Source organism: Ramlibacter sp. (assembly GCF_035548915.1).
GTDB lineage: Bacteria > Pseudomonadota > Gammaproteobacteria > Burkholderiales > Burkholderiaceae_C > Ramlibacter.
Genome location: NZ_DASZSE010000039.1, coordinates 1 through 115343 on the forward strand (window position 1 = coordinate 1; position 115343 = coordinate 115343).

Consider the following 115343-nt stretch of genomic DNA (forward strand, 5'->3'; position numbering starts at 1 on the left):
ATTCCCGCCTTCGCGGGAATGACGGCGTGGCGGGCGTTCGCGGGAATGACGGCGTGGCGGGCGTTCGCGGGAATGACGGCGTGGCGGGCGTTCGCGGGAATGACGACGCGGCGGGCGTTCGCGGGAATGACGGCGTTGGGGGCCCTCGCGGGAACGACGAAGCATCCGCAGACGAACTCCTCGGCCTCGTCCCCACCCAGCTGCGCGAGCCCTTCGACATGCGCGAGATCATCGTCCGCCTCGTCGACGACGCGAACCTGCTCGAATTCAAGCCGCTCTACGGCGCGGCCACCGTCTGCGCGCAGGCGTCCCTGGCCGGACATGCCGTGGGCTTCATCACCAACAACGGCCCGATCGACGTCGCCGGCGCGAACAAGGCCACGCACTTCATCCAGTACCTCTGCCAGCTCGGCCATCCCATCGTCTACCTGCAGAACACGACCGGCTACATCGTCGGACGCGAAAGCGAGCAGGACGGCATGATCAAGCACGGCAGCAAGATGATCCAGGCGGTGGCGAATGCGACGGTGCCGCAGATCACGATCCAGTGCGGCGCCTCCTTCGGCGCCGGCAACTACGGCATGTGCGGGCGCGCGTACGAGCCGCGCTTTCTCTTCAGCTGGCCGAGCGCGAAGACGGCCGTGATGGGCGGCGAGCAGGCGGCGCGCACGATGCAGGCCGTCACGGAGGCGGCTCTCGCGCGCAAGGGCATCGCCCCCGATCCGGCGCAATCGAAAGCGCAGTTCGAGCAGATCGTCGCGATGTTCGACGCGCAGTCGGATGCGTTCCACACCTCCGGCTGGCTGCTGGACGACGGCGTGATCGATCCGCGCGATACGCGCGAGGTACTCGCGTTTTGCCTCGACACGATCGCGCAAGCGCAAGCGAAGGCCCTGCGACCCGTGCAGTTCGGCGTCGCGCGAATGTAGGAAGAAAGCCCCATGCAATACACCCACGAACACCTCGAGCTCCAGAAGACGCTCGAGCGCTTCATCGACGAAGAGATCAATCCGAACGTGGACGAATGGGAGGAAGCGGAGATATTCCCCGCGCACGAGGTGTTCGGGCGGTTGGGCGAGCTCGGCCTTCTCGGTCTCACCAAGCCCGAGGAATTCGGCGGCGCCGGACTCGACTACAGCTACTCCGTCGCCATGGCCGAGGCACTCGGCCACACGCATTGCGGCGGCGTGCCGATGGCCATCGGCGTGCAGACCGACATGGCCACGCCGGCACTCGCGCGCTTCGGCAGCGACGAGCTGCGCCGCGAATTCCTCGCGCCCGCGATCTCGGGCGAGATGGTCGCGTGCGTCGGCGTGAGCGAACCCGCGGCGGGCAGCGATGTCTCGGGCATCAGGAGCCGCGCGGTGAAAGACGGCGACGACTACGTGATCACCGGCCAGAAGATGTGGATCACCAACAGCATCCAGGCCGACTGGATGTGCATGCTCGTGAACACGGGGGAAGGCCCCGTGCACAGGAACAAGTCGCTCGTGATCGTGCCGATGCGCGACGGCCTCAACGGCCGGCTCACGAAGGGCATCGAAGTCGCGAAGAAGATTCGCAAGATCGGAATGAATTCCTCCGACACGGGCCTCATCTACTTCGACGAAGTGCGTGTTCCCCAGCGCAACCGCATCGGCGCGGAGGGGCAGGGCTTCATCTACCAGATGCAGCAGTTCCAGGAGGAGCGGCTCTGGGCGGCGGCGAGCTGCCTCGTCTCGCTTTCCAACTGCATCGAGTGGACGATCGAATGGGCGCAGGAGCGCAAGCTCTTCGGTGCGTCGCTCGCCGACCAGCAGTGGGTGCAGTTCAAGCTCGCGGAGCTGAAGACCGAGATCGAGTCGCTGCGCGCGCTCACCTACCGCGCGTGCGATCTCTACGTGAGCGGCCAGGACGTGCTGGAGCTCGCGTCGATGGCCAAGCTGAAGGCCGGGCGCCTCAATCGCATCGTGCCCGATACCTGCCTGCAGTTCTGGGGCGGCATGGGCTACACGTGGGAGAACAAGGTCTCACGGATGTATCGCGACGGGCGTCTCGGCTCCATCGGCGGCGGCGCGGACGAAGTGATGCTCGGCATCCTCGCGAAGATCATGGGCATCGCGAAGCGTCCGCCGCAGCCATGACGCTGCGGCGCCTTCTCATCGCCAATCGCGGCGAGATCGCGCGGCGGGTGATCCGCACGGCCCATGCGATGGGCATCGAGACGGTGGCGGTGCATTCGGATGCGGATGCGGAGTCGCTCCACGTGCGCGAGGCCGCGCTGTCGCACGCATTGCGCGGCGTGAGCGCGGCCGAGACCTACCTGCGCGTCGACAGGCTCATCGAAGCCGCGCGCGCGACACGTGCCGATGCGGTCCATCCCGGCTACGGCTTCCTGAGCGAGAACGCGGATTTCGCGCAGGCCGTGATCGATGCCGGGCTGGTCTGGGTCGGGCCGCCGCCGCAGGCGATCCGCACTCTCGGCAGCAAGTCGCGCGCGAAGCAGCTCGCGCTGCAATGCGGCGTGCCCTGCCTGCCGGGATACCAGGGGGACGACGCGTCGGACGAACGCCTCATGAGCGAAGCGCAACGTCTGGGTCTTCCGCTGATGGTGAAAGCGGTGGCGGGCGGCGGCGGGCGCGGCATGCGGCTCGTGAGCGCCATGCCGCAACTGGCGGCTGCACTCGCGAGCGCGCGCTCGGAAGCGCAAGCATCTTTCGGCTGCGCAGACCTGCTGATCGAACGCGCGCTGCTTGCGCCGCGGCACGTGGAGGTGCAGATCTTCGCGGACGCGCACGGCCACTGCATCCATCTGGGCGAGCGCGATTGTTCGGTGCAGCGGCGCTACCAGAAGATCATCGAGGAGACGCCGAGCCCGGCGGTCGACGCGGCGCTGCGCGAACGCATGGGGCGATGCGCGGTGGAACTCGCGCAGGCGGCGGGGTACGTCGGCGCGGGGACGGTGGAGTTTCTGCTGGACGACTCCGCGCGTCTTTCCCTCGCGAGCGGGAATCCGGGCACTTCCCGTCATCCCCTCGCAGCCGGTAATCCAGGCACTTCCCGTCATCCCCTCGCCGACAGGAACCCAGGCACTTCCCGTCATTCCCTCGCCGACGGGAATCCGGACACTTCCCGTCATCCCCTCGCGGCCGGGAATCCAGGCACTTCCCGTCATTCCCGCGCAAGCGGGAATCCAGGCGACAGCTTCTACTTCATGGAGATCAATACGCGCTTGCAGGTCGAACACCCGATCACCGAAGCCGTGACGGGCCTCGACCTCGTGGAGTGGCAATTGCGCATCGCGCGCGGCGAGACCTTGCCGCTCACGCAGGAAGAGGTGAAGTTCGAAGGCCACGCGATCGAAGCGCGCCTCTGCGCCGAGGACGACGAGTTCCGGCCGCAGTCGGGTCGCGTGATGCATTTCAGGCCGCCGCACGGCGTGCGCTTCGATCACGCGTTGTTCGCGGGGATGGACGTTTCGCCGCACTACGACTCCATGCTCGGCAAGCTCATCGCGCACGCGGCTTCGCGCGACGAGGCGATCGACCGGCTCGCGGCCGCGCTCGACGCGACGCAAATCCTGGGTCTCGCGACGAACCGGCGCTTCCTCGCGGCCTGCCTTCGCCATGAGCAGTTCCGCCGGGGCGAAGCGCTGATCCCGTTTCTCGCGCAGCAAGGCGACACGATCCGGGCGTCGCTGCGCGAAGAGGAAGCGCAGCGTATTCGCGATGCGGCGCTCGCGGCACTCTGTCCCCCTGCGCCGCCTCTTGCCTCGCCGTTCACGCGGCCGCTGCGCATTCGCCATCGCGAGGCGGTGATCGATCTGCCCGTTCGCGAGCCGGCCGAACCACCGCGCGCGTCCGTCGCGGCGCTCGGAGGGCGGCGGTTTCACGTGCAACTCGGCTCGCTCGACGTGTTCGTGGAAGACGCATCCTTCGATCCGCCGGCTTCGGCGAGCCAGACCTCGGCCGCGGACGAATTGCGCGCGCCGTTCAACGGCAAGGTGATCGCCGTGAAAGCCGAGCCCGGCCGCGTGGTCGTGAAGGGCGAGCCGCTCGTGATCCTCGAGTCGATGAAACTCGAACACGCGCTCGCCGCCGAGCGCGACGGCATCGTCCGCGCCATCCACGTCGAGCCGGGCCAGCAGGCCGCGGCGTGGCAGGTGCTCGTCACGCTGGAGCAAGCCGGATGAACCTCGCGGCGAGTCAGCGCAGCGCCTGAAACGAAACCATGAACTTCGAGCCCGATTTCGTCGCCGACCTGAAGCGCCTGTTCGAGGAACGCGTGCTCTTCAACCAGGTGCTCGGTCTGAAGATCGACCGCATCGAGCCGGAACTCGTCACCGCCCACATCGACATGCGGCGCGAACTGGTCGGCCACTTCGGCTACAACCGCCTGCACGGCGGCGTGATCAGCGCCTCGCTCGACTCGATGGGCGGGCTCGCGGTGATGGCCGCCATCGGCGCCAGGCACATGGACGAGGCGCCCGAACAGAGACTGCATCGCTTCGGGCGGCTCGGCACGATCGACCTGCGCATCGACTACCTGCGCGCCGCCATCGGCGAGCGCTTCGTGCTCAGCGCCGAAGTCCTGCGCCTCGGCTCGCGCGTGGCGAGTACCCGCATGATGTTTCGCGGCATGCACGAAGAGCTCTTCGCCACGGGCGCCGCCGCGTACATCGTCTCTTGAGATAGAGTCCCGGTCATCATGCGGGAAGTCGCCTCTTTCCTCGGCGTGGGGGCGCTCGCCACCGCGCTGCAGTACGTCGTCTATGCCATCGGGCTCGCGCTGACGCCGTGGCCGGCCGCCGCGTCATCCGCCGCGGGCTACCTGAGCGGCTCGGTGCTGTCGTACGCGCTGAACTATCACGTGACCTTCCGCTCGGACCGCGATCACGCCGTGGCCGTGCCGAAGTTCTATGCGATGGTGGCCGTGGCGTTCACGATCAATGCGTCGATCGTCGCGCTGCTGGTCGACTGGGCCGGCCTCAACGCATGGCTCGGCCAGGTGATCTCCACCGGGGTGTGCCTCGTCTTCAACTACACGGTGTCGCGCCACTGGGTGTTTCGCGGACGCGCGTCATGACTCCCCGCGCGTCTCGGCGAGCATGTCCCAGCTCACGAGGAAGACCGCCGCGATGACCGGGCCGATCACGAAGCCGTTGAGGCCGAAGACGACGATGCCCCCGAGCGTGGCGACGAGCACGAGCCATTCGGGGATGCGCGTGTCTCGCCCGACGAGCAGCGGCCTCAGGAAGTTGTCGGCGACGCCGACCACCACGACACACCACACCGCGAGCCCCACGGCCTTGACCACCGCGCCGTTGAAGAAGAACCAGAGTGCGACGGGCCCCCAGATCATCGGCGAGCCCACGGCCGGCAAGAGCGCGAGGACCGCCATGGCCGTGCCCCACAGCAGCGCCTGCGGCACGCCGAGCACCGCGAACGCGAGCCCGCACAGCGCCCCGTGCACCACGGCCACGGTGATGCCGCCGCGTACCGTGGCGCGCACGACCCGCGCGAACTGATCGAAGAGGGTCTGCGTGTGATGCGGCTGCAGCGGCACCGCGCGCGCCACCTCGTGCGCGAGGCGCTCGCCGTCGCGAAAGAGGAAGAAGAGCACGTACACCATCACGAAAAAGCCGAGCACGAAGGCGAGCGTGAAGTGCCCGATGCTGAACGCACGCGACGTGATCTCGTGGCCGCTGTCGCCGAGCACCGAGAGCAACCGGTCCTGCAGTTCGCCCAGGTCGGCCAGCCCGAAATTGTCGAGCGTGCCGCGCAGCCATTGGGGCAGCGCATCGAGCGCGCGCTGCCACCAGGTGGCGATGCTGAATTCGCCCGAACGCATCCTGCCGACGAACACCGTGGCTTCCTGCGTGATCTGCGCCACGATGAGCACGACCGGCAGGATGACGATCGTGAGGATGGTGAAGAGCGACGCGGCCGCGGCGAGGCTGCCGCGGCCGCCCATCCGCTTCTTCAGGTGGCGGTGCAGCGGCCAGAAGACGATGGCGATGAACAACGCCCAGCAAAGCGCCCCGAAGAACGGCCAGAGAACGAGGGCGAACAGCAGCGTGGCGCCGAGCACCAGCCACAGGAGGGACTTGAATTCCAGCTCGGGCGCGTTGGGCAAGTCAGGGCTTCACGTAGTCGGAGACGACCTTCCAGCGGCCCTCCTGCAGCTGAGACAGGCGGGACTGCTCGTTGCCGAGCCGCTTGGTCGCCGTCCACGTCTGCTCGGGACTGCCGAAGATGTCGGGCGGCACGCGCAAGGTCTCCATTGCCTTCACGAAGCTGTCGGTGGTGAGATTGGGCCCCGCCTTCACCGCGGCCATCTGGAAGATGTCGATGATGCCATAGCCGTAGGCCGAGAACACGCCCGGGTCCTCGCCGAACTTCGTCTTGTACTTGTTGGCCCAGAAGCGCACGGGCTGCGACGGATCGTCCGTGTACGGCACGGCCGCGGTGTGCGTGGCATAGAGACCGTCGAGCGCCTTGCCCGCGAGCTTGTGCAACACATCGGTATAGACGGCGCTCGAGCCGAGGAAGGTCGGCGTGTAGCCGCTCTTGCGCGCCTCGCCGATGGTGCCGATCGTCTCGCGGATGATCGTGCCGAGCACCACGAGATCGCATCCCGCGGCCTTGAGCCTGGCCACCTGGGAGGAGAAGTCGGTCGCGCCGCGCTTGTAGGTGGTCTTTTCCGCGACTTGCATGCCGAGTGTCTTCGCGCCGGCCTCGGCGCCGCGCTGCACCTCCAGGCCGAAGTCGTCGTCCTGGTAGAGCGTGCAGATTTTCTTCGCGCCCTTGTCCTTCGCGAGTTTCGGCAGTGCGAGGCGAATCTGGTCGTAGTAGGTGGCCGCGAAGGAGAACTTGAGCCTGTGCGGCGGTTCGTACATCTCGCGCGCGGCCGTCACCGGCAGGAAGTTGATGACGTTCTTTTCGAACTGCACGGGCATCGCCGCCATGTTGGTCGCCGTGCCGATGTGCCCGACCATCGCGAAGATCCTGTCCTGGTTCACGAGCTTCTGCGCCGCGAGCACGGCGCGCTTCGGATCGTAGGCGGAGTCCTCGAAGAGGAGGCGGATCTTGCGCCCGTTGATGCCGCCTTGCTCGTTGATCTCCTGCACGCGCAGCAGCATTCCGTCCCTGAGTTGCTTGCCGTAGGAAGCGATGGGGCCGGAGAGGTCCTCGATCGAGCCGAGCACGATCTCGTTCTTGCCGATGCCCTGCGTCGCGGGTTGCGCGTACACGCTTGCGCCGGATGCCCAGACCATTGCGAAAACGAGGGTGGCCAGAGCTCGGGACATCTGCTTCATTGGATCACTCCTTACTGCTACGCGACAACGGCTGAGAAGGATTCTTCCGTGGCGGCGCGGGGTGTCAATCGCGCATTCCCTGACGGATTCGCACGGGCTGTCGCAGCCGTGACTGCCCCGGGTCCGGCGGTTATGCTGCGTCCATGAGCGAAGCGCAACACAAGGGCGAGGCGTTCTTCGAACGCCTGCGCCGCATCGACCCGGCCCTCTACCTGGCGGGGCTCGACCTCGCGCGCGACGTCCGCAGCCCGGAACTTCGCCATGTCCGTGCCGAATGCCTGCACGGCATCCTGCTCGGTCTTGCCGAAGCCGTCCGCACGATCGACTTTCGCGACGAGATCGTCGTTCGCGCCGACGGTGTCTTCGTGCGCATCGACGGCGTGCTGCTCGATGCGCTGTCGCAGCGCTACTACCTGAAGGCGAGCGGGCACGCGCAGTCGAGCGTCGCGCGGGCGATGCATGACGTGCTCGCGTCGCGCGGCATCCGGCCGAAGGCGATGGTCGACGTCGGCGCGAACTATGGCGAGGTGTCGCTGTGGTTCGCGCGGGCGTATCCCGAAGCGCGAATCCTCGCGATCGAGCCGGTGCGCGACAACGTCGCGGTGTTCGAACGCAATCTGCGGGCGCAGCCGTTCGAGACGGGGCGCATCACGCTCCTGCCCATGGCCGTGATGGACCGCACGGGCACGGTCCACATGACTTCGGGAACGAGCACGACGAACCAGGTCGTCGGCGGGCCGAAGGAGGGCGCCGAGGAAGTGGCCTGCGACCGCCTGGACAGCATCATGGCAAAGCACGGCATGGAGGCGGCCGACTTCGTGAAGATCGACATCGAGGGGGCGGAGCCCTATCTCGCCGGCGCGATCGGGCAGCTCGGTGCGCGGGTGGGCAGCTACATGATCGAGTTCTCGAAGTTCGCGCCGCGAGAGGCGTACATGAAGCTCGCGACGGTGCTGCTCGCGGGCGGATTCGCGGCGTTCCGGGAGGATGGGCGCACGCCGCTTGCGGATGCGAGTGCCGTGCAAGCGCACCTGCAGGAGGTGCTCGCGCCGAAGGACGTGCTGGTGACGAACCTGTGGTTCTTCGCGCGGTGAGGGGCCGCGGAAGTGACCCTATGTGTACATCGCCTCGATCCGCGCTGAATATTTCTGCTGCACGAGCTTGCGCTTCAGCTTCATCGTCGGCGTGAGCTCCTCGTCCTCCGCGGTGAGCTGCGTGTCGAGCAGGAAGAACCGCTTCACCTGTTCCACCCGGGCGAACCTGGCGTTGGCGCGATCGATCTCGGCCTGGATCAGCGCCTGAACCCGCGGCGCGCGCGTGAGGCTCGCATAGTTGGAGAAGGGCACGTCGTGGTCCTGCGCATACTTCTCCACGTTCTCCTGATCGATCATCACGATCGCCGTGAGGTACGGCCTGCGGTCGCCGATCACGACCGCATCGGTGATGTAGGGCGAGAACTTCAGCTCGTTTTCGATTTCGCTCGGCGTGATGTTCTTGCCCCCCGCCGTGATGATGATGTCCTTCATGCGGTCGGTGATGCGGAAGTAGCCGTCCTCGTCCATCGTGCCGACGTCGCCCGTGTGCAGCCAGCCGTCCTCGTCGAGCGTCTCGGCGGTCTTTTCAGGCTGGTTCAGGTAGCCGAGGAACACGTTGGGGCCGCGCACGAGGATCTCGCCGGTGCCCGCATCGATCCGCACTGCGTTGTAGCTCGCCGCCGGGCCGATCGAGCCGGGCTTGATGCGGCTTGCCGGAACGCCCGTGGCCGCGCCGCAGGTCTCCGTCATGCCCCACACCTCCAGCATCGGCACGCCAAGCGCGAGGTACCACCGCACGAGCTGCGGCGATATCGGCGCCGCGCCCGTGACGAGAAATCGCGCGCGGTGGATGCCGATCGACTTTCGCACATTGTTCAGCGCGATCCATCGCGCGAGCATGAAGCGCAGCTTCAAGGAGGCGTCGACCGGCTCGCCCCCGAGCACCTTGTCCGCGACGCGCGCGCCGATGCCGATGGCCCAGGCGTACGCGGCCTGCTGCAGCGCGCTTGCTTCCTTCAGGCCGATCGTCACGGCGGAGTGGAACTTCTCCCACACGCGCGGCACCGCGGTCATGACGGTCGGCGCGATCTCGCGCACGTTCTCCGACACCGTCTGCGGGTTCTCGACGAAGTTGAGGATCGAGCCCGTGTAGAGCGCGAAATAGGCGCCGCCCACGCGCTCGGCGATGTGGCACAGCGGCAGGAAGCACATGCGCTCGTCCCGCTCGTCCTGCGCGACGAGCGTGTTGTAGCCGCGCACGGTGGACACGAGGCCGCGGTGCGAGTGCATCGCGCCCTTCGGTTGGCCGGTGGTGCCGGAGGTGTAGACGAGGATCGCGAGGTCGTCGGGCTTCACCGCTTCGATGCGCCGTGCGAGCGCATTCGGGTGCGTCGCCTGGTATCGCCTGCCGAGCCCGCGCAGTTCGTCGAGGCTCACCACGCCCGCATCGTCGAGGGCGCGCAGGCCTTGCATGTCGAACACGACGATCTTCTTCAGCTTCGGCAGGTGCTCGCGCGCCTGCAGTGCCTTGTCGAGCTGCTCGTCGTCTTCCACGAAGAGGATCGACGTGCCGGAGTCGGCGCAGAGATACCGCACCTGCGCGGGCGAGTCGGTCGGGTAGATGCCGTTGGCAACGCCCCCCGAGGAGAGGATCGCGAGGTCGCACATCACCCACTCGACGCGGGTGCTCGACAGGATCGAGGCGGTGTCGTGCGGCTCGAAGCCGAGCGACATGAGGCCGCACGCGATTTCACGCACCGCATCGCCCGTGGCGGACCACGTTCTCGCGCGCCAGAGGCCGAGCTCTTTCTGACGCATCCAGATTCGCGGCCCGCGCTCCTGCACGGCCTTCCAGAAGAGGGCCGCAAGCGTCTCGCCCTCGAGCACGATGCCCGGGTTCGGCCGGGCGCGCGCGAGTTTCCAGAGGCCGCTCACCGCCGTGCCCTCGACGCCTGCTTTCTCATCGCCATGTTTTCTTCTTCTTCCAGCGCCGCTCGCCGCGCACGCCGTCTTCCTTCATGCCGAGGTAGAACTCCTTGATGACTTCTTTGTCCCTGAGGCGCGCGCACGTGTCCTCCATCACGATGCGGCCGTTCTCCAGCACGTAGCCGTAGTCGGCCGCATTGAGCGCCATGTTGGCGTTCTGCTCCACGATGAGAAGCGTGGTGCCGCGTTCGCGGTTGATGCGCACCACGATCTCGAAGATTTCGCGCGTGAGCCTCGGCGAGAGCCCGAGGCTCGGCTCGTCGAGAAGCATCAGGTCGGGGTCGGCCATGATCGCGCGCGAGATCGCGAGCATCTGCTGCTGTCCGCCGGAAAGCAGCCCCGCTTCCTGGCGGCTGCGCTCCTTCAGGATCGGGAACAGGCGGTAGACGGCTTCGATGTCGCGCTCGACGCCGTCGCGGTCGCCGCGCGTGTACGCGCCCATGAGGAGGTTCTCGCGCACCGTGAGCAGGGGGAACACTTCCCGGCCCTCTGGCACGTGCGCGAGCCCCATGCGCACGATCTGCGCCGGGTCGCGGGCCGCGATCGGCTCGCCCTTGAATTCGATGCTGCCCTTGCGCGGATCGATGATGCCGCTCACGGTCTTCAGGATGGTCGTCTTGCCCGCGCCGTTGGCGCCGAGAACGGTGGAGATTTCGCCGCGCCGCACCTGCAGGCTCACGCCGCGAATCGCCTGGACCGGGCCGTAGGCGCTCTCGACGTTCGAGAGCGTGAGCACGGCCCGGCCGGCACTGTCGGGCGGCTTCGCGCTCATCGCACCGCCTCGCGGCGCAGCGACGCCGCGTCCGTCGCCGTGCCGAGATAGGCTTCGATCACGCCGGGGTGCGCCTGCACTTCGCGCGGCGTGCCCATTGCGAGTACTTCGCCCTCATTCATCGCGAGTACACGGTCGCTCACGCGGCTAACGAGCGTCATGTCGTGTTCCACCATGAGCACCGTCACGCCGAGTTCGTCGCGGATGTCCCGAATCCAGAACGCCATGTCGTCGGTTTCCTCGGCGTTCAGCCCCGAAGAAGGCTCGTCCAGCAGCAGCAGCTTCGGCCCGGCGCAAAGCGCGCGCCCGAGCTCCACCACCTTGCGCACGCCGTAGGGAAGCGCGCCGACGAGCGAATCGCGGTGTTTCTGCAGCTCGAGCAGCTCGATCACGCGTTCCACCGCCTCGCGCGAGGCGAGTTCGGCACGCCGAACTTTCGCGGTGAAGAACATGTCGGCCAGAACGCCGCTCGTGCGGTGCACGTGGCGGCCGATCAGGAGGTTGTGCAGGACGCTCGCCTGCTCGAAGAGTTCGATGTTCTGGAAGGTGCGTGCGATGCCGATGGAGGCGATGCGGTGCGGCGGCAGCCCCGTGAGGGCGCGCCCTTCGTATTCGATCGCGCCTTGCGTGGGGTCGTAGATGCGGCTGATGAGATTGAAGACCGTGGTCTTGCCTGCGCCGTTGGGCCCGATCAGCGTGAACACTTCGCCGCGCCGCACGTCGAAGCTCACGTCGTTCACGGCCAGCAGGCCGCCGAAGCGCACGCTCAGGTTGCGCGCCGCGAGAAGGATGTCGGAAGCGGTCATGTCGACAGGCTCGACGCTTTCGTCCCGGGAGCCGCGAAGGCGCTTCGGAGGCGGGTCATTTCAGCCGGTCCGACCGGGCGAAGGACTTCTGCCGCCTGAACATGCCCTCGCGGTAGAACGGGAACAGCTCGAAATACGTCCGGACCTTCACCCACCGGCCGTAGAGGCCGAGCGGCTCGAAGAGGACGAAGGCGATGAGCACCGCGCCGAACACGACCGACTGCAGGCCGGGCGCCTGGCCGACGGCCGGCGGCAGGTAGTCCTTCACCTGCGAGATGAGCTGCGGCATCGCGATCAGGAATCCCGCGCCGAGAAAGGCCCCGTGCACGGAGCCGAGCCCGCCGATCACCACCATCAGCAGCAAGTCGATGGACTGCGCGATGTCGAACTGGTCGGGCGAGATGAACGTGAGCTTGTGCGCGTAGAGCGCCCCGCCGATGCCCGCGAACGCGGCCGAGAGCGCGAACGAGAGCGTCTTGTACCGCGCGAGGTGGATGCCCATGCTCTGCGCGGAGATTTCGCAGTCGCGGATCGCAACGAAAGCGCGGCCCGTCGGCGAGCGCAGCAGGTTCAGGATGGCGAGCGTGGCGAGCACCGCCACGGCGAGGCACAGATAGTAGAAGCCGGTGGCGGACTCGACGGTCCAGCCGAACGCGCCGGGCTTTCTCACGGTCATGCCCGCATTGCCGCCGGTGACCGATTCCCAGCGCGCAAGCACTTCGACCACGATGAAGCCGAACGACAGCGTCGCGATGCCGAGGTAGATGCCCTTCACGCGCAGCGCGGGCAACCCGACGATCGTGCCGACGCCGGCCGAGAGCACGCCCGCGAACAGCAGCGAGACCGGAAACGGCATGCCCCTCGCCGCAAGCACGGCTTCGGTATACGCCCCCACGCCGAGAAAGGCCGCGTGGCCGATGGAAAAGAGCCCCGTGAAACCCGCGAGCAGCATGAGCCCCAGGCCCACGACCGAGTAGATCAGCACGAAGGTGAGCTGCGCGAGCCAGTACTCGGGGGCGAGCCAGGGCGCCGCGGCGAGCGCGGCCACCAGCACCGAATACCAGAAGACCTGCCCGCCATGGCGCGCGAGGCGGATGTCCTGCTCGTAGTCGGTCTTGAAGAGAAAGCGCATCGCCGCCTCAGACTTTCTTGCGCAGCCGCTCGCCGAAGAGGCCGCTCGGCTTGACCATCAGCATGAGAAGGACGACCACGTACGCCGCGACGTCCTTCACGCCCGCGGGCAGGTAAAAGCCCGCCATCGACTCCACGACGCCGATCACGAGGCCGCCCACGATCGCGCCGGGCAGGCTGCCGAAGCCGCCCACGACCGCCGCCGGAAAGGCTTTCAGGCCGATGAATCCCATGTTGGCGTGCACGAAGGTGATGGGCGCAAGGAGCAGTCCGGCCACGGCCGCGACCGCCGCGGCGAGCGCCCATGCGAGGCTGTTGAGCGCCTTCACGGGGATGCCCATGTACCACGCCGCGAGCTGGTTTTGCGACGCCGCCTGCATCGCGATGCCGATCCTCGTGAACCGGAAGAGGGCGTACAGCGCCGCGCAGAGCACGGCGGTCGCGGCGATCACGACCATCTGCTCCACGTTCAGCACGAGAGCGCCCACGTTCCAGATGCGGTCCTTGTACGGCACGGCGAGCGTGTGCGTCTCCGTGCCGATGCCGGGGATCATCGTGATCATGCCGCGCGCGACGTAGCCGATGCCGATCGTGAGCATCACGATCGCGAATGTGGGCTGCCCGAGGACCGGGCGGATCACGATCATCTCGAGCACGAGCCCGAAGAGGGCCATTGCCGCCACCGACACGACGACCGCGAGCCAGAACGGAAGGCCCATCACCGTCATGACGGCAAGGCCCGCGAACGAGCCGAGCATCATGAGCTCGCCCTGCGCGAAGCTCACGGTTTCGGTGGCCTTGTAGATCAGCACGAAGCCGAGCGCGATCAGGCCGTAGATGCAGCCTTGCGAGATGCCGCCGATGGCGAGCTGGGCGAATTGCACGGAGGGCGTTCGGCACAAGTCATGGCAAGGGTGGGGTGCCCTTCGCGATTCACCCCACCCGAGGGGCGATCGCGCGCTTCGGAATCGGCCGGGGCCGCCCCGCATCGTCGATCGCCACGTAAGTGACGTTCGCCTCGGTCACCTTCACGAATTGCCCCTGCGCGCGGAATCGCTCGGCGAAGACTTCGACCTCCACCGTGATGGACGTCGTGCCGATGCGCACCACGCTCGAATAGAAGCTGAGGATGTCGCCCACGCGCACGGGCTGCTTGAAGATGAACTCGTTCACCGCCACGGTCGCCATGCGCCCGTCGACGTGGCGGGCCGGAATGACCGAACCGGCCATGTCCACCTGCGCCATGACCCAGCCGCCGAAGATGTCGCCGTTCGCGTTGCAGTCGGCCGGCATCGGAATGACCTTGAGGACGAGTTCCTTGTCGGAGGGCGCGAGTCTTGAAGTGTCGGACATGGGCACAATCTGGAAAGCTTCTGAACCTTTTTCCGGATTGTCCTCCAATGCGCCGCCACGGCGAACTCGGCTCGTCTTTCGCACCTCCCGCGGCCCACGGCGTTCCGCGGCGATCGGACTGGGGCACGCTCCGGCGGCTCGCGCCCTACCTCTGGCAATACAAGTGGCGCGTGCTTCTCGCCCTCGGCTTCATGGTGGGCGCCAAGCTCGCCAACGTGGGCGTGCCGCTCCTTTTGAAGAACCTCGTGGACGCGATGAACGTGAAGCCGGGCGATCCGCGCGCGGCGCTCGTCGTGCCCGCCGGGCTGCTGCTCGCCTACGGGATGCTGCGCCTGTCGACATCGCTCTTTACCGAACTGCGCGAACTCGTCTTCGCCAAAGCCACGCAGGGCGCCTCCCGCACGATCGCGCTCGGGACTTTCGAGCACCTGCACTCGCTCGGGCTGCGCTTCCACCTGGAACGCCAGACGGGCGGCATGACGCGCGACATCGAGCGCGGCGTGCGCGGCATCGAGTCGCTCATCTCGTACTCGATCTACAGCATCCTGCCCACGCTGATCGAAATGGGGCTCGTGCTCGGCATCCTCGCGGTGAAATTCGACGCGCGCTTCGCCTGGATCACGGGCGCCGCGCTCGCCGTCTACATCACCTACACCGTGAGCCTCACCGAGTGGCGCACGAAGTACCGCCGCGAGGCGAACGAATCCGATTCGGCGGCGCACACGCGGGCGATCGATTCGCTTCTCAACTACGAGACCGTCAAGTACTTCAACAACGAAGACTTCGAGGCGAGGCGCTACGACGAGAGCCTCGAGCGGCTTCGCCGTGCGCGCCTGAAGGCGCAGACGTCGCTCTCGATGCTCAACGTCGGCCAGCAGCTCATCATCGCGACCGCGCTGGTGGCGATGCTCTGGCGCGCCACGCAGGGCGTCGTGGACCACCGCATGACGCTCGGCGACCTGGTGATGATCAACGCCTTCATGATCCAGCTGTACATCCCGCTCAATTTCCTGGGCGTGCTCTACCGCGAGATCAAGCAAAGCCTCACCGATCTGGAGAAGATGTTCTCGCTGATGGACCGGGCGCGCGAAGTGGAGGACAGGCCGGGCGCGCTTCCTCTTCCGCTCGAAGGAACGCCCTCCACCGACTGGACCGTGCGCTTCGAGCACGTCGATTTCGCCTACGAGGCGGCCCGGCCCATCCTGCACGACGTGAGCTTCGAAATCCCCTCGGGCAAGACCGTGGCGGTGGTGGGCCCGAGCGGGTCGGGCAAGTCGACGCTCGCGCGGCTCATGTATCGCTTCTACGACGTGCAGCGCGGCCGCGTCACCATCGCGGGCCGGGACATCCGCGAGGTGACGCAGGCAAGCGTGCGCCGCGCGATCGGCATCGTGCCGCAGGACACGGTTCTTTTCAACGACACGGTGGAATACAACATCGCCTACGGGCGTCCGGGTGCGACGCGCGAGGAAGTGGAGCAGGCCGCGCGCGCCGCGCACATCCACGGCTTCATCGCCTCCACGCCCAAGGGCTACGGCACGATCGTCGGCGAACGGGGCCTGAAGCTCTCGGGCGGCGAGAAGCAGCGCGTGGCGATCGCGCGCACGCTGCTGAAGGACCCGCCGATCCTCATCTTCGACGAGGCGACGAGCGCGCTCGACAGCGCCAACGAGCGCGCGATTCAGGCGGAGCTGAACAACGTGGCCGAGCACAAGACCGCGCTCGTGATCGCGCACCGGCTCTCCACCGTGGTCGATGCGCACGAGATCCTCGTGATGGAGCATGGCCGCATCGTGGAGCGCGGCACGCACCAGGAGCTGCTCGCGCAAGGCGGCCGCTACGCCCGGATGTGGGCGCTGCAGCAGTCGAGCGAGGACCGCATCGAGGAGCCTGCAGGCATGTGAGCCCGCGGCGCGGCATGGGCGTGGGCGTGGGCGTGGCCCTGGCCCTGGTCAGGGCTTGATGATGCCGAGGGCGACTCCGATGGCGACCGCCTGCATCCGGCTCGATACGCCAAGCTTGCGAAGCACGTGCTTCACGTGGACGCCGGCCGTTTCGCTGGAGATGTGCAGCGCGTGGCCGATGTCCCAGTTGCTCTTGCCGAGCGCCACCATCTGAAAGCACTGCAGTTCGCGCCGGGTGAGGTGCGGCCGGCCGGACGCCGCGAGCGTGGGCAGCACGAGGCGGCTCGCGGCGACGTGCACGCAATTGGCGAGCACGCTGGCCGTGGCCATCACGCGCGTGCGCTCGGCGTCGGATTCGAACGCGCGGTCGCGCGCGAGACTGAGCATGCTCACGACGTCTCTCGACACGTGAACCGGCACGCTCAGGCCATGCGCGAGACCGTAGCTCGCCGCCTCTTCCATGATCTCGTACGAATGCTCCGAATACATTTCCTCGTGCCACGCAAGCGCCTCGGCGCTCTTGCGGCAGTGCGCGACGGTCGGGTCGCGTTCGAGGAACCTCCGGTGCTGGTAGAGCCGCTGGTAGTCGACCGGGTAGGCGCTGGAGATGTGCTGCACCGGCCCCACAGCCGGAACGCGCACTTCGATGCCGAAGAGGACGTGTTCGTACCCCATCGAGCGGGCGACGCGCTTCATGCGCTGGAGCAAGCCCGTCTCGGTTTCGGCGGAGGTGATCGACGCAATCAGCTCGAGGGTCTTGTCCGAAGCCATGAGCCCGCGGATTATCGGCCGCGGGCCTGGGCCGGGAAACCCACCCTGTACGGAAGTATGAGTGATAACCCTTACACCAAATATACCCCGGGTAGGTAATAGCGTGCAGGCTCGCCTCTCGTTCTAATCGGACCTCCACCGGTCGGAGCGTGCGAATGGATCATCGGTTGCTCACATGTCCGCTCAGGGAACTCGCACCCTCCGATCGAGCCGGAATGTTCCGGCTGCGCGCGCGGGTCTTCGCCGAACGGCTCGGCTGGTCCGTGCAACTCACCTCAGACGGCCTGGAGATGGACCGGTTCGACGAGCTGCCGGAAGCCCGCTACATCGTGGCGCGCGCGAGTGACGGCGCTGTCGACGCGTGCTGGCGCCTCTTGCCCACGACCGGGCCCAACATGCTGCGGGATGTGTTCGCGCCGCTGCTGCACGGCAACCCCGTGCCGCACGCAACCCACGTGTGGGAGCTCAGCCGATTCGCGGTCGACAGCACTCGCCTTGCCTGGGAAGAAAGCGCGGGCACGCAGCAGCTCGGATTCGGCGAGCTGTCGGTCGCGCTGATGGCCGAGTCGGTCCGCTGGGCCGCCTCTCACGGCGTGGTCCGCTTTGTCACCGTCACGACCACCGCGATCGAACGCATGCTGCGCAAGCTCGGCGTGGACGTGCGCAGGCTCGGCGCGCCGCTGCGCGTCGGGGCGGTGATGACGGTCGCCTGCGCCATCGAGCTGAACGAGATCACGCGCCGCGCGGTGCTGCGCGAGGAGACCGAGGTGTATGCGGACGTGTCGGTTCATACCTAGGTCTCGTGCGCCTCTTGCGATTCGGTCCTATTCTTCTGATGCATCAAAAGGAGGAAAACTTGCAAGCCGATATTCTGCAAGCTGACGCAACGTGCATGCCCCGGGTCCGAGACGAACGCGTCACGCTCACCGAGCCGCCCAACCTGCGCGTGTGGCGCAGAATCGAAGCCGCCGTCGCCGCGGCCCGTGGCGAGCTGATTCGAGATCTCGAAGGGCTCGCGAACCATCGTGTCTTCGCGCTCGCGCCCTCCGACGTCGTCGAATCCCTTCTCGGATGTGTCGCGGGCGGCGCGCTCGATCTGCGCCGCCTCGAGCTCGAAAGCATGGCCAACCGCAAGGCGGCTGGCGATGCCCGCGAGAGCCTCGGCCGCTACGACGATCCCGCGTGCGGCGAGATCCTGATCCTGAAGCGTCTTACCGCGGCCGCGTGGCGCGACATCCAGAATGCCTGCGAAGAACGCTTCAGCGAAATCGTTCTTCCGGAGCTCCTCGGCTGCGACACGGCGTTCGGCGCGATCCGCGCCGTGCGGGGACTGCGCGGAATCAGCATGGCGCTGGACCGCGGAACCCGCGTCGTCGATCTTCGCGCGCTCGCGGACCTCTCGCGGCCGATCCACGTGGAAATCCGCTGCCCCGCGACGGTGGACGTCGAGGTGATCGCGCCTCGCGGCCTCACGGTTTCGGCCGAGCTCGCGGGAGACATCCTGCTTGCGATGTCGCGCGTGGGGGGCGTTCAGGTGGACGCTGTGGGCACCGACGAGCTGGGCGTCACCCGATATCGGTTGACCTCGAACGACGTGCAGCTGCCGGTCGCGCAGGAAGCCGCCGTGCCGATCGCGTCACGCAGGCATCCGGCCGCCGCGACCTTCAGGACGGCGGCTACCGATGGCAAGCGTCCTTCCTGGCCCGCCAAGGTATGGGAGTTCTTCACGAACCCCTCCGGTGGACAGCGCGACGCCACGCCGACCGCCATCGTGAAGGACGAGTGCTTCGCCAATCTGGAAGACGCGCTGATCCGCGCTTCGCGCGTCGTGCTGAACGGTGACGTCCGGCGCGACATCCGTTGCCTCGCGCTGCAGATTCTCGAGAGCGTGCACGCCGGCAGCGTCGACATGACAGCCTCGGAATCCGTGGGGCGTCGCATGATTTCGATGAAGCACGAAGGCTGGGAGGCGCTGGACACCTGGTGCCGTGCGAAGTACGGCACCGGCATTCGCAGCATTGCGATGCCGGGGTGTCTTTCGAACTTCCGCAACAACGAAGCCTTTCTCGCGAATCTCAAGCAGCTTTCCGACCTGCGTGTCGTGCAGTTCGGGGAAGGCGCCGCCAGGCTCGCGTGGGGCGTCAACTGAGTTGAGTCGGTTCATCCCGATGCGCCGGACGTAGCGCCGCACATCGGGGCGCCGCATTCGCGGCATAGTCAGACGCGCAAGTGTTTCGCGAGCGAAGCCTGGAAGCGAGCGCAACGCTCGTTCCAGGCTTCCTTGCTTCAGTGCGACGGTTCGAGGACGCGTGACGATCGCTCGGCCGGCGGCTGCCGCGACGGACTTGCTGCCGCGGAGACGATTCCATTCGCCTGTGCGCAGCGGCGGTGGCATTCGTCCAGCAGGATCGCCTCGACGAACACCATCGTGTCGGTCCGCTTGAGCGCCCAGCCGAAGGCACTGGGCGTGCCCATGACGGGGCGCAGGAACTTGATCGAGAGCTCGACGGTTCCCGCGCGTCGCCCGGGCTGCTGCAATGCGCCGGCCACGCCGAGCACGCCATCGAACATGCTCGCGAGGATCGCGCCGTTCACGGCACTGCCGCCGCCGGCCCCGGCGTCTCCCGAGCCGCCGAGGTGGAAGGGCTGCTGTTCATGCATGACGAGCCTCACCGCCTTCGAGTGCGACAGGTCGAGTTCCAGCGCGAAATGCCGCACCGCCGGCCACTGGTTGAACTGGTCCTGCCACGCACGCCGCGCCGCGGCGTCCAGGGGGATGTCCATCGCTTCGTGCAGATGCGCTTCGAAGAGGCCGAAGACCGGATTCATAGTGCTTCCTCGCAAGGGGTCGTTGAGATGCTCTCTTCGGTGGCATGGCAGTGATAGGGAGACCAGGAGAACTGGGCCCACCAGGATTCGGCCAGTTCCACCCAGGTGCGCAGCTGCGCGAGATCGTCCGCGAAGCGGGTCATGTTCACGAGCAGCCAGCTGCCGAGTGCCTGGCTGTCGCGGCAGCCATCGCAGCGGCCGGACGTGCAGCAGAAAGTCACGCTTTTCATGTCGGCCGCGAAACTGTTGAAAAGCGGCAGCACCGGATTACCGTTGGCAAGGCGCTCGCCGTGGGCCGGATGATCCCGGCTGATCGACGGGCAGCTGTCATAGCCGAACTCGCCCCAATGCGAGCGGCCCGTGACCATGGCGCGGATGTAGTAGGGGTGAGAGATCACCGTGCGCGGGTAGAGCTCGCGCACGCGCAGCAGCTCCGCCATGAGTTCCTGCTGCCGCGCGACGGCGATGGGTTCTTCGCTCGTGTAGTCGCTGTAGAAGTTGAAGATGAGGGGGTTGCCGTTGTCGCGAATCCGGCGCACCGTGGGCTCGATGTGCTCCAGGCTGCCTTCGGTCACCGCGTACACGAAGGTCACGCGCCGGTCGTTGCGGTAGTTCTCGAGCGCGGTATCGAAGAGCCCTTCGAACCTCGCGCCGTTCGGCTTGATGGCCCGCATCTCGTCGTCGGCCGGGCCGCCTCCCCACACGCTCACGCCGACGCCCACCTTCTCGAAACCCTCCACCGGAAGCTTCTTCAGCCCGTTGCTGCAGATCGAGAGATGGCGCATGTGCTTCGCGAAGATGGCGAGGCGCCGCGGGAAGAGCACGGGTTCTCCGCCGATCACGAGGGCGGAGTTGATCCTTCGCTGCTTCGTCTCGCGCACGACGAAGGCCTCGATCTCGTCCAGATTGGTTTCGTCGCGCGTGTGCCTGTCGAGCCCGCCCTCGAAGAACCAGCAGCCCTTGCAGCGGATGTTGCAGGCGTTGGTGAGGTGATATTCGCTCACGCGGATGCGCCTCTGGTAGGCCGCGACTTCGTGGAAGCGGCGCGCGAGCTGGGGGTCGTCTTCGAGAAGCTCCGAGATGCGCTCGAGGCCGTTGATCTGGGATCGTCGTGCGGAATCGTCGCCTCGCGCGCGAGGGGGACGCGGATGCCACACAACCGGCGATACGGTTGAATCGGAAACCATTGGATTACCTCCCTGTTGAAGCGCGCGAGTTTAGGAGCCGATATCGCGATTGCGATCCCATACTTAAGTCTTGGTCCGCGTCGTTACCGGCGCGGGCACACTGCGGTGAAGCGGCCGAGCGGCGGGCCGCACTGGAACCGATTCGTCCCGAGAGTCACTCACTCAGTGCGGGTCGAGCCGCGATCGGCCGCAGGAGGAATTCATGACTTCCGAGCAGTACAGACTGCTGCTGCAGGACCTGGCGCGCGTGGCCGGAATGGCCGACGCGAAGGGACTGCTGGAGAACGGCCGCGTGCGCATCGGCGAGTTCAACGCGCTCCTCGTGCACGAGCCCACGTACGACGAGGACCTGCTGCAGGTCCGCATCCTCCTGGGCGGCTTTCCGGCCGAGCAGTCCGACATCGTCGCGAAGGCGCTGCTGGAGGCCAACTATGTGAGCGGTTTCGGGGGCGAATGCGTCTTCAGCCTGTTTCCCGATTCCGACGATGTCGTGATCACGATGCGAATGCGGCTGCATTCGTCGCTGAGGGCCCAGGAGCTCTGGCAGGAACTGTCCGACATCGCCAAGCATGGCAGCCAGATGTGGCAAGGCATCGCGGCGGCGGTGCAGCCCGCGCCGGGATCGTTCCTGCCGCATCTGCAGTCCGCCGAAGGACAGCGCGTGTAGCGCCGCCGCATCTCGCCTTCCGCACCCGCTCTTCGGCCGCCACCGGTACTCCCCGAGTTCTCGCCTTTCATCCCTGGGGCCGCGCACCCCCCTCCTCTTGCCGGCCCCTTTTTCACCCGCCGACGCGTTCGGCGGTTTTTTTTGCTTCGGCGAGGCGCAATCCGGCTTCCTCGAAGCGGATCCGATACACCCAGTTCCGGCTGCCCGCCACGAGCTCGCTGTCGGCCTGATGCAGGTTGAGCCACGGAGCCGCTTCGACCAGCACGAACTGTTTGGTGCCGTCTCGCAACTGCGTGCCTTGCATGCTGGCGGCCTGTGCATCCGATCCGAGGGTGACGAGCGTTCCGGCATCGAGCATCGCGAGCTCGGCGAACGTCGGCAGCCTCGTGGAGGCGAGGTGCAGCTGCAGCGCCGATCGCCAGGTGACTCTCCAGACCCTTCCCCAGTTGCGGTCGTCGACGCAATCGGCTCCGAGCCGGTGAAGCGCGTGCTCCTGGCCCGATACCGTTCGCAGCGTGAGCCACAGCTCGTCGGCCTGGCGCTTCGATTCGAGGAAGGTGCAGAGCGAGCCGTTCAGCGCCACCGTGTCGCCCGCGCGCAGGCACGTGGCCGCCTGTTCCCGCAGCAGCGGCGCGGCGGAGGGGGTGCCGATGCTCAGGCCGGCACGCGCGTAGTCGAAGTAATAGGCGACCTCGCCGAGGCAGGCCGATTCCTTGTGGCGGCACGCCGCGGCCAGAACGTCGTTGCCGCCCGCGAGAACGATCACGATCTCGCAACCCTCGATGAGGCCTGCCTGATGGAACTTGGCGGGTTGACCGCGCACCGTCACGTGGGTGCCCCAAGTGCAGCGCGTGAGCTGGGAGAAACTGGGCAGACCCGCCATGCAGGCGGGTGAGGGTCCGCCGCCGTGAGACGGATCGGGGGGCGTTATGCGCTGGCGCGCGTCCGTGATGGAGAGCTGCTGCGCCCCGGCATCGAGCATGATCCGTCTTCCTCCGGCTTCTTTTTCGTCATGGCATCGTAGGAGGCACGGGCACGCTTCACATCTATACCAAAGGCCAAGGCACGGCAGGGTTCGGTCGACTCATGCGGCGTTGCTGCAAGGAGGCGTTGGATCTCGTGGGTCGCCTTCTTGAGCGAGTCGAGGCGCGCGCCAGCGGGCACACGTTCCTTGTCGATCCAGGCGCCGCACTCGCGCAGCAGCTCGCGGCGGCACGCGTCCGACAGCGGGAGCGGGCGCTCCGCGTCCGCGCGGACGAAGCGATGCACGAGCGCACGCAGCAGCTGGAAGCGCTGCAGGGGGTTGCGCGACTCCTGGAAACTGCGAGCAGAGATCAGGAACTCGAAGCACCCATTGCCGTCGCGGCGTTCCAGCCGTTCGCGCAGCACGCTGCGCGTATGCACATTGGCCAGGGCGTTTTCGAACTCCAGGAGGCTCGAAGGGGCCTTCTCGATGCCGGATTCGGAAGCATCCTGCCCCGCGGGGAAATGCGAGACGGAATCCCGGAAGCTCGCGACCGCGGCCAGAAGCCGCTGGGCGCCCTGCTGGAGGATCGATTGGACTGAACTCGTCGCGGTTGATTGCATTGCATTGCTCCGACACGCCGTTCAGAAAATCTTAGACGGCGCCACGTAAATTGCCACATACGGAGGTCCAGGTTCCCGCGGGCGAAGGCGGACATAGACGTTGGCCTCGGTGGACGCCGGAAGCGGCGCGCGCCGGGGACACGCGGGCAGGTTGCGCGTGCCGCAGGAGTGCAGCGACTCTCGAAGAAATTCCGAGGCGGCTCGGCAGTTCGCGCGAGGGGGTGCGCTGAAACGAGATCGACGGGGCCTGTCCGCGTCAGCGAGCGCGTTAGACCTTGCGCGCCCGCAGCGGATGTCGCTTAGTGCGTGTCTTGAACTGCCTGGGTCGCCTGCGACGCCTGGACTGCTTGCGAGTCTTGCGTCGATTGCGGCTCTTGCGCTGTCGGCTCGGCTTGTGCGGCTTGCTCGGCCTGCGCAGCTTGTGCGGCCTGTGCAGCCTGTGCAGCCTGTGCAGCCTGTGCAGCCTGTGCGTATTGCGTCTGCTTCGCCATCCAGGCGCGCAGCTGCGGCAGCTTGGAAGTCATCGCAGCGGCCAGTGTCGCTTCATACGCCGAGGGCCGCGCGTTCGTGGGCAGTGTCGTGGCGTGCTCCGCCTCGCCGAGCACTTCGCCATTTTCGCGGGCCGCCACAATCGACCAGCGCACCTTCTCCAGGCCGTCATTCGCCGGGTTGCGTGTCATCGTGAAGGTGAGGGGCAGGCCGTCGTCCGCGGCTTGCATCTCGTTGCGCGCGAGGAACTCCTTCACCATGCCCGTCATGTGCACGAGGGTGTCGGAATCGTCCACGCCCGCGATGTGCAGCGACACCTTGGAGACCTGCACGAAGAGATTGGACGTGAGCGGGAGCGTTTCCTTCTCGACGGCCTTCAGGTGATCGCGAACGTGGTTCGTGAGCTCCTGCAGACTGCTGCTCTCGATTTCGTCCGGCAGGGCGTCGATGCCGACGGAGTTGTACAGGCGGGCAAACGCCATCTGCGCCTGTCCGTAAGCCGCCATGCGCTGGTAGGCGCCCAGCACGGCGCGCGCCTGGGTGCGGATCGCCTCCAGTTCGCTGTCCAGGCGCGAACTCACGGCCGCTTTCGTGTAGTCGGCCAGGCGCTTGTCGACCTGCGCGCCGGCATCGGCGAGGCGGTAGTCTTCGAGTGCCATGCGGTAGCGCTCCACGCCGATGCGCACCTGCGTCATCACCGCCATGGAAAGCGCCATGCGCCGGACCTGATCGGTGCGGTCCTGCTGTTCGGCGTTGCGCTGGATCGCCGGCAGCGAGAACAGCTTCATCAGGTTCCACGACAGGCGCAGGCCGCCCTGGATCCAGTTGTTGTTGTACAGGAGCGAGTTCGAATCGTACTGCGGCCCCACGTCGAAGTTCAGGTTGGGAAACATGGACAAGAGCTGCTTCCTCGCCTCGTCGGCGGAGATGCGCTTCCTGAAGTCTTCCTCGCGCAGTTCGGGGCGCTGCAGCAGGGCGGTTTCTTCCAGCTTGCGCACGTCGCCGGGCACGGGCGGCAGGGGCGCTTCGGGCGAGTCGGCCAGCACGATGTCGACGCCGGGCTCGACGTTCATGAGCGCGCCGAGCTCGCGCTTGGCGTATTCGAGGTCCTGGCGACGCAGATTGAGCTGCGTGATGGCATCGAGCAGGGCGCGCTGGTAGGCGAGCGCCTGTGCGGGGCTGATGAGCCGCTGCGCTTCCGCCTCGCGGGAGCGGGCGAACGCGGCCTGCGCGCGTTCGGTGACAGCGGTCGTCTCGGCAAGCAAGCGCTGAGCGCCGAGCGCGCGCCAGAAAGCGTTGCGCGCATCCTGGATCATGTTCTGCACGACCTTGCGGCGGCGCTCCTCGGCGATCAGGAACTGATCGGACTGCTGGCGCGCGCGGTAGTAGGAGACGCCGAAGTCGAGCGCGTTCCAGGAGAATTCCGCGCCGGCGATCGCATGGTGCCGGTCCTCGGAAGTGGAGGGCCGCAGCGACGGCAGGCGGTCCTCGATGCCGAGGCTCGTGCCGCCCGAATCGTTGTTGCGCGTGCGGTAGCCCGCGGAGGCCACCAGGTTCGGCAGCATGTCATAGCTCGCCTGGTCGGCGATGCCCAAGGCGAGGGCCGACTCCATCTTCTTCAGCCGGTAGTCGAGGTTGTACTTGAGCGTGCGCGCCACGACCTCCTCGAAAGTGAGCGGACCCGTGATGGGGTCCTGGCCCACGTACATCTTGGACACGTCGTCCTTCATGCGCGCGGTGACTTCATCCTGCGTGGCGGGCCTGGGGGCAACGGCGCAGCCTCCCAGCAGCACGAAAGCGGCCGCGACGACGGCAGCGGCGGCCGCGCGCGCATTGCGACGGAACAACGGAGAAATCCTCTGCTTGGTCGGTCCCATGGCCCTCAACTCCAAAGTTGGCAGTTCACTGAATTCGTCGGTGGACTGTAGGTGGGCCTTCCAGGCGAGTCATCAGACTTAAGTCTCGACCGCGGATTTCAAAATCTCCGACCTTCGTCTAGTTCAAGGCCGCCAGCAGACGCAGCGCCGGGCCGCGCCAAAGGGTCTGCCGCACCTCGGCGACCGCGGCCGCGAACAGCGCCTGGCGTTCCTGCGCGGTCAGGGTGCCCCAGGCACGCGCGCGCGACCTCACCGTGGTGAGCGCCTTCTCGGAGATTTCGAGCTCCGACGGAGACTCGAACCACCGGCGCATGATCTTGTCCAGTTCGTCGCGGCTCGGATCGCGCTCGGCGGCAAAGCTTTCCGCGGCGTCGAGGAATGCGAGCCCGCTGCGTTCCCGGTCGTTGTCGCAATACTCGCGCAAATCGGATCGCAGGTGCCACGAGTATTCCGCGCCATGAAGATCGGCGGCACCGTCCGGCTTCGGATAGAGCTTGCCGTGCGACGCGCTCCATTCGTCCGGTTCGGCGTCGTATTCATGGCTGAGCGGCTCAATCACGTCGGCGCTTCCATCGGCGCGGATCAGGACATCGTAGGCGCAGGCCGCGGACATGCCTTTGCGCAGCGTCACCGGGGGGCTGCCGGCCGCGGGCAGCAAGTGCGTCGCGTTCGGGATCGCGCAGGTGCAGCGCACGCGCAAGCCTCCTTCCTCGACCTGGCGGATGTCGAAGCGCATCGAGCGGCGTCCGAGCAGCATGCCTTCACGGCCGTCGGGCATTGCGAACCCGATCCAGTTCATGGCTCGCTCGTTCGCGATGCGCGAGAGCGTGCGCAATTGCGTGGCGTTGCCTTGGACAGCATCAGCCAATCGCGTCATGGCGACCCAGCGGGTCGCATCGTCGCCGGACCAGGTAGCGCGGTCGATGGGAGCGAGGCCGTTCACCGTGTAGTCGGCGCGTCCCAGACTGTGCCACATCAGTCCGTCGACCCCCGGCGGGAAGTCCTCTTCGCATTCCGAAGGCGTGGAGACAATGGACTGCAGGTTGCTCCGCACGGCCTGCTGCGTGGCTTCGACCGCGAGCATGCGATTCACGTACGGCTGGCCGAGCGGTCCGAATGCGACGCCGAAGACTTCGGTCATGGCCGTGCGCACGTCCCTGTCGGGGCGGAGGAATTGCGCATCGCTCGAAGCGGCGAACGCGCGCTTCTCGATGCTCAGCATGGCGAGCATGGTGTCGAGTTCCACCGCCACCTGCGAAATTTCCCTTCCGCGCCGGTGGTGCTCCTGCGAGGAGAGCAACCCTCCCGTGGTGTAGAGGGCCGACCTCAGCATGCCCACGGTGGGACTTTCGTCGATCTCGTTCACGAGCTGCTGCCAGTTGCGTTCCTCGAGCAATCCGAGCGCACGCATCGTGAGCCGAACGCGCGGCTGAAGCGCCTCGTCCGGTGCTTCGAGGGGGCCGCCGCACTCGTGCGCCGCGACCATGCACGCGCTCGCGCGAGCCGCGTCGCGGAACGAGCGCAATGCGTCGGCGGCCCGGTTCTCGCGAAGCGCCTGCAACGCCGATTCGGCAAAGCCGGCATACACCCGTTGCCAGTGTCCGACGCCATTGCGATCGGCCGTGGAAGAGGTCGATCGCCGAGGCCGCGGCTCGGGAGGAGGCGGCGGCTGGTGCCGGACCCGTTGCGCGAGCCTGGCGGGACCCGGCGCACTGCGGGCCCTGTCGCGGGCGCCAGCAGGCAACCGCAGGAAATCGGCGCTCTTGTTCGAGGCAATGGTTTGACGCTGCAATGCGGCTCCGATCGGAGGGGTAAGGAACGCATTGTGCGTAACGCCCGCTTGGGCAGGGTTCCCCGCGCGGCGTGCGCGGCGTGCGCTACGCCGCGATCGAGCGCAGGTGGGTGAGCGTCTCCGCCCAGCTCACCTGCTCGTGCGTGCCCTGCCGCAGGAACTTGCGGATCGCATCGTGCTTGTCGATCGCGATGTCGGCGATGCGGTCCGAGCCCTTCTTGTACTCGCCCACCTTCAGCAGGAGTTCGATGTCCTGGTACTTCGCCATCAGCTCGCGCACCATGCCCGCGGCCTGGCGATGCTCGGGGGAGATGAGGGCGTTCATCACGCGCGAGGCGGAAGAAAGCACATCGATCGCCGGGTAGTGATTCGCCGCGCCGAGCTTGCGCGAAAGAATGATGTGGCCGTCGAGGATCGACCGCGTCTCGTCGGCCACGGGCTCGGTCATGTCGTCGCCTTCCACGAGCACCGTGTACATCGCGGTGATCGAACCCTTGTCGTTCGTGCCGGCACGCTCCATGAGGCGCGGCAGCGTCGCGAACACGCTCGGCGGAAAGCCGCGGCGCGTGGGCGGCTCGCCCGCCGCGAGGCCGATTTCGCGCTGCGCGCGCGCGAAGCGCGTGACCGAATCCATGAGCAACAGCACGCGCTGGCCCTGGTCGCGGAAATACTCCGCGATCGCGGTGGCCACGAACGCGGCGCGCACGCGCTCCATCGCGGACTTGTCGGAAGTCGCGCACACGATCACGGCGCGCGCCATGCCGTCGGGGCCCAGATCGCGTTCGAGGAACTCGCGCACCTCGCGTCCGCGCTCGCCGATCAGCGCGACCACCGTCACGTCGACCGCGGCGCCCTTCACGAGCATGCCCATGAGCGTGGACTTGCCGCCGCCCGCCGCGGCGAAGATGCCCAGGCGCTGGCCTTCTCCGCAGGTGAGGAGCCCGTCGATCGCGCGCACACCGAGCGGCAGCGGCCGGTCCACGAGGCGCCGGCTGAGCGGGTCGGGCGCTTCGGCGTAGACGGGATAGTGCTTCGCCGCGTGCAGCGGCCCCTTCGTCTCGGCGTCCATGGGCTCGCCCAGTCCGTCGAGCACGCGACCGAGAAGCGCGCGTCCCACGGGAACGAGCTGCTCGCGGCCGGTCGGAAGCACCTCCGTGTCCGCGGAAATGCCTTGCGTGCCGGTGGCGGGCATGAGGAGTGCCGAGCCCTTGGCGAAGGCGACGACCTCGGCTTGCGTCTCGCGCCCGTCGGCCGGGTTGCGCAGGATGCAGACTTCGCCGATCTTCACCGACGGAACGATGGCCTTCACGATCGTGCCGACCACCTGGATGACGCGGCCGCGCATCTTGACGGTGGAAGCCTGGCCCACCGCGCCGTGCAGCAGCTTCGCGATGTAGTCGAGTTCGCGGGCGGAGCGCCGCGCGACCGGGAGTTCGCTCGCGCTGGCCGCGACGCTGCGCGCGGGAGCGGAAGCCGACGAGGGCGGGGCCGAGGGCGCGAGTTCGCTCGGCGGTCGCCGCGCGCTGCGCCGCGCGGCCGGCTGCACCGCGCTCGCGGGAGAACCCTTGGGCGGCGCCGCGTCGTCCATGGCTAGGACGCTTGCCTTTCGGTCCCGCCGCCGCCGCTGTCGGTGCCGCCGCTGCCGTCGCCGTCGTCGTCGCCGTAACCGTAGCCGCCGCCATCTTCTTCTTCTTCGTCTTCAGGCGCCGCCTTCTGCTCGAAGACGACCGAGAGCGCATCGTGCAGCGCATCGAGCTGCCCCGCGAGGCTCGCCTCGACAATGCCGATCTCCGACTCGATCACGCACGCGTCGAGCGCGAGTTTCGCATCGGGGTGGACGTCGATGTGCGACACGCTCGGATAGATCTTCTGCAGCTCGGCCACCTGGCTGCGCATGTAGTCGACCTGCGTGGGGTTCACGTTCAGCGTGAGGTGCTTCTGCCCGCGAACGAGGTCCAGGCAGTTCTTCACGACGGTGGTGACGCGCTGGCGGTCGTCGAAGTCGTTCACCACCTTGCGCACCGCGTCGAGCACGAGATCGACCATCTGGGATTCGACGTTGGTGAAATACTCCACCGTCTGGCTCACGATCTCCACCATGTTGCTGCTTTGCTCGAGGCGCGCTTCCTCCGTGCCGCGTTCGTAGCCGCGGCGCCGCTCGGCCTCGTATTCCTCCTTGGCCTCGGCGCGAATCTGCTCGCCCTCCTGCTTCGCGTCGGCGAGCGCGCGCTCCATCTCCTTGAAGGCCCAGAAGTCCTTCGCCTTGATGATCTTGCCGGCCACCTCGGGGCGGCTCAGTCGCGAATGGTCGCGAACGACGAATACCACCGTGACTCCACGATCGCAAGGACGGATGAAACGAGCCGCCACGCGGATGCTCCGTCGAGCGCATCCGAGCGCGGGAAATCTCCCGCGGGCAGCTTGAGCATGAATCGTTTCGCCGTCGGCTCGGCCCAGCCGCGGCTCGCGGCCACGACCCAGGCGCGGCCCACGTCGAGCGCCGTCGTGTCCTCGATGACGACGGTGGGCTCGGTCGCGGTGGCCGGCAGCAGCCCCGCGCGGGTCAGCGCGAATTCGTGCGCCTCTTGCGAGAGCCATTCGCGCCACTTGAGCACGTCCACGCGGGAAATGCAACGCCTCACGCGCGCGCCGACGAGCGCGGCGGTGACGTGCAGGCAAAGCCGGTCGAGGCGTTCGCGCGCGAGGAGGGCCACCGGCCACTCGGGGCGGCGCAGTTCGAGGCAGCCCTCGCCGATGCGCTGCAGGATGTGGCGCGAGAGGTGGCGCCGCGAGCGTTCGCAGCGCCAGACGCCTGCATCGAGCGCGGGCGGAAAGAATTCCTCGCGCCGCGACTCATCGATGTAGTCGGCGGGGTTCTGGTTGAAAAGACAGATGCCGCGCGCGACGTCCGCGCGCTCGCCGATCAGGCGTACCCAGCCCTCGGCAGCGGCGCCCGCGGGGGGAGTCTCCTGACCGGTGCCGATCATGCGGTCTCCGCCGCCTCGTCTTCGTCCTGCGCCTGCAGGCCGCGCTGCTTGCCGAACGTGCGCCAGGCGCCGAAGCCGCCCATGCACAGGACAGAAAGCGCGGTGAGGCCGTATGCGGTCGCCTGCCAGGGCGAGACGCTGGCGGTGCGGACCGGTTTGGCGGCGGCCATCGCCGCGCTCGCGGGCAGGGTCGAGCCGGAGGCGACGAGCACGACGGTCACCTTCTCCGGCGAGAGTCCCGGAATGCTGCTTGCCACGAGCCGCTTGATCTGCGGCACCGAGTCGTCGAGGTTCATGTTGCGCTGGTGCTTCACGAACACGCCGGCCGAAGAGGGCAGCGGCGGATCTCCGCCCGTGCTGCGTTCCGGCAGCACCACGTGCACACGCGCGCGCAGCACGCCGTCGATCTGCGAGATCGTTTCGGAAAGTTCCTGCGACAGCGCCCAGAGGTAGCGCGCGCGTTCTTCCAGCGGCGAGGAGATGAGGCCTTCCTTCCTGAACACGTCGCCCATGGTCGCGCGGTGTTCGCGCGGCATGCCCTCGGCGCTCAGCACGGTGATGGCGCGCGCCACGTTGGACTGGTCGACGGTGAGGTTCACCGCGCCGTCCTTCGCGGGCACCTTCTGCACCTTGATGTCCGATTCGCTGAGCGCCGCGATCACGTCGTTGGCGTCGCGCTCGTTCATGTTCGACAGGAGCTCCACCGAGCCGCCGCATCCGGCCAGCGCCGCGACGACAACGAGGCTCGCGATGCGTGCCAGCCGGGCCAGGCCGAAGCCGCGTGCGAAGGAAGTGGTGCGCGCGTCCATCACTGCGGCTTGATGAGCTGGTCGACCTCGGAAGTCAGCTTGAACACGGCCTTGCTGCCCATCTCGGTCATGACGGACACCTTCGTGAGATCGACGGTCACGTGCAGCACGTCGGAAATCGTCATCGCGCCGGAATTGCTGTTCAGGCGCTGCGCGATCCCGTCCATCGTCTGCGAATACGACTGCCCCCACGAGACGAGCGTCTGCAGCATCTTCGAGCCCATCGTGTGGCCCTCCGCCGCGTGCGAGGGCGCCACCGGGGCGCCCGCCTGCGCGGGCACCACCTGATCGGACAGGAGATCGGTCAGCCTCGCCGCTTCCGAATCGGGCACCGCGCGCAGGACCGGTTCGTTGAGCGGGGTCGAGGGAAACGTTGCCTGCGCGACGAGTTCGACGGGGTTCGGCATGATGGGTTTCCTTCAGGCGCTCTCAATGGCAGTGAGCGGGATTTCGATGGGCGGCCAGGTGGCCGTTCAGTCGGGGCGCGGGTCGCGAAGCGCTCGGCCCTCCGTTGATCATGTCGATCAGGCCCGATGCGAGCCGCACGTGCGGCTCGGCCGCGTCGCGCGGGCCTTCGAGCACGGGCGCGAGCACCTTCGCCGCTTCCGCGTTGTGGCCGGCCAGATGCAGCGCGAGCGCGAGGAACGCGAGCAGCTCGCCGTCGCCGGGGTACTGCTTCAGCCCCTGGTCGCGCAGGATGCGCGCGGCGTCCTCCGGGTTTTCGGCGCCGAGTTCCGACATCGCGAGCCCGATCACGGGCATCGTGCTTTCGGGCCGCAGCACCATGAGCGATTGAAAGAGCGCGCGGGCCGCGGCCGTCTGGCCGGTGCGCGCGCCGATGAAGCCGATCTCGGCGATGAGCCGGATCGCTTCGGCGTCGAACTCGCTGGGGTGGGTCGTGCTCATTGCCGGGGTGCCTCCATGAATTCGATCAGCGCCTCGGCGCGCTCGGCGATGTCGGTCCTGCCGCGGCCGTGGGCGACTTCGACGAGCGTGCGCAGGAGGCCCAGACTCTGCTCGTGCCGCCCCATCCGCTGCAGGCAGTCGATGGTCTGCAGGACGAGCTCGAGGTCCTCCGGCTGCATGTCGTACGCCTGCGAGAACTGGATTGCCGCCTCTTCGTAGAGACCGAGGTTGCGAAAGCACACGCCGAGCGCCTGCGCGTACACGGGTTCGCTGGGGCGATGCAGCCGCAAGAGGGAGATCAGCGCGCGCGCCGGCGCGTAGCGGCCCTGCGACGCCTGGCTGTGCGCGTAGCGGTAGAGCGAGTCGGCCTGCTCGTCGGTGAGGCGGACGGAGAAGTCCATCATCTCCGCGACGCTGCGCGTGCTCGCGGCGCTGGATTCGTCCTGGATGGCGTTCACGGGCGTGGCTCCTGTGTGCTTCAGACGAGGTTCGCGGTCTTGGCCTGGGTCTGCACCATCGCATCGTTGTAGTCGTGCAGCGCCTGGCGCATCTGCTTGGCCGAATCCATCGCGTTGTCGTAGCCGCCGAAATAGTTCTGGCTCGAGGAACTCGCGATCTGGGCCTGCGTGCCCGCGAAATCGGCGTCGGCCTTGTTCTTCGTTGCGTTCTGCGCGTCCTGCGCGGCCGCGGCCCCTCCGACGCCGCCCCCCAGCTGGCCGACCGCCATGGCGCGGCTGTTCCAGATCTGGCTCATATCGCCGTGCAGCTTGGATTCGGCCTGGCTGGACGCCTGACCGAGCTTCTTGCCTTCGATCACGCGGTTCGTGGCGTGAATCTGGCGATTGTGCTTGGTCTGCTTCTGCTGGATGTGCTTCGTGAGACCGTCGGGGCTGTCGTCTCCAACCCTGTCTTTGCCCTGCAGCCGCAGGTGCTCGCGTTCGGCGCCCAGGCGTTGCCGCTCCGTGGCCTTGCTGGCGATCTGCCCGTCGATGTCCTGGATTTGCTGCTGCTTGTTCACGGCGCCTTGCTGTTCCAGCTCGGCCATCCTGGTCCTCGTCAGGTCCTGAACATGCCGGTCCTGGGAGTGAAGCTGCGCGTCATGGATTCGTCCATAGTGCTCTCTCTGCTCCGGCGTCATCCCGCTGGACTGCTCGACCTGCGCCTTCTGCTGTTGCAGGTGCAGGGTCTCCGCCTCGTTGCGCTGGATGTCGTGAGCATTGTCCAGCCGCTTGTTCAGGTGATCGGATTCGCTCTGGAATTTCTCGGTGGCGCGGTCCTGCTGCACCTTCACCTTCTCGACCTCGGTGTCGACCTTGTTGGAGGCCTTGTTCGTCGCGTGCGACTTGGCGACGCTCTTCGCGCCCATCCCGCCCGCTGCGATACCGAGGGCCGCGCCCCCGACCGTGGCGATGCCCTTGGTCAAGTCCTCGCTGTAGTGGTCATCCGCGGAGCTGTAGGTGGCTGTCTTCGCTTCCTTGGCCAGGGCCTCCTGCTTGCGCAGGTTGGCGAATCCCATCTTCTCGAGCGCGACGCCGAGCTCCTTGTTGGCATCGATGTCGTCCTTCAGCTGCTCCGCATAGAGGCGGTAGATGTCCACGGACACGTCGGGAACCGGCACGTAGTTGCCGCTTCCCGGTGGCGGCATGCCGTTGCCCGAAGAAGACCGCGTGGGGGGTGGCGGAGCCTGGTCCGGTTCAGCCGCGTGCGTGCGCAATGCTGCGTCCGTGGTCGGCGGCACGCCGTTGAACTGGGCCTGTATCTGGGGGTCGCCGGTGCGTTCGATCTTGGGCATTGCGATTCCTTCTCTTCACTCACTACTTGGTGGGGACGCGACTCATGTTCGCCTGCGTAGCGGCGAAGGCCTTCAGGATCTGGGCCCAGGCGCCCTGGTTGTCCATCTGCATGGCCACGCCCTGCTGCATCCAGCTGAGCCACAGCTTGCCGTTCTGGCTGCAGATCTTGAGGAGTTGCAGGACGTAATCGCGGTCGCCCTCGGTCTTCGTCGTGCTGCGATTGAGCTCGGCGACCTGAATCTGCACGGAACCGGCCCAGGCCGAATTGCCAGCATCGGCCAGGTCGGTGACGACGGTCAGGCCTTGCACCGTGCGCTGCAATGCCACGCTCATCTTGCCGGCCTTGGCCGCCGCGTCCGCCGACTTCTCGAGTGCGCTCAGCTCGCCGGCCTCGGCGCCCGCCGCGCCGGTGGAGGCCGTGCTGGTCGCCCAGACCATGCCGATGGTGAGGGCGAGCGTCACGCCGATCGTCCAGCCCTCCTTGTATTTCGTGAGGTCGCTGTCCGACAGGCCCATGCCTGCCTCCTGGGTGGCGTCCGAGGCCAGGTCCACGATGCCGTCGATGTTGAGGTTCAGGTCCTGCATCTCGCCGGTGGAGGGGTTCTGGATCTGAACGCCCTGGTCCTTGAGGATGGCGGTGGTCGCGGCGGCCGCAAGGAGGGTGACGCCGATCGCGAGCGTGGCGCCTCCCGTGAAGATGCCGCCGAGGACCATGAGGCCGCCGAGGATCCAGCCGGCCGTGCTCGTGTCGCCCAGCGTGGAGTTCGCGTCGGCCGTCTGCTGCGCATCCGCCTGGAGCTGGTCGAAATACGTCTTCTCCTGCGCGGCCAGCGAATCGCGCTGGTTGTTCTGCGTGTCGATGGCGTTGCGGCTCGTGGCGGCTCTCTCGTTCGTCGCCTCGTGCCTCACCGACTTCGCGAAGAGGATGAGAAGGGTGCCGTCCGGCGGCGACAGGGTCGGCCGCATCGAGATCGAACCGCCGCCCGTTGACGGGGGCGGAACGTCGCCTCCACCCGTGTAGATGGCCCAGAGCTGCGTCCAGTCGGAGCTGGCGGCGGCGGCACCCGTGGGCGCCGGCGTTGCGGTGGTGCGCTGGGAATTGCTTCCCGAACTCACTGAGGTCGTCATGCGACTTTCTCCTGTGTCGTCGCGGCGGCCGGAGGCGGGGCCGCGCTGTTGGAATCGGACGGGGCCGCCTCGGGGTTGGCATCGAGGAAGGCGAGCATCGCCTCCAGGCGCGGCACGAGAGAGCCGTGGGCGGCGCCGGCGCGCGAGCGCATGAGCGCGAACTGGATCGCGGTGCGGGCCTCCCCGCGCTTGCCGAGCGCCAGGTGGCATTCGGCCATGTAGAGCGCGGGCTCGGGCTGCGTCGGGTCGAGCTTCGACGCGGCGGCGTAGAAGCGCAGCGCCTCGCCGTAGTGTTTCTGCATCTGCATGCACGCGCCGAAGCCGATGTGGTGCCGGGGGTCCATGTGGTTGGCGGCGAGCAGGTAGGCGAAGACGCGCATCGCCTCCATGTACTTGCCCTGGTTGTAGAACGTGTAGCCGAGCTGGTAGATGGATTCGAGCGATTCGCGCGACTGGCCCATCGCATCGGCAAGCGTCTGGCCGGCGCACATGCGCTCCAGAAGGGCGAAGCCCTCTTCGACGGTGGCGGGCATGGAGGTGAGGACGGCGGACATGGCTTCGCGCTTTCAGAGGGTGACAGCCTTCATGTCCTCGGCAACGAGGAGCCCCTGCTGCCCGTACATCTTCATCGCGTCGGCGACGACGTCGAAGCAGCCGTTGTAGCGCTGGATCGCGGCGTTCATGTCCACCTGCTGCTTCTGCTCGTCCGCCTGGATGCCGTCGATATACGTCTTCACGTTCGCGACAGCTTCGCTCGTGTACTGCTTGTTGATGCTGAGTTTGTAATTTCCATTGGAGTCCGGGCCGCTCTTGACCAGCCAGCCGTGGTTGGTGATCCCCTCCGACTCCATGCGCTTCTTTCGTTCGTCCACATCGTCCGACGAGCCCGTGAACACGGTTGCGGAGGTCGTGTCTCCCGCGCTGCTCGAAAAGCTTCCTTCGGCGGTGTTGAGGGCCGTCAGGTCCTCGTTGGCGTCCTTCAGCTTGGTGTTCAGCCCGGCCACCATGTTGGTGTAGGTCGTCGAGATGTCCGCGATCTGCATGCTGAGCCCCACGAACGCGAGTGCCATGGCGCGGATCGGGTCCCTCACGTATTCCGGATCGTTCGGGTCGCTCACGTGCTTCCAGCCGTTCACGAAGTCGCCGTACGGGTCTGCGACGGGGGCGAGTGCCTGGGTGGGGTCCATGAAGGTACCTCTCGAAATGGGGGTTCGCGGCTCAGCTGCTCAGCAACTGGGCCAGCCGGTTCATCAGGTTGGCGGCCTTCGTCGCCGCGGCGGATGCATAGTTGAGCCACCAGTTCTGCCTCGTGCGCAGGTCTTCCATCTGCGACGTGAGGACCTGCGAGGTGGTCATCGCGCTGTTGACCTTCGCCTGCATCTGGTTTTGCCAGTCGGTGATTTGTGCCTGGGTGGGCTGCGTCACGATGGGAATGATCTGACTCGGATCCACCGGGATGTAGTTGACTCCCGGGATCAGGTGATCCTGATTGGCGGAGCGGTAGATGAAGACGACGTTGTCCTGCGACTTGTACATCTTGCCGTCCTGCATTTCCGGCGATCCGTTGGTGCTCCCGTAAGGATTGATGTCGGCGAAATTCACCGGGATCGCCTGGGGCACGAAGTTGCTGGCGATGAACGTCGTCGCGTTCGGATCCTTGGGATCGGTGCCCTTGGCGAACTCCAGGCCGACCCGATCGGCGATCGACGTAGTGTCGATCCCGTTCGCCTGCAGTTCCTTGGATCGCCGCATCAGCATCGATGGGATGAGCAGGTCGAGGAAGCTACCCGAGGATTCGTAGTCCGACGGGCTCCACGACAGGATGTCCTTGAAGCCCTGCTGCATGTTCTGCAGGCCGGTCGTGGCATCCGTCACCTTCTGCAGGGACGTGCGGATGGTGCCATCGAGCTGCTGCTCGACCTGCATGCCGATCGCGGCGAGCTTGTAGTACCAGTTCTCCGAACCGTCCGCGCCCGGGTTCACGCCGGTGAGGATGAGGTCGACCGATCCCACGTCGATGGTGACTGTCGTGTCGAATGGCATGTCCGCTTTACTCCTGGAGGGTGGACGTCGCGTTGCCTTCAGCGGACCCGGCCCGGGCGCGAGGCGACGTTGGGGTTGTGGGCCTCGGCGGCGTGCGTGCGGTGCATCTGCTCTTCGTGCTGCCGATCGGCCTTCAGCTGCTCCGTGTGGTCGAGCTGCAGCTTCGCGATCGCCTTCAGGTTGTCGAGCTTGTGCTGCTCGTTCACCTTGTCGTCGTGCTCGAGCTTGCCCTTGCGCAGGCGCCGGCGCGTCTCGGCGGAGTCGGCCATCTGCTGGATCTGCGCGCCGGCGAGGGCCTTGATGCTCTGCGACTCGGCATGCACCTCGTCGCACAGCGCCTTCACGTCGGCTCCGACCTGGGACTTGAGCGCCGCGACGTCCGAGCCGCGCACCGCCTGCACGACCGGCTCGAACACCTCGTAGACCGTGAAGGATCCGTTCGCATGCATGACCATATGCCCATAGCCGCCGTCGGCGGTATGTCCGACGGTGTCTCCGGCAAGAAGCGTTTCGAGTTCCTGAGCCCCGGCCACGTGCTTGGAGCTGGTCGACTCGACATTCCCCAGGCGGTCGTACTGCTTCACGACGACGTAGGGCCGGAACTCGGCGTCCAGGGCCGGCAGCCCCTGCGCCGCGAGCTGGGCGTTCAGGGCATCCTTCTGCGCGGAGTCCACCAGGACGACGGGGACGCCGTCGCCATCCACCGTGGAGTTGGTGAGACCGCTCAACGAGTCCTGCACGCCCTGGAGGCCATCCAGTCTCGATTCGGCGTCGGCAAGCGCCTGCTCGTGCACGGCGATCGTCGAGCGCATCTGCTGCGCGAAACTCGCCTCGATCGCCATCTGGATCGTGTCGGCGCTCACGCCCTCCACGACGCCGACCTGCGGCACCGTGACGTTGACTGCGGACGTATTGTTCACGAGGCCTCCTTGAGTGATCTCAGACCATCTTGCGAGCGGTGCGCGGCGCGCGCGCGGGGGGGCGCTGCGGTCTTTCGTGCAATTGGCGGCGTTCGGCTTCCTCGCGAATCTGCTGCATCACGGCCTCGACTTCGGCTTCGACTTCCCGCACGGCTTCCTCGCCGCCTTGCAGCCGCACGAGCTCCATGATCTTGCCGGGGTCGATGCCGCGTTCGGCGTAGAAGCGCTTGCTGCGCTCGAGCGCTTCCTGCGCTTCCTCGATGAGCCGATTGCCGTTGGCGATCAGCCTGTCGATCTCCTGGTTCATCCTGTCGCTCATGCCGAGTGCCTCCGCAGCGATAGAGTCCGTCCATTGATTGAGTAACAGGAGCGGGACATTCGTTCCATCCGGCCCGGCCGTTCAGAGGGCCTTCAGCACTTCGAGCGGCATGGATTCCGGCGGCGCGTTCGCGGCCGCCAGTTGCACCGCCTGCGCCTGCATTTCCGCGCCGACCTGCTGGGCCGCGAGCTCTTCGTGCTGCACGCGAAGTTCGGGCGGCAGTTCGCCGGGCGCGGCCGCGCCGGGTTGGCCCGGGCCTTGCGCGCCGTGAGGCAGCCCGCTTTCGTTCCTCGCGGCTGCGCCGGACGCCGCGCGAGCCACGCCGTCACGCGAGCCGACGGCCGCGATGTCCGGGCGTGCCGCCTGTCCCACCTGTCCCACCTGTCCCGACACTCCCGCGACTGGCGCGGCTGTGACAGCCGCGGCACCGGCGACCGCAGCGAGAGCAGTCGCATCGCCCGATCCGATCCTTTCGTCACGCGACGCCGAAGCGCGATCGGCCCCTCCGGCCGGTGCCGCGTGCCGGTCGGACTTCGCAGTCGCGGCGCCGTCGAGCCCGAGGGCCTTGCGCCTGCGCAGATGCGCGTCGTACTGATCGGCGGTGAGAGCGGTTCGGGGCTCGATGGCCGATTGCGGCGAGAAGGGCGATGCATCGTCCGCCGCCGCGCGCGAGCGGGCAGCCTGCGCCTGGGCATCGGCGGCATGCGCGTCCGGCGTCGTTCGTGCGGGTGACGTGCCCGCTTCGCCTCGGGCGCCGGAAAAGGACGCGAGAAGCCCCGATCGATCGGCCGTCTGCCCCGGCTCCTGCGACCGGCCCCGCCCGCGCGCACTCGCGGGGCCGCCCGCGGAGGCCGCGTCGATGAGTGCACGCGGCTCCTCAGGGGATGTGTTGCCCGCGAGATCGGATGACGTTCGTGACGATGAAGATGGTGCCGATGAAGACAGTGCCGCGCCCGACGAGGGGGCCGCGGACGCCGCCTTCCCGATGGCCGCGCCCGCCGCTGCATGGCGATCCCCGTCGTGCTCCAAGGCATTGGCTTGCGGCCTGCCGGCGGTGGCCGCATCGCCGTTGCCCGCGCGCCCCATGCCCTTCGCCTGCGCGACCGCGGGGGAGTCGCCGGCCGCTGCCCCGCCCGGCGCGTTCCCGGCGCCGGAGAGCGAAGGCATGACGGGACGATCGGGCAGCAAAGCCCGCGTTTCTCCGGCGATGGACCCTCGTGCCGTGCCAGAGCCTTGCATCTGCCGCAACGCGTCGCCCAGCGCATCGTTCACCGGGCCGTCGATCGAGCCTGCCGCGGGCTGCCCCGCCTGCATCGCGGCAGCGGCCTGCGAGATTCCAGCGCCGGACCCGCCCGCGAGATAGCTCGCGAGCCTTCGCGTATCGTCCGCAAGGCCTGGCCCCGCGGGCACCATGCCGGGTGCATCCGCCGCGGCCGGCACGATGTCCGCGGGTGAGCCGGTCAGGCCGGGAAGCTGGCTTTCATTCGCTCTCATGGAGGTCTCCTGAAGATGCCTCGGTGGCAAAGCGCAGGCCCGAGGCGGTGTTGTCGCAGAATTCGATCAGGCGCCGCGAGGCTTCCTCGGCGTCCATCGGCCGCGTGGGCAGCATGACGAAGGTGCGGTCGGCATCGGGCGCCGCGGCGCGGATGTCCATCGGGCGGAAGCCGCAGTTCGCAAGCACGCGCAGCGACCGCGCGTTGTCGTCGTAGGCGGACGAGAGCATGAGCTCGACACCGTTGCGGCGCGCGATCTCACACGCGAGCGCGAGCGCCGGCGTGCACAGCCCGAGGCCCTGGAAGTCCGGGCCGACCCAGTAGCAGACGAACGCGGTGGACTCCCACACGCGCATGTCGAGGTAGCCCACGAAGCCCAGGCGGCGATGCATGATCGCGTACGCCGCGACTCCGTCGGCGAGCCTCGCCTGAATCCACTGGCGGCCGTCGTCTTCCTTGGTGGGCGCGGGCAGGGCGGTCATGGTGCAGATGGTCGGATCGCGCATCTGGCGCGCGAGCGTCGGCGCATGGTCGGCATGCAGCGGGTCGAGCCGCACGAGCGCCTCGTCCGCGCCGCACTGGATGCGCCACGGCTCGGCGAGCGACCCCTTGCGCGCGAGCACGCTTTCGCGCGCGGCAAGTGAATCCGCATGCCGCGGCTGCAACGCGAGCGCGCGGTCGCATACCGCGAGCGCCGCGTCGAAGCGGCCAAGCCGGGTCTCGCACCGGGCGAGCGCGGCGAGGTCGGCGGCCACCGCATAGCCCGATTCGTCGAGCGCTTCCAGCGCGGTCTGTGCGATGTCCGTGCGCGCGCAAGCCATCGCGACCTGGCCCGCGCCTCGCAGCAGTTCCGCGTCGTCGCCGATCCACGGGTTGTCCGCCATCACGCGCTCGACCCAGGCGCCGAGCCGCGCGCTCGACGCGGGGCTCGCCTGTGCCGCCGCCCTCGCGAGCGCGTCCCAGGCGCCGCGCAGGAGCACGGGGTCGTGCGCCGACTGCTCGAGCACCGACACGGCCGTGTCCAGATCACAGCCCGCGGCGAGCGCGCGAACGGCACGCGCGCGATCGGTCCGCGCGGATCGCGTGGCGGCCGCGAGCGGCGCGCTGAGCGTCGCGACGGCCGCATCGGCGTCGGGCAGGCCCGTCACCGAGAGCTGCACGATCTCACCGTCGCCCGCGGCGAGCGTGCGCACCTTCGCGCGCAGGCGCGGCAGGTGCTGCGCGAGCCAGTGGAAATTCACGGGCGGCGAATCGGCGCGGACTTCGCCGCGCGCGGCCGACGTCTCGCGGATCGCGGCGAGGCTCGACCAGCCTTCGGCGCGCGCGACGACGATGCATCCCTCGCTCGCCCAGGAGATCGCCTTTTCGACGAGGCGCCAGTAGCCGATGGGCAGCGAGAACATCGCGCTCGGCAGCCCCTTCGCGTAGCCGCGCAGGCTCTCGGCGATCCACGCGCGATGGCAGGCGAAGTCGACGGGTTCCCATTGCTTCTTGCCGGGCTCGCCGCGCCATTCGCTCACGCGGCCGTGATGCGCGAGCAGAAGCTGCTGCGGCAGCCGCGCCGCGATGCCGCCCGCGAGCACGAGCACGGGACCGTCGGGCGTCCAGCGGCGGCCCGTCTCCTTCGCGAGCGGCCGCGGCGTTCCGGCGGCCCAGCGCAGCTGAAGCGGCGCGTCGCCCACCGACCACGCCGGCGCGATCGACACTTCCTCTCGCCCGGCCGGTTCGAGCGGCGCCGGTCCTTCGCAAGGCACGTAGCGCATCGCGCGCCCGGAAAGCCTTGCGAGCGGCTCGAGGCTGCGGCGCAGCCACCATGCGTCGAGCCGCCGCCACGGCTGCATGTCGATCACGGTGAAGCAGCCGTGGTTGCCCGCGCTCGCGAACGCCGATGCGGCGCGGTCGGCGAGGTCGGCCACGGCGGCGGCCCAGAGCGGCCCGTGGCCGTCGGTGTGCGGGCGGATCGTCATGGCCGGGTTCCCCGCGGCTGCAGGCTGCCGAGCGCGCGATCGAGCTGCAGGCCATGCGCTTCCGGCTGCTGCATCGTCACTTGCTGTGTGGGCTGCAGCGCGAGCGGTTGCGCGGCAGCCGAGGGCTGCGGCGGCGCGAGCGAGGACGCGAGCGACGCCAGCGCGTCGAAGCGGCCCGACACGATCTTCGGCGTGATCAGAAAGAGCCGTTCGCTCTTCGCATAGTTGGTGACCGTCTTGCTGAAGAGCGCGCCGAGCGCGGGGATGTCGCCGAGCACCGGAACCTGGTCCTTCTGCCGCGTGTCCTGCTCCGTGTTGAGGCCGCCGATCAGGAGGCTTTCGTTTTCTCCGACGAGCGCTTCGGTGCCGATCGTGCTGCGGCGCACCGTCGGCAGCGTTCCGACCTTCACGTCCTGGATGGAGCCGTCTTCGATGTCCACCACCAGATGCACCGAGCGCACGCCGCCCGAGACGATCACGCGCGGCGTGACCTTCAGCGTGACGCCCACGGACACGGGCGTGACCGTTGCCACGCGCTCGCCCGTCGTCTGCACGTAGAACGTGTCCGAAAGGTCGATGAGCGCGCCCATGTTGTCCTGCGTGAGAATGAAAGGCCGCGACACGATGCGCGCGTGGCCCTTGCCCTCCATCGCCTTGATGCGGGTCATGAGGAAATTGCCCGCGTCGGCGATGACGGTGGCGGGGTTCACGTTGCTGCCGCGCACGAGCGTGAGGGTCGTGCCGTCCGGCGGCGTGTCGGGGTTGCCGAAGCCGCCCGCCACCTTGCCGATGCGGCCGTTCCAGTCCACGCCCAGCTCGGACATGTTGGACTTGTTCACGTCCACGATGGCCGCCTCGATCTCGATCAGGCTCGTGGGCACGTCGAGCATGTCGATGAGCTCGCGGTAGATCGGCGCGTTCTGCGGCCGGTCGCGGATGATGATCGCGTTCAGCCGCACGTCGGCCTGGATCACGGCCCGGTTGCGTCCCGTCTCCTGTCCGCGTCCGCCCCGGGCCGCGGGCGACCTGGGCGCCGTCGCGGCGGCCGATGCGGCGGGCGCGTTCGATGCGGTCGAGCCCACGCTCGTGTCGTCCGGCGCGAGGGGCCGAAGCGCGTTGCGCATCGGAGCGGTCGTGTCCACCTGCTCGATCACGGTGCCGACGGACCCCGCCGTGCCTTCGCTCAGGAGGTTGCGCAGCATGGTCGCCACACCGGGCGTCACGAGCTGCTTGTCGCGATACTGGATCGTGCGGTCCTCCACGGCCGCGTGCTTGAGCCGGAAGACGAGGATCTGCTGGTCGGCCTGCGGCTCGGGGAAGGTGGACATCGCCTGTTCGATGCGCTGCACGTACGAGCGCGGCCCCGACACCATGACGGCGCTGCGCTCGTCCACTTCGCCGAAGCCGAAGCGCGGATCGATGAGGCCCATGTCCATGAAGGCCTTCTTCAGCGCCGCGCCGGACATGCCCTTGGTCGGGATGAGCCGCGTGATCCGGTCGCTCGTGCGGCTCACGTAGAGCGCCCCGGCGTGGTAGTACCAGGTGAGGCCGTAGGCGGCGGCGAACTGGTTCAGGAATTCGGTCGGCGTCGCGGCCGACGCGCGGCCGCTCATCGCCGAGAGGTTGTCCGGCAGCGGCGCATCGAGCCTGAGATCGAGGCCGAACGTCTTCGCGAAGCCCGCGAGGATTTTCTCGGGCTGCTGCTCGCGGCCGAGATAGCTGAACGGGCTTTCCGGCCACGGCGCGGGCTCGGCCCGCGCGGTCACGGCCGCGGCCAGCGCGCACACGACCATGAGCGCGTGCAGCCAGAAGGATTCGAAGCGATGTCGCATGGCGCTCTCCTGTGCCCCTTCCACCGTTCCTACAGCACGCCGAAGTGCGCGCGCCAGCCGGTGAGCGCGTCGAGGAAGCGGCCGAGCGCCGCCTCGAATTCGTCGGCCGCGGCGTCCGCTGCGATGCGCTGCTGCAAGAGGAGCCGGTCTTCCTCGGGCGCGAGCACGAGGTAGTCGGCGTCCAGCTCCTCGCGCCGGCCCGCGACGTCGAGCGCGTTCATGAGCACTTCGTCGGCCGCGTTCGCGCCGGGCGGCAGCGAGCGCAACTGCGCTTCGAGCACGACGTCGCCCCGCGCGGCCGGGTGCACCAGCACGCGCATGTTGCCGTCGAACACCAGGGCCACCGCGCCGTCGGAGCGCGGCGCCGGGGGGTCGATGCGCTCGCGCAGCAGGTAGCCCGCGAAGCCGCCGTGATCGAGACTAGACATCGAAGTCCTCCTCTTTGCGCTCTTCCTTCAGCCGGCGAAGCGCGAGCAGCACTTCGGCGACGGCTTCGATGAGCTCGGATGGGATGTACTGGCCCAGCTGCGCGCGCGAGAGCAGCGCGCGAGCGAGCGGAATGTTCTGTAGCACGGGGATGCCTTCTTCCTCGGCTACCTTCTTGATCATCTCGGCGATGTGGCCCTCGCCCTTGCTGAGGACGATCGGCAGCGGCGTCTTGCCTTCCTCGTAGTACAGCGAGACGGCCACGTGGGTCGGGTTGGTGACGACCACGCTCGCGCTGCGCGTGCGCTCCACCATTTCGCCGAGCGCGATCTCGCGCGCGAGCTTCTTGCGGTGCCCCTTCATGTGGGGATCGCCCTCGAGCTGCTTGTATTCCTGCTTGATCTCTTCCATCGACATCATGAGGTTCTTGATGTGCTGGTAGCGCTGCCAGACCATGTCGAGGAGGGCGATCGCCGCGAAGCAGACGAACATGTTGATGACGAGGATGCGCAGCATCTCCGAGAGCGCGATGCCGGCGCCGCCGATGCCCGCGAGCGGGATCTTGATCATCGTGTCGAGCGAGTCGCGCACGACGAAGTAGACGAGAAAGCCGAGGAAGAGCACCTTCAGGGTGGACTTCACGAATTCCATGATGTTCTTGATCGAGAACATCTGCTGCAGGTTCTTCACCGGGTCGAGCTTCTCGCCCTTGGGCTCGAGCGCCTTGAACGACACGAGGAGCCCCGTCTGCAGCGTCTCGGCGAAGATGCCGATCACGAGCACGATGAGGATGTAGGGCGCGAGCAGGGCGATGGCGTCGCGAAGGAGCGCGGCGATGGCCATCGCCGCGCTGTCGTGGAAGTTCATTCCATGCAGCTGCGCGGGCATCGCCATCATCTCGCCGAGCTTCGTCATGATCCGCGGCCCGGCGACGACCGTGTAGCCGAAGAGCGAGCCCATGAGGAGCGCCTGCGTGAAGTCTCGGCTCTTCGCGACCTGGCCGTCCTCGCGCGCCTTGCGCAGGCGGTGGTCGGTCGGCTTTTCGGTCTTGTCGCTGCTCATCGCGAAATGCCCCCGCGGCCCGTCATGGCGCCCTCGCTCCGCGGAACATCGCGAAGACGGTACGGTTCGCGTCGCGGATCGTGTCGGTGACGAGATCGCGCGTGTAGTCGAAGAGGATCACGCCGTAGATCGCGAAGACGAGCATGGCGATGCCGCTTTTCACGGGCATCGCGAGGAAGAACACCTGCAGCTGCGGCACGAAGCGGCTCGCGATCGCCATGCCCGCTTCGGCGAGGAACATCGAGAAGATCACGGGCGCGGCGAGCAGCACGGCCAGCCGCATGAACCGGTCGAGCAGTTCCAGCACGAGCCGCGTCGCCTCGGGCGTCACCTTCGGCCACCAGCCGAACACCGGCCAGATCTCGAAGCTGTCGTAGATCACGCCCAGGAGCAGCAAGAAGGCGCCGATCGCGAAGAGGAAGGTGACGCCGGCCGTGCTGAAGAGCTGGCCGAGCGGCGAGGACTCCTCGCCCAGGAGCGGATTGAGCGTCTGCGCGATCGAGGCGCCGCGCTGCACGTCGCACAGGTCGCCCATCGCTTCGAGCGACCACAGCGGAATCGCGAGCACCACGCCGAGCGCCATGCCGAGAAAGACTTCCTTGCAGAGCACGGCCAGCACCTCGATCATCTCGTGCGGCTTCATCGCCTCGTCCACGAGCGAGGGCACGAGAAAGAGCGCGAGGCTGCCCACCACGCCCATGCGCAGCATCATGGGCAGCGTCTCGCGCGTGAGGAGCGGCAGGATCGCGAAGACGCCGAGAAAGCGCGGCATCGCGAAGCCGAGTGCCTTCAGGTGCGCGAAGATGACGTTGATGAGGTCCATCGCGGCTCGTTCCCGTCAGCGCACCAGCGCCGGAAAGGCCTCGAAGAGGGCGATCGTGTAGTTGAAGATCTCGCCTCCCACCCACCGCGCCGTGAGAAAGAGCGTGAGGCCCACCGCGATCAGCTTCACCGCGAAGGAGAGCGTCTGCTCCTGAATCTGCGTGAGCGCTTGCACGAGGCTGAAGAGCGTGCCCACGACCGAGGCGACCAGGATGGGCGGCAGCGACAGCCACAGCACGAGCAGCAGCGCCTTGATGGTGTGGGAGACGACGTCCGCGGATTCCATGACGAGCCTCCTAGAGCCTGTAGGTGAGGATCATTCCGTGCAGCAGGCGCGACCAGCCGTCCACCATCACGAAGAGAAAGAGCTTCAGCGGCAGCGTGATCGTCGCGGGCGAGACCATCATCATTCCCATCGCCATCAGGATGTTCGACACGACGAGATCGATCACGATGAAGGGCAAAAAGAGAAGAAAGCCGATCTCGAAGGCGGCGGTCATTTCGGTGACGAGGAAGGCGGGAACGAGGATGAGGAGGTCGTCCTGGCGGGCTTCCTCGGCCATCTTCGGCGGCCAGATGCGCTTCGCCTGCGCGACGAAGAAGTCGCGCTGCTCGACTTTGCTGTTGGCGAGCAGGAACTTGCGCATGGGCTCGGCGCCGCGCTTCGCCGCCGAGATGAAGCCCGCCGCGTCGTGCGCGGGGTGCGCTTCGATGTCGGCCGCCGCGACGATCGCGGAGCCGACCGGCGCCATGATGAACACGGTGAGCATGAGCGAGAGCGCGTAGAGGATGATGTTCGGCGGCGTCTGCTGCACGCCGAGCGCCGTGCGCACGAGGGAGAGCACGATCGAGATCTTCAGGAACGACGTCGTCGTCATGATCGCGATCGGCACGAGCGCGAGCAAAGCCAGCGACAGCGTGAGGGTGACCGGATCGAATCCGAGCACGGCCGCCTACTCCGCGCCGAGGTTGAAGTTGAGCACCGAGACGCCGACGCGGCCTTCGATGTCGACGAGCTCGCCCTCGCCGATCAGGCGTCCGTTCGCGCGGATGCTCACCGTGCTTTTCGGATCGCGCCCCAGGTTGAACAGGTAGCCGGGCTGCAGGCTTCGCAGGTCGCCGAGCGATATCTCGCGCTCGCCGAGGTCGAACGTGAGCCGCACCGGCACGTCGTCGATGAGGCCGCTCGCGGTGGCCATGGAATCGTCAACATCCGCCATGATTTCCTGAACTCCTTCCAGAACCTGCAGCACGCGGCCCTCGAGGCCGCACATCACGCCGAGCCTCGGGCCCAGCAGCAGCATGAGCCGGTTGTCCGCCGCGAGAAAGCATTCGTCCAGCAGCACGACGTCGCGCGTGGCGAGCGTGCGCAGCGCGCTCGCCGAAAGATCCACCCAGCCGACGGCGAGGCGCGCGCGAAGGGGCAGCGCGCCGAAGTCGGTGTCGCTCGCGACGGGGGGCTGCTCGCGCAGCGCGGCGGCGAGGAAGCGGCTCGCGGTGGCCTCGAGCAGCAGCTCGCCCCCGATTTCGCCTTGCTCCGACCGCGCGCGCCAGCCATACGCTTCGAGGCTCTCCGCTTCGGGCCGACCCGCGACCGAGACCATGCGCAGGCCCTTCCTCGTCGCGGATTCCACGATGACCGCGAGTTCGGAGGCGGCGTATTCGAGCGCGGCGAGCAGCACGGGCATCGGCCAGTCCGCCGGCTCGGCGTCCGCCATGCAGCGGGCGGTCACGCGGTCGAGCGCGTCCGCGCCGAGACCGACGAACACGCGAGCGCCGCCCCAGTCGAATTCGACGAAGCATTCGGCAGGCGCCGCCTCGCGCGCGACGCAGAGCTCGAACATCCAGTCCTCGCCGAGCCAGTGCGCCTCCATCGGCGTGCGGCAGCGGCACAGCACGTTGCGCGTGCCGAGGACGTCGCGCGGGACATTGGGAAGCGCGAGCGGGCGCGCGGCGTGTTCCGCGATCATCCCTCGGCCCCCGGCCAGCGGTGCTCGCCGACCACGCTGCCGTCGCTCATGGAAAGCACGAGCTCGATATCGCGGCCCAGGCGTTCGCCCAGCTCGCGCGCGAGCTTGTCGAGCCTGCGGTCGAGCCATTCGGCCACGCGGACGGTCTCGCAAGCGAATTCGATTCGCAGGCGTCCCTCCGATTCGAAAAGCCGCACCGACGTTTGCGGCAGCAGCGTCTCGCGCAGGCCCACGCGCACCTCGCGATCGCTCGAAAGGCCGGTGCCCACCCAGAGGTGCGTGATCTCGTCGCCGATGTCGCCGGTGTCCGCGAGCGCCTGCGCCTCGGCGCCGAAGAGCGGCGCGAGGAGCGATTCGGGGGTCGCGTCGGACGACGAATCGCCACCGTGTCCCTGCCCGCCGCCGCGGCGCATGAGCGACTCGAAGCGCGCCACGTCGCGGGCGTCGGCCCCGCTTTCCTGCGTGGGCGACTGCGGCAGACCGGCTTCCTCGCCCACCTCCAGGTACAGGGGACCCAGGTCGATGTTGCGCCGCCGGTTGCTCATGCTCAGGCCTCTTCGGGAAGCTCTTGCATCGCCTCGGCGACGATGCCGCGGCCCGGATGCTCTTCGAGTTCGAGTTCCAGGCGCCACTCCATCTCGCGCGCCTCGATCTCGAGCTGCTGCGCGGCGAAGTCGCGGAACTTCTGCGCGGCGTGCGCGGCCGCGCGCCAGGCGAGCGTCGCGCCGTCGAGCGCTTCGCGGCGCTTTGCGCGCTGGTCCTTCTTCTCGGTCACGGTCTGCGCGTCGGCCCGGGCGGCTTCCTTCATGGTGTCGATCTCGACGCGCAGGTCGTTCAGCTCCCGCACTTTCACGCTGCGGCTGCACACGTCCTCGAACAGCGCGTCTTCGCGCTCGGCGCGTTCGCGGTCGCGGCGCTGCTGCGCGTCCATCGCGTGCCGCACGGCCTCGGCGGCCAGGTCGAGCTGATGCTGCGCGCGGCGCATCTCCGCTTCCCGGCAGTCCTCGCGCACGCGCTTGATGCTCAGAAGCCCCGCGACGACGTCGTCCATGGCCGGCCTCAATCCTCGGCGGGGCTGTAGCCTGCGTCGCGCATGTACTTGCGCACGGCCGCGCGCGCCCGGGACACGCGGCTGCGCACCGTGCCGACGGGCACGTTCAGCTCGATCGAGGCGTCCTCGTAGGAGAGTTCCTCGACGGCCACGAGCTTCAGAGCCTGCGACATCTCGAGCGGCAGCGTTGCGATCGCCTCGGACACGAGGTCGAGGGCCTGGCGCTGGCTCATGCTCTCGCAAGGCGACAGGTCGGGCGACTCGCAGCCTTCCAGGATCTCGTCGGTCTCGAAGCGGTGGCGGTACTGCGGCGCGCGGTTCACGTGGTTGCGCGCGAGGTTGGTCGCGATGCCGAAGATCCAGGTGGAGATCTCCGCCTCGCGGCGATAGCTGGTCAGGCTGCAGGCGGCCTCCACGAAGGCCTGCTGCGTGATGTCGGCGGCGTCGTCGGGGTGGCCGACGCGCTTCAGGACGAAGTAGTAGAGCGACGCGCCGTATTCCTTCACGAGGCCGCGAAAGAGAAGGTCGTTCGCGACGGGGTCCAGGCGGCCCTCGTCGTCCCGCGCGTCCAGCACGGTGATCGGCAGCGTGATGTCGTTTTCGCCGCTGGGGAACGTGTACGGAGGGACTTCGTCGTCCATCCAGTCCAGATCCAGCCCGAAATCGATCGGGTTCGCGAAGCGCGTGCGGCGCGGCTGCGGCTGCTGAAGGTGTGCGACGCGGCGGATTTCGAGCATTTCCATGGGCTGGCTCTCCTGTGAAGCCAGTCTGCGCGGGAAGCACCCGCTTGCCTTCCGCCAGGTGCTCTAGGCCTGATGGCCTAGGCCGTCGTGCGCACGCCACGGCCTCGGGCGATGGATCACGGAATTCGTGGTTTCCCTATCTCGACCCATGGTGCTTCTGCGCCATTTGCCTGCCTGCAGCACCACCGATTGCAGGAGCGCGGCCAGCCAGTCGCTGTCGGTGTCCTCGCCGAGGGCGGCGCCCACGCAGAGCACCGCGGTTTCGTGCACGGGATGGAAGCCGAAGCGCAGGCGCGGCTCGTTCCAGGCGGCGACCTGCACGGACAGCATGCATTCATAGAGGTCGACCCGGTCGTCGGGCTCGATGGAGCCCAGGTCGGCCAGCAGCCGCAACGAATCCTGGCCCGCGACGTGGGCCGCCTCGAACACCACGTCGCCGAGCGGCACGCCCAGGCCGAGGCCAAGCGCGGTGGTGTCCTGCAGGCCGAGCTTCTCGCTCGCGTCGCGGCACAGCTGCTCGAATTCACACCGGTCCATGAATCGCATCTCCTGATTTTTGTTCTGGGGTGACCGTTGTGTGACAGCTCGGACGATTTGGTTCCCGGCTTGCCCCGCATGGAACCAATCGAAGCGCCCTGTTACTCAAGAAGGGTCCCATCAGAGCTCCTTACCAGTACCCCGGCAACGCTCATGGCAACTCTCGGCAAGGTCTTCGGACCCGGTGCGATCGACACGGCAATTGCCGAGGCACGGGCATCCGCGGACCAGGCCGCGCAGGGCACCTGGCGCGGCCGCACGATCACGCTGGCGCCCGCGGGCACGGCCGCCGGCATGATGGAGCGCAAGGAGCACGAGCGAGCGGCGCTGCCGGCGATCCAGCTGCGCAATCTCGCTTCGCGGCGCGTCGCGGCCGAGAGGCCCTTCCGCGGCATCCCAGCGGCGCTCATCTTCCAGCGCGCGCCCACGCTCGGCGTGCAGGCGCGCCAGATTCGGGCGTTCGCGCGCGCCTTCCTGCGCGGCGCGCAAGGCGGCGACAAGTCCGGCGGCGCGCGATCCGGCCGCCGCAGTTCCTCCACGCGCCACCTCGCGCTCCACCTCCTCGACGAGTGTCTGGACGACGACGTCAAGCAAGAGGAGATGACCGCGCTCCTGTCGGACATGGGAAGCGCCGACCAGTCGACCGACGATCCGCAGGAACTCCTGGAATGGCTGCGCGGCGCGATGGCCGGCGACAGCGAGGAATTCGAGGACTACGTGCAGGACATCCTCTCGGGCCTCGACATCACGCCGCAGGACGCCGCGCAATACGCCGACGAGTTCCTGCGCGCGCGCAACGACGACGCGAAGCTGATGGAGCTCCTGCAGCGCGCGCAGCAGATACCGCAGCTGCACCGGCCGCAGGACGAAAGCGATCGGCTCGCGCTGCGCGAACGCATCCGCAACGAGATTCGCGAATTCGAAAACTCGAGCGAGGGCCGGCAGGTACTCGCGAGCTTCAACGCGGCGCCCGTGGCCGCCGTCACGGCCGATCCGGCGAGCTTCCTGCAGACCTACATCGACTTCGTCACGCAGCAGCGCACGTTCGCCGCGGCGCTCAAGCTGCTGCTCGGACGCTACCCGGCCGACTCGATCGACGACATCATCGACAAGCTCAAGAAGGCGCTCGGCGACGACCTGGGCGCGGCGACGCCTTCGCACGACACGCGCTGGCTGGGCGCCGTGCTCACGGACCTCGGGCATCTTGCCATGTCCTCCACGCTGCTGGAGGCCGTGCGCGAGCTGCTCGGCCTGCTTCGCCGCCGCGAGGAAAGCCGCAGGGGCCAGGAACACAAGGGCCGCGAGGACGGGCGGGACGACGAAGAAGCGGAACAAGAGGACGAAGACGAAGAGGGCGGCAAGAAAGATCGCGGGCAGACCGCCAAGCAGGTGACGCGACATGGCCGCCAGCTCTGAGCCGCTCGACGCCAACCGGCTGCTTTCCGGGCTCCTGGACATCATCGCGAGCGGCAGCGCGCTGTCGCTGCAGTTCCAGAAGCTCGGCCGCGAACTGGGCATCGCCGACGGCGAGCCCACGATCGTGTTCCTGTCGGGCCTGAAGAAGATCCTGCGCGAGCTGCCCGACAAGGCGTTCGCCGACCGCAACGCGCGGCTTTCGATGGTCGACGCCGTGCAGGACGCGCTCGACCAGGCGATCGAACTCGAGGAAGAGATGCAAGAGAAGGACGAAGGAGACCACTGATGGACTGGGTCACGCATACCATTTCCGCGTTCGGCGAATCGGTGGGGATTCCCGACCTTTCGCTGGATGCCGACGGCTGCGCGCTCTTCTCGCTGGAGCCGCGCGGCATGCTGTGCCTGCACGACCTGCAGCCCGCGGGCGGCGACGAAGTCCTCATCATGCTCGCGAGGCCGCTGCCGATGCCGGCGGCCGCGTGCGTGCGCCGCGCGCTCAGGATGACCGACTTCCGCACGAATCCGACCTGGGAGGTGCAGCTCGCGGTCCGCGGCGAACACCTCTTCGCGACGCTGCGCATGCGCCGGCATTCGTTCACGCTCAACGCGCTGGAGGATTCCATCGAGGCGCTCTTCAATTTCCACGAGCGCGTGGAACAGGTGCACTGAGCGCCCCATGAGCCGCATCCGCCACCAGACGCCTTTTCCGATGGACCGCGGGATCGACAAGATCCTGCACGCGGACGACCTCGGCGTCGACACCGGCACCTCGGCCGAACTGTCGCCGGCGTTCTCCCCGACGAAGCCGCGCCTCGAGCAGCTCTATGCGCTGCCGAACCTGGAAGACTACCTCGCGAGCCAGCTCGCGCCGCTCGTGAACGAGCCCGCCGTGCTGCTTCGCAACCGCTTCGAAAAGGCGCTGCGAGAAGGCGTGGAAAGCCTCCTGGCCGCCGAAGAGGAAGACCCGCGCAACGCGCACCTCTTTCGCCGCGCGAGAAGGCTGATGGGCGAGCAGGCCCAGCTGCGCGAGCTCGTGCAGATGTACTGCCAGGCGCTCCTGAAGGGATAGCGAAGACCATGGAGCGCTTCCAGAAAGATTCCCTCGACGTGATGCGCCTGCTCGGCCACGTGTTCCTGCTGCACGGGCGGCCCGACCAGGCGCTCGTGATCCTGCGCGCGCTGTGCGTGCTCGCCCCCGACGACCGGCGCGCGCTGCGCTCGCTCGCGCTCGCAGCGCTGCGCGCGGGCCAACCCTCGGAGGCCGCGCGCGTGCTGGACAAGCTGCGCGACAGCGGCGACCCCTCGCCCGTGCTGCACCTGCTGCACGGCCAGGCCCTCGTCGCCTCCGGGCGGCAGGCCGAAGCAGAACGCGCCTTCAGCCGCTTCACGGCGGAGCGCGCGGCCGAACAGAACACCCTGGAGAGCTGACAAATGCAAGCCCTCGCTCTGCGAATCGCACCGCGCCTGCAAAGCGCGATCCAGGCGGTGATCAGCCGCAACGACCTCGTGCTCGCCGCGCTCATCGTCTGCATCATCTTCATGATGATCCTGCCGCTGCCCACGTGGCTGATCGACGCGCTGATCGCGATCAACATGTGCATCTCGGCGGTGCTGCTCATGGTGGCGATGTACCTGCCGAGCCCGCTCGCGTTCTCGTCGTTTCCCTCGGTGCTGCTCGTGACGACGCTCTTCCGGCTCGCGATCGGCATCGCGACGACGCGGCTCATCCTCCTGAACGCCGATGCGGGACACATCATCTTCACCTTCGGCAACTTCGTGGTCGGCGGCAACCTGGTCGTGGGCCTCGTCGTCTTCCTGATCCTCACGATCGTGCAGTTCGTGGTGATCACCAAGGGCGCGGAGCGCGTGGCCGAAGTGGGCGCCCGGTTCTCGCTGGACGCGATGCCCGGCAAGCAGATGTCGATCGACGGCGACATGCGCGCGGGCGTGATCGACATGGAAGAGGCGCGCCGGCGGCGCAGCCTCGTGGAGAAGGAAAGCCAGCTCTACGGCTCCATGGACGGCGCGATGAAGTTCGTGAAGGGCGACGCGATCGCGGGGCTCATCATCGTGGCGGTGAACCTGCTGGGCGGCATCCTGATCGGCACGATGCAGCGCGGCCTCACCGCTTCGGAGGCGATGCGCACGTTCTCGATCCTCACGATCGGCGACGGTCTCATCTCGCAGATTCCCGCGCTCTTCATCTCGGTGGCGGCGGGCATGATCGTCACGCGCGTGACGACCGGCGAAGGCCCCTCGAACGTGGGCCGCGACGTGGGCGCGCAGGTGCTCTCGCAGCCGAAGGCGCTTCTGATCGGCACGGCGGTGATGATGGGGTTCGGCGCGATCCCCGGCATGCCGACGTTCACGTTCTTCTCGCTCGCCCTCATCCTCGGCACGCTCGGCTACACGCTCTTCCGGGGCGAGACGCGCGTCGTCGACGCGAAGACGGGCAAGGTCACGACCGTGCCGGCGGTGGACTTCGCGACGGGCAAGGCCGCGAAGGAGGCGAAGTCGAAGCCCGGCGACGCCGACAACTTCCAGCCGACCGTGCCGCTGATGGTCGACGTGAATTCGGATCTGCAGAAGGTGTTCTCCTCCGAGATGCTCAACGAGGAGCTGATCAAGGTGCGCCGCGCGCTCTATTTCGACCTCGGCGTCGTGTTCCCGGGGCTGCAGCTGCGCTTCAACGACCAGCTCCCCGCGGAGTCCTACGCGATCCTCGTGGGCGAGATTCCCGTGTCGCAGGGGCGCCTGAGAGCCGACCATCTGCTCGTTCGCGAGAGCGTGGACAACCTGAGCGCCATGCTCATACCGCACGAGACCGACAAGAAGTTCCTGCCGAACCTGCCCACGATCTGGTCGCCCGCGAGCCTCAAGCCGCAACTCGCGAAGGCCGGCATTCCGTTTCTCGAGCCCACGCAGATGCTGAGCTATCACATCGCGTTCGTGCTGCGCAAGCACGCGGCGGAATTCATCGGCATCCAGGAGACGCGCACGATCCTCTCCGAGATGGAGGGCAAGTTCGCCGAACTCGGCAAGGAGATCACGCGCGTGATGCCGATCCACAAGATCGCCGAAATCCTCCAGCGGCTCGTGTCGGAGGAGATTTCGATCCGCAACGTTCGCACGGTGATGGAAGCGCTCGTCGAATGGGGCCAGAAGGAAAAGGACCCGGTGCTGCTCGCCGAATACGTGCGCATGGCGCTGCGCCGCTACATCAGCCACAAGTACTCCGCCGGGCAGAACATGCTGCCCGCGTATCTGCTGTCGCCCGCCATCGAGGACGAAATGCGCGGCGCGATCCGCCAGACTTCCGCCGGCTCGTACCTCGCGCTCGATCCGGCGGCATCCAAGCGCATCGCGAACGCGATCAAGTCCGCCGTGGGCGACCCCACCGCCGCGGCGCAGCGGCCCGTGCTCCTCACGTCCATGGACATCCGCCGCTACATGAGAAAGCTGCTCGAACAGGACCTGCCCGAGCTCCCGGTACTCTCGTATCAGGAGCTGACGCAGGAAATCAACATCCAGCCGCTCGCGCGGATCGAGGTCTGACGCCATGAACGAATCGCGAGAGCTCGAGCTTCGCATCCTGCACGGCCCGCAGGCGGGCAGCTCCATGCCGCTGGAGGAGGGCGAAACCTATCTGCTCGGTACCGCCGACAACTGCGCGGTGCTCCTCGCGGGCACGCAGATCGAGGCGGAACACGCCGAGCTCACGGTCGATGCGACCGGCATCCGCGTGACGCCGATCGAAGGCAAGGTGATGAGCATCGACCGCGTCGAAGTGTCGCCCGGACGCTTTGTCGTGCTCGGCACCGTGCTCAGGGTGGGGCGGGTAAAACTCACCGTCGACAGCGTGGATGCGCCGTGGCCTTCGGAGGAATCGCTCGAGGAACCCGACGTCGTGGCCGTCGCGAAGGAGGAGCCAGCGCAGGCGGTTGCCGAAGCCGAACCCGAAACCCTTGTGAAGGTCGTGCAGCCGGCGCCCAGGCGCAAAGCGCGGCGCAAGGCGCGAGCCGCCGGCGTGCGCGCATTCGTGCCGCAGCTGCTGCTCGGCGGTGCGGCGATGCTGATGGTCGGGGCTGCGCTCGCCGCCTGGGTCACATCGGACGGGACACAACAGCACCCCGCGCCGGAAACGACGGCCGAAACGACGCCCGAAACGACGCCCGAAACGGCGGCCGCGGCCGGGACCGCGGCCGAACCGAAGCTCGCGCTGCGGGCGGCCGATGCTCTCGGGGCGCGGTTCGCCGCCGCGCCGAACGCCGCGCGAGGCGATCCTTCCGCTGCGAACTCCGCTCTCATGACCCCCGCCGAACGAGCCGCTGCCGTGCTCGATTTCGTCGAGGCGCACTACGTGCCCGGCGAGATGGAACTGCGCTCGCAACCGGGCCGCGACGGTGCCGTGCGCATCGTCGGCGCGGCCGCGACCGAGGCCGCGGCCGCGGCCGTGATCGATGCGGCGCGCAAGCGCTTCGCGGGCGCCGGGCCCATCGAATTCTCGATCCTCACCCGGCCCGAGCTCGCCGCGCGTTTCGAGGAACAGCTTCGCGGCGCCGGCCTCGCCTCGAAATTCAAGGTGACCCAGCGCGAACCGAAGATGGAGCTCGAAGCCGTGCTCGCACAGCCGGAAGTGCGGACGTGGGAAAACGTCTTCGCCGGCTTCACGCGCGAATACGGCAGCCTCCTCAGCATCACGGCCCACGTGCGGCCCGAGCGCGGAGAAGAGATCGGCCCGATCCAGATCGAGACCGTGGTGGGCGGCGCGTTTCCGTACGTCGTCACCGCGGCGGGACGGCGCATCGCGCCTGGCGGCGTGCTCGAAGGGCGCACGCTCGTGGCCATCCGCGACGGCGAACTCGTGTTCTCCGACGGCGCGCGCATGCGCTACGCGAACTGATTTCCCGATTCGCCAACGCGTGGTTGGAACCGAAATCGACCTGCTGTTACTCAGTAGACATGAACCCCCTTCCGCTCACCGATCTGCACGCCGGGTTGCTCGAGGACACGACGGGCGAGCGCCGCGAGGCGCTGCTCGCGAAGCTGCGCGGCATGCTCGATGCCTGTCTCGCGGCGAAGCGCCAGCTGTGCGATCGCGACACGTATCGCCGGCTGCAGGCCACAGGCGTGGCGGTGGGCGCGGCCATTCGCATCGTGGAGACCTTGCCCCAAGCCAGGGACGAGGCCGCCGCGTCATTCATCGCCAGGCGCCGGTGAGAGGCGCGGAACCAGTCACTCAAGGAGCAGCACATGCCCGGATTCAATTTCGACAACATCGGGATCCAATCGGCCAGCCAGGTCCAATCCGCGCAGGACGATCTCGACACGGCCGTCGACAACGTCAGCCCGGATGCGACGCCCAAGGAAATGCTTGCGCTGGACGTGCTGGCCCAGAAGACCGAATTCAAGACGTCCGAGTGGGCTTCCATCGTGAAGATGCTCGGCGACATCTTCAAGGGCATCATCCAGAAGGCCAACTGACCTCGCCGCCGCGGGCGAGACCGGCGGCCGGCAGGCGCAGAGGCTCCAGATGACCGCCGATCATGCGGCGGAGGGCGACGCCTTCGAGCTGCGCGTCCTGCACGGACCGCAGGCGGGCAGCACGCTCCCGCTCGAGGCTGGGTGCGAGTACAGGCTCGGCACGGGTGACGTCTGCGCGATCCTGCTCGCGGGCACGCAGATCGAGCCCGAGCACGCGGCCCTCTCGGCCGACGAGGGCGGCATCCACGTCGTGCCGCTGCAAGGCAAAGTCTTCACGCTCGACCGCGCCGAGATTGCGGATGGGCAGGCCGTCGAGCTGGGAACGGTGCTGCGGCTCGGCCGCGTCAAGCTCACGGTGGAAAGCGTCGATGCACCGTGGCCGGAGGATGACGCGCTCGAAGAGCCCGACGCGCATCTCGTTGCGCCGGAGCCTGCCCAGCCCGTCGCGCCCCAGGCGTCGCACGCCCCCTCACCGACTCCGGTTCCGCTTCAGCTGCGAAGGCGACGCCGCCCGCCGAAGGCGCGCAGCGCAATTGCGGTGTTGCTTCTTGGATCGGCAGCCACGCTGGCAATGGGCGCGGCCGTGGCCGCCTGGCTGACCGTCCGCAGCGATCGGCCGATCGAGGCGAGCGCGCCCGTCTCGCGCACCGCGAGCAGCAGCTCGCGTGAAGCGGCTCGAGCGCGACCCGCGGCAAGCGCCACGACCGTGCGTGAACCGGCGCGCGTGGCAGCGCGCGTTGCATCGGAGTCCGAAAGCACGGCCGCGCATGTCGAGCCCGTCGAAGCTGGGCGTGCCCATCCGCAAGAGGCACGGTCGAAAGACGAGCAGCGCACCGGCGCCGACACCACGCTCGCGCCTCGCGTTGCGATGCCCGCCGAGCGCGAGCGCGATCCGGTGGAGTCGCAGATCGAGTCCGTGGTTGCCGGACCGTTTCCCTACATCGTCACCGCGGGCGGCAGGCGAGTCGCTCCGGGCGGCGTGCTCGACGGCCGCACGCTCGTTGCCATTCGCGACGGTGAGCTCGTGTTTTCGGACGGCTTGCGCGTGCGCTACGGCTACTGAAGAGCAACTCCGGATAAACCCGTTGGTCTTGGGTGGGAACCGGGCGAAAGGGTCCGTTACTTAGCTTTCGAAATACGCTTTTTCGCAGGAGGCCATCGTGTCGTTCGACAGTTTCACGCGATTCGCCGAAGCGCTCTGCACCACCGCGGGCGCGCAGACACCGGAACTCGCACCCGATGCGAACGGCATGCTGGCCTTCCACTTCACGTTCGAGGACGTGACCATCGACGTCGTGCACCTGCCGGGCGCCGACGGCGACAACCAGGACGCATTCGTTCTCGTCGGCTTCGGCGCCGTCCCCGAGGACAAGGAACTGGATGTCCTGCGCAATCTGGCGGAAGCGAACTTCTCCTTGCTGGCCGCGGACGCGCCGGTGTTCGGCATGAACCCGGCAAGCGGCGAGATTGTCTTGCGCAAGGTGATCGATCTGTCGCATGTCGATGCGGTCGAGGCGCTTTCCGAGATGAGGAGACTGGTCGGGCTTGCGAGGATGTGGCGTGCCGATCCTGAACTGGCGCAACTGCAAGTGGACGATCCCGTGTTCGGTGTGCATCAGCTCGCATAGGAGTTCGCGGACATGGATAGCAAGAGCTGCACCGGGACCACCGCGACTACGACGACCACCGCGACCACCGCGACCACCGCGACCACCGCGACCGGGACGCCCCGGACTCCGGGAGGGCCGGGGCTTGGGCGCCAGGGGACGACGTTCATTCGCATCGCTCGCGAACAGGACCCGAATGGCAAACCACCGGAAGTCGTTGTCGAGTTGGGAGACCAAGGGGCGCCCATATTTCACTTCCAGAGCGGGCAGTCCGCACCCGCGCAGTCGCAGCCGCAATTCCGGCCCCGTCTGCCTCGCCGCAAGACTTGCGCCAATGCCTTCAAGGCGTCGCTCTGGGGCATGTGCAAGGCAGGCACGGCGCATGGACTCGGCCAAGTGCTTGGCGCCGTGGGGACCGCGACCGCCATCTATTTTCTCCCGGCAATTGTCGCGGTGCCGCTGGCCGCGGCGGGCGTGGCCGTGCTTGGCTGCAAGTCGGGCGCGCGCGCGGGCAAGCTGGTGGGATTGCGATTCGGAGTCAAGGACAGCTGGCTGTGGTTGTGCAAGGCCGCGGGCGTCGGGTACGGCGCCGGCATCCCTCTGGCCAACGCCATCTTGCTCGCATCGCAGTCCAAGTCCGAAGATCAGTTGGAAACGCTGAAGCGGCAACTGGTGAGCGAATTCTTCCGGCTCTTTGCCGCGCTCATTCGCGACTTCGTGAACATCACCGTGTTCCAGGGCGTGACGGGCGCGGCGGTCCCGGTGAAGGACGGCTACCCGATGAAACGGGAGGCGCAGGAACGGCTGGACGTGTGGCGCACGTTCGGCGCCAGTCTTTGCTATGGAGGCACGAGCATCGCGCACCAGACTTACGGCAAGTCGGCGCTCGGCGATGCGTTCAGCTCCGGCATGGACCCCGACTCGTGGATGGGATTGTTCATGGAAGCGCTTGGGGCGGGTGCCAGCTCCTGGCTCAACGAGGAATTCGACGACCTGCAGATCCCGCTCTGGCTCGCGTCGATGGCGATTCTTTTCGACTGTTCGGTTCACTACCAGCCGGGCAAGGGGTTCACCAGGGAAGGCCTCAAGCAGATCCGGGCGAACTTCGGGTTCACCGAAGACGAACACGGGCAGGTTCGATGGAATTCCGAAGATTGGGACAAGAACTGGAATCGAATCTGGGACCATGCCGCCATGCGCATGTTCGGCTTCGCGCCGGCGGAGGCCGCCGCGGCCCGCGCCGGCATGTTTCCGGAGGGCAGCCGGGAACATTTCAACGCGCAGCTGGCGGCGGGTCTCTTCATGATCCTGATCGAATTCCGCCATCACTTTGTGACGTACGGTCAGTTCACCGAGGAAGTTCGTCGACAGGTGGGCGGGCTCGACTGGAACAAATGGTGGGCCGATTTCGAAAACGGCATGAAGATCGGCGACATCCTGGATTCGCTGAGAGCCCACGTCGCCCAGAACATGAGCGAGCCGGGGCGGCAGTCCGAGAAGCCTGCGGAAACGCCCGAGGCGCGGGATGTCCGCATTGCGCAGAGCTGCATGGAGGACGCCGCGCGCAATGCGGAGCTTCTGGAAAAGAGGTTGCCCCAGTCGCTGAGCCAGCCTCACCGCGACTGGCTGGTTGCCCACGCCAATCGCAACAGTGTCGCGGCGACGAGCGCACTGCGGCGGGTGAAGGACGCGGCCGAACAAGGCAACGCGGATGCACGCGCGCTGGCGCGCGAAGAAGCGGAAAGGGCGGCATATTTCAACGAAGCGCTGTTGAGGCTGGTGAGAAACCTGCCCTCGAACAACTCCCACCACACGCGCTACCGCTCGAGGTCCGTGCTGGGTTCCAGCTCGGGCACGGGTTCCAACATGGGTCCCCGGTCCAGTCTGTCGGGTTCTGCTTTTGGCTCCAGCTCCGGTTCGAGTTCGAGTTCGTCGAGTTCCAGCTCGTCACGCTCCAGCTCGTCAAGCTCCAGTTCGTCTAGTTCCAGCTCGTCAAGCTCCAGCTCGTCAAGCTCCAGTTCGTCGAGCTACGGTTCGAACTCCAGCTTCGGTATCCGCCCGCGTTCGTTCTCCGTTGCCCCCGGCGACTCGGATTCGCCGTCCCTGCTCGCACATCGGGACGGAGCAATCGTCGAGGCGTTCAGGAACGCACTGGAAGCCGCAGACATCGGGGCGCTGGAAAGTGCCTGCGTGCACGAGGAACTGCAAGATGCAGCCCTGTGGCTGCCGGTGCGAACGCAACTTCTCGAGGGCCGCTTCCCGCGGGGCGGGTTCGCGTCGTTTGACCGGCTGCAGAAATTCCTCGAGACGGTCGGCATGCGCGATGCGAGCGACCTCATCATGCGCGGACTGCACGGTGCCCACCTGATCGCAGCCATCAACGCCATGAATTCAGGGGGTGATCTCCGGAGCGTGCTTCAGGCGCTTGTCCTGGCGCGTCGGCCCCCGGCCGACTTCCCGGACTCCGCCGAGGAGTTGACGCGCCACGTGATGGAAATCGTGAGGGCACTTCCTGAACGTGATCGGCTCGCGGTGGCCGCACGCGTGCATTCCCGCGAGATGCAGGCGCTCCTCGACAGCCTGAGGGACCTCGCCACGCTGGAGAGCGACGACGCCGAATGCATTCGCGGGATCGTCGCCGACCTCGAGGCAATGCGCGATGCGACGCGCAATGTTCTGAGCATCGGACGCCCCGTGCCGGCCGCCTCGGGCGCGCCGCCCGAGGGCCTCCCGCCGACTGGCGAGCTTCCAGCGGGTGTCGCCGGGCTTTTCCCTTTCGCCATGGCAGCGGACCGCAGGAGACGGGAGGAGATACGAACACTTGCCCAGCAGGCTGAGCAATTCGACCATGAAGCCGCGGCACCTGCCGCCGCGGTGCACGGCGCTCGTCTCGGGACCCAGTTGGCGGCGCAAGTCGAACACGCGCGGGCCATCGCGGCAACCGCGGCGCGGCAGGCCTCGACACTGCATCGAGTGGAGGATGTGCGGATGGCTCATGCGAGAGCGAAGGCGGCTCGCGACTTCGTGATAATGGCAGGCCAGAGCATCGCACCAGTCGCACCAGTCGCACCGTTGCGCCGCGGGGATCGAGGCGCTCCCGCGCAAGTCAATCGCATCGACCCCTCGATTGCGTTCGAGGCCCTGCTGAAAATCCTGCCGCCTTCGGGTCTTCTGGAAGAGAACCCGTCAGCCGATGCCCGCGTCAAGGCCTTCACGGTGCTTGTGCAACACTTCGAAGAAGTCGCCAACAAGTACCCCGCCGTGGACGATGATCATCGAAAGGTGCGGGCCGAATTCCTGGTGAGCCGTCTCCTCGCGCCCGCGGCAGCGCAATACGCGGCACTCGTATTGTCGGGTGTTCCCGGGCACCAGTTCGAACCTGTCCGCGTGAAGCTCGTGGAGAGCGCGAAGTCGCTGCTCACCGCTTCCCAGGGCAAATTCCCGATCGACGATCTGATCGAGCCCTTCGTCCAGGCGCTCGACACCCTGCGTGCCGGCGACGCCGCCCGAATGGCGAGGTCCGAGGCCCGCGTGGCCTGCATCAGGTCCGCGTGCGATGCCTTGATGCGGGCGGATCATGCCGCGGCTCTCCAGTCGCTCAGGATGGCCGCGCAGCTCGACCCCGATCCGCGGGCGCACGCGGCAAGCTTCAGAGCCGACGCCGAGCGGGTGCTTGCGAACTTTTCGCCGGGGCATGGCAAGTTGAGGCACGCGTTTGCCGCTGCGGAGCTCATCGGTCTGATGCAAGCGCTGTCGCAGGCGATCGCGGCCCTGACGGAACAAGGCAACGCCACTGCCGCCCATCCGATCGCGCTCGCTCGCGACGATCTGCTCGCTCTGCAAGAGCTGATCCGGGACAAAGCCCTTTCCCAGCGTCCGATCGGCGGGCAGGACACGCCGGCTTCCGGCCCGGCCGCTGCGAGCGCGTCACCCCCCCTCGCCAGTATCGACGGTGCCACGCGAAATGTGCTTCGACGCGTCTTCAACCTGGAAATCGGGCCGAACGGCAACGTCGTCGTCCGGCGTGGCGCCGCCAGCGCGAACGTGAATAACGCGGTGCGGGCCAATCTTGCCCGTCTCTACCAGGACAACTCCGACAGGCTTACCCGCGGCGAGCAGGTCGAGGCCCAGTATCAAAAGCAGAACACCGGTGTCACAGGCGCGCTCTGGGCGGATCTCGATCGATGCCAGTACCACCTGGACGGCGTGCTACTCAGGGACCGCGCCGGCGATGAGGGGAAGAAGGCGGCAATCGACAAACTGAGGACGCGGGGCGCGACAGCGGCTCAGTTGATGACATTTTCGGCGCTAGCGAACCGGCGCGGTGTCGATGACTGGATCCAGTTGTTGTACGAACCGCAGAGCGAGTTTCACGGCGAGCCTCCTTACCAGCTCATCGACGGCAGGTCGGGCTACCCGGTGGGGGGGGATGAAACCTGGACCTTCGAAGTCCGGTTCGAGTCCGGCGAGATGCTCGTGCGATTCACCAAGGAGATTCGCAACGCGGAGTTCCTGATTCTCGCAGATGGAAAGCACGTGGAACTCGATGAAGGCTCGGTATGCAAGCTCGGCTTCGAACTCGCGATCAACGACGCAGGCGCCTACAAGCCCACGAGCATGGTGACCATCGAACACAACGCGCGGCCGAAGCAACCGCATGAAGGCAAGCACTGACCGCCGCTCGATGCGGCTGCAGGCCGTAGTGAGAGTGGGTGCGAAGCGACCGGCCCGCTCGCCGGCGGGCGGCGATGCGAAAGAAGCCTCAGGCGGCCTGCTGGATCTCGAGCCGCGCCTCGGCGAGCCACTGCCGCCAGCCGCGCTTGTCCGCCGCGGCGATCGCTTCGGCGCGGCTGTTGACTTCCAGCGCGCCGAGAATCGCGCCGACGTGGCATTTCACCGTGCCCATCGCCAGGTTCAGCTCGCGGCAGATCTGCTTGTTGGCCTTGCCGTCCAGGAGTTGCGCGAGCACGTCGATCTGGCGAGCCGTGAGCTTGGCGGCCTTGGGGCCGGTGTCGCGCGGCGCCGGGCGCGGCAGCGTCTTTACCGCGGCCACGGGCTCCTGGTGCTGCACAGCCGGCGCCGCGATCGCGGCATCGAGCGCCTGCGACGCATGCGTGGCAGCGGGGATCAGCGCCTCGGGAGGGATGTAGATGCCGCCATTCAGCACGAAGCGCAGCGCACCCAGGAAGGCGGCCTTGCCCGCGAGCTTCGGGATGAAGCCGAGGATGCCCTTGCGAAATGCGGCCTGCACCGTGGCCATGTCGTACGTGGCGGACACGACGACGATGCGGGCGTCGGGGCAGCTTTGCACGAAGCCGTCGAGCGCCGTCGATGCGCCGCTGCCGGGCATGCTCAGGTCCAGCAGCACGAGGTCGATATCCGGATGGGCCCGATAGGCGGCGACGGCCGAATCGAGCGCGTCGGCCTCGATCACCTTCACGGCGGCACTCAGGTGTTCCAGCGAGAGCTTCAGGCCCTCCCGCACCATGGCGTGATCGTCGGCGATCAGCACCGTGAGATCCAGGGCATTCGATCCGGTCTCTTGCATGTATGTCGAGGAAATCATCTGCCTCACCTATTGACCTTGCGCGGCTGGTTTGCTCTTGTTCGTTCTTGCCGACTCCCCTGCGAGCAAAGATACGAAGACGCGGGCGAATTCGCATCAGACGATGGTCTAGGCGGGGAGGCCGATTGCACGCCCGATCGGCAGTTCCTATACATTAAGTCTTAATGAATGGGACTTCCCCGCCGCGATGACGACTCCGCTGCCTTCGGCCGACCCGATCCCCGCCGTTTGCGACCATGAACTCGCGCAACTGCGCGCGGGCATGGCGCAGCAGCGCGCGCGCGTGCGGCTCTTTCGCACGGCGCTCGCCGAAGTCGGAGATTCGCTGTCGCTCATCGACCCTCGCGCGATGCGGTTCATCGACTTCAACGACGCGGCCTGCAGCCTCACGGGCCTGTCGCGCGACGAACTGCTCGCGCGCGGTCCCGCGGCCGCGGCGCGCATGCCCGCGCCCGAACTCCAGGCGAAGTACGAGGACATCATCGCGCGGCATCCCGAAGTGGTGATCGAGGAGGAGAACTTCGTCCACCCCGACGGTTCGGACCGCGTGCTGGAGTTCTCGCGGCGCGCCGTGAACGCCGACGGCCGCTGGCTCATCAGCGTGGTCGCGCGCGACATCACCGAGCGCAAGCGCTCGCAGGCGCGGCTGGAACGGTTTGCCTCCGCGCTCGACCTGAGCGCCGATGCGCTCTTCCTCGTGGACCGCGAAACGCTCACGTACCTGGACTTCAACCAGTCCGCGTGCCGCCTGCTCGGCATGACGCGCGAAGAGTTGCTGAAGCGCCGGCCCAATCAGACGAGTTCGGCGCTCGGCAAGCTCGAAGACCTGGGCGCGCTCTACGACCGCGTGATCGCGCAGGCGCCGCGCGTGATGATCGAGGAGCTTGCCGTCACGCGCGCCGACGGCACGCAGATTCCCTGCGAGGTGCACCGCCAGGGCCTCTTCTCGCAGGGGCGCTGGGTGATCGTCGCCAACCTGCGCGACATCAGCGACCGGAAACTGCAGCAAGCGCGCATCGAACGGTTCGCCTCGCTCGTGAACATGAGCGCGGACGCGGTGTTCCTGATCGAGCGCGAAAGCATGCGCATCCTCGACGTGAACGACGCCGCATGCCGCCTCTACCGCTTCGCGCGGGCCGACCTGCTGAACCTGCCGCTTCGGCGCACGCTGCGCCAGCCCTCGCCGCAGAGCGACCTGGAGCAGCAGTACGACAGCCTGATCGCCATGTCGCCGAGGATCGTGCGCGTGGAACGCACCGAAGTGCGCTCCGACGGCACGACCTTCCCCGCCGAGTCGCAGCGCCAGGCCGTCTTCTCCGGCGGGCAGTGGATCATCGCGATCACGGTGCGCGACGCGACCGAGCGGCGCCGCGCCGAGCAGGAAATCGCCCGGCGCGTGAGCGAGCTCACCCGCTCCAACGAAGAACTGAGCGAGTATGCCTACGCGCTGTCGCACGACCTGTCGGAGCCGCTTCGCACCGTGGCGAGCTACACTCAGCTGCTGGAGCGGCGGCTGGCCGGACGGCTCGACGAAAGCGCGCGCGAATTCATGGACGCGATCCTCGCGGGCGCGCAGCGCATGCGGCGCCTGATCGACGATCTGCTCAAATACGCGTCCAGCGGCCGCAGCGACTACCCCATGCGGCTCGCGGGCCTCGACTCGCTCCTGGACGACGCGCTGGCGAATCTCTCGAGCGCCATCGCGCAAGCCGGGGCCACCATCGAGCGGGGGCCGCTGCCGACGATCGAATGCGACCAGAGCATGGCACAAGTGTTCCAGAACCTCATCGGCAACGCCCTCAAGTTCCGCGGCGACGCGGCCCCGCGCATCCGGGTCGGATGCGCCGAGGAGGCCGAGGCGTGGGTGCTGCAAGTCGAGGACAACGGCATCGGCATCGCCGCCGAGCACTTCAAGCGCATCTTCGTTCTCTTCCAGCGGCTGCATCCGCGCGGGCGCTACGAGGGCACGGGCGTGGGGCTTGCGATCTGCAAGAAGATCGTGGAGCGGCACGGCGGATGGATCGAGGTCGATTCGCAACCCGGGCGCGGCGCGTGCTTCAGCGTGCGGCTTCCGAAGGCGGCGCCCGGAGCCGATCCGCGATGAACACGCCGCGCAACGACGCTTCACGCGCGCCGAGAGACGACATCCTCCTCGTGGAGGACAACCCCGACGACGCGCGCCTCATTCGCGCATTGCTCGCCGAGCAGCTCGGGCGCGACCGCTTCGACCTGCGCGTGGGCGAATCGGTGGGCGAGGCGCTGCGGCTCATCGCCGAACGCGCGCCGGACGTCGTGCTGCTCGACCTCTCGGTTTGCGACAGCTTCGGCCTCGGCACGCTCTACAAGATCCAGAACAGCTTCCATGCGCTGCCCGTGATCGTGCTCACGGGCAACCGCGACGAGCAGCTCGGGCTGAAGGCCGTGAAGTCGGGCGCGCAGGACTTCCTCGACAAGCACGAACTCTCCGGCCGCCTGCTCGTGAAGAGCATGCAGTACGCGCGCGAGCGCAAACTGAACGAGACGTCGCTGCGCACGAGCGAGGCGCGCTTTCGCAGCCTGGCCGAGCTCTCGTCGGACTGGTACTGGGAGCAGGACGCCGATCGGCGCTTCACATTCCTGTCCGAAGGGCTTGCCGACAAGTGCGGCGTGGACCCGGCGACGCTGATCGGCAGGCGCTGGTGGGAAGTGCGCTGGTGCGCCGCGGGCGACAACGACTGGAAGCTGCTGCACGAAGCCATGGATGCGCGCGAGGCCTTCCACGACCTCGTGATCCGCTGCGGCGGCTCGCCTTCGCTTTACATCAGCATCAGCGGCATGCCGGTCATGGAGCACGGCGTCTTCATGGGCTACCGCGGCCTCGGCAAGGACGTGAGCGCGCGCGAGAGCGCGGCCGCGGCGCTGCGCGCGAGCGAAGAGAGGTTCCGCCGGGCGATGGAGACGGGCTCGGACGACGTGCTCCTGCTCGATGCGGAAGGCCGCGAACGCGTGCGGGAGCTCGCGACGCAGGCCGCCATGAAAAGCGACGCCGAGCGCGCGAACGCGGCCAAGTCGCGGTTCATGGCGGCGGTGAGTCACGACCTGCGCCAGCCGATGCACGCGCTCACGCTCTTCCTGGAAAACCTGAAGGGCACCGAGCTGCCGGAGACATCCCGGCAGCTCGTGACGCGCATGGAGTCGGCGCTGCACTCCACGCAGCTCCTGCTCGACTCGATCCTCGTCATGTCGCGGCTGGAAAACGGCATGATCGTGCCGAACTTCACGTCGTTCGATCTCCAGCCGGTGCTCGATCGCATCCGGCTCGGCTTCGAAGGCGCGGCCAAGCGCAAGGGCCTGCGCCTTCACGTGCGGCCGTCGCGGGCGGTGGTCTTCAGCGACATCGGCCTGCTCGAGCGCATCCTCTCCAACCTCGTCGCCAACGCGCTTCGCTACACCGACCGCGGCGGCGTGCTCGTGGCCTGCCGCGAGCGCGGCGACACGCTGCAGCTGGAAGTATGGGACACGGGGGTGGGTATCGCCGCCCAGCACCAGGCGGCGATCTTCGACGAGTTCTTCCGCATCGACCGGGGCAACGACCACCAGGGCGGCATCGGCCTCGGGCTCACGATCGTGCGCAGTTGCTCGGCGCTTCTGGACTGCACGGTGCGGCTGCGCTCCGAGCCGGGGCGGGGGTCGCGCTTCTGGCTGCGCGTTCCCTTGCGAACGCAGCCCGCGGTCGCCATGCCGCCGCTCGTGCCGCAGATGCACGACGAAGATGGCGCCCGCCCGTTCCCGGGGCTGGGCGTGCTGCTGGTGGACAACGACCACGACATCCTGCAGGCGACCTGCAGCGTGCTGCAGCGCTGGGGATGCGTCGTGGCGAAGGCGACGTCCGGGCAGCAGGCGGAGGCGCTGCTCGAAGCGAGCGGCTCGGCACCGGACCTCGTCATCTCCGATCTTCGCCTGGACGACGGCGAGCTGGGCACCGACCTCGTCATGCGCCTTCGCAAGCAATACGGGCAGAAGCTTCCCGCGCTGCTCCTGAGCGGCGACACGTCGCTGCAGACGGCGCGCGAAGTGCGGCGGCACGGGCTGAAGCTGCTGTACAAGCCGCTGCCGCCCGGGCGCCTGCGCGCGGCCATCGAAGGTCTCCTGGCCTAGACAAACCATACCTAAGTCTGATGCGCAGCCGATAACTAGTTCCTACGCTGCAAGGCATGAAAAAGCGCCTTGCACGCATCGCCCCCATTCGCTTCGCTCTCGAGCCTCGCATCGTCTTCGACGCTGCCGTGGCCGCCGCCGCGGGCGGCCGGGAGTCGGATTCTTCCCACCTGTCGACACCCGCGACGCCGGAGCGCATGGTCCCGTCGCGCACCGATGCGCGCGCGCCTGCGGGCGCGCCATCGCGCGCCGATGTGCCGGCCGAGGCTGCGCCGTTGCAAGACGCCGCGAAGTCCGCGCCGGCCGGCGCGGGCCCATTGGTCTTCGTCGACGCCGCCGCGCAGGGCGTGCAGCCCTATCTGCAAAACGTGCAGGGCGAAGTGATCGTGCTCGACCCCGCCCGCGACGGTGTTCAGCAGATTCTGCAGGCGCTCGACGGCCGCGGCGACGTGTCGGCCATCCACATCGTGAGCCACGGTGCTCCCGGCGAGGTGCGCCTGGGCGCTTCGGTGCTCGACGCGGCGACGCTTGCGCAGTACGCCGACGCCTTCGCAAAGATCGGCTCGCATCTGAGCGCCGACGCGGATTTGCTCATCTACGGCTGCGACGTGGCGGCGGGCAGCAGCGGGCAGCAGCTTCTCGATTCGCTCGCGCGGCTCACGGGCGCGGACGTGGCGGCTTCCGTGGACAGTACGGGGGCCGCCTCGAAGGGCGGCAACTGGGCGCTCGAATCGGCCACCGGTCCGATCGAAGCGAAGACGCTCGAGGCACCCGGGTACGACGGTTTGCTGGACGTCGTTGTCACCCACGGGGGGCCGTTCAACGTGTCCGAGGACTCGGGCTTCACCCAGGTCGGCCCCATTGCCGTGTCCGATCCGGACAACACGGTCGGCTCCGTGATGTTGGCAACGGGGGGCATCCTCGAAGTCACCGCCGCACCCGGAGCCAGCGTCGGGGGGAACGACACCCATCAAGTCACCATCAGCGGCTCGCTGGACGCGATCAACGCCACCTTGTCGCAGGTGCTGTACAAGCCCGACGCCAACTACAACGGCGGCGATGCAGTCAACGTCTACATCAACTCGAGCTCCTACGTCGATGGGATCAGCATCACGGTGGCCGCCGTGGACGACCCCGCTGTCTTCACCACGCCTCCGGCTCCGTTCGACACGAACGAAGACACGTCCGTCGCCCTGGCCGGCATCAGCGTGGCATCGGCCCCGGACGGCATCGATGCCATCGGGGTTTCCGTCTCGCACGGTTCGCTCTCGAGCAGCCGGCAATACCAGATCGGGGGCTCCAACGGCGAGGGCAACAGCTATGTGTTCTACAACTTCGCAGACCTGAGCACCGTCCTTGCCAACCTTCAGTACACGCCGGCGGCCAACTACAACGGCAGCGATACGCTCGTCGTCACGGCCTTCCTGTCGGGGCCGGGAGGGGTGCTGCGCGCGGACGGACAGACTACGGTCCCTATCGACGTCGCCGCGGTGGACGACCCCACCGTCGTGAGCGCTCCTTCGTCGTTCACGATGGAAGACCGCACGGTCTTCAGGTTCACCGGCGCGAACGCGATCAACGTGGCCGACGTGGACACGACCATCACGAGCGTGAAGGTGTCCGCGCAGCAAGGCACCTTCCTCGTCACGCTCGCGGGCGGCGCCACGATCGTGAGCGGTGCCGACCAGACGAACATGGTCGAAATCGGCGGCACAATCTCCGCCATCGACGCGACGCTCGCGCAGCTGAAGTATTCGCCGGCGCTGGCCTACGGCGGCAGCGACCAGTTGGACGTCACGGCGTTCAGCAACGGCGTGCAGACCGGCCAGAAGACCGTCTCCGTGACGATCACGCCGCAGACGCAGGCCACGGTCGTCACAGGAGCGGATCAGCCGTTCACGACGAACGAAGACACCGCGCTCGCCACGCCCATCGGCGTCACCGATGCGGATACCACCATCACGAGCGTGCAGCTCTCGGTGCAGCATGGCAGCCTGCACGTCGATCCGGACGGAAGCGCCACGGCCAACGGCAACGACAGCGGCACGGTCGTCGTCTCCGGCACGCCGGCCGAAATCACGCAGACCCTCGCGAGCCTGCAATACGCGCCGGCCGGCGAATACAACGGTGGCGACAACCTGGACATCCTCGCGCTCGCGGGCACGAACGAGCTGGCCCACAAGCAGGTGAACATCGCGGTGAATCCGGTGGACGACCCGACGCAGTTCGACCTGCCGGCGCTGGTCAACCGCACGGAAAATCAGGCCGCTCGGCGCATCCTGACCAGTGCGGACGCCTATGACATCGACAGCAGCATCACCGGGTATGTGGTGACGGCCGAGCATGGCTCGCTGTGGTATCCGAACAGCTATGCGCCCTATGCGACGCTGATTGGCGGGGGCAGCGCCACGACCACCGTTCCGGGGGTGGGTACCTTGACGGGCGGCACGAACAGTTTGCAGATCTCGCTCGGCACCCCGGCCGCACCCGGGGACTACGAATCCGCGCTGGAAGGCGTCGCGTACCAGCCCGACCCGAACTGGCACGGCTCCGACACTCTGACTGTGTCCGCCCTGTCGAACGCCGTGGTCACGGGCTCCGCCACAGTTCCGATTCTCGTCAACGGAAACCCGATCGCGACGCCCGTCAGTGTCGAAGGCGTGGAGAACGCGACGAGCATCGCGGTCACGCTGACCGGCACCGACCCGGATGCGGGCGGCGCCGTGACCGCGGTGCGGCTTTCCAACCTGCCCGCCAACGGAACGCTTTACTCCGATGCGAGCCTGCAGACGCCTGCCGTCGCCGGCACGTTCTACGGCGGCTCGTCGGTCACGATGTACTTCGTGCCCGACCACGACTACGCGGGCACCGCGAGCTTCGACTTCACGGTGAGAGACAACAGCGTCTTCGCTGCCACCGACCCGGCGGGCGCCAAGGCCACGGTGACCGTCGATTCAACGGGACAGACCGGCGGAAATACCGTGGGACTCAAGGCTGCGTCGAGCGCTCAAGCCGACGAAGACACCCCGCTCGCGTTCGGCGCCGGTGCGGTGGTGGTGACGGACCCGGTGGAGGACATCTCCGGCGTGCAGCTCAAGGTGACGCACGGCACGCTGCACGTGGACACGGACGTGAGCGGCGCGAGCATCGAGGCGGGCGCGAACGACAGCGGCACCTTCACGCTCGCGGGCACCGTGGCGCAGATCAACGCCGCGCTCGACACGCTCACGTACAGCCCGGCCGCGGACTACCACGGGGCCGACACGCTTTCGATCCAGGCGTCCACGACCGGCGGCTCGACGGCGAGTTCGCAGACGGATATCGCCATCTCCTCCGAGCCCGACGTGGCGGACGACTCGGTCACGATGATGGCAAACACGTCGGTGCACTTCGACGTGCTCGCGAACGACACCTTCACCGCGCCCTCGCCGCAGGTCACCTTCGACAGCGGCCCTTCGCACGGCACGCTCACGTTCGATGCCGACGGCAGCCCGGTCTATACGCCCGCCCACGACTTCACGGGGCAGGACGTCATCACGTACTCCGCGGCCTCGGGCGGCACCGTCGAGACGGGCCAGATCACTTTCACGGTGACGGCGCCGGGCGGGGGCAACGCCCCCGAGGCCAATCTGCCGTTCGAACAGCCTTCCCGCTGGGAGGACATCCGGTTCTCCCTTGGACAGTGTGGGGTGTGGGACGCCGAAGGCGACGCTCTGGTTGCAACCCTCACGGTGCAGAACGGCACGCTGAGCACGCGCGGCGCCGGCGTGAGCGGCGACGGTACGAACAAGCTGGTTTTCGTCGGGAGCACGGACGAGATCAATGCTGCGCTGGTGTCCGTCACGTATCAGGGCCTGCCGGATTTCAACGGCGACGACACGATCACGCTGACCGTCTTCGACGGCACGAACACCACGCAGAACAGCGTCGGGACATTCGTGAATTCGGCGCAGGACGCATATGACGACGGTCCCTTCGAGACGCCTGCCGGCACCGAAGTGGACGGCAACGTGCTTTCCAACGACACGTTCACGACCAAGAATCCGGCCGTGACGGTTGCGACCGGCCCCGCGCATGCCGCATCGTTCAAACTCAATCCCGACGGGACCTTCCAGTACACGCCCGACGCGAGCTACGCAGGCGGGGCCGACAGCTTCACGTACACGGTGACGACGGTCAAGGGCGTGACGGAGACCGCGACGGTGAACATCACGGTCGATGAGCCGGTCAACTATGCGCCGGAGGCGGTCAATGACACCCTCACGGATACGCCGGACACGACGAAGACCTATCCCGCGTCGGCGCTGCTTTCCAACGACACCGATGCGAACGGCGACACGCTGGCGGTGGCGTTCGTCAACAGCGGCAATGGCGGCATGGCGGTGCTCAACGCGGACGGCACAGTCACGTTCACGCCCGACCCGGGCTTCACCGGCACCGCCCAGTTCTTCTACACCGTCACGGACGGCAAGGTCTTCTCCGATCCGGCGATCGTCGATGTCATCGTGACGCCGGACGACGTGGCGCCCGTCGCGAAGGACGACAGCCTTACAGCGAACCAGGACGTGGCGGTGACCTACAAGGCGTCGCAACTGCTCGGCAACGACACCGACGCGGACGGCGACACGCTCACGATCGCGAGTGTCGCGAGCGGCTCCAACGGCACCGCGGTGCTCAACGCGGACGGCACGGTGACCTTCACGCCCGCAGCCGGCTTCCATGGCAGCGCGGACTTCACCTACAAGGCGAGCGACGGCACCCTGGACTCCAACGCGGCGACCGTGAGCGTGACCGTCGCCCAGACGCCTCCGCCACCTCCGCCGCCACCGCCACCGCCACCGCCTCCGGTGGATCACGCGCCCATCGCGAAGGACGACAGTCTCACGGCGAACCAGGACGTGGCGGTGACCTACAAGGCGTCGCAACTGCTCGGCAACGACACCGACGCGGACGGCGACACGCTCACGATCGCGGGCGTCGCGAGCGGCTCGAACGGCACCGCGGTGCTCAATGCGGACGGCACGGTTACCTTCACGCCCGCAGCCGGCTTCCATGGCAGCGCGGACTTCACCTACACGGCGAGCGACGGCACGCTGTACTCCGACGCGGCGACCGTGAGCGTGAGCGTAGCCGAGACGCCTCCGCCTCCGCCTCCGCCACCTCCGCCTCCGCCTCCGCCTCCGCCTCCGGTGGATCACGCGCCCATCGCGAAGGACACAATGAGCGCCGGCAACGAGGACGCCGCGTCGATCCCGGTCACGCTCACCGGCACCGACAGCGACGGCACGATCGCGAGCGTCACGCTCGAGAGCCTGCCCGCCAACGGCAAGCTGTACACGAGCGCGAGCTTGACGACGCAGGTCACGCCAGGCGAAGTCTTCAAGGGCAGCGCCGCCACGCTCTACTTCGTTCCGAACGCGGACTACAACGGCACGACGGCGTTTCGCTTCACCGTCACCGACAACGAAGGCGTGAGCGACGCCTCACCCGCCACGGCGACGATCCAGGTGGCGCCGGTGAACGACCCGCCGGTCGCCACCGACACGACTGCCAACGGCAACGAGGACGCCGTCGCGATTCCCGTTACGCTGACCGGCACCGACAAGGACGGCACGATCGCCAGCGTGACGCTCGAGGACTTGCCGGACCACGGCACGCTGTATGCGAACGAAAGCCGGACCGGCGCCGCGCTGGAGCCCGGCCACATCTTCGATGGCAGCTCCGCCACGCTCTACTTCGTGCCGGATGCGGATTACCACGGGACGACCACGTTCCATTTCACCGTGACCGACAACCAGGGCGCGACCGACGCTTCACCCGCCACGGCGACGATCGGCGTGGCCTCCGTCAACGATCCTCCGGTGGCCCAGGACACCACGGCCAACGGCGATGAAAACGCCGAACCGATCGCCGTGACGCTGACCGGCACCGACCGGGACGGCACGATCGTGAGCGTGACTCTCTCGGACTTGCCGCACGACGGCAAGCTCTACGCCAGCGACAGCCTGAGCGGTCCGGCCTTGATGGGTGGAGAGGTCTTCGACGGCAAGTCCACCACGCTCTACTTCGTGCCGGACGACGACTTCGCCGGCACCACGACGTTCCACTTCACCGTCACCGACAACGACGGTGCGAGCGACGCCACACCGGCCACCGCCACGATCCACGTGGCCGAGGTCATCGAGCCGCCGCCCGTGAACACGCCTCCCGTGGCCACCGACACGTCGGCGGACACGACCGCCGGCGATCCGCCCATCGCGGTCACGCTCACAGGCACCGACAGCGACGGCACGATCGCGAGCGTCACGGTCGAGAGCCTGCCGGACCACGGCAAGCTGTACACGAGCCAGGCGACGCCGGTGGAAGCCGGCGACGTCTTGGGCGGCAGCGCCGCCACGCTCTACTTCGTGCCGGACGCGGGCTTCAACGGCACGACGACGTTCAGGTTCACGGTCACGGACAATGCCGGCGCGAGCGACGCGACACCCGCCACTGGCACGATTCACGTGGCGGCCGGCGAGTCCGGACAGACGCCGCCACCGCCGGACGACCACGTCGAATACATTCCCGTGCGGCGTCCCGACAACGCCGAGATCGGCGCGCGACGCGCCACGGACGCGGGCCTGCCGCCGACGCCCCCGGCGTCGCTGCCGGTGCTCTGGACGGTCGCGGAGATCCACAACGAATCCCAGCTCCTGGGCGTGCCGTCCGATGCGGCCGACGTCGCCGATGCGGGCGAGGTGACCGGCGCGCCGCGGCCGGACATCACGTTCGCCGCCGGGGGCGACGTGTTTCCGGATGCGCTCTTCGGCCAGCAGGCGGTGCGGCACGAGCCGTTCTCCCTCGGCGTCGATCTGAGTGTGCAGAGTTCGGTGCGCGCGGCGCAGGCCGAATCGCTGCTCCTCGGCATGAAGGCGCCGACGGCGGACTTCCAGGCCGCGGGCAATCCGCTCTCCGACACGATCGGGCTCGGCCTGCTGCGCGGCGGCGACCAGCCGCTCGCGCTGGCGCCCTGGAACGCCGAAGCGCAAAGCCATGCCGGCGCGGATGCCGACAAGGTCTTCGTCCCCGCGGCAAAGGATATGCCGGGCGACGGCAAGGAAACCGCGCAGCCGGCGAAGGAGCCGGCGGCCGGGCAGAAGGATGCGAAGAAGGAGGGGCAGGGTCAGCGGCGCGGCGCGGAAAGCTTCAGCGCGCAGCTGAAGCGCGGTTCCCAGACGCTGCGCACGGCCTGGGGCGAGCGGCGCGTGGAGCTGTCCTCGGGAGAGAAGGCCACCATCGCGCGGCCCTTCTGACGCCTGGGCGGAGGAAGACGCGCGACGCGACGGCGAGTTGAGAAGGATTTGGCCAACGGGCCGGGAACGCATGGAACCGAGGGGTTCCATGCGTCACTCATTCATCAGAGTTTCAACTGCTGAAGGACGATCATGGCGCAGAGCATGCAACAGGTCAGAACGCCCGCCGACAACGACAGCCGGATCCTGGTCGAAGGCTCGGACCTGAATGCATCTCGGTCCGGCTCGGCAAAGGCCTATCGTCAGGTTCGGTCCGAAGATGGAAGGCGCTCCGAAGGAAAGGTTGGATTCACTTTCAACCCGTTCGGCTGGCTTTTCGGGTCGAGGACGTCGAAGGCGGCGACGCCCGCGCCCAGGCGCTCGCTCAGTTCCGATCGCGACGCGCGCAGTTCCAGCGGATCCGCCCATGCGGAAGATGAATCGAGCCACGGCGCGGCCTCCGGGCATGCCGGGTCGTCTTCGTCGTCTTCGTCGTCATCGTCGTCTTCGTCGTCTTCGTCGTCTTCGTCGTCTTCGCATCACCATGATCAGCCCGCGCACGCGCACGCGCACGCGCACGCGCAGGCGAGCTCCTCCGGCAGTGCTTCGGCCGCCGGAGGAGTTGCAAGGCCGGACGCGGAGTCGCGGCGGGCACTCGAGAAGAGCAGATCCGAAACTCGGGCGGGTGTCGAGGAACTGATCCACGCTCTGCAGCAATACACCCCGCGCGCCGATGCGAGAGCAAGGCAGCTCGTCGACAACGAACTGCGCAAGTCCCTGGGCGAAATCGTGAGGCACAAGGGCCCGAAGGTTGCCGGCCAGGAACTCCGTGCAATGATCCACGAGTGTGTGGACAAGGCGAGCTGGGAGGAACTGCTGCTGCTGCGCTCGAAGGTGGGGACTCCGCAAGACGACGATTTCGAAGGCGAGGGCGTCGTCCTCATGACTCTGCAGCTGGAGATCGATGCCTGCTTCAAGATCTACGAGCGCCGGGATCCGGGCGCGTTCAAGAGCCAGGTCACAGAATGCTGCGTCACGATGCCACTGATGGCGCTGCGAGCGCTTGCGGATGAGGAAGTCGCGAAGGGGGGGGACAACGCAGCATACATCGCCGTGCAACAACTGCGCCGCCGCACGGACGAGCTGGACGCGAATCTCGGCTCCTTGCAGCAGAGGAGGCTCGCTTCGGCGCGCGCCGCTCGAGCGGCCGGCGTGAGACCCGAAAAGCCGGAAGAAGTCGAAGTCATCGAAGCGCTTCGCAGTTCGGACCTCGCGCTCGTGGTGAAGGCGCTCAAGAAGGGTATCCGTGTGCTGGGTCGCGAAGCTTTGTGCGAGCTCATTCACAAAGAAGTCGGCTTGGAGCCAGATCAACGGGCAGACCTCGTTCGCGCCATGAGGGATGCGAGGCTCGATCAGCTGGCGCACACCCTGCGGCAGCTGAGCCGCACGGCGTCCGGCGCGCGTCACTCGGGCCGGCTCGATCGCCTCAAGGCCAAGGCGCGCGACGTCTTTGGCCATGGAGCCGGTGCGCGCCACCAGGCGCAGCGCGACGAGATGGAGGACATGGCGTCGGTGCTGTTCGAAATCGGCATGCGGCTCGGCATCACCGCTTCCCCGGCAGGCGAGCTGCGCGAGGGACTGGAACACCTCCACCAGGACGTTCGCGACGCGCTCGGCAGCAACTACGACATCAGCATCGCGCCGGACGGCAGCGTGTTCCGTCGCGAGGGTGCAAGAGTTCGCGAAGCGATGGAGGAGCGCCTCGAAGAGGTCATGTCCGGCGACGTGCCGGAGAGCCTCGGCCCGGCCAGCTATGGTCCTGCGGGCTTCGGTGACTATCTGCGTAGCCTCCTGACGGGCCGCACCAATGCGCAGCAGCGGGCGCTTCTGAAGGTCGCGAACTCGCAAGCCGCGACCGAAGTCCTGAAGGGCGTGCGCGTCTATCTTCCGGACGGCAGAAGCGGGGGCGTCCGGGGCAAGTGCGAGTGCAGTTTCGTCACTCGCAAGGACGATGCGACCGGAGACCTGATCGTCAAGTGCGAGCTCAAGGTGAACCTTGCGACCCACGTGGTGACGCGAGGCCCCGACGGGCGCCCCGTGGAAGTTCCGCTGCGCGACGGCGCATTCGTGCACATGACCTACGAAGTCGTCATTTCCCGCAGCGGGAAGGCGACACTGCGCGACGTGTGGCTCGACAAGCATGTTCGCCCCGACCCCTGGAGCGCGAACTTCACCAAGCCCTATGCGAGGCCCAAAGGCATGGAGGACGTCGTCGGCCGCGACGCCGATCCGCGACTGGCGGAGGAATTCGCAAGTTATGCCGGCCAAGTGGAAGATGACGGGGACCTGTCGCGGCAAGTCGACTTCATGCGCGAGGTCAATGCATTCAATGCGGCTCGCCGACTCCCTGAAGACTCCGTTGAGCAAGCCGAGGCGGATGCGCTGATCCTCCTGGAAAGCTGGGGCCTGGTGCAAGAGCGTCAGGCGATACGCCTGACACGCGGAAATCGGGAATTCATCGTCGCACTGTCGGCGAAGATCGAGTCCGAGGAGAACCGATCAGGCCTGAAGGAATTTCTCACTGAGTTCGACCGCCAGCGGACCGAGCGCGGGGAGGGCGCCCTCTGGACACCGTATGTCAGTGGGGACCTGTCAGCCAATTTCTTCATGACCGGCAGACGCTTGCTGGAAAAGCATGGCCCGTCCCTATTCGAGACCGTGGTTTTGACCACGAGTGCCAGCGAACGAGAGGTGGACCTTTCCCCTCAGACCCGCGGCGGGATTGCGGGCGCACTGACGAAGTTGCAGGGCGCAGCCGCGAACCCCCGGGCTTCCGACGAGGAGCGTGAGCAGGCCATCCGGGGACTCGTCACCGCTTTCGAGCGGGCTCGCGACGAAGTCGCGCGCACCGCTTCCGGGCACGTCCCTGCCTTCGTGCGCAAGCTGGAGACCGACGCACGGGCCACACGCCCGGCCCGCGCCCCCGAGCGGGTCTCCGCGTTGCGCACTGTGCTGCACATGGCCCAGGCCTTCGTGGACAGCCTGAGCGGGCGCAAACGGACCGAAGCGGAAGTCCGCGCCGTGCTCGAACCGATGGTGGACGCACTCGCGAGCTCCTACATGAGTCTGAAGCTCCTCCACAAAGTCGCGAACCGGCTGAGCCGCGCGATCCCGGACGACATGCTTCAGATCGACGACGACGACCTTTTCACGAAGATCGTCGGCGAGCGGCTGGAACGCATGCATACGCACGAGCTGGCCATGCTCCTTTACAACATCGAGGATCGCCTGGGCGGCGCGGACAGCAGTCTGGAAAACAGGCGCGAGGTCAAGCTGGTGCGGGCCCAGGCGCGCGCCGTGCTGGCTGGCCGGGGGGAAACGCGCTCGATCGAACGCATTCTGTTCGACCAGTTGATGCGCGAGCCGCAGAACGCGATGCGGCAGCGCACCGACAAAGCCAATCCACAGGCGCCCAAATACTGGGCCTGGTACCGGGCGCATCCGTCTCACCTGGAGAGATGCATCGCGGAAGGCCACGCCACCCGGGACGAAGTCACGGCGCTCCTGCGTGGATTGCCCACCCTGGCGCTGCAGCGCCTCACGAGAAGCGAGAAGCACCCGGAGATCGCGCAACTCGCGAAACAGGTCTCGCTGGCGGGCGACCGGAAGCTCGCGGACGATTTCCTGGCGGGCGCGCGGACGGCGGAGCGCCGCGCGAGCGATCCCGACAGCCTTGTGCAGACCGTCCACGGCCTTGCGAACCAGCTCGAAGCCTATCGGCGGCACGAAGGGGCATTTGCCATCCAGGACGATGCCCATACGGATCTGCAGCAGCGAGTGGACTCGGCTCGCAAGCAAGTGCTCGAGCAGCTGATGCCGTACTTGGCCTCGTTCGGTGCGCTGAAGGACAACCTGAGCGAAGCGCAGATGGTCGATCTTCGGAAATCCCTCCTGACCCTCGGGCGGGCCGCTCCCCAGGCCGAGCTCGACCCCAACGTGCAGGCACTTCTTGCGGACCTTGCCGGCCTGGAGCTGGGGCCTCTGTGGAATGGCGTGATCGAAGGCGCCAGGGCGGGCGACGATGGCGCTTCGGTCGGCGTCGCCTATCTGCAGATCATGGAAAGGGCCGGAGCCCTGCTCAAGGCGAACGGCGTTCGCGAACCCGATGAGGCCGCGCGGCGCAGCGTCGTGCTGAACCAGCTGGCTCTCATGCAGGCGGGCGATCAACCGTTCAGCAACGAGGAGCTCGCTGCCGTCTTCGCACACCTTCCGGCCGCGGAGCTGAATGCGATTGTCGGCCTGCGGCCCGAGGGACTTGCGGCCGAGGCTACGCTTCCCCTTATACGCATCGCGGAGATGGAGCTGAAGAGGAGGAGCTTCCTCGAAGCTGCGAAGCGGTTCCAGGCCGATGTCGACACGGACAACCCGCAGTTCGTACCGCGGGTGAGTTCCCTGATCGACGACTTTGCGGCCTGTCTCGCATTGAGAATCGATCTGGATCTTGGTTCCGACCCCGAACTGGAGGAAGCCGGTACATTGATGCGGATCAGGCTCGGGCGGATCTTGTCGGACGGGCTGAACCTCCAGGGACTGGGCCGCGATGAGCTTGCGCGGTTCAGATCTGCTCTCGAGAGGATCTTCATCGACGACGCGGCGACCTTGCTTCCGCTGACTCGGGCGGAACAGCGGCTCGAGGCGGTTGCCGACTACCTGGCGGATGCGGCCCGGCTTCTGCAGAACGGCCAACTCAAAGAGGCCTCGGTCAGGCTGAAGGCCGTGACAGACGTGATGCCGCTCGACCAGGCTATGGCGGCCGCGATCGCGCAGGACGATCTGGGGGACTTCGCGACTGCGTTGAACGATCCGCGGGTGCTCGCGCTGGAAGCCGAGATACCTGCCGATCTTTCCGCGCTGATGCCGCCCGTTTCCGACGAGGTGACCACTCTGCGCAGGTCCATCTCGCTCATGCGCACGAGCGTGAATTCGCGCTTGCGCGACTCCGGCCAACGGGTGGATGCGGCGCCCGATCCCACCCCCCAAACGCGTGCCGCCGCGTGGCAGGCGCTGGGCTCGCAATTCGGCCTCGCCCGATCCGGACCGCAAGGACGGGTCCACGTCGTCGCGGGTCCGCTTTCACGCGCGGTCCAGCAGGCGGCCGAAGCCGCCCTCGTCGACGACTCGGCGCTGCGGGGAGCCAATCTCGGCACTCCGGATGCCAGGGCGAACCGCGTTGCGACGCCGGAGGTGGCAAAGAGAGTCGTCGAGGCTGCGGTCGCCGTCGAGAACACCCTGGTGAATCCGGCGGACGGCGCCTCCGGAACGCTGATGAGCGATGAGGAACCTCGAATCGTGGTCCGTGTGAACCACGATGCCGACGGCAATCCGCTCGTCGAGTACACGTACGTCATCACGAATCCGCGGCTCTTCGTACCGGCGGCGGACCCGAGGAAGCCCGTACCTCTGAAGAAGGGCTCGCCCCCGGTGGCATTCCGCTGGACCGCGGTCGTGAAGCCCGATGGCACCGTCCCGCTCGATCCGAACGGCGCCTTCCAGGTCGTCCGTTGCGACATCCAGCCGATCGACGAATACACCGCCTATGCCGCGGCGCGGCGCGAGCTGGAGCAGGCCATGCGCGAGGACGCTCCCGCCGAACAGGTCGCTCCCGGGCCGCTGCTCGATGCACTCGCACGGGCACTCGACCGTCTGGACGAATACGACCGGCAATGCGGGACCCTTGGAGTCGAACCGAATCCGACTCGCGCGGAACGCGAAGCGCTGCGCCTGAAAGTCGATTCACTGTTCCGGCGTGGCCGTGTGCACATGGAAACACTGGCGGACGACAGGCTGGTCCCCTTGCTCGCGCGGCTGAATTTTCCCCAAGGTGCGGAAGATGCCACGAAGCTGGTCGCCGCGGCTCGACGTGCCGACTCGGCCAGGCGGGCGATGGTGGAACTCGCCAAGGGAAACATCGGCGAGACACTGCAGCTTTTGAAGCCCCTCATTCAAGGCGGGGCCAACCCACAAGAGCGCATGGCGTTCTTCCGCTACGTGCTGGAGGGCATGGGGCCCGACTTCCCGGCGCGCCTCGCCGAGGCCATGGACAGAAGCGGTGTCCGCATGCTCGCCGGCCAGATGCACAGGATCGCGGACAAAGGGCGCACTGCGCCGCATCCACAGTTGCGTGCCGCTGTGGGGGCGATTGAATTCCAGTCCCAGGATCTCCAGTTCCTGCGTGTTGTCCTGAGCGATGCTCCATTCCGTCGTGCAAAGGCCCAGGACTGGAGCAACGCCACGCCACCCGGTGCGACCGAAGCCGACCGGAACAAGGTGCGCGACGCGATCAGCGGCAACCATCCGGTCGAACTGTTCGGCGCTCCGGCGCCAGGCGACACCGACATCTACTTCAGGGTCGGCTATGTGTCGGACGCGGCGCAGAAGGTCGTGACGGACCGCCTTGCCGCGGGAGAAACGACGCGCGCCCCCGCGAACGGCCGCCCGGAGCTGACCGAAGGATTCGTCAACATGCTCTCGCGGGCCGGGGCCGAACCCGGTCGCGCCCGGCCGAACGATGCGCCCGCCGCGGACTACTGGTTCGTCAGCGAAGACGGCGAGCAGGCGCGGCGGCTCCTCGATCCGGCCACGCGGGGCGAGGCGCGCGTGGATGCCCTCATCGCGGCACTGAGGGCCGAAGGCGCGAACGACGCCGAGATCACGGCGCTCTCCCGCCTGGGCGACCACCTCGTCGACAACGTGCTGATGAACGAGACGCCTTTGCGCGGCACCCGGGGGCAGCCTGTCTTCCCGAGAGGCATCAAGGGCCTCCGCTACGAGATCGGGCGCAATGCCGCCGGCCGGTTGATGGTGAACATCGTGGTCGATGTGAGGGCCACGGGCACGTCGGACCTGCCGGACACGACGACGTTCGTCCCGCTCGAGGCTCGCAGGCGCAGCGTCCATCTCGAGCTCGAGGCCGAGATCATGCCTTCCACGCAACGGGGCACACCGTGCGACATACGGTTCCCCACGCCCATGCGGTACGAATACGACCTGCAGCCGAACGCGTGGGCCGTGCAGAACCGCAAACCGTATGCGCTGCCCGACACGGGGCATAGCGTCTTCGCCGATGACGCCGACGCCAATCTTTTCATGGACATGTGGAAGCAGTCCGAAATCGAACACAGCGACGAAGCCTTCGAGTTCCTGAATGTCTTGAAACAGTTCGAGCAGGCCCCCTCGCTCGAATTCGCTGAACTCGTCGCTCGTGCCTATTGCACCCCGGAGAAGATGGTTGGCACGAAGACAGCAAAGCCCGTCGACCTCGGCGCCGGTTTTGATACGCGGCTCACTCGGGCTGTCGAGGCGCGGAACAGTCCGCAGAAGCTCGAAAGTCTCGTGGATGTCGTTCGAGAGTTGCTGGCCACGCCCGGCGCGATTTCCGGTCCCGAGGCCGATGCATTCGCACGTGCCGCGAGAGCATTCGTGGCTGCCCCAAGCGTCGAGCGCGCACACTTGATCTGGCGGGCCTTCATCAATCCCACTGCGATGAATGTCACGTCTCGCGAGTTCGACGAGGTTGCCACTGCCATGAAGGCAGACCCCGAGGGGAGACTGGACGCTCTGAGAAACTCCTTCCAGGACCCGAAGCGAACCGTCCAGGCCCTGGTCGTGAGGGATACTTGGTCGCGATTCGCCAAAGAACCGCCCAAGTCCGATTCGGATCTGCCGCCGGAGCGTGTGCAGCCCGCGATGCAACCTGCGCCGCATGTGCCACCCCGGAACGCGGGGACGGCCGCAGGTGCGGCAGCGGGTTCATCGGGCGGGCGGTGGTGGTCGAATCCGTTTGCAAGGAAGCCGCCTGAGGAGCCGGCTGCGCGAGGGCCGGTTCGCCAACCCGCGCGCCCGCGTGCCGCAATGGAAGCCGGCGAGCTGGAGCCGGCTCGCGGTCCGGCACGGCCCGGATCGCAAGCGGCTGGGCAATCGCGGCTCCTGACCGAGACGCTGCAAAGTCTGCGAGCAGCTCAAGCCGCATCGAAGGAGGCCGGTTTCATCGAGAGGCTGGTGGCCCGCGCGACGGACCCCAATGAGGCCGGATTGAACGAAGTGCTTCGGCAGCTCTATGCGCATCCAGAGGTGGAAGAGCGTGTGCGCGGGTTGATCCGCCAGGCCGCGTACAAGACCTGCAACCGGCTCATGACAGTCCCCGAGCCGGGCGAAGTTTTGACCATCACCGTTGCCTACCTCGCTGCCATTCATGCGCATGCGATCGACGCGGAAGCGAAGTCGCGCGGAAAGACTCATGCCGAGGCGCAGACCCTGCTCGGGTTCATCTTTGCGCACATCCGGAACGCGCTTCGCCCCGCCCAGGGGGACATCAGTGACGGTTACTTCGACCAGAAGCTCGGGAACGTCCTGGATGAATGGCGGACGACCTACGCGGACGAACTGGTGGCGGCGACTGTCCGGGTGTCCGCCCTCCGTGCCAACGATCCGATGGTGCTCCAAATTCACGACAACGCGATGCTGGAGACGCGGCTTGCAGAGATGCAAGCGCAAGTGACGCAAGGCGGACCCGGCACGGTGCGCGTAGCCTGGCTGCACTCCAACATGGAGGCCTATCAGCATTGGCTGCCGCTCGTCGTGATCAACGAGGCCGGCACCGCACGGGCCTACGTCCTGCACACGAATCAGGACAATCGGGGAAGCGGTCCCGCACTGATCGATGAGATTCAGCATCGGTTCGCTAAAGTCTTCGGCGCCACGAACGTCCATGTCACACAAAGGGAGATGCAGCATCCCCATTCGGGGGAAGGTGCCAAGTCGGTGGCCCAGCTGTTGCAAGGCACGGATGCCACCGCGCCCAACGGATGCGGAGTCATCGGTACCGCGTTCTTCGAGGCGCTGGGCCGCGAGCTCGAATCCGCAGGCAGTGACCGGCCCGCCGAGGTCGTGGGAGGCATCCCGGGCGCGATGCAGAGGTTCACCGAACGATTCGCCGACACATGGCTGGGATCGTCGCCTGAAACACAGCGCGCCGCCACGCTCATGGGACGCGCCGCGCTGTTCGAAACATGGGCGACGAGCGCGCCGCTCGCAGTGCCGCCGGATGTGCGTTCGGATGGTGCTTCTTCGTCGTCCGGGTCGTCGTCCGGGTCTTCGTCGGGGTCATCGTCCGGGTCATCCGCGTGGTCCGCATCGTCAGCGTCGTCCGCATCATCCGCATCCTCAGCGTCCTTCGTGTCCGCAGCGTCCTCCGCATCCTCGATGACGGCCGCAACGAATTCGCCTTCCGGCCCACTCGTCCAGATTCACGTCGAATCGCCTAGCGGCGACTTGGTTGGAACCTGGGGTGCGTCGTCGAGTCCAGCGGGCTCGCCTCGGACGCCGGGCTCCCCGGGCTCCCCGGGCTCGCCTCGGACGCCGAGCGCGCGAGGGTCTCTCTTCGCCAGTGCTCGCGACAGTGCTCGCAACCTCCTGAGCGCCTTCGCTTCTCCCAGTCAGCGGTCGCTATCGCGAGTCCTCGAGGAAGCGCCAAGCAACGATCGCACGGAGCGCGCCGGCGAGACAGTGAAGGATGCATTGCGGAAGAGTGGCAATGTCGGGATGCCGCCTGAGCTCGAGAACGGAATCGACCAGTTCGCGCGGCACGCCTACCAGGCGGGCTTGCATGCAGGAGCCCGCAGAGAGGTCGCCGAGCCTGCCGAAGGGCCAATGGGTCAAGCTGTGGATGGCTTGCTGAATGGCCTGGCCGATGCGCAACACCACGGCAGGAAAGATGCCGGCGATGCATGGAAGGCGCTGGCCGAACAGGAACTCCTGGCGGACAAGGAGACGTGGCATGCGCAATTCGGAGCTGAAGTCGGCCGCCGGCTGGCTGAGGTGTCCTCTGCCCAGCTCCTGCTCGTGCATCGCTGGCTTGCTTCGGACGATCGTGCAACGCCGAGCGTCGTGAATGCGGAGTTGATCGCCGCCGCGGTTCGGCTGGAGGTCGAGCGCCGCCGGGAGCAGGTGCTGCTGTCGACATCCGTCCCGATGATGATGCGGGCAATTCCGAGAGAGGGCTCCGGGGGGGACTCTGCGCCAACCGAGAAGGCAGAGGCTGTGCTCGACCGGATGAAGCAGGAGGCACGCTGGCTGCTCGAATCGCTCGGAGAAGATGCATCCGGCGATGCGGCGCTTGAGGTGATCGTGGAGTCGCTCGTTCAATGGAACTTGCGCGACGAGACTGAAGCCGCGCCGGTTCTGAGGGCGTTTTTCCGCGAGCTGCCGGCCACGCAACTGCGTGGCCTCATCGAAAGCATGACAGTGCGGTTTGGCGATGAGCCGACAGTGCCTCAGCAAAAGGTCATCACGATGGCGAGCGAAGCGGTGGGTATTCTGCGGACCAATGCTTCGATGATGCGAAAGGACGCCCTGGGGGCTTTCCGTGACCTCGCAGCCGACGACCCTGCCGACGACTTCGCCGACGCAGTGATTCGCCTCGATGCCGCGCAGCAAATCCTCGAGGACCTCGGCGGCGATGACGAGGAAGCGGACGAGAACGTGACGACCGAGCAACTCCAGGCGTTGGTCGGGGCAAAGCTTCCCCGAAACGAACAATTCGCAAGCGAGCAACAGAAGCTGGCATTCGAATTGGCCCTCGCCGGCCTGGGTGTCAAGGCGCGGTACCAGCAACTGCATCAAGCCGATCTGGTCAGATTCGTCATCGCGGCCGTGCGCACCGGCGCTGACGGGCTGGCCCGGGTTCCGACTGTGATCGAGTCCGCGCACAGCCGAACGCGGGGCAGCCTTGCCGTGCGGAAGGATCTGACGGGCAATCTGCCGGAGCCCGACTCGCAGGCGCAGACCATGCGGTTCCTGGAGGGACTGGCGGTGAATGCGTTGACCGCGGCGGACGCGATCGATTTGCTCTACAAACTTGATGGAGATGCAATAAGGGACTTTGTCCTGCTTTCTGCCGAGGCGGCTCGAGCCGTCCGCGCCTCCGATCCCGAGCTGGCGCGCAGGTTGTCGAATTGCGTCGAGGAACTCGACGCGTTGTATCTGGCCACCATCCGTAAACTGCGCAAGGCGATGGAGTCCGAGCCGCAGACGTATCAGGGCCAGCTCGAAACACTGACTCGGATGGAAGGCAGGCCGCTCGCCACCTGGACTGAACGAGCGGCACCGCAGATCAGCGAGGATGTTCGGGGCGCGTTTCGCACCACGTTCAATCTCGAAATCGGCATGGCGGCCGACGGAACGCGGGCCTGGAATCTCACGAAAGGCGTGGCCGCGGAAAATGCGCAGGGGCTGCTGGATCGTGGACTCAGGCACCGTAACACGTCGCATCGAACCTCTGTTTACTATGCGACGGCATCGGGGGCAACGAGAGAGGGATCAATGCCGATGCCGGACGGTCCCGATCGGGTGAGGATACTCACCGATGCCGGTGACGGAAGCCGTCATCCGCTGAAGCTCACGGATGGTCGGGAAGGAAATGTCGCGAACGGTGAGCAAGCCCGACACGAGTTGATCAACTTCACCTGGATCAAAGGGAAAGCCCAGCCACGGCAAGCCGGGCACCTGACGCGTTTCGCGAAGCGGGAGACCCTCGATGCGATGATGGGCGCGGTGATGGGCCCGAACAGTCCCATCTGCATCGACGGCGTGCGCGGCAGGCTGGAAGGCGGCAACGTGAACGTCGACGTCGTCCTGCGACGCGACATCGACCAGACAACCGGCCAACCCAGCGGCAAGGTTTTCGTGCGATTCATTTATCGCATCGAGAGCCCGGAAAGGATCGTCAGCGACGGCCCGCCGCCGGTCACGAAGACGCTGGAGGAAAACCTGCGCGCGACCTTCGAATGGGAAGCCGAGATTCCCCCCGACGCCGCCGGCCGCGAGGCCCTGCCGACGCTGCACGACAGCCTGACGTTCGCAATCGAAAGAATGCCGGCTGCGGCGTCATGAGCCTTTCGTATGATGACCTCGACCCGCTGGTCGTCCAACAATTCAGTTCCTCACCCATGAGCGAGCCACTGAATGGACGAGACGACAGCGCATCCCGACGCGGTGCATTCGCAACCTACGGAGCATTCGCACCTTGCGTCGGTGCGTCGCGACGGCTTCCACCTGCGCCACGTCCCCGCGGACCAGCGCAGCCCCGAGCTGTGCCTGGCTGCGGTCCACGCGGACGGGCAGGCGCTGCGCTACGTGCCGCCGCACTTCGTCGACTACGCCATCTGCCTCGCGGCCGTGGGCTCGGACGGCTGGGCGCTCAGGCACGTGCCGGAGCCGCTGCGCACGTTCGAAGTCTGCATCACCGCGGTTGAATCCGAAGGCCGCGCGCTGGAATACGTGCCCGCGCACCTGCGCGGCCTGCCGGTCTGCATGACGGCAGTGCGCGCCCACGGCGGCGCGATCGAATACGTTCCGCCAGCGCTGCGCACCGCGGAACTGTGCCTGGCCGCCGTGCGGCAATACGCCACCGCCATCTTCCACGTGCCCGCGGCGCTGCTGTCTCAGGAGCTCTTCGACGCCGCGTGCCGGCACGATCCGCACCTCGTCGCCCACGTGCCGCAGCGGTTCCAGACCGCAGCGATGTGGAAGTCGTGGGTGGTGCGCGGAGGCAATCCTTTGCGCGACGTGCCGCAAGGCTTTCGCGATTCGTGCAACGCCTGAGCGCGGTATACGGGCGCCCGTTCAAGTGAAACGCATCGAGCCGTTGCATCGCTCCACCGCGGCATCGTCATCCGCGCGAAGGCGGGGATCCAAAGCTTCCTGACGCTCTCGATTCCCGCTGCGCGGGAATGACGGCCTATCACCCGCGCAGGAACTGCGCCATCAGCGAAGATTCTGCCGCGGCGGCGGAGAACTGCGCGTCCGCGAGCGGCGCGGTGGTGAGGCGTTTTTGCCAGTCTTCGGCCGCGGCGACGATCGCCTCGACCTGCGAGATGAAGAGCGGCGCGCTCATGGACTCCGTCATGATCGTGCGAAACAGCACGAGTTCACCGTAGTCGGGGTCCACCGCGAACGATGCGCCGCCGGTGGATGCGCCGAAGAGATTGCCCTGCAGCAGCTGCACGTAGAGCGCCTCGCGCCCCTCGGGCGGAAGCGGCCCGAGCACGCAATACAGGTGGATCGCACCGGCGGCGTCGCGTTCGAAGTTCACCGAAGGCGCGCCTTCGACGACGAGGCACGCGCATCCGTTCGCGTCGAACCGCAGCTCGGGCAGGCTGAGCGCGACCGAAAGGGATTGAAGAAGCTGGTCTGCGTCCATCAATGAATTCCTTGTCCGTCGGCGAGGCCCGTGCGCCTGCCAAGCGGCGTTCCTTCCATCAGGACGAAATCCGCGAGCTTGCGCAGCTCGCGCACGGCCGCCTGCAGCCGCCTGGGCAGCGGCTCGTCCGCATGGCCGACGGCGAATCGGCCGATCGCGGCCTTGGCGGCTTGCGACTCGCTCGAAGGTGACAGCTGTGTGGAGTCGAGCGCGATCTTCGTCATGGGGTCATCTCCGTGGACATTCGAATATTGAGTAACGACCGAAACCCGAGAGTTCCAGCACCTCTGCATGGAACCGCGGCGCCGCGAACGTTACTCACTGTTTACGACGTAGAACACACTACTCGCATTCGAGCCCGAATCACCCTATACGGACGCATAGTTGCTCGAGCGGTGCCCGGGGCATCCAATCGACTACCGAAGACAAACGGAAGACACAGCCCCTATGGATCCAGACCAGCTACTCCAGTCCTTGGGCCTCGCATTGGGGCTGCCGAACCTGCGCTTCGACGGCAACGGCTGCGCGCGCCTGGCCATCGACGGCGCGCCCGCGCTCAACTTCGAACGCGACGGCAACGGCGCCATCCACCTCTATAGCGTCCTCGGCCCGCTGCCGATGCCGGACAGCCGCGAGGCGGTCTACACGCAGCTGCTGCAAGGCAACCTCTTCGGCGCGTCGACGGCGGGTGCCACGCTCGCCATCGACGAACTCCATGGCGAAGTCGTGCTGTGCCGCACCGTCGTCACCGAGTTCACGAGCGCCCCCGCGTTTTCCACGCTGGTGGAAACGTTCGTCGACGCGGCGGAGAACTGGCAGGGCAAGCTCTCGAAGTCGCCCGCATCCAATGCATCGTCCGCCTCGCCGCTGGCGGCGCCTCCGCAAAGGATGGATCATTTCCTGCGGGGCTGAGCCGGCCCCGCGAGCGTGCCGCACAGCGAGCCTCGCAGGCTCGCCTGCGGCAGTGTCGGCCAAGCTCTCGACCCCCGCGCAAGGAGTTCGTCTCGTGCGGCAAGCTCCTGGATGAGGCCGACACCGTGCGTGAACTTCAGCCGGACGAATGCAACCTGGAGTTCATTGCGGTCCGCCGGGGGCAATGCATCCATCTGCGCGTAGTCGGGCGCGAGGCGTTCCAGCAGGATTCGCGCGTGAGCCAGCAACTCCTCGGGTAGCTCGCAATCCGCCAGCGCGGCCACCACATCCATGAAGGCGGGGTCGCTCATCGACGAAAGCGCCTCCAGATCGCGAAAGACATCCTGCTGCTTCAGGCTGATGGCGGCGCGAACTTCCTCCGGGCAACTCTCGGTCCCCAGGTCGTAGAGCACGCGTTCGAGCGCGAGCAGCTCCGAGTAGCCCAGCCCGTCGAGCGGCGGCGGCCGCGGAAGCTGCTGCCCGTGATCCAGTGCGCACGACACGGCCCGCACGTAATCGATCGCGGGCGTGGCCGGCGCGAGCTCGGCCGCGATGCCTGCGCGCGTTCGGGCATCCACGGGCCGGACCTTGTGCGTATAGAACACGAGGCACCGGTCGAATCCCACTTTGCGCAGCGCATCCTGGACGTTTCGCCGTCGCTCGATCCCTTCGAGCCAGCGGAAGGGAATCGCCTCGGAATCGATCAGCGCGAAGAGCAGACACTCCAATTGCGCCAGGAGCCCATCGGCCCGCTCGTCGTGCCTGGCGGCACCCGGGTGATTCGCGAGGTCGACCAGCGCCCGGGCGATCTCGTACGGAGATCGCGTGATCCGCCGCGATTGCGCGAGATGCATGGCGGCCTCGATGAGACCGCGAAACTCTTCTTCCTCGCGGATTTCATCGAGCCTGCGTCCCGCGCGGCCGAACGGCGGCTCGACGTGTGCCCGCGTGGCGAGCGATTGCGCGATCCACCCGCGCTGCATCGCACTCGCCAACTGCATCATTCCGGCCGCGGCGGCCCGCCGCGTGGGCGAATCGCCGGCTTCGCGGCGTTCCCCGGCCGCGTCAGGTGGTGAAGTCGGACTCAGATCGGAGAGTCCACGCACTCGATCTTCCAGATGGTGCCCGCCTCCTTCGCGGGCACCGAGCGGATCAGGTGGAAGTTGCCGCTGCCGTGTTCGAACACGTGATCCGTGAGCGAGCGTTCCACCGCGCCCAGGAAGCAGGCCATCACGTGGTTGACGGTGTCGCGGTGCGCCACGACGACGATCGTGATGTCCTCGTCGCGGCGGGGCATGACGATCGCGTCGAACCAGTCGCGCACGCGCACGCGGTGCATCCACGAATCCGCGAGCTGTTCGCGGCGGCGCCTGAGGCGCACGTCGTGCCTCACGCGCGATTCGAGAGGACTCGCGATCAGCCTCGCGTATTCCATGGCCGCCTGTTCGGGGCCGCAGTAGAGTTCGATGGCGTTGGAGGTCACCATGGAGAGGAACCGTCCGATGCGAGTCGCCTCCTGGCGCGTCGTGACGGCGAGGCCGCCAGCATCGCCGGACGCGGCGCGAGGCACCGGGTGCGGCACCTCGGATACGTCGGATTCCGGGTGACGGAACAGGTAGATGTTCAACACGCTTTGCCTTCCCTGGAGATCGAGCCCCGGCCATGCGCCAGCGGGGCCGCACGAAAGCTAATCGCGGGCTCGCTTGCCGGGCACGGTGAAACTACGGATTACCTGTCAGCTCTGACAGGTTTTAGCGCCGACGCGAAGACTGCTAGCGCCGGCCCTGCGAGCACATGCGGCATCGCGAAAGCTCGAGCCTGAGCCGCACGAGGGCCTTGCTGTGAAGCTGCGAAATGCGGTTGCGGGTGATGTCCATTTCCCGCGCGAGCTGCACGAACGACTGCTCGTGCACGTAGCGGCCCTGGATGACCGAGCGTTGCCGAACCGGCAGCGCTTCGACCAGGTCCTGCAAGTGCTCGTGCATGTGACGCAGCTGCAAGGCGTCGGGCACGGAGGGCGCCGGATGCGGGCCGCATGCGACGAAGTGGGCTGCGGGATCGACCGCGGCCAGCAGGTCGTGATGCTGCGATGCACGCAGCACGGTGTCGCGAATGGCGTCGCGGATGCGGTCGGCCGCGAACTCGCCGAACCCTGCATCGGGGCTCGCATCGAAGCGGTCGAGCGCTTCGAGCAGGCCGAGATAGGAGATCTGGCGGTAGTCTTCGAACGGGATGTCGTCGTGGCTGCGCTCGTGAAAGAGCGACGCGGCGATCTCCTGCGCGTGGGGCAGATGCAGATCGAGCAGGCGTGCGCGCGCGTGCGGCTCGCCGTGCTTGCGCCATCGCTCCCACAGATCGCATTCACCTCCCAGGTCGGCGAAAGACGCGTCGGGCATTGTCGGTACGTGCAAAAGGCCACGAATGCTAACGGCGCTACGACCCAAAGCCACAAGAAATCTGCCTCTCTCATACCTTTGGATAGCCTGCTGGTGCGCTGGAGTGGCCCCGCGTCTGCGCCATTCGTCTCAGCGTCATCTGAGATCGGAACCGGCCCGGAACAGGGGTTACCCAGTGGGCTTGCATGAAATGCCCTGACGACGAAGATGAACTCCTGCCGCGCGACCCCGCTTTTCCACGAACAACCTTCCCTCGCCGATTCCGCCTGGGCACCGCCGGGCAAAGAAAGCCTCGATGTCAGCGGCGCCACCACCACGCGGAGGTTGCTGCCCCTGCCGGCGATCGAGGGCGCGAAAGAGCCGCTCGAGCGGCTCGAGCGGCTCGAGCGGCGAGCCTCGTCTTGCGGGACGCCGGCCGGCCCGCGTGTCTTCACCATGACGCGCCGGGAGGGCAAGCCGTCGGCGAGCGCGACGCTCGGTCCGGTGCTTCAGGAGCGGTGGGAAAGCGGAGACAACGAGACCGCCGCGGCGTGCTTCAAGACCATGTGGATCGCGGGACAGGTGAGCCCATGTCATGTCGACATGGGCATCTCCGCCAGCCTGCGCGTGGGGCAGGTGGCAGACGCGATCGCTTACCTGGGCGACATGCCGAACCGCGGCCTCAAGCCCGGCGCATTGACCTGGACGGCGTTCAGGACGTACATGGGGTCCTGCACCGATGCCATAACGTTGCTGGCCTGCTTCAACGCCACGCGCGACGCCGGCTACGTGGCCGACCGCGCCGAGATCCAGAAAGTGATTTCGGCTTGCGCTCACGCCGGCCGGCTCGACGATGCCGTCAACCTGTTCAACTCCGCGGCCGCCCAGCTCATGCATCCCGACCTTGCCGGCATTCGGCTCCAACTGGCCCGCGACCTTTGCGAAGGCGGCCACCATCTGCATGTGCTGCGTGTGTTCGAGGCGATACGCAAACCCGATGTGCCGTGCATCGAGGAGTTCGGCTACGCGATCCGTGCCCATGCGGCGCTCAGCCAGCCCCGCGAAGCGATCGACCTCTGGATCGCGATGAGTGACTCGGACCGCGCCGGAGTCGATGACGCGACGTTCGAAGCACTGCTGCACGCATTCGAACGCATCTACCCTTGCGCCGGCCTACGCACGGGCGCTGCGGCCGTTGCAACTCCGATGGATGCCAAAGCCGCGGCCGGGTTGCTCGACGCCATGAGGGCGAGCCGCCGCGTGCCGACCACGCAAGCCTTCAATCTCCTGCTCGTTCTGGCCCGCTCGAGGGGCGGCGAGCCGGCCGCGCGCGAGGCATTCGCGCAAAGGGCGCTCGCCTGGCTTCGCGGGGTCGTCCGTGCAGGGCTCGAGCCCGACACGAACACCTACGACATCATCCTCACGACATGCGCCGAAGGTGGGCGCGCCGTCGATGCGCTCGACTACCTCGACGAATTCTTCGAGCACGCCGTGAAGCCCGACGTCCACACCTACAACCGCGCGATCTGGGCTTGCGGCAAAGGCGGGGTTCCCGGTCGCATCGACGGCTACCTCGCGAAAATGCGCGAGCGGCGCATGCAGCCCGATTTTCAGACTTTCAGCTGCGCCATCGCGGCGTGCGGCGACGACGACGCGGGCCGCCGGCAGGCCGGCGAATACCTTGCGCGCGCCAAGGAGGCGTGGGTCTTCGACTCGAGCCTGGGCCTCTGGCCCGACAGGGCCGTACTCGACTTTCGCGAGTCGGCCGTCCGCGACGTTCGCATGCCTGGCACCTGCCAGCCGGACCAGACGGTGGCCGTACCGGTGGCCCGCGCGATCTTCGATCATTTCGCCGACCAAGGCGCATTCCGCGAGGACACGCGGTTCGTGGTCGGAAACGACCCGGAATTCCGCAGGACCGTGGTGGGGTGGATGAAGGAGCGGCACATGAACCCGGTGTGGCGTCCGGGCCGTCCGAGCTGGCTCATTCGAAAGAAACCGGAAGCAAGCGGCGAGCTCACGGATCGATGAGGTCGCGCTGGCCGCGGGAGCGACCGGCCCGCGACCGGACCGCTTTGACGGCGGCGCTGCCGCGAGGCAGACTTGCGCGTCATGAGGCGCAGCCGATTTCTCGCGCGCTGTCTGGCGATTGCGCTGGCCGCCGCGGCCTTGCCGGTTCCGGCACTTTCGCAGATTCCGCAACTTGCGCAAGGCAAGGCCGTGCGGCTGATCGTGCCTTATGCCGCGGGCGGACTGCCGGACACTGTCGCTCGCATCCTGGCGCCTTTTCTCACCGATGCACTCGGGGTGCCCGTCGTCGTCGACAATCGCAGCGGCGCGGGAGGCGCCGCGGCCATGGCGGCACTCGAGCAGGCGCAGCCCGACGGCTCGGCCTTCCTGCTCACGGACGGTCCGCTCCTCGCCGTGGCGCCCTACCTGAAGATGGGCCGCGTATTCGAGTCGGCCGCCGGATTGCTACCGGTTTCCGTGGTCGGGACGGCTCCGCTTTACCTCGCCGTGAATCCGCGGCTCGGCGCGGCGACGCTCGATGACCTGGTCCACCTCGCGCGCGCGCATCCGGGCAGGCTCACATACGGGTCGTCCGGGCTCGGCAGCATTCATCATCTGACGGCCGAGGCCATGGCGCAGGCGCTCGGCATCCGGCTCACGCACGTGCCGTTTCGCGGCAGCTCGGCGTCGGTGCCGGCGATGATCGCCGGCACGGTGGACATGGTGTTCGCTTCGCCACCGTCGCTCATGGGTTTCGTTCGCAACGGGCAGGCGCGCATCCTCGCGGTGAATTCCGTGCGGCGTTCGGCGCAACTGCCCGACGTGCCCGCGCTCGCCGAGCGGATCGACGGCTTCGATTTCGCGTTCACGGTGGCCGTGCTCGCGAAGGCCGGCACCACGGCGGACATCATCGCGCAAATGAGCCGTTCCATCGCGCAGGCCGTGCGCGTGCCTCGCATCGCGGAGCAGTTGCGCTCGGCGGGTGTCGATGCCCTGGGGAGCTCGCCGCGCGAGGCGGCGTCCAGGCTTCGGGCCGAGACGTCGCGGATGGCGGGGGCCGCGCAGGCCGCGGGAATGCGCGTCGAACGCTGACAGCCTCTCAGCCTGCGGACGTCGCGCGTTCGTTGTATCGGTGTTCGTACGAAATGGGCAAGGCGGTGAACGCGGAGTGTCCGATCATGCGCACCAGTTCGGCGGGCGGGAACGTTGCCATCCATGCGACCACATTCGCGACCGACGAGCCCAGCAGCGCCGCGAAGTGCTCGAGGCTTTCCGCATTCAGGGTGTAGACATCGGCGCCGACAATCTCGTTTCCGAAGTTGGAACGTGCTGCGACGGTGACCCGAACGTGCCGCTCGCCCGAGCGTTCGATCCTGATCGAACCCGTATCGATCGTCGACATGCGCTCGATGTCGTTGTGACTTTCGGACAGGCGAGGCAGGGGCGAGCCGGCGGGAAGCGCGCAGCCCTGTCCCGCGAGAGCATCCTGAAAGGCCCTGCGATTGTCTTCCACCTGGGCGGCGCGATCGCCGGCGTCGGACTCATTCAGGCACACGTATTCCTGTCGCAGGAGTTTCGGCACGAGCCGCCCGAATTCGCCGGAAACGAGCTTTTGCGCCTTTGCTCTCGCGTTGGAAAAGAAACCGCGCGGCAACTCGTTCGTTGCTTGCGATCTCCGGTTGAGGGCAGCCAGTTGTTGCCTGAATCTGACCCGCGCGCCCTCCGGGGTCATGGCCCCAAGAATCTTCCTCGCGGACCTGTCGGTGCGTCGCAGCCTGGCGGACTCTTCGACGGTGAGGAAGCCATCGATATGGATGACGAGCGGAGCCGCCCTAGGGTCCTGGGTGAGGGAAGCTCCGGCCAGGGGTTGCGGGTGACGCAGGCGCGACAACGCCGAGCACACCCTGCGAGCGAACCCGCCTACGGCAGAGAAGGTTTCGCGGCCTTCCGAGCGCTGGTGGTTCGAGACCGCGGGCTTCCGCCCCGCAGCCAGTGCCAGGGGACCGCCTTGCTCGCGGCATCGCTGCCCGCCGTCAGGCGCTGTCTCATCGATCCGCTTCAGGCTCAGGGTGCCGCCCTCACCGGGCACGCTTTCAACGTGAACGACGGTGGGATGGCCCTGACCATCGGATGCATCCTCGGTCCCAGGCGTTTTCGGAAGGCGCGCGCGGAATGCGTGGCCCGAGGCAGCTGTCATTTCATGATCTCCGCCCCTTGGGGCTCTTTTCCCTGTCGGAAAGCCTTCGAGACTTTTCCCTCGGACGGCTCCGAGTCTGAGTGCGAAAGGCATTCACTGCAATTAGGCGAACGTCTGGTCTACCCAAGAACCTGGGCCAGGGTCACCGTCGCACCCGAATCGAGGTGCAGCCTCACCTTGGATGCATCGGCAAAGGTCAGCGAAATCTGCGTGCTGGTCTCGCCGTGCTGCCACGCGCCGTCGAAAGTGTACATGCCACCGGAGCCCTGCGCGCTCTGATGCAAGTGCATGCCGGCGGCGAGGTTCTGCAGGTCCGTCACGGTGCTTCCCGCCGCGGGATCGTCGAAGTACAGGTCCAGGAACAAGGCGTTCGCCTGATCGGCGACAACCCACAGGTCGTCCAATTGCTTGTCCATGTGCACCTGCGTGGCCTGCCCGCTCTGGCCGCCCATCTGCACCTTCAGGTAACCGTCGTCGGCATTCACCACCAGCGTTCCGGCGGAGTCGGCGTTGCCCGCGATCGTGGTCACGCCCGCGTCATCGGGCTCCACGCTCGTGAGCTCGCCCGCGAAATCGACATCGCTTCCGAGCCAGTCGATGTTGACGGTGGCAGTCTGCCCCGTCGACTGGCTGAGCGCGGTGCGGCTGCCCAGGCCCGCATTGACGGTGGCGTTGCCGGCGCCTTGCAAGTCCACTGACGTGGCCATGTCGGTATCGTTGTCTTCGGCATTCACCGTGACGCCCGAGGCGCCGTCCACCCGGACGGCATTCCCCGCAGTGGCGTTGACCGTGGCGCCCGTGGCGCCCGAACGGAGGTGCACCAGGCTGGCCGCGCCACCGCCGGTGACTTCGATGCCCGCCACATCCACGTCGATCGTGTCGGCCCCGTCCACGCCATCCACGCTCTTCAACGTGCTCGTGGCATCCAGGGTGATGCGGTCGGCGTTGGGTGTTCCATAGAACGCGTCGACAGCAGAGTCGAAGAAGCCGAACTGCGAAGTGGCCGCGCCGCCGACATAGCGGCTCAGCACATATCCACTTGCCGTGATGTCGGTGTGTCCTGCAATGGGCCCGGTACGCCTGGCCAGGTCCACGCCCTGGTCGGGGAGAGACTCGACCGGCATCACCATGACCGAATCCGACGAGAGCCCGTTGCCGTACACCTCGTACCACTGCGTGGCATCGTCGGAAACGATCAAGGTGACGTCATTCTCGTTGTCGGCCGTCATGCGATTGGCATAGAGCGCGGCGTTGCCCGTCGTATCCGCGGTCGGGGTCGCGGAGCCGTTGAGAACCACCTTGCCGAGGCCTCCATCCAGGATGACGCTGTTGTCGCCCGTGCGCAGGTCGAACACATCGTTGCCGCCGCCGCCGCCGACATAGGTCACCGATGCATCGTCCGCGGTGAGGCCGAAACGGGTGAAGGTGTCGCCGAACGCGCTGCCGAAGAAGGTGTAGATGCCCCGATAGCTCACGAGCCCGTTGTACCCGGCTCCTGCATGGACGATCTGGCCCGACTGGGCCATGTCGAACATGACCGCATCCGCGCCGGTGTTGGCGCCGAAGCCATCCACGATGTAGCCGCCGTTGGCGCTCGTGTCCAAGGCACTCGACAGGTGGTAGATGTCCAGGCTGTCGCCACCATGAATGACGGCATGCGGATTCTGCACGATGAACTGGTTGGTCGACCCCGCGCTCGACTCGCTCACGTCGACATCGACATAGGGGTTGACCGCGCTGTCGGCGTCGGGCCGGATGAAATATGTGGCGGGCGCATCCGTCGTATTGCTCAGATGCAGCGTGATGGAAGGGACGCCACCCGTGGACAATGCGGCGATGCTCAGGTCGTCTCCCTGATCGTGATACGCCAGCGCACCGTAGGCTTGCACGGGATTGCCGGAAGAGTCGTTTTCCACCAGGGACGCATTCAGGATTTCATAGTAGTTGCCGAAACTCCCGTTCTTGGCACGCTGCGCCACCTCCACAGAGGTCGCGGAGGAGAGAGAAGACGCTTGCTCCATCTCCGCATCCAGGTCGTTCACGGCGAGCAGGTGTCTTCCGCCCGCGGCCAGCGCGTCGTTCCAGTTGTTGTAGACGCGGAACAGACCGGCGCCCAGGGCAGGCAGGGCGAAGTAGGAAAGGATCTGCGCCACGAACAGACCACGCGCGGTCCACAGAGCCCTGTTGTACCCCGGATCGCCTTCCTTGTACCCCCTCGGCACCAGACGGGCGACAGTGAACTTCACGATCGGGGCCCAGGCCAGATTGACCAGTCCCGTGTAGTCCCTGGCGTTCTTGAACAGCCCGCCGAGGCCACCCAGCATCAGCAAGGTCTGGCCCAGGGCGAGAAATCCGTTGGCCACCAGAGGCGCGTTCTTGTTGGCGAATGGCGCGGGTTTGGAGTTCTTGGGGGCCAGCAGACTCAACAGATAGGGGAATGGACCCCAATTGGCGAAATCGCCCACGGACAACGACACCCCGCCTGCCATGCTGAAGAACGTCTGATACTGCGTGATCTGCAGATCCTCGATGTTGGCATCCACCGTGGCATTGTTCGCCTTCAAACGGTCGATCGCCGCAAGGACGGGAGGCGTCAGGTTGATCAGTTTCAGCCTCTGCATTTCGTCCAGCATCGCACTCAGGTGCGTGACGTTCGCGGAGATCGCGGCTTGCAGCGCTCTCGCGTCCTGTATCTGCTGGTCGGCGATCTGGTACTTTTCGTAGCCGGCCCAGACGGTCGCCCAGTCCGAAGCCTGGAAGGCCAGCTGGGGTACGAACGCCTTGCCGAAGGACATGAGCCGGATGCGCAGCGACAGGTTGGGATCGCCGCTCTCGAACTGCGGCCGGCGGTATTGCCAGAACGCCCATTCCTTCTGGAATTTGTCCTTGAAATCGTTGATGTGCTTCTGATCGACCTCGGTCATCCAATTCGAGACTTGCACGGGCATCCCCGCCGCGACGCCGGAACCCGGACCGATCCAATCGAGGGCGATTCGCTCCAGATCATCTCTGGAGAGGAGCTTGCCATCCCGTCCCGTGCCCAACTTGGTCCAGTAGGGCAAGAAAGTCGTGTAGCCCTCGAATTCGCTTGTGACGAGCCCTTTGATCGCGTCATCCCACGTCTTGAACAGGAATGGGAATCCCAGCCCCCCGAGCATTGGTCCCCAAGGGGTCTTCAGCTGCCCCACAAGATCCACGCCGTTGACGATCTTTTCCCCGGCCGTGTATCTCACCCACAAGTCGGGGTCGAGCAGGCGGTTGCCGATCAGGGAGCCCACGAACTGCATGATGGACGCGGTAGTCGCAACGCCGTCCGCGTAGTATTTCCGGGCGAGCAAAGGATCGTCGGTGGCCGCGTAGTTCGCGAAGTTGGTGTAGACGTCCAGGATGGAAAGGTAGCTCGCGATGAATCTGAGCGTCTGGTCGATATCGGCGTAAGACTTGAGGTAGGCGGCTCTGGCTTTGTAATCCTTCGCCATCCGCTGGAAATCGGCGAGCTGGTCGGTGAGGGAATCGAGTTTTGCGAGCCTTCCTTGCTCGACATCGATGTTGACCTTGAATTCGCTCACCTTCTTTTCTTCGTCCGCGAATTGACCCCTCAGCTCGTTCAGCGGCGCGTCGACAAGGCCCAGGTTTGCGTTGGTGGCAGCCAGGCGGCTCAGGACATCGGCTTGATTGGCAGTCAGATCGCCCATCCGCAGGCGCGCTGCGTTCAACTGCGTGGCGAGTCGGGCGATTTGTGTCTGCATCGCCGCGATGTCGGGCGTCGCCGCACCGAACGCGGCGTCGATTTCCTGCAGGCTCGCCTGAATCTCTGTCCAGCTTTGCTGTCTTGCCGTGAAATCGGCGAGCTCGGCCTGCAGGCTCGCGATGAAGCCGTTGTGATTGTCGATGTCGGTTTGCAGGCTCTGGCCGATGTTGACAATGTCCCGGGCCTGAAGCACCAATCGGGCCTTCTGATCCAGCAAGCCGTCGACACGTCCCAGGATGGTCTTCATCTGACTCGCCGCGACGTCGCGAGCCGCTCTCAAGTCAACCAATTCTGCGAAGTCGCGCTGGCGAAGCGCCAGCAGGTCCGCCAGCTGAACGGGGTGGGCGGAGTCGAACCAATTGCCGAATCCGGTGCCGAAGGTGTTGTAGGTACGGAAGAAGGTCGCGGCGACATAGAAGCCGCGGGCGAAAGAAGAGCTGAGGGACGGCGGGATGCTCGGCAGAGGTGTCGCCGACGGCGGTTGCGAATTGATCAGGGCCCAGACGAGCAGCACGTCCGCGGAATCGTCCGTTACGATGATGTTGTTGGCCGGGCCCACGGCATAGGCAATTCCATCGCCCGTGAACTGATTCAATTGGTCAGCGGTCGTCTGCGTCGAGTTCGCACCGGCAAGGGCGATGATTTTCGACCAGTAGGCGGCGTCGCCGGTCAGGGTCGACGTGCCGTTGGCCCCTCGCGTTCTCCAGTCCGCCTGGTTTTCCGCGAGCAAGGTCGCAATCCGGGTAACTTCGCTGTCCGCGTCGGTTTGCTCGCCGGCGAAGACGCTGGCAAACGCGGTATCCGACAGGTAGATCTCATCGCCCCGGGTGAAATAGGTCTTCGCGTTGGTGTCGTTCAGGGTCTGCAGCTCGGCATTCGTAAGATGTCCGAGATCGTCCGTCGTGTTCTGGCTCTTGAAACCCGCTTGCTGCAGGAGGCTCAGAACCGTCGGCGAAGAAGCGAGCGAAACCGCATCCGGAAGCGCGGGGACCGCATCGAAGTCTGTCGTGTTCGTCGTGTCCGTGAGGTTGCGATACACGTCCACCGCGACCAGCAGGTTGCCGTCGGTGTCGTAGGCCACGTGCTGCTGCGGCTGACCGTCCTCCATCGCGAGCGCTTCGCGCTGCTGCTGGGTGAAATTGTGCAGATCGATGGGCGTCGAGCCATTGGGAATCGGCGCGATCGCAGTGTTGTTCAGGATGGAGGTGATGGCTTCCGTGTCGGACGCCGGGACGATGTAGATCGACGGGATGGATGTATTCGCCTTCAGCCCTTGCCGCAGCAGATTCAGCTGCGCCTGACTCGCGTTGTACAGATCGAGCTGGGTCGAAATGGTCGCCTGCAGGCCATCGGGCGTCGTCTCGTGGCTGAGCAGCGTTCGTCCCGCCGGTGACCCGCTCGCCTGTGCGGTGCCTTGCACGGTATGGAGCGCTTTGTTGCCGGCATCGAGCCCCTGGAGTTCCAGGCCCAGGAACTTGAACGTGTCCGCGCCGACCCAGTGCTCGGTGCCGTTCACCACATAGGTGCCCAACCCGGGCGCTTGCCACTCCGGCAGGCCGCTCGCCTGGGTCAGGTTGATGTTCAGCGAATGCAGCTTGTCGATCTGGTCCTGCGTGAGGTTGTAGGCCTTGTAGTGCGTGGCGTTCGCGGTGGGCACCGTGCTGTCCGCGAAGGCGGGCAGCAGTGTCGCGAGCGTCGTGCTGTCCTGCGACGAGAGTGCCTGCGCGGTGGAATAGGCAATGGCCGAGTCGTCCACGCTCATCGCCGCGTTCAAGGCTGTGCCGAAGCCGGTGGCCGTTGCGCTGCTCATCCAGTACATGCCGCGGCTGTCCTGGAAGACCGTGCCCGGGGGCTGGACATTCAGCGCCTGCGACAAGCTGATGTTGTCGTTGAACGAATTCTGTCCGCCAAGGCTGGTCACGACGCGGAAGGAGAGCCAGTCGCGGTTGCGGTCGAGCTGCGCGGCGAAGTCCGAAGCGTCGACACAGATGAGGTCGGTGGCCTCGTTGGCCGGCAATTGTTCGAGCCGGGAGACATACGTGTCCGCGCTCATGTAGAGCACGTGGTTGGTCGCATCCAGGGCGATATTGCCCTGGGTGTAGAGGCTGTCGTACCGCGTGGCATCGGTGCTGCCGAGCGCGCTGGGCGCGGCGGTCGCGAACACCCCGCCGCTCGCGGTGAGCGCCGAATACAGGGCAGCGTCGATCTTCAAGGCCACGACGTACTTGTCCGCCGGGGTGGGCGTGGCGGGATTGTTGTCGTCGGCGGCGTGGGCCAGGAGCGGCGCATTGCCATAGACCCATTGGTTGTTGATCTGGATGAAATCCGCCTGGCTGCTCACGCCATAGGCCTGCGCCAGATCGCCCAAGGCACCCTGAATGGCCACGTCGTTCTGCGTGGCCGAGTTGAGCTGGGCCTGGCCGAGCAGATAGTCGCGGGTGGCCGCGCTCATGGTGAAGCTGCCGTCCGCGTTGGCAACGACCGCATGCGTCAGACTCACGTCCGCTGCGACGTTCGTGTAGTACGGGGTCACCATCAGGTCCTGGAGCAGCTGCTTGAAGCTGGTGCCGGACTGGACCGCGCCTGCCTGCACGGTGAGGTTTCCGTCGGTGCCTGTGGTGGCCGCGCCGAGCATGCTCGTCAAGTCCAGCGCCGCGTTGTGTTGAAGTGTCTCGATGCGGGTCGACACGCTTTGCACGATCCGGTCGCGCATTGCGCCGGACATGAAGTAGTTGCCCGAGGCGTCCTGCACGTAGGCGTTGCCGATGCTCTGCAGGGACAGATACGCCCCGTGGAGCGACTCGACCGAGTACACCGCGCCGCCGACCGTGAGCGTGCCGAAGTCGATGGTGGCCGGGTCGAGGCCCGGTGTGGCCAGCAGGGCCGCATCGAGCGCCGTGTGATAAGCCGTCTCGGCGCTTTGCAGGGTCTGCCAGGAGACCGCGTGACTCGGGGCCGCGACCGGCGTGCCTGCTGCGGCTGCGGCTGCGGCATCCTCTTCAGCCTTGGTATAGACCTTGAGCGTGTCGACGCCGCTCAGGTCGTCGACCACATAGGAGGGCAGATCGGCGGCGTTGATTTTCACGAGCGCGGTGTCGGGCACGGCGCCCTGGCCGCTCATGGTGTTGTGCAAGGTATTGAAAAGGGTGCGGCTTTCCTGCAGGAGTTCGCGCTGATCCGCGCCTTGCAGTGCCGTCGTGATGAGTGCGGCGGTGGCGGGCGTCATGACCACGCTGCCGTCGGCCAGCACCGCGTAGTCGCCGTTGCCCAGAGTCGCCGGGCTCGTCACCTGGTGAACCACGACGCCGTTGAGATTGGGGGATGCGGCGCTCAGCAGTCCGAGCGTGCTGGTGGGGTGAGCAACGTCCGCGGGCAATGCGTTGCCGAAGATCTTGGAGGACGCCCCATAGGTCGCCTGGTCCGCCGGCGACAGAGCTGTGCCCGAACCCACAAGCTGGCTCATCAATGCTTCGTAGTTGGGCTCGGCCGTCCATCGAGCGAGCAGATTGGCTGCCGGCATCTGGGTGCTCAGGTCGGTTGAACCCAGTGCGGTTTGCAGGCTCGACCGCGTGATCTGCTCGAGCCAGGCCACCGTGTCGCAGGAGATGACGATCTGTCCGCCGCCCGCATCGGCATACGCACCCAATTGCACCGCGCTGCCATCGGCCAGCGCCGCTGCGGTGGTCGCTGCCGTGGGGCTGCTGCCACCGACGCGTTGCAGCGTCAGGCCGAAGGACGCCACCTGGTCGATCAAGGTGCTGCTCACCTTGATGCCGGGGATGGCATCGAACAGCAGGGTTTGATTGGACACGGCGGACGCCCCATCCATCAGCTGGTTGATCGCGGCCGCCGCCATGAGCTGCGTGGACGTGAGCAGCTTCGGCGCGACGGTGCCTTGCGCCCACCCGCCGACTTCGGCTTGCAGCAGGCGAAGCGTGTCGAGGCTCATGTGCAGCGCGCCCGAAGCATCTCTTTGCACTGTGCCCACCGCCGCGGCAAGCAGCCCCTGATGGCCCGACGCGGTGTCCACGAAGGTGCCGGTCGCGCCCAGCTGCATGATCGCGCTGCCCTGCAACAGTGTCGCGTTGGCGCTGCCGAGCGTGACCAGCCCGTCGCCATCGACCAGCGTTGCCGCAGTATCGAGCGTGGACAAGAGGCTTGTCGCGCCCGCATTGGTATGCACCGCGCGGCTCATGAGCGGGCTGTAAGTTTCGCGCACGCCGGCCAGATACGTGAGCAGGGTGAGGCGAGTGTCGGCGCTGATGATGTGGTCGCCCGAAGACGTGATGTCCAGATTCGCGATGCCGAGTGCCTGCAAGCCCGGGTCGATCCGGCCGAGGAGCTCCAGTGTTTCCTGGTTGATGAGGAAGCCGTAGCCGTCGGCGCCGGTGGCAGTGTCGGTCCTCGCCCAGGTGGGCACCGGCTGGGAAAGCAGTTCCTGCTCGATGGCCGCCAGCTGAGAGTCCTGCAGTGTGATCTGCGCCAGGTAAGCCGATTGCACCGTGGAGGGATCCGGCGTGGCGGCGAACACCGCGTTCTGGGTGGTTGTCCTCGCGGCGGCGAGGCTCACCGGGGCCGCGAACTGCGCGGCCGCGTTCGTCGTGTTGGCCGCCGGAGCGGCGGCGATGTTGGCATCCAGACTGGCCGGCGTGAACAGATCGCCCTTGCCTGTCGCGGCGCCCGCCTGTGAGGCCGCCGTGGCTTGCCACGCCTGGACGGTGGCCTGCGAGGTGCGGATGTCGTCGCCATCGAGTGCGTAGTTGCCGATGGTCGTGAACAGCGCCTGGACTTGCGCGGGAGTCAGTGGCGGCTGCCCCGCGGGGTGGGTCAGGTCGCTGAAAGTGCCGAGCGAATGCTGCGTACCGGTCGGCAGGCTTTGAAGCCACGTCCTGAACGCGGCGTCGCTGTGCATGACGACTGGTTGATCGTCACCCAGGGACATGGCGCCGTCGAGCGTCTGCAGGCGCCGGTTGGCGTCAACGAATGCGCTCGCAACGGCTGTCGCATCCGAACTCGGGGCGAAGGTCGCCGCCGCCACGGCGCCGGCTTGCATCAGCAGCCAGTGCTTGGTGGCGGTGCTCATGGTGAGATTGCCGCCCACCACGTAGACGGTGCCGAGTGCGTCGGTGCTCACGTGGCTGGGGTCGGTGCCCACCGCAAAGACGAGGTGCAGCGCCGTGAGCTGCTGGGGGGTCAATGCGAGGGTCTGGACGTTGCCCGATGCATCGGCGCTGCCGAGAGCATTGTTGACCGCCGTCTTGGTTGCCGCATCGACCGTGTCGGCCGGCTGGGTCGGGTCCAGCAAGTGCGAGAGCTGCAGCAAGGACTGCATCTGTGCCGAGGCGCCTTGCAGCAAGGCGTTGCGGGCGTCCGTGCGCATCCAATAGATGCCGTCCGTCTCGTCGAACAGCGCGGTCGCGCCCGTGGTCCTCACCGCGTCGATCTGGTTTTGCGTGAACTCGGTGCCGCGCGCCGTGATGGCGGGCAGAGGCACCCCCAGCTTTCGCAGCTCCAGCATGGACTCGGTGCTCACGGCCACCAGGCCCATGGCCGCGAGCGCGTCGACACTGTCGCGAGCCAGCGTCGTGGCAGTGCTCGTGCTGGTCCCGTCGACCACCACCAAACCATTGGCCGGCACAGGCTGCGCGATCGAGCCGAAGGCGTTGTGCGCGAGCTCGCTGCGTTGTTCGAAGTATTGCGCCAAGGCGGTGTGCCGAAGCAACTGGTCCACGGCTGCGGGGGTCATCACCAGTTCGCCATCCGCCGTATAGGCGAACGCGCCACCGGTTGCGAATTGCGATTGCTGCTGCGTCGTCCACGCGCCGGCGTCGGCAACGCAGCCCAGGTTCACGAGCGTGAAGCCGGCATCGGCCGCGGACTGCGCGAAGCTTTGCCAGCTCATGCCCATCTCCACGGCATTGGCCGTGCCGCCCGCACCGACGGTGATGTCGGGGGTCGTATCGACATCGAGCAACTGCCGCATCACGATGCCGGTGTTCCCCGTGGCGACGAGCACATCGGAGAGCGACGACGGCTGCGTCTCATCGCGCAGGACCTGCGCCGCGGTGGAGACGGCCGGTGCCGTGTAGTTCAGCGGGTAGGCGGTGCCGGTGGTCGTCCCGCTCTGGCTGAATTCCACCGAGAGCGCGTTATAGACCGCATCGAAAACGTCCTGCGGCAGGAACAGCGTGTCGACGCCGCCGACCGTGTTGCGGTAGACCGTGGTGCTGCCGCTTGCCTTGCCAGCCAAGACGTTGGCATCCAGCGTGCCTTGCATGCCCTGCGCCGCGTACCGCTGCACGCTGTCGATGGTGACGCCCATGTCTTGCAGCAACTGCACCACGCCGGACGTCGCGGCCATGGGCTTGAAGGTGACCGCGCTGATCGCGGCGTCGCCGTTGAGCGGGATGGGTGTCGCGTTCCTTGCGTTGTTCAGGCTGATCAGGCTTGCCACGTCGGCGCTCAAGGCCAGTCCGTCGGTGCGCATCTGCAAGGGCCCGAGGGCCGCCAGTTGCGAAACCACGCGGTCGCGCATGTCGGCACTGAGCGAAGTGGCGCCACCGCTTACGCCCAGACTCCCGAGCAGGCTCACCATGGCCTGCGTGAGCGTGTATTGCCCCGTGGTGGCATTGGCCTGGCTGGTCTCCAGGGCGTCCTGCAAGGCCTGCAGCTGTCGAGCCTGCAGATCGATCTGGTCGTTCAGTTTTCCGATCAGGTCCGTGCGGGTCGCATCGGTGAACACGATCTGCCCGCCGACCGTGGTCCACTCCTGCACGCTGCCGACGGTCAACGTCGCGGTCGTGGTGCCCGAAGGCAAGAGGTTCAGCTGGGCCGAGTCGAGCCTGTGGTCGATGTCGGCGATGCCTGCGTTGGTCAGCAACTGCTCCAGCAGCGGGTCCGCGCGATACAGGCCCGCCGTGCCGGGATACGCCGGCACCAGGGCCAGGGCCATGAGCGCCAGCTGGGCGCTCGTCGCGCCCGGGTTGGTGGCGATCAGGCGCACCAGGCTCACGTGCTGCTGGACGTCTTGCAATTGCGTCGCGGTCAACGTGAGCGTGCCGGTGGAATAAGTCGCCAGCGCACCGGGCTCGCCCTCGGCCACGCCCTCGGCGGGCACGTATTCCGTCCCCTGAAGCAGCGAAGGATTGGCCGTGTGCGTGATGCCGGGAATGACGGTCGTGGTGCCCGCGTAGAGGTTGCCCACGAGCGCGGCCATCGCCTTGTCGGCGTTCGTGCCGGCCCACTGGTAGCTGCCGTTGGATTGCCGCACGCCGCTCGTGAGCCACCGGGATGCTTCGCCATACCAGTCCTGTCTTGTCTCGCTCATGACCTGATTGGCCGCAGCGAGGAGGACGGCTTGCGTGTTGTCCGAGAAGACGAGGCCGCCCGTGTCCTGCTTGTAGAGCACGGTGGAGGTCGCAGCCAGGATGCTCGTGTCGGTCTGCGAGAGGCTGCCCTTTGCGTAGTCGGCGTCGATGCCGAGTTTTTGCAGCGCGGCCTGCAGGGAGTCGCCGGCTTGCAGCAAGTCGGCGCCCTGCCGATTCGAGAACACGAGGACGTTGTGCACTTCCTGCGCCAGGTTGTTGCGCGCGACCATGAGGGCCTGCATCTTCGAGACGACGTCGGCCGCATTGCCTTGCACGGCCGTGTTGGAAGCCGTCTGCGCGGCGGCGAAGGCGGCGATGGCGGCGTCGAGCGGGCTCACTACCGCCAGTGCCACGCTCGCAGCCAAGCTGGAAGTGCCTTGCTCGTCGGTCGCGGTGATCGCGATCTGCCGCGCGGTCGAGTCCGGGTTCGGCAAGCTGTTGGACAAGCTGATCTGCCCGAGCAGCGCCTGATATTGCTGCGTCGTTGCTACACCGGAGAAGGTGATCGTGGTGCCGTCGGTCGATTGCACGAGCGTCATCCACTCGGGCTGCTCGCCCGTGAACGCCAGCGTATCGCCCACCTTGCGATTGGTCAGCTGCACAACCAGCTGGCTCAGGTTGCCACTGTCGACGTCGGCCAGCGTCGCCGCGCCGGCCAGCGTCACCGGCGTGTGAGCTGCCGTGTAGTCGGTGCTTTGGGTGTAGGTCGGCGTCGTCGTGGCGACCGTCACCGTCGGCGCGTCATTCGCGCCGGTGATCGTGACGACCAGGGTGCTGGTGCTGGTCGCGCCCGCCGTGTCCGTCACCGCGTACGTGAAGGTATCCGTCAGCGTGCCGGTGAGCAGCGCATCGACTGTGGCATTGGTGTTGTCGACGACGTATGCGTACGTGCCGTCCGCGCCGATCGTCAAGCTGCCGTACTGGCCGACCACTGCCGTGCCGTCCGCGGACGTCGTGTCCGCGGTGACGTCGCTGCTCGCGCTCGACGTGCCAACCGCCTTGACCTTCTTCGTATCGCCGGCATCCACATCCGTGTCGTTGGACAGGACAGTGCCGGTGGGGTCGGTGCCGGGCGCCGCATTGCCCACGCCGCCTGCTTCCACCGCAGCCGCGGTATCCGCGACCGCGACCGGGGCGTCGTCGGCGCCGTGGATGGTGACCGTCAAGGTGCTGCTGCTGCTTTCGCCCGCCGTGTCCTTCATGGTGTACGTGAAGGAGTCCGTCAGCGTGTCGGTGAGCAGTGCATCGACTGTCGCATTGCTGTTGTCGACGACGTACACGTACGTGCCGTCCGCGCCGATCGTCAGGCTGCCGTACTGGCCCACCACTGCCGTGCCGTTCGCGGACGTCGTGTCCGCGGTGACGTTGTTGGTCGCGTTCGAAGTGCCAATGGCCGTGACCTTCTTCGTGTCGCCGCTGCCATCCACGTCCGTGTCGTTGGACAGCACGTTGCCCGTGGGGTCGGTACCGGGCGTGGCATTGTTCACCCCGCCTGCTTCCACGGCGGGCGGCGCGACGTCCGCGACCGCGACCGGCGCGTCGTTGACCGGTGTGATCTGCAGCGTTGTTTCAGCATGGGTCGTGCGGCTACCACCCCACCCGCTATGTCCCTGATCATCCACATCAATGCCGAGCGTGACGGTGCCGTTGGCATTGGTTGCAGGGGCGTACCACAAGCCCGTACCCGACGTCAGAAAGTTGTTGATGTCTTCAATGGACCCGAACAGGACCACGTTCGTGGCGGTGCTTCCGGACCCGAAGAAAATCCCACTGGGGAGGTCCGCGATCAATGTTCCCGTGCCCACGCTGAAGGTGACCTTGATCTGGTCGGTCGGCGCGCAATCATCGGCGATGCTGATACCCGTCAGTTTGAATGCCTGGGCGTCTTCATCGAAGCTGATTTGAGAGGGGCGTGTGATAACCGGCGCGTTGTTTTGAGCCAGCCCGGTTCCCCCGCCGCCGCCTGTCTTGTAGGCTTGTAGAAGTTCAACAGCCAGAATCGTTCCACCTACGATCAGAAGGACACCGATGCCCGCGACAATGGCCCAAGCGGTCGCTGCGGCGTCGGCGGCTGCTGCCGCTGCTCCTGCTGCCGCTGTTTCAGCAATGGTTACCGCGGCTTGCGCAAGTCTCAATGCTCTGACTGCTGCTTGTGCTTGTGCCAATGCAGCTTCCGACTCCAATTGTGCTGCTCGTGCTGCTGCGGCCAATTCTGCTGCGTTGGCTGCTCCTGCTTCAATTGCCGCGGCCGAGGCTGCTTCTGCGGCTGCTTGCGCGTCCAACGCGGCTGCCAATGCCGCTTGTGCTTGGGCTGCGGCTGCTGCTGCTTCTGCCGCTGCTGCCGATGCTTCTGCGACTGTCTGCACCACCGGAGCTGCAACCAGGGATTGCATCTCGACTCCAGCCGCAGCCCCCGTCGCCGCGGCACCAGTCAGACCGAAAAACGCTCCCGACGACACAGTCGGCGCAACGTCGGTCTTCGGCAGTTCATTGAGCGGCTGTATCACGATGGAAGTCAGCACTCCGGCGCGCTCATCCGTTGACGAACCGCTCAGGCCCGGATCCACGCCGTTGTTTCCATGGTCGCTGATGGTCGTGTGAAGATAGGCAACCTGATCATTGAAGACGCCATGCAGGTTGTTGATGTAGTTGTCGAGTTGGCTCTGTTGGCCAACCAGCGTCAGCGTGGAGGTGTTCTGCCCTGTCACGGTGATGAGCTTGGCGCCGGATGAGTCAACCGGAATGAGAGACTCATCGGCGCGCATCACACCGGCGTCCGTGGTCATCACGAATGAAACACGCCCGTCAGGCAGCAGTGTCACTGTCGATGAGCGCGTGGTGTGGGCAGTGTCCGGCGCGATGTAGCGCACTCCCCCTTGCGCAGCCGTGTAGTTGACTCCCTCTGTTCGATGCACCAGATTGTTGATGTTCTCGATGCTTCCGGTCAGGGTGATGGTGTGACCATCGCTGCTCGCATTGACCACCACCCCTGATTGCGAGGAAGCCACCAATCTTCCACCACCTTCAACAGACAGAGTGACCGTCACGTCGCCGCTGCCGCTGTCGGCATCGCCGAACTGGATGCCGGTCAGCAGTTTGCCTTGGCCACTGGCGCCGCCACCGCTGTAGGCGAAGGTCGTGCCAGGTGCCTCGATGGTCGGCGCATTGTTGATGGCCGCCACATTCACAGTGGCGGTGTTGCCGGCCGCCGCATAGGCGCCGTGCGAGTCCTGCACCGTGAACCCAAAGGTGACGGGGCCATTGAAGTGCTGCACCGGCACGAAGGTCAGGTCGCCCAGGTCCGCGGCCGCGACTGTGGCACCGGCCACGACGGCTTGACCATTGAGCATCAGGCGCCCCTGGTTTTGTGCATTGGGCAGCGTGTCGATCCGCACACCGCCCAAGGCGTCGCCTGTGTCCACATCGGTCAACCCGAACAGGCTGGAGCTGAACAGATTGGGGATGAAATGCAGCGTCTGAAATTCAGTCTGTGTGAGTACGTTGTGCCCTGCGTCCACGACTTGACCGTTCGCGCCATAGACAAGCTTGCCCACGCTCGACGACGGAATATTGTCGATGCGCACGGCGTCCACAGGATGGCCGGCTTGCTCGCCATACTGACTATTGACGTATGTCAATTCGAGGCCATAGAACCCGTCTTCGTTCATGGAGGTGGACACGTCCTGGCCCACCGGCGCGTCGTTGGTGCCCAGGATGTTGACGGTGATGGTGCTGGTGGTACCGTCCGCGCTGGTAACGACAACCGAGTCTGTGTAGGTCGTGCCGGCGGCGAATTCGTTGTGCGCGGTGTTGGCGGTGTAGGTCCACGCACCGTCGGTGCCGACCGTGAATGTGCCGTAGCCATTGCTGCCCGCGACGTTGTCCAGCGCCGTGAAGGTCGTGGCGCTGTCCACATCGGTGATGGCCAGCGTGCCGCTGGTGCCGAGCACCGCATCGGTCTCCGTCAGGTTCGCCACGGCCGGCGTGATCACCGCTGCGTCGTTGGTCCCCAGGATGTTGACGGTGATGGTGCTGGTGGTGCCGTCGGCGCTGGTGACGGTGACTGCATCGGTGTAGGTCGTGCCGGCGACGAACTCGTTGTGCGCGGTGTTGGCCGTGTAGCTCCACGCACCGTCGGTGCCGACCGTGAATGTGCCGTAGCCGTTGCTGCCCGCGACGTTGTTCAGCGCGGTGAAGGTGGTGGCGCTGTCCACATCGGTGATGGCCAGCGTGCCGCTGGTGCCGAGCACCGCATTGGTCTCCGTCAGATTCGCCACGGCCGGCGTGATCACGGCCGCGTCGTTGGTGCCCAGGATGTTGACGGTGATGGTGCTGGTCGTGCCGTCCGCGCTGGTGACCGTGACCACGTCGGTGTAGGTCGTGCCGGCGACGAACTCGTTGTGCGCGGTGTTGGCCGTGTAGCTCCACGCACCGTTGGTGCCGACCGTGAATGTGCCGTAGCCGTTGCTGCCCGCGACGTTGTTCAGCGCGGTGAAGGTCGTGGCGCTGTCCACATCGGTGATGGCCAGCGTGCCGCTGGTGCCGAGCACCGCATTGGTCTCCGTCAGATTCGCCACGGCCGGCGTGATCACCGCCGGATCGTTGGATGCGAGGATGTTGACCGTGGTACTCGCGATGGCCGTCAGGCTGGTGCCCGCGCCTTGGGCGCCGCTGTTCCCGTCGCCAAAGAACCAGTCGATCCGCACACTGGTGCCTGGGTTCTCGCTCGTGTTGCGGTAGGCGATCTTCCGCAGCGCCGAGTTCACCAGTGCCGTGGTGGCGAGGGGCTTGAACAGCAGCACCAGCATTCCCGCGCTGTTCATGACCACGGTGGCGATCGGGACGCCGTCGACAGACAGGGTGCTGCCCTCGGTGAGTGCACTCAGCGAGCCGGTGGCGCTGAACACATCCTCGCTGTTCGCGCCGCCACTGCGCTGCAAGGTGAGCTTGGCGCCGTCGAAGTTGCCGTTGCCGCCGTTCGCCGCCGCGAGTTCCGGGTCCGTCACCGACGCGCTGGCATTGAGCACGACAGGACTTCCGTTCTCGGTGAACGTCGGAATCGCGACCAGGCGCGCGTTGTCGACGAGCAGCCCCGCGCCGTCGTTCATCAGCGTCCAGGAGCCCGACACCGATCCTTGCGACTTGATGGTCACGACGGTCGCCGTCGAACTGGCGGTGAACCGGACCACGTAGTCCGCCCAGTTCGCGGTGGTGGTGAAGCGGCCGACTTCCACGCCGTCGATGTCGATGGACATGATGTCGCCGACGTTCACGTTCGCGCGCGTCACGGCCGCCAGAGTGAATTCGTAGGCCTGGCCGCTCGTCGTGCCGACGGTGGTCTGGATGTACGACGGCGTGTTGGCCGGACCGCTGTTGCCCTCGACTTCCACGAAGTAGTTGCCATCGGCGGCGCCGGGGATGCCGAACCACGTCGAGGCGGCCGCGTTGTCGACACGCTCGATGGCTCCGGTGTTGCCGCTCCAGCCGGTGCTGCCGCTTTCGAACGACGGGTTGCTGACGAGGTTCGGGGGGGCGGCGAGCACCGGTGCGTCATCGACCGCGACGATGCCTACCGCCGTGCTGCCGGTGCTGCTGAGCGCCGAGCCGGAGCCCTGGCTGCCGCTGTTGTTGTCGTTGAAAGTCCAGTTGATCTGCACGGCAGTGGGCGGCACGTCGCTGGCGTTGCTGTAGGCGATCTGGCGCATCGCCGAATTCACGAGCGTGGTGGTGGCGCTGCTGTTGAAGGTGAGCACCAGCGTGCCGCCGCTGTTGGTATAGGTGCCGATGGTGGTGGAGCCGACGACGACATTGCCACTGGCGGAACCCAGCGTACCCAGTGTGCCGGTTGCGCTGAACACGTCCTGGCTGTTGGCCCCGCCATTGCGCGCCAGCGTGAGCGTGGCGCCGCTGAAGTTGCCGTTGCCGCCGTTCGCGGCAGAGAGCTCGGGGTCCGTCACCGACGCGCTCGCATTGAGCACGACAGGGCTTCCGTTCTCGGTGAACGTCGGAATCGCGAACAGGCGCGCATTGTCGACCAGCAGCCCGGCGCTGTCGTTCATCAGGGCCCAGCCGCCCGACACCGATCCTTGCGACTTGATCGTCACGACCGTCGACGCGGAACTGGCGGTGAAACGGACCACGTAGTCCGCCCAGTTCGCGGTGGTGGTGAAGCGGCCGACTTCCACGCCGTTGATGTCGATGGACATGATGTCGCCGACATTCACGCTCGCGCGCGTCACGGCCGCCAGAGTGAATTCGTAGGCCTGGCCGCTGGTCGTGCCCACGGTGGTCTGGATGTAGGACGGCGTGTTGGCCGGACCGCTGTTGCCCTCGACTTCCACGAAGAAGCTGCCGTTGGGGACACCCGACACACCGTAGCTCGACGGTGAACTGGAAATCTCGACTCCGGTGTTGCCGCTCCAGCCGGTGCTGCCGCTCTCGAACGATGGGTTGCTGACGAGGTTGGAGCCCGAGACGGGCAGGGTGAGGACAGGCGCTTCATTGACGTTGGTGAGCGCGATGGTCACGACCTTGTCGTAGGTCCAGCCGTTGATGTCCGTCGCGCGCACGGTCACGTTGTGCGACGCGGTGGCGTCGTAGTTCAGCAGGCTGCCGTTGGCAACCGTGATCACCCCCGTGGAGCTGTTGATGGCGAAGCGTCCGCCGGCGCTGTCCGTGAGCGAATAGGTGACCCCGAGGATGCCGGCGTTGGAAAGACCCGCGGCAGTGCCGACGAAGGTTCCGTTGGCCGAATTCTCGGCAACGCTGAGGCCCGCGGTCCAGACGCGAACGTTGTCCACGTCCATGTCCGTATTTCCATTGGGAAGGATCGACGAGTCCACGAACTGGATGGTCGTCGACGTCGAAGTTGCCGTGAAGGTCACCGTGTATGTCTGGTAACCCTGGCCGGTCGATGAAGTGACCACTGCAGTCGTGTCGGTGACGGTACTGTCCACGACGGTCGTGCCTCCGGAGGTGACCTTGACTTCCAGCATGGCGGTGTTGGCGTTGGTGTTCGTCAAGTGCTCGGCCATGTCGAACACCAGAACATACGTTTGCCCGACAACGGTCGTGATGGTCTGGCTCAGGGCGCCGCCGTTGCCGGTGCCCCAGCCATGAAAAACGGCCAGCTTGCTTCCGTCACTGCTGCGAGCGGAGTTGTCATACGCCCCTGTCCCACCGAAGATACTCCAGTACGTCGGCGCAACTCCGGGGCCCTGTCCGGCGTTCTGCGTCTCGAACGAACCGTTCAACAGGAAGTTTGCGCCGCCACCGACGACGACGTCGTCGGTGCCCTGGATGTTGAAGGAAAACGGTACGACTCCCGAGGGGTGATGGCCAACATTGATGGTGTCGGTCACCGTCTGGCCTGCCACCAGCTGCTGGACATTCGAATTGCCGTTGTTCAGCGTGTAGGTCCACGTTTGCGTATTCAGATCGACGACCAGGGTCCCATACGTGCCCGTATAGGTACCGCCGTTCAACTGAAGACCGCCGGTGGAGCCACTCACAGTTGTGGTGACGTCTTCCTTGAGGGTGCCGTTTGTCATGTTTTTCTCCAACGAAGGGGTGATGGGCTGGGGTGCGTCAGAAATATTCCGGGGGGCAAACGTGTGAAGCGCGCATGACTGCGCGGCGCGCGTTGGGACACGCGCGCCGCACGAGTTGGGGGATGTCTTTGGGAGGCGTCGCCGGACGC

Annotated in this window: 79 protein-coding genes and 1 pseudogene; 30 read left to right on the forward strand and 50 right to left on the reverse strand. The window is 66.9% G+C overall.

Annotated features, from left to right (window positions below; genetic code table 11):
* Positions 1-167: 167 nt before the first annotated feature.
* The 5 genes and pseudogenes from VHA82_RS14365 to VHA82_RS14385 all read left to right on the forward strand — a co-directional run.
* A pseudogene (locus VHA82_RS14365) lies at positions 168-929 on the forward strand (carboxyl transferase domain-containing protein); the annotation flags it as partial.
* Between the two features lie 12 nt (positions 930-941).
* Positions 942-2123, forward strand: a complete 1182-nt coding sequence (locus VHA82_RS14370) for an acyl-CoA dehydrogenase family protein (protein ID WP_325544822.1) — start codon at positions 942-944, stop codon at positions 2121-2123.
* 2 nt (positions 2124-2125) lie between these two features.
* Positions 2126-4171 (forward strand): acetyl/propionyl/methylcrotonyl-CoA carboxylase subunit alpha, encoded by a 2046-nt coding sequence (locus VHA82_RS14375; protein ID WP_325545859.1) that lies wholly within the window; start codon positions 2126-2128, stop codon positions 4169-4171.
* Between the two features lie 38 nt (positions 4172-4209).
* Positions 4210-4668 carry a thioesterase family protein gene (locus tag VHA82_RS14380; protein ID WP_325544824.1) on the forward strand — a complete coding sequence of 153 codons (459 nt, stop codon included), beginning with the start codon at positions 4210-4212 and terminating at the stop codon, positions 4666-4668.
* Between the two features lie 18 nt (positions 4669-4686).
* Positions 4687-5064, forward strand: a complete 378-nt coding sequence (locus VHA82_RS14385) for a GtrA family protein (protein ID WP_325544826.1) — start codon at positions 4687-4689, stop codon at positions 5062-5064.
* On the opposite strand, the gene VHA82_RS14390 is transcribed toward VHA82_RS14385, so the two are convergent.
* Together VHA82_RS14390 and VHA82_RS14395 are read right to left on the reverse strand one after the other, a co-directional pair.
* Positions 5059-6114 carry an AI-2E family transporter gene (locus VHA82_RS14390; protein ID WP_325544828.1) on the reverse strand — a complete coding sequence of 352 codons (1056 nt, stop codon included), beginning with the start codon at positions 6112-6114 and terminating at the stop codon, positions 5059-5061. The two genes, VHA82_RS14385 and VHA82_RS14390, sit on opposite strands and share 6 nt — an antisense overlap.
* A gap of 1 nt (position 6115) precedes the next feature.
* On the reverse strand, positions 6116-7288 hold the full coding sequence (locus tag VHA82_RS14395) for an ABC transporter substrate-binding protein (protein WP_414708666.1): 1173 nt from the start codon (positions 7286-7288) through the stop codon (positions 6116-6118).
* A 152-nt stretch (positions 7289-7440) separates the two neighbouring features.
* On the opposite strand from VHA82_RS14395, the gene VHA82_RS14400 reads away from it, so the two are divergent.
* Positions 7441-8391, forward strand: a complete 951-nt coding sequence (locus tag VHA82_RS14400) for an FkbM family methyltransferase (protein WP_325544830.1) — start codon at positions 7441-7443, stop codon at positions 8389-8391.
* Positions 8392-8409: 18 nt separating this feature from the next.
* Here the strand turns inward: VHA82_RS14400 and VHA82_RS14405 are convergent, their stop codons facing one another.
* The 6 genes from VHA82_RS14405 to VHA82_RS14430 are packed head-to-tail and all read right to left on the reverse strand — an operon-like array spanning position 8410 to position 14379.
* The gene (locus VHA82_RS14405; protein ID WP_325544832.1) at positions 8410-10266 is read right to left on the reverse strand and encodes a long-chain fatty acid--CoA ligase; all 1857 of its coding nucleotides are present in this window, start codon (positions 10264-10266) and stop codon (positions 8410-8412) included.
* A gap of 25 nt (positions 10267-10291) precedes the next feature.
* Entirely contained in the window at positions 10292-11089 is a 798-nt protein-coding gene (locus VHA82_RS14410) for an ABC transporter ATP-binding protein (RefSeq protein ID WP_325544834.1), read from the reverse strand.
* Complete coding sequence (locus VHA82_RS14415; protein WP_325544836.1) at positions 11086-11895, reverse strand: ABC transporter ATP-binding protein; 810 nt, start codon at positions 11893-11895, stop codon at positions 11086-11088. Before VHA82_RS14415 ends, VHA82_RS14410 begins: the two co-directional genes overlap by 4 nt.
* Positions 11896-11950: 55 nt before the next feature.
* Complete coding sequence (locus tag VHA82_RS14420; protein WP_325544838.1) at positions 11951-13027, reverse strand: branched-chain amino acid ABC transporter permease; 1077 nt, start codon at positions 13025-13027, stop codon at positions 11951-11953.
* Between the two features lie 7 nt (positions 13028-13034).
* The gene (locus VHA82_RS14425) at positions 13035-13910 is read right to left on the reverse strand and encodes a branched-chain amino acid ABC transporter permease (RefSeq protein ID WP_325544840.1); all 876 of its coding nucleotides are present in this window, start codon (positions 13908-13910) and stop codon (positions 13035-13037) included.
* A gap of 49 nt (positions 13911-13959) precedes the next feature.
* Complete coding sequence (locus VHA82_RS14430; protein WP_325544842.1) at positions 13960-14379, reverse strand: acyl-CoA thioesterase; 420 nt, start codon at positions 14377-14379, stop codon at positions 13960-13962.
* A 47-nt stretch (positions 14380-14426) separates the two neighbouring features.
* Between VHA82_RS14430 and VHA82_RS14435 the strand changes: the two genes are divergently transcribed.
* Positions 14427-16283, forward strand: a complete 1857-nt coding sequence (locus VHA82_RS14435) for an ABC transporter ATP-binding protein/permease (RefSeq protein WP_325544844.1) — start codon at positions 14427-14429, stop codon at positions 16281-16283.
* A gap of 48 nt (positions 16284-16331) precedes the next feature.
* Here the strand turns inward: VHA82_RS14435 and VHA82_RS14440 are convergent, their stop codons facing one another.
* Positions 16332-17054 carry a LuxR family transcriptional regulator gene (locus tag VHA82_RS14440; RefSeq protein WP_325544846.1) on the reverse strand — a complete coding sequence of 241 codons (723 nt, stop codon included), beginning with the start codon at positions 17052-17054 and terminating at the stop codon, positions 16332-16334.
* 155 nt (positions 17055-17209) lie between these two features.
* Between VHA82_RS14440 and VHA82_RS14445 the strand changes: the two genes are divergently transcribed.
* On the forward strand, positions 17210-17851 hold the full coding sequence (locus VHA82_RS14445) for an acyl-homoserine-lactone synthase (RefSeq protein ID WP_325544848.1): 642 nt from the start codon (positions 17210-17212) through the stop codon (positions 17849-17851).
* Positions 17852-17946: 95 nt separating this feature from the next.
* Positions 17947-19203: a hypothetical protein gene (locus VHA82_RS14450; RefSeq protein ID WP_325544850.1), complete on the forward strand. Its 1257-nt coding sequence runs from the start codon at positions 17947-17949 to the stop codon at positions 19201-19203.
* Positions 19204-19340: 137 nt separating this feature from the next.
* On the opposite strand, the gene VHA82_RS14455 is transcribed toward VHA82_RS14450, so the two are convergent.
* Together VHA82_RS14455 and VHA82_RS14460 are read right to left on the reverse strand one after the other, a co-directional pair.
* Positions 19341-19883 carry a PaaI family thioesterase gene (locus tag VHA82_RS14455; RefSeq protein WP_325544852.1) on the reverse strand — a complete coding sequence of 181 codons (543 nt, stop codon included), beginning with the start codon at positions 19881-19883 and terminating at the stop codon, positions 19341-19343.
* On the reverse strand, positions 19880-21070 hold the full coding sequence (locus tag VHA82_RS14460) for a radical SAM protein (RefSeq protein ID WP_325544854.1): 1191 nt from the start codon (positions 21068-21070) through the stop codon (positions 19880-19882). Before VHA82_RS14460 ends, VHA82_RS14455 begins: the two co-directional genes overlap by 4 nt.
* Positions 21071-21272: 202 nt before the next feature.
* Here VHA82_RS14460 and VHA82_RS14465 point away from each other — a divergent pair, with 202 nt between their 5' ends.
* Positions 21273-21737, forward strand: coding sequence for a CesT family type III secretion system chaperone (locus VHA82_RS14465; protein WP_325544856.1), 465 nt, complete (start codon positions 21273-21275; stop codon positions 21735-21737).
* Positions 21738-21849: 112 nt separating this feature from the next.
* On the opposite strand, the gene VHA82_RS14470 is transcribed toward VHA82_RS14465, so the two are convergent.
* The 31 genes from VHA82_RS14470 to VHA82_RS14620 form a co-directional block, all read right to left on the reverse strand.
* Positions 21850-22719 (reverse strand): hypothetical protein, encoded by an 870-nt coding sequence (locus tag VHA82_RS14470; RefSeq protein ID WP_325544858.1) that lies wholly within the window; start codon positions 22717-22719, stop codon positions 21850-21852.
* Positions 22665-23324: a hypothetical protein gene (locus tag VHA82_RS14475; RefSeq protein WP_325544860.1), complete on the reverse strand. Its 660-nt coding sequence runs from the start codon at positions 23322-23324 to the stop codon at positions 22665-22667. Before VHA82_RS14475 ends, VHA82_RS14470 begins: the two co-directional genes overlap by 55 nt.
* A 299-nt stretch (positions 23325-23623) precedes the next feature.
* Positions 23624-25660, reverse strand: a complete 2037-nt coding sequence (locus VHA82_RS14480; RefSeq protein WP_325544862.1) for a TolC family protein — start codon at positions 25658-25660, stop codon at positions 23624-23626.
* A gap of 148 nt (positions 25661-25808) precedes the next feature.
* Positions 25809-27278 carry a hypothetical protein gene (locus VHA82_RS14485; protein WP_325544864.1) on the reverse strand — a complete coding sequence of 490 codons (1470 nt, stop codon included), beginning with the start codon at positions 27276-27278 and terminating at the stop codon, positions 25809-25811.
* A 289-nt stretch (positions 27279-27567) separates the two neighbouring features.
* Entirely contained in the window at positions 27568-29070 is a 1503-nt protein-coding gene (sctN, locus tag VHA82_RS14490) for a type III secretion system ATPase SctN (protein WP_325544866.1), read from the reverse strand.
* A gap of 2 nt (positions 29071-29072) precedes the next feature.
* Positions 29073-29810 (reverse strand): HrpE/YscL family type III secretion apparatus protein, encoded by a 738-nt coding sequence (locus VHA82_RS14495; protein WP_325544868.1) that lies wholly within the window; start codon positions 29808-29810, stop codon positions 29073-29075.
* Positions 29777-30469, reverse strand: coding sequence for a SctK family type III secretion system sorting platform protein (locus VHA82_RS14500; protein WP_325544870.1), 693 nt, complete (start codon positions 30467-30469; stop codon positions 29777-29779). Before VHA82_RS14500 ends, VHA82_RS14495 begins: the two co-directional genes overlap by 34 nt.
* Positions 30466-31278, reverse strand: a complete 813-nt coding sequence (gene sctJ / locus VHA82_RS14505) for a type III secretion system inner membrane ring lipoprotein SctJ (protein ID WP_325544872.1) — start codon at positions 31276-31278, stop codon at positions 30466-30468. The genes VHA82_RS14500 and sctJ overlap by 4 nt, the downstream gene beginning before the upstream one ends.
* Positions 31278-31685, reverse strand: coding sequence for a hypothetical protein (locus tag VHA82_RS14510; protein ID WP_325544875.1), 408 nt, complete (start codon positions 31683-31685; stop codon positions 31278-31280). The genes sctJ and VHA82_RS14510 overlap by 1 nt, the downstream gene beginning before the upstream one ends.
* Positions 31686-31707: 22 nt before the next feature.
* The gene (locus VHA82_RS14515; RefSeq protein WP_325544877.1) at positions 31708-32184 is read right to left on the reverse strand and encodes a hypothetical protein; all 477 of its coding nucleotides are present in this window, start codon (positions 32182-32184) and stop codon (positions 31708-31710) included.
* Positions 32181-32642: a hypothetical protein gene (locus tag VHA82_RS14520; protein WP_325544879.1), complete on the reverse strand. Its 462-nt coding sequence runs from the start codon at positions 32640-32642 to the stop codon at positions 32181-32183. The genes VHA82_RS14515 and VHA82_RS14520 overlap by 4 nt, the downstream gene beginning before the upstream one ends.
* A 20-nt stretch (positions 32643-32662) precedes the next feature.
* The gene (locus tag VHA82_RS14525) at positions 32663-33976 is read right to left on the reverse strand and encodes a hypothetical protein (RefSeq protein WP_325544881.1); all 1314 of its coding nucleotides are present in this window, start codon (positions 33974-33976) and stop codon (positions 32663-32665) included.
* A gap of 22 nt (positions 33977-33998) precedes the next feature.
* On the reverse strand, positions 33999-35105 hold the full coding sequence (locus VHA82_RS14530; protein WP_325544883.1) for a hypothetical protein: 1107 nt from the start codon (positions 35103-35105) through the stop codon (positions 33999-34001).
* Positions 35102-35659: a SycD/LcrH family type III secretion system chaperone gene (locus VHA82_RS14535; RefSeq protein WP_325544885.1), complete on the reverse strand. Its 558-nt coding sequence runs from the start codon at positions 35657-35659 to the stop codon at positions 35102-35104. The genes VHA82_RS14530 and VHA82_RS14535 overlap by 4 nt, the downstream gene beginning before the upstream one ends.
* A 12-nt stretch (positions 35660-35671) precedes the next feature.
* Positions 35672-36292 carry a hypothetical protein gene (locus VHA82_RS14540; RefSeq protein ID WP_325544887.1) on the reverse strand — a complete coding sequence of 207 codons (621 nt, stop codon included), beginning with the start codon at positions 36290-36292 and terminating at the stop codon, positions 35672-35674.
* Positions 36293-36323: 31 nt separating this feature from the next.
* Entirely contained in the window at positions 36324-37148 is an 825-nt protein-coding gene (locus tag VHA82_RS14545; protein WP_325544889.1) for a hypothetical protein, read from the reverse strand.
* A 38-nt stretch (positions 37149-37186) separates the two neighbouring features.
* The gene (locus VHA82_RS14550; RefSeq protein ID WP_325544891.1) at positions 37187-38068 is read right to left on the reverse strand and encodes a hypothetical protein; all 882 of its coding nucleotides are present in this window, start codon (positions 38066-38068) and stop codon (positions 37187-37189) included.
* 19 nt (positions 38069-38087) lie between these two features.
* Entirely contained in the window at positions 38088-38387 is a 300-nt protein-coding gene (locus VHA82_RS14555) for a hypothetical protein (protein ID WP_325544893.1), read from the reverse strand.
* An 81-nt stretch (positions 38388-38468) separates the two neighbouring features.
* The gene (locus VHA82_RS14560) at positions 38469-39881 is read right to left on the reverse strand and encodes a hypothetical protein (RefSeq protein ID WP_325544895.1); all 1413 of its coding nucleotides are present in this window, start codon (positions 39879-39881) and stop codon (positions 38469-38471) included.
* A complete protein-coding gene (locus tag VHA82_RS14565) occupies positions 39868-41847 on the reverse strand; it encodes a GNAT family N-acetyltransferase (protein ID WP_325544897.1) in 1980 nt (659 codons plus the stop codon). The genes VHA82_RS14560 and VHA82_RS14565 overlap by 14 nt, the downstream gene beginning before the upstream one ends.
* Positions 41844-43679: a type III secretion system outer membrane ring subunit SctC gene (gene sctC, locus VHA82_RS14570; protein WP_325544899.1), complete on the reverse strand. Its 1836-nt coding sequence runs from the start codon at positions 43677-43679 to the stop codon at positions 41844-41846. The genes VHA82_RS14565 and sctC overlap by 4 nt, the downstream gene beginning before the upstream one ends.
* Positions 43680-43708: 29 nt before the next feature.
* On the reverse strand, positions 43709-44107 hold the full coding sequence (locus VHA82_RS14575; protein WP_325544901.1) for a CesT family type III secretion system chaperone: 399 nt from the start codon (positions 44105-44107) through the stop codon (positions 43709-43711).
* A complete protein-coding gene (sctU, locus tag VHA82_RS14580; RefSeq protein ID WP_325544904.1) occupies positions 44100-45167 on the reverse strand; it encodes a type III secretion system export apparatus subunit SctU in 1068 nt (355 codons plus the stop codon). The genes VHA82_RS14575 and sctU overlap by 8 nt, the downstream gene beginning before the upstream one ends.
* 22 nt (positions 45168-45189) lie before the next feature.
* Positions 45190-45990, reverse strand: a complete 801-nt coding sequence (gene sctT / locus VHA82_RS14585; RefSeq protein WP_325544906.1) for a type III secretion system export apparatus subunit SctT — start codon at positions 45988-45990, stop codon at positions 45190-45192.
* A gap of 15 nt (positions 45991-46005) precedes the next feature.
* Positions 46006-46275: a type III secretion system export apparatus subunit SctS gene (gene sctS, locus VHA82_RS14590; RefSeq protein WP_325544908.1), complete on the reverse strand. Its 270-nt coding sequence runs from the start codon at positions 46273-46275 to the stop codon at positions 46006-46008.
* A 10-nt stretch (positions 46276-46285) separates the two neighbouring features.
* On the reverse strand, positions 46286-46936 hold the full coding sequence (sctR, locus tag VHA82_RS14595; RefSeq protein WP_325544911.1) for a type III secretion system export apparatus subunit SctR: 651 nt from the start codon (positions 46934-46936) through the stop codon (positions 46286-46288).
* A 6-nt stretch (positions 46937-46942) separates the two neighbouring features.
* Positions 46943-47959 carry a type III secretion system cytoplasmic ring protein SctQ gene (gene sctQ / locus VHA82_RS14600; RefSeq protein WP_325544913.1) on the reverse strand — a complete coding sequence of 339 codons (1017 nt, stop codon included), beginning with the start codon at positions 47957-47959 and terminating at the stop codon, positions 46943-46945.
* Positions 47956-48504 carry a type III secretion HpaP family protein gene (locus VHA82_RS14605; protein ID WP_325544915.1) on the reverse strand — a complete coding sequence of 183 codons (549 nt, stop codon included), beginning with the start codon at positions 48502-48504 and terminating at the stop codon, positions 47956-47958. Before VHA82_RS14605 ends, sctQ begins: the two co-directional genes overlap by 4 nt.
* A 2-nt stretch (positions 48505-48506) precedes the next feature.
* Positions 48507-49010 (reverse strand): type III secretion system stalk subunit SctO, encoded by a 504-nt coding sequence (gene sctO, locus VHA82_RS14610; protein WP_325544918.1) that lies wholly within the window; start codon positions 49008-49010, stop codon positions 48507-48509.
* Between the two features lie 8 nt (positions 49011-49018).
* On the reverse strand, positions 49019-49753 hold the full coding sequence (locus tag VHA82_RS14615) for an RNA polymerase sigma factor (protein ID WP_325544920.1): 735 nt from the start codon (positions 49751-49753) through the stop codon (positions 49019-49021).
* 63 nt (positions 49754-49816) lie between these two features.
* The gene (locus tag VHA82_RS14620; RefSeq protein WP_325544922.1) at positions 49817-50290 is read right to left on the reverse strand and encodes a hypothetical protein; all 474 of its coding nucleotides are present in this window, start codon (positions 50288-50290) and stop codon (positions 49817-49819) included.
* Positions 50291-50443: 153 nt separating this feature from the next.
* Here VHA82_RS14620 and VHA82_RS14625 point away from each other — a divergent pair, with 153 nt between their 5' ends.
* From VHA82_RS14625 to VHA82_RS14680, 12 genes are all read left to right on the forward strand, one after another.
* Positions 50444-51706, forward strand: a complete 1263-nt coding sequence (locus VHA82_RS14625) for a hypothetical protein (protein ID WP_325544924.1) — start codon at positions 50444-50446, stop codon at positions 51704-51706.
* On the forward strand, positions 51690-51992 hold the full coding sequence (locus VHA82_RS14630) for a TyeA family type III secretion system gatekeeper subunit (protein WP_325544926.1): 303 nt from the start codon (positions 51690-51692) through the stop codon (positions 51990-51992). The genes VHA82_RS14625 and VHA82_RS14630 overlap by 17 nt, the downstream gene beginning before the upstream one ends.
* Positions 51992-52375 (forward strand): hypothetical protein, encoded by a 384-nt coding sequence (locus tag VHA82_RS14635; protein WP_325544928.1) that lies wholly within the window; start codon positions 51992-51994, stop codon positions 52373-52375. Before VHA82_RS14630 ends, VHA82_RS14635 begins: the two co-directional genes overlap by 1 nt.
* 7 nt (positions 52376-52382) lie before the next feature.
* A complete protein-coding gene (locus VHA82_RS14640) occupies positions 52383-52775 on the forward strand; it encodes a hypothetical protein (protein ID WP_325544930.1) in 393 nt (130 codons plus the stop codon).
* A gap of 8 nt (positions 52776-52783) precedes the next feature.
* Positions 52784-53134 (forward strand): tetratricopeptide repeat protein, encoded by a 351-nt coding sequence (locus VHA82_RS14645; protein ID WP_325544932.1) that lies wholly within the window; start codon positions 52784-52786, stop codon positions 53132-53134.
* 3 nt (positions 53135-53137) lie between these two features.
* Positions 53138-55261 carry a type III secretion system export apparatus subunit SctV gene (sctV, locus tag VHA82_RS14650; RefSeq protein ID WP_325544934.1) on the forward strand — a complete coding sequence of 708 codons (2124 nt, stop codon included), beginning with the start codon at positions 53138-53140 and terminating at the stop codon, positions 55259-55261.
* A 4-nt stretch (positions 55262-55265) separates the two neighbouring features.
* Positions 55266-56609 (forward strand): type III secretion system inner membrane ring subunit SctD, encoded by a 1344-nt coding sequence (gene sctD, locus VHA82_RS14655; protein WP_325544936.1) that lies wholly within the window; start codon positions 55266-55268, stop codon positions 56607-56609.
* Positions 56610-56668: 59 nt separating this feature from the next.
* On the forward strand, positions 56669-56926 hold the full coding sequence (locus VHA82_RS14660) for a hypothetical protein (protein ID WP_325544938.1): 258 nt from the start codon (positions 56669-56671) through the stop codon (positions 56924-56926).
* Positions 56927-56959: 33 nt separating this feature from the next.
* Positions 56960-57190, forward strand: coding sequence for a hypothetical protein (locus VHA82_RS14665; RefSeq protein ID WP_325544941.1), 231 nt, complete (start codon positions 56960-56962; stop codon positions 57188-57190).
* A gap of 49 nt (positions 57191-57239) precedes the next feature.
* Entirely contained in the window at positions 57240-58253 is a 1014-nt protein-coding gene (locus tag VHA82_RS14670; RefSeq protein ID WP_325544943.1) for an FHA domain-containing protein, read from the forward strand.
* A gap of 97 nt (positions 58254-58350) precedes the next feature.
* The gene (locus VHA82_RS14675) at positions 58351-58818 is read left to right on the forward strand and encodes a CesT family type III secretion system chaperone (RefSeq protein WP_325544945.1); all 468 of its coding nucleotides are present in this window, start codon (positions 58351-58353) and stop codon (positions 58816-58818) included.
* Between the two features lie 12 nt (positions 58819-58830).
* Positions 58831-63471 (forward strand): hypothetical protein, encoded by a 4641-nt coding sequence (locus tag VHA82_RS14680; RefSeq protein ID WP_325544948.1) that lies wholly within the window; start codon positions 58831-58833, stop codon positions 63469-63471.
* A gap of 88 nt (positions 63472-63559) precedes the next feature.
* On the opposite strand, the gene VHA82_RS14685 is transcribed toward VHA82_RS14680, so the two are convergent.
* Positions 63560-64363 carry a response regulator transcription factor gene (locus VHA82_RS14685; RefSeq protein ID WP_325544950.1) on the reverse strand — a complete coding sequence of 268 codons (804 nt, stop codon included), beginning with the start codon at positions 64361-64363 and terminating at the stop codon, positions 63560-63562.
* A 187-nt stretch (positions 64364-64550) separates the two neighbouring features.
* Here VHA82_RS14685 and VHA82_RS14690 point away from each other — a divergent pair, with 187 nt between their 5' ends.
* The 5 genes from VHA82_RS14690 (at position 64551) to VHA82_RS14710 (ending at position 88434) form a co-directional block, all read left to right on the forward strand.
* Positions 64551-66467, forward strand: a complete 1917-nt coding sequence (locus VHA82_RS14690) for a PAS domain S-box protein (RefSeq protein ID WP_325544952.1) — start codon at positions 64551-64553, stop codon at positions 66465-66467.
* Positions 66464-68500 carry a response regulator gene (locus tag VHA82_RS14695; protein ID WP_325544954.1) on the forward strand — a complete coding sequence of 679 codons (2037 nt, stop codon included), beginning with the start codon at positions 66464-66466 and terminating at the stop codon, positions 68498-68500. The genes VHA82_RS14690 and VHA82_RS14695 overlap by 4 nt, the downstream gene beginning before the upstream one ends.
* A 56-nt stretch (positions 68501-68556) precedes the next feature.
* Positions 68557-75795 carry an Ig-like domain-containing protein gene (locus VHA82_RS14700; protein WP_325544956.1) on the forward strand — a complete coding sequence of 2413 codons (7239 nt, stop codon included), beginning with the start codon at positions 68557-68559 and terminating at the stop codon, positions 75793-75795.
* 132 nt (positions 75796-75927) lie between these two features.
* Complete coding sequence (locus tag VHA82_RS14705; protein WP_325544959.1) at positions 75928-87723, forward strand: hypothetical protein; 11796 nt, start codon at positions 75928-75930, stop codon at positions 87721-87723.
* Between the two features lie 72 nt (positions 87724-87795).
* Positions 87796-88434 (forward strand): DUF4116 domain-containing protein, encoded by a 639-nt coding sequence (locus VHA82_RS14710; RefSeq protein WP_325544961.1) that lies wholly within the window; start codon positions 87796-87798, stop codon positions 88432-88434.
* Positions 88435-88573: 139 nt separating this feature from the next.
* Here VHA82_RS14710 and VHA82_RS14715 read toward each other — a convergent pair whose 3' ends face one another.
* Together VHA82_RS14715 and VHA82_RS14720 are read right to left on the reverse strand one after the other, a co-directional pair.
* A complete protein-coding gene (locus tag VHA82_RS14715; protein WP_325544963.1) occupies positions 88574-89032 on the reverse strand; it encodes a type III secretion system chaperone in 459 nt (152 codons plus the stop codon).
* Positions 89032-89256, reverse strand: a complete 225-nt coding sequence (locus VHA82_RS14720) for a hypothetical protein (protein ID WP_325544965.1) — start codon at positions 89254-89256, stop codon at positions 89032-89034. Before VHA82_RS14720 ends, VHA82_RS14715 begins: the two co-directional genes overlap by 1 nt.
* A gap of 223 nt (positions 89257-89479) precedes the next feature.
* Here VHA82_RS14720 and VHA82_RS14725 point away from each other — a divergent pair, with 223 nt between their 5' ends.
* Positions 89480-89944 carry a type III secretion system chaperone gene (locus VHA82_RS14725; RefSeq protein WP_325544967.1) on the forward strand — a complete coding sequence of 155 codons (465 nt, stop codon included), beginning with the start codon at positions 89480-89482 and terminating at the stop codon, positions 89942-89944.
* On the opposite strand, the gene VHA82_RS14730 is transcribed toward VHA82_RS14725, so the two are convergent.
* The 3 genes from VHA82_RS14730 to VHA82_RS14740 form a co-directional block, all read right to left on the reverse strand.
* The gene (locus VHA82_RS14730) at positions 89926-91050 is read right to left on the reverse strand and encodes a hypothetical protein (protein ID WP_325544969.1); all 1125 of its coding nucleotides are present in this window, start codon (positions 91048-91050) and stop codon (positions 89926-89928) included. The two genes, VHA82_RS14725 and VHA82_RS14730, sit on opposite strands and share 19 nt — an antisense overlap.
* Complete coding sequence (locus VHA82_RS14735; RefSeq protein ID WP_325544971.1) at positions 91029-91574, reverse strand: hypothetical protein; 546 nt, start codon at positions 91572-91574, stop codon at positions 91029-91031. Before VHA82_RS14735 ends, VHA82_RS14730 begins: the two co-directional genes overlap by 22 nt.
* A gap of 142 nt (positions 91575-91716) precedes the next feature.
* On the reverse strand, positions 91717-92340 hold the full coding sequence (locus VHA82_RS14740) for a sigma-70 family RNA polymerase sigma factor (RefSeq protein WP_325544973.1): 624 nt from the start codon (positions 92338-92340) through the stop codon (positions 91717-91719).
* Positions 92341-92664: 324 nt separating this feature from the next.
* Here VHA82_RS14740 and VHA82_RS14745 point away from each other — a divergent pair, with 324 nt between their 5' ends.
* Together VHA82_RS14745 and VHA82_RS14750 are read left to right on the forward strand one after the other, a co-directional pair.
* Entirely contained in the window at positions 92665-94350 is a 1686-nt protein-coding gene (locus VHA82_RS14745; RefSeq protein ID WP_325544975.1) for a hypothetical protein, read from the forward strand.
* Positions 94351-94431: 81 nt separating this feature from the next.
* Positions 94432-95421, forward strand: coding sequence for a tripartite tricarboxylate transporter substrate binding protein (locus tag VHA82_RS14750; RefSeq protein ID WP_325544977.1), 990 nt, complete (start codon positions 94432-94434; stop codon positions 95419-95421).
* Positions 95422-95428: 7 nt separating this feature from the next.
* Here VHA82_RS14750 and VHA82_RS14755 read toward each other — a convergent pair whose 3' ends face one another.
* Positions 95429-96526, reverse strand: coding sequence for a hypothetical protein (locus VHA82_RS14755; RefSeq protein ID WP_325544979.1), 1098 nt, complete (start codon positions 96524-96526; stop codon positions 95429-95431).
* A gap of 119 nt (positions 96527-96645) precedes the next feature.
* Positions 96646-115194, reverse strand: a complete 18549-nt coding sequence (locus VHA82_RS14760; RefSeq protein ID WP_325544982.1) for a VCBS domain-containing protein — start codon at positions 115192-115194, stop codon at positions 96646-96648.
* Positions 115195-115343: the final 149 nt, after the last annotated feature.

Bases quoted from the DNA above. Each gene is read 5' to 3' on its own strand.
- VHA82_RS14370 (WP_325544822.1), top strand. From the start codon at position 942: ATGCAATACACCCACGAACACCTCGAGCTCCAGAAGACGCTCGAGCGC.
- VHA82_RS14380 (WP_325544824.1), top strand. From the start codon at position 4,210: ATGAACTTCGAGCCCGATTTCGTCGCCGACCTGAAGCGCCTGTTCGAG.
- VHA82_RS14385 (WP_325544826.1), top strand. From the start codon at position 4,687: ATGCGGGAAGTCGCCTCTTTCCTCGGCGTGGGGGCGCTCGCCACCGCG.
- VHA82_RS14395 (WP_414708666.1), bottom strand. From the start codon at position 7,288: ATGTCCCGAGCTCTGGCCACCCTCGTTTTCGCAATGGTCTGGGCATCC.
- VHA82_RS14400 (WP_325544830.1), top strand. From the start codon at position 7,441: ATGAGCGAAGCGCAACACAAGGGCGAGGCGTTCTTCGAACGCCTGCGC.
- VHA82_RS14410 (WP_325544834.1), bottom strand. From the start codon at position 11,089: ATGAGCGCGAAGCCGCCCGACAGTGCCGGCCGGGCCGTGCTCACGCTC.
- VHA82_RS14415 (WP_325544836.1), bottom strand. From the start codon at position 11,895: ATGACCGCTTCCGACATCCTTCTCGCGGCGCGCAACCTGAGCGTGCGC.
- VHA82_RS14420 (WP_325544838.1), bottom strand. From the start codon at position 13,027: ATGCGCTTTCTCTTCAAGACCGACTACGAGCAGGACATCCGCCTCGCG.
- VHA82_RS14430 (WP_325544842.1), bottom strand. From the start codon at position 14,379: ATGTCCGACACTTCAAGACTCGCGCCCTCCGACAAGGAACTCGTCCTC.
- VHA82_RS14435 (WP_325544844.1), top strand. From the start codon at position 14,427: ATGCGCCGCCACGGCGAACTCGGCTCGTCTTTCGCACCTCCCGCGGCC.
- VHA82_RS14440 (WP_325544846.1), bottom strand. From the start codon at position 17,054: ATGGCTTCGGACAAGACCCTCGAGCTGATTGCGTCGATCACCTCCGCC.
- VHA82_RS14445 (WP_325544848.1), top strand. From the start codon at position 17,210: ATGGATCATCGGTTGCTCACATGTCCGCTCAGGGAACTCGCACCCTCC.
- VHA82_RS14450 (WP_325544850.1), top strand. From the start codon at position 17,947: ATGCCCCGGGTCCGAGACGAACGCGTCACGCTCACCGAGCCGCCCAAC.
- VHA82_RS14455 (WP_325544852.1), bottom strand. From the start codon at position 19,883: ATGAATCCGGTCTTCGGCCTCTTCGAAGCGCATCTGCACGAAGCGATG.
- VHA82_RS14460 (WP_325544854.1), bottom strand. From the start codon at position 21,070: ATGGTTTCCGATTCAACCGTATCGCCGGTTGTGTGGCATCCGCGTCCC.
- VHA82_RS14465 (WP_325544856.1), top strand. From the start codon at position 21,273: ATGACTTCCGAGCAGTACAGACTGCTGCTGCAGGACCTGGCGCGCGTG.
- VHA82_RS14470 (WP_325544858.1), bottom strand. From the start codon at position 22,719: ATGCTCGATGCCGGGGCGCAGCAGCTCTCCATCACGGACGCGCGCCAG.
- VHA82_RS14475 (WP_325544860.1), bottom strand. From the start codon at position 23,324: ATGCAATCAACCGCGACGAGTTCAGTCCAATCGATCCTCCAGCAGGGC.
- sctN (WP_325544866.1), bottom strand. From the start codon at position 29,070: ATGGACGACGCGGCGCCGCCCAAGGGTTCTCCCGCGAGCGCGGTGCAG.
- VHA82_RS14500 (WP_325544870.1), bottom strand. From the start codon at position 30,469: ATGATCGGCACCGGTCAGGAGACTCCCCCCGCGGGCGCCGCTGCCGAG.
- sctJ (WP_325544872.1), bottom strand. From the start codon at position 31,278: ATGGACGCGCGCACCACTTCCTTCGCACGCGGCTTCGGCCTGGCCCGG.
- VHA82_RS14510 (WP_325544875.1), bottom strand. From the start codon at position 31,685: ATGCCGAACCCCGTCGAACTCGTCGCGCAGGCAACGTTTCCCTCGACC.
- VHA82_RS14515 (WP_325544877.1), bottom strand. From the start codon at position 32,184: ATGAGCACGACCCACCCCAGCGAGTTCGACGCCGAAGCGATCCGGCTC.
- VHA82_RS14525 (WP_325544881.1), bottom strand. From the start codon at position 33,976: ATGCCCAAGATCGAACGCACCGGCGACCCCCAGATACAGGCCCAGTTC.
- VHA82_RS14530 (WP_325544883.1), bottom strand. From the start codon at position 35,105: ATGACGACCTCAGTGAGTTCGGGAAGCAATTCCCAGCGCACCACCGCA.
- VHA82_RS14535 (WP_325544885.1), bottom strand. From the start codon at position 35,659: ATGTCCGCCGTCCTCACCTCCATGCCCGCCACCGTCGAAGAGGGCTTC.
- VHA82_RS14540 (WP_325544887.1), bottom strand. From the start codon at position 36,292: ATGGACCCCACCCAGGCACTCGCCCCCGTCGCAGACCCGTACGGCGAC.
- VHA82_RS14545 (WP_325544889.1), bottom strand. From the start codon at position 37,148: ATGCCATTCGACACGACAGTCACCATCGACGTGGGATCGGTCGACCTC.
- VHA82_RS14555 (WP_325544893.1), bottom strand. From the start codon at position 38,387: ATGAGCGACAGGATGAACCAGGAGATCGACAGGCTGATCGCCAACGGC.
- VHA82_RS14560 (WP_325544895.1), bottom strand. From the start codon at position 39,881: ATGAGAGCGAATGAAAGCCAGCTTCCCGGCCTGACCGGCTCACCCGCG.
- VHA82_RS14565 (WP_325544897.1), bottom strand. From the start codon at position 41,847: ATGACGATCCGCCCGCACACCGACGGCCACGGGCCGCTCTGGGCCGCC.
- sctC (WP_325544899.1), bottom strand. From the start codon at position 43,679: ATGCGACATCGCTTCGAATCCTTCTGGCTGCACGCGCTCATGGTCGTG.
- VHA82_RS14575 (WP_325544901.1), bottom strand. From the start codon at position 44,107: ATGTCTAGTCTCGATCACGGCGGCTTCGCGGGCTACCTGCTGCGCGAG.
- sctU (WP_325544904.1), bottom strand. From the start codon at position 45,167: ATGAGCAGCGACAAGACCGAAAAGCCGACCGACCACCGCCTGCGCAAG.
- sctT (WP_325544906.1), bottom strand. From the start codon at position 45,990: ATGGACCTCATCAACGTCATCTTCGCGCACCTGAAGGCACTCGGCTTC.
- sctS (WP_325544908.1), bottom strand. From the start codon at position 46,275: ATGGAATCCGCGGACGTCGTCTCCCACACCATCAAGGCGCTGCTGCTC.
- sctQ (WP_325544913.1), bottom strand. From the start codon at position 47,959: ATGATCGCGGAACACGCCGCGCGCCCGCTCGCGCTTCCCAATGTCCCG.
- VHA82_RS14605 (WP_325544915.1), bottom strand. From the start codon at position 48,504: ATGAGCAACCGGCGGCGCAACATCGACCTGGGTCCCCTGTACCTGGAG.
- sctO (WP_325544918.1), bottom strand. From the start codon at position 49,010: ATGGACGACGTCGTCGCGGGGCTTCTGAGCATCAAGCGCGTGCGCGAG.
- VHA82_RS14615 (WP_325544920.1), bottom strand. From the start codon at position 49,753: ATGGAAATGCTCGAAATCCGCCGCGTCGCACACCTTCAGCAGCCGCAG.
- VHA82_RS14620 (WP_325544922.1), bottom strand. From the start codon at position 50,290: ATGGACCGGTGTGAATTCGAGCAGCTGTGCCGCGACGCGAGCGAGAAG.
- VHA82_RS14625 (WP_325544924.1), top strand. From the start codon at position 50,444: ATGGCAACTCTCGGCAAGGTCTTCGGACCCGGTGCGATCGACACGGCA.
- VHA82_RS14630 (WP_325544926.1), top strand. From the start codon at position 51,690: ATGGCCGCCAGCTCTGAGCCGCTCGACGCCAACCGGCTGCTTTCCGGG.
- VHA82_RS14635 (WP_325544928.1), top strand. From the start codon at position 51,992: ATGGACTGGGTCACGCATACCATTTCCGCGTTCGGCGAATCGGTGGGG.
- VHA82_RS14640 (WP_325544930.1), top strand. From the start codon at position 52,383: ATGAGCCGCATCCGCCACCAGACGCCTTTTCCGATGGACCGCGGGATC.
- VHA82_RS14645 (WP_325544932.1), top strand. From the start codon at position 52,784: ATGGAGCGCTTCCAGAAAGATTCCCTCGACGTGATGCGCCTGCTCGGC.
- sctV (WP_325544934.1), top strand. From the start codon at position 53,138: ATGCAAGCCCTCGCTCTGCGAATCGCACCGCGCCTGCAAAGCGCGATC.
- sctD (WP_325544936.1), top strand. From the start codon at position 55,266: ATGAACGAATCGCGAGAGCTCGAGCTTCGCATCCTGCACGGCCCGCAG.
- VHA82_RS14660 (WP_325544938.1), top strand. From the start codon at position 56,669: ATGAACCCCCTTCCGCTCACCGATCTGCACGCCGGGTTGCTCGAGGAC.
- VHA82_RS14665 (WP_325544941.1), top strand. From the start codon at position 56,960: ATGCCCGGATTCAATTTCGACAACATCGGGATCCAATCGGCCAGCCAG.
- VHA82_RS14670 (WP_325544943.1), top strand. From the start codon at position 57,240: ATGACCGCCGATCATGCGGCGGAGGGCGACGCCTTCGAGCTGCGCGTC.
- VHA82_RS14680 (WP_325544948.1), top strand. From the start codon at position 58,831: ATGGATAGCAAGAGCTGCACCGGGACCACCGCGACTACGACGACCACC.
- VHA82_RS14685 (WP_325544950.1), bottom strand. From the start codon at position 64,363: ATGATTTCCTCGACATACATGCAAGAGACCGGATCGAATGCCCTGGAT.
- VHA82_RS14690 (WP_325544952.1), top strand. From the start codon at position 64,551: ATGACGACTCCGCTGCCTTCGGCCGACCCGATCCCCGCCGTTTGCGAC.
- VHA82_RS14695 (WP_325544954.1), top strand. From the start codon at position 66,464: ATGAACACGCCGCGCAACGACGCTTCACGCGCGCCGAGAGACGACATC.
- VHA82_RS14700 (WP_325544956.1), top strand. From the start codon at position 68,557: ATGAAAAAGCGCCTTGCACGCATCGCCCCCATTCGCTTCGCTCTCGAG.
- VHA82_RS14705 (WP_325544959.1), top strand. From the start codon at position 75,928: ATGGCGCAGAGCATGCAACAGGTCAGAACGCCCGCCGACAACGACAGC.
- VHA82_RS14710 (WP_325544961.1), top strand. From the start codon at position 87,796: ATGGACGAGACGACAGCGCATCCCGACGCGGTGCATTCGCAACCTACG.
- VHA82_RS14715 (WP_325544963.1), bottom strand. From the start codon at position 89,032: ATGGACGCAGACCAGCTTCTTCAATCCCTTTCGGTCGCGCTCAGCCTG.
- VHA82_RS14720 (WP_325544965.1), bottom strand. From the start codon at position 89,256: ATGACGAAGATCGCGCTCGACTCCACACAGCTGTCACCTTCGAGCGAG.
- VHA82_RS14725 (WP_325544967.1), top strand. From the start codon at position 89,480: ATGGATCCAGACCAGCTACTCCAGTCCTTGGGCCTCGCATTGGGGCTG.
- VHA82_RS14740 (WP_325544973.1), bottom strand. From the start codon at position 92,340: ATGCCCGACGCGTCTTTCGCCGACCTGGGAGGTGAATGCGATCTGTGG.
- VHA82_RS14750 (WP_325544977.1), top strand. From the start codon at position 94,432: ATGAGGCGCAGCCGATTTCTCGCGCGCTGTCTGGCGATTGCGCTGGCC.
- VHA82_RS14755 (WP_325544979.1), bottom strand. From the start codon at position 96,526: ATGACAGCTGCCTCGGGCCACGCATTCCGCGCGCGCCTTCCGAAAACG.
- VHA82_RS14760 (WP_325544982.1), bottom strand. From the start codon at position 115,194: ATGACAAACGGCACCCTCAAGGAAGACGTCACCACAACTGTGAGTGGC.